This is a genomic window from Pseudomonas sp. EA_15y_Pfl1_P101, from assembly GCF_963970835.1.
Classification (GTDB): Bacteria; Pseudomonadota; Gammaproteobacteria; order Pseudomonadales; family Pseudomonadaceae; genus Aquipseudomonas; species Aquipseudomonas tritici.
In genome coordinates, this window is the sequence record NZ_CAXAPA010000001.1 from 228,383 (window position 1) to 343,725 (window position 115,343).

A 115,343-nucleotide genomic window follows, 5' to 3' on the forward strand; every position below is an offset into this window, starting at 1 on the left:
GCCTTTGGCGTGGCCGGACACTTTGCACAGTCGGCCTTCGTCAATCAGCTCAAGCCGATCAGCTTCAACGGCAAAACGCAGTTGTGGAACCCTGATCCAAAGCCCTACGCGCAACCGCGACTGGACCTGCCCGCCGACTTGACGCCGGATGAGCGCGGCCTACTCCAGCACAATGACCGCAGCTTGTTGCCGGTGGATGGCCAACACTATGCCGTCGCCCTGGATGCGCCTGAGGCCACCTACCGGGTCCAGCACGCCAGCCGCCCGGACGCCTATGCGCCGCCCCTGCAGTACCTCGACCAGCCGCAAGCCTGGAGTGAACAACAACTGTGGCGCCAACTGGGGCCGTTCAGCGACGAGCAACAGGCGCACATCCGCAGCATCAGCGGTGTCGACCATGGCGTATTGCGCGCCGTGCAATCAGAGCACCTGCGCGCACCGTTGTTGGACGACACCGTCAAACGCGTGCGCCTGAGCCAGGACACCCGCGACATGGTGCAGCGCTTGCGTGAGGGCAAACCGGTGGACCAGGACACTTACTGGAGCCCGCACCTGGCCCGTGAGCTGCAGGGTTGGCCGGCCGATGTGGCGATCGACGTGTATGAAAACGCAGACCTCAGCGGCGCTTGCTTACGCTTCGGTGAGCCGGACGCCGGCGAGGTACTTGCCATCAGCCAGGAGGCCCTTAACCAAGGCACGTTGCCGGAGCGCCTGCTAGACGTGCTCGACGACACACAACTGAGCGCGCTGCTCGGCGAGTTGCCGGACCAGCGCCCGGCGCGCATCCAGGCACTGCGTGAGCGCCTCGCCGACAACCTCGAGCGCCGTCATGGTGCGGTGTTCGACTACCTGTATCGCAACAGCGAAGAGCTGCACGATGAAACCGCGTTGCGGGTGCGTCAAGCCATGCCGGACCTGCCCAAAAGCCTGTTGCAAAGTGTGCTCGACCACGCCCGCCCGGCGGAGTTGAGGCGCCTGCGCGAAGAACAACGCCTGCCTCTGCGCTTGAAAAATCTCGCCCGCGAATGGCAGTGGCAGGCACGCGCCGCCCATGCCTTTCAGGGCTTGCACGAACCCGAACTGTTCGGCGCCGATGCCGAACAGATGAGCCTCAATACCCTGCGCGTCAACAGCGATGCGCTGGGTGATTGTCGAATCGAAGTGCGCCAGCAACACCTGCAGGGCACTCTGCGCGCGAGTGCCGGGCCGCAGGGTGCACGCCGCACGCGGGTGCTGGTCGCGCACGATGGCGGTTATCAGCTGTACGACGAGCGTCAGCACGCGTTGCAACACATGGATGATTTTTTTGACGCGCTGCTACTGGCGTTGCCCGTCGACACAAGCGCCGCCCTGAAGCTCAATGAGGGGACGACGCTCAAGCGCTGGCTGATGGACCGCATTCAAACGCCGCAGCAACGGCGCAGCCTGTTTGAACCGGCCGGTAAGCCCGCGAACGCGCCCAGGGATGCGCTGGTGCTGACGCAAAAACCGATGCACCGGATGGGTCAATGGATGTGCGAGCTGTTTCCCACGTCGTTGAGGGATCGGGTCAAGGCGCTCTACCCTTTTGCGCCGCAGATCGTGATCGAGACTTATCTGCTGGGCCTCGATGACTCGGTGCAACGCGATCTTTTCGAGGCGCGAGCGCTGGAAAAATCCCGCCTGGAGGAAGACCTGAATAATTGGCTGGACGCCGCGCCGGCGCTGGAACACCCGCACATGGGCCGCATAAAGCAAGAATTGGCCACGGCGCTGCTGCGCACCTGGGAACAGAACATTGACCCCGACCCGGACGGTTTCGGCTTGACCCTCAATGGGGTTGAGCTGTCAGGGCTGCTGAGCGACCTGCGCCTGCGTACCCGCTTTGAACATATCTTGCAGCTGGATTTGATCGACGCCGAACTGACCGACAGCGATACGCACTTTCTCAGCGTGTTTCCACGGCTGCACAACCTGGACCTTTCCGGCAATGGATTGACGCGCTTGCCTGATGCGCTGACCGGAATGCGCAGCCTGACAACCCTGAACCTGGATCGCACGCCGATTCAGTGGGAGGCGCACGGTCTGGCCAAGCTCAGCGGCATGCGGCGTCTGCGGCGCTTGTCCCTGGCGGACAACCGCAACCTGACTGTAGCGCCAAACCTTTCCCAACTGCCTGACCTGCGCTGGCTGTGCCTGCGCAACACGGCGATCAGCGAATGGCCGCAAGGGCTGTTTCCAAGGCGGAGCCCGGCGCATTTTTTTCTCGATATACAACACACGGCGATTATCGACGTGCCGGCATTTCTGCCCTGGCAGCCCGAGGCCGAACTGGTGGCGCGGGTGCGCCTGGATCGCAACCACCTGACCACTGACGCCGAGAAACGACTGGTGAGCTACCGGATCGAGGCAGGGCTGGACCCGTTCCGCCTCTATCCGCCGAAAGGCGACGCGGCTTATTGGCTTGAACTCGAAACGCCTGAACACAGCCCCTGGCTGCGGCAACTGTGGCAGGAACTTGAAGAGGAACACGGCTCGCAGGGGTTCTTTGAGGTGATCAAGAGCCTTGAACCGTCGGCGTATTTCGAGGACCCCAACGATGAAGCGATGTTTGCACAGGGTCGCCGCGAACTGACCGCAAAGGTCTGGCGCATGCTGTTGGCGATGCAAGGCGATGAGGCGCTGCGCTTGCGACTGTTTCTCATGGCCAGCAACCCGTTGACCTGCGCCGATGCCGGCGCACATGTGTTCAATGCCATGGGCTACGAGGTGCTGCTCGTCGAGATCAACCGTGATCTGCTCGGCCTCGATCGGGACTTGAAACTGTCCCACCTGGCCAGGGATAAAACACGCCTGGATCGCCTGAACAAAGTGGCGCAAGCCGCTATCCGCTTGCGCATCACTGCGCCCGAGGAAGGCGGACACGGGTTGCGCTTTACCACTGACGTTATCGACGGTGTGCCGGGAACGGTGGATGAGGTGGAGGTTTACCTGGCCTACCACACCGGGCTCAAACGACGCCTCGACTTGCCCTGGATCGCCGAGCACATGACCTACCGCATGACAGCGCAGGTGGATGAACCCAGCCTTGAAACGGCGTACAACCAGGTGATCGCTCAAGAGGCCGGGGACGGACTGGCGGCGGGCATGCTCGATCAGCCGTTCTGGGTTGAGTATTTGCATGCCCGGCATGCCGAGCAATTCGCCGCTAGCCTGGACCGCGGCTATGAGTTGATCGGCCCACTGGACGAACTGCGAGACGCGCAAGATCAATGGGCTAAAGGCCAATCGCGGCCCCCTGAAGAGCAACCCACGCTCAAGCAACACCTGCTGACGTTGGCGGATGCGCTGAACGTGCCCCACGACGTGGTCCTCACGGGCAAGCCAATGACCACCGAAACGTACGAACGTCTGCTCGCAGGCGGCTTCACGGATGACCAAATCAGTGAAACCGCCCTTGCCCACCAACTGACCCGCAACGCCTTACATCGCCTGAACGACTACGAAAGCGGCCGGGGCACGCCACAGCAAGCGCACTAACTATTGAGCGCCGTGGCGAGCGGGCGCGCCCGCGTGACACAACAGGCCCGCTCGCCACGGGAAACGCTAGGCCTGCGAATCCCACACCACGGTGACTACGCCGCTGTAGGTACTCCCGGCCTGTTCAAGCATTTCGGCCACGGCGTCGGCCTTGACTTCAAAGTGCAAAGTGCTGGGTTTGCGGTTGATGTAGTTTATCGGCTGGAACAGTTCGGTACCGCTGCCGTCCAGGCGCAGGGGCAAGCGGTTGACCGGGCGCCCGGCAGCGTCGACAAGGCCATGCGGCAAACTGACGGCGACGTCCAGCGGTACCTGATGACCGGCAGCGTTACGCAGGCTGCAGCTGTTGCCCATGGGTTCCGGGCATTCCAGGGTCATCTTGAATTGCGAGCTGGCCCACAGGTTGACGGTCTGGTCGCGGAACAGCCGGCTGGGCCTACGGCCGTTCTGCAGCCAGGCTTGCCAGCCGCCCTGGGGTTCAAGCTGGATGCGGTTGCCACCAGGGGGGACTTCGGCTTTGAGGTGGTGATCCACATCCAGGGTGAAGTTGAAGGTCAGCACGTTGTCGGTGGGGATCATGATGTCGCCGAAGTCAAAATCCGCACCGGGCCCGATGGTGTAGGTCGTGCTGCCAACGTATTGGCCGGCATCCATTTGCAAGGGGTTGGGGGTTTTCAATTCGTACGAATACTCGAACGTTTCGTAAAACAGGGTTGAAATGTCCTTGGCCGCAGGCACAGCGCACGCTCCGATGCCAACGGGTGTGATCCACGACCACAACAAAAAGAGATCGTTGCCAATCGCGTAGTCCGTGGACACGCAAGGACTTCGGGCGATTTTCCATCCAAGAGTGCCATAAAGCCAAAGCCACCGGTCAGCAACGGGCAACACGTACTTACCCCCAATGCCAGCAATTCTGACCTGCAGCGTTTCGGTTTTTGCTGTCACCGTATTGGTCACCTGCAGGTCACGCCATTCGGTGGGCACCTTGAACATCGCGCCTTTGCGCGGGTCTGTGTGATTGCCCAGGATTGGGCCACTGGAGTTGAACTGAATCGCCGTGGTCCGAATACTGAAGATACCTAATTGCTTGCAACGCTCTGGCATATGCCAAGGACAAATGCCACTTTCCGGCGTGGTGTTTTTAAACCGATTGATCATCGGATTAGACGGGTCAGGGCGAAACTCAGCCGTCATTTCCTGCACGAGCGCCTGGGCATGCGCCGTCCACAAAAAAAATGCGAGCATCGCAATCCAGCGCCCATTCAATACATTCATCAATAAATCTCCAGTCGATCAGGGCGCAATTGCATCGAACACCATGTGCACGGTGCCGTAGTAATGGCCGGGCCGGTAATCGTCGTCCGGTTTGATGGCGGCGATTTCCAGGCTCACGCGTGTGCCGGGCCGCGCTTGGGCTGTGGACACCACCTCGGTCTGGTTCAACCCCAATTCCACCTCATTGAAGGTCACGCGCAGGTCAACGCGCTCGGTGCCGTTGGACAGGTACGCCTCCTGGTCCAGCCGCGCACCAATGGCCCCAGCGATATTTTTCACATCGAACGGCGCGCGCAAGGTGGCCAACTGGGAACTCACCGGGTTGTAGACCAGTTTCTGGTCGCGCTGCACCAGTTGCGGGTCGACCGGCAGCACATAAAAGTCGGCCGTCGGAATGGTCACAGACACTTCAAACGTCTCGCGCTCAACGGCGGCGTGAATCCGCGACCCCGTCATCCCAAGGACGATGACTAACATGGCCAGGGCCAGGAGCTTGTACATAGGTTTACCCCTTGACCTCGATTTTTCTGGTCTCGTCGCCTTCGATCAGGCTAAAGCGGTATTCGCGACCCGGTTGCTTGTCGAAGCCATACGAACGCCCGGCACGGATGTGGTGACGCAGGGTCGGCCGGCACTCTTGCGGGGACTCGGCCGAGCAGTCCTTGAACTCGTCGATCACCACCACACTGTTGCCGTTGTTGCTTAGGGTGTATCGCGTGGCGTTGTCCTGGATCGCCGTGTCGAACCGGGTGACCTTGGGCCGTACGAAAAACACCGTGCCGTAGCCGGCCAAAACCCTGACACCCGCCGCGAGGCTTTGCTGATACTCGTCGCGCTCTTCATCGGTAACGGCAAAGTCATCGTCGGACTGCGGCACCACCGGCACGAAGCGCACGCGGAAATAGCGCTCCTTGTCGCGGTTGCCCATGAACAGCAAGCGCGTGCCCTGTGTGCCGTTGGCCGGCACGATCAAGCGCGCAGGGCTCGCCATCAAGCCTTCGCGCGCAACGGCGCCCACCTGGTTTTGCAGCGGCACTTCGCGGTAGCTACCGTCGTCGTTATAGATCATCTCAAGGATATTGACCTTGACGAACGCGGTGGATGTACCGCCGTTAAACACACGTTTCATGTAGGTACTTCTATCGCCGTCGAGGTAGTCGTACACCACCCCCACATTGATCTGCGGGCCGGCCAGGGCCGCAAGGGAAAACAGCGATAAGGCGTATAGCATCAACACACGTTTCATTTACTCAACCTCAGGTTTATCGCGAGAAGACGGTTGTCTAGGACCGTTTCAGGCCGTTGCATAAAAAGGTGATCAGCCCGCAGCTCGGTCAGTCAGGGCGATATCAGCCAACGTATCCGGCGTGCACCGCAAATCCCCGATCATCAGCACATCGCTTTCCTGACGCGCCTTGCTCGGGTCGAGCCTGAACTGGCACCGCAACTGGTTGGCGTAGCGCACTTCCAGGGTCGGCGCGCCGGCGTTCATTTCCATTGAGAAGAAGCCGTCCACTTCGCTGACCGCGCGGCTGGCGTGGTTGATCACGTGGTGGCCCTTGAGGGGGGAGCCCTGCCCGTCAACCAGGCGGCCCAACACCGTGACGGTGCGCATCACGCTGATCTTGCGGTACTCCACGCCGCCTTTGTTCAGGTGGTATTGGGTACGCGCCGGCTGGATATTGGCGGCCGGTGGATGGTTGCCGTCAAAGTCGAACGCGAGGGTGCTGCTCTTGTAAGCGCTGATCGGCACAAAGTTGCGCCCTGGCCGCAGGCGTGAACTGCCGCCGGTCAAGTCATCGGCGCGCAGGGTGATGTCTTCGAGGTCGGTTTCCACGTCGACGATCATGCCTGCGCCACCGCGTTGCTGTTGGCTGCTGAGCACGGCTTTGCTGCCGCCCACCGCGACCGTGCTGCTGAGGTTCAAGCCACCTGACAGGCGCCCGTTGAACGACGAGCGCTGCACGTAGGTGTCGCCATAGAGTTCGTCGCTCTGGAAGCTGGCGCGCCCCGACAAACCCACGCCATAGGTGTCGGCAATCGCGGTGCCGGAGACGCTTTGCAGCAGGTGATCGTCAAGGGTCTTGGTGTAGGTCAGCGAGCCGTTATTGTCGCGACCACCGTCACGCGCGGTACGCGAGCCGATGCTGGCGGACCACTGCTCGCCCGGCGAACCCAAGGCCACGCTGACGCTGAGGTCGACGCCGCGGTTGCGGTTGTCACCGGTGGCTGAGGTGGCGGGCCGGTCGAACAGCGACAAACGCCAGTTGGCATCGCTGCCCAGGAACGTGCCGCGTTGGGTCCAGCCCACGTCCACGCCCGTGCCTTCGATGTTGCCCTGGCTGTAGGACAGCCGCGAGTTGATCGAACTTTTGTTGCTGAGGCGATGGTTCAGGGACAGCGACGAGTTGCTGGTCTGGCCGATAAACACGTTGCGCTGTCGGATGCGCGTGCCGTCCGGCAGCAGCTCGTAGGTCAACTGCGGTTGTGGCTGAACACCACGCTGCCCTGGCCATAGCTGTAGAGGGTTTGCAGGTCGACGCCGGTGCCGTGGTCCTGGGTCTGGTAGACGTTGGCATACAGGCTGAGGCTGTTGGCGAGCGTCCAGTCGATGGACGTGCCGTACTGCATTTTTTCCCGCACCTTGCGCGTCGACAGGCCGAGAATCACCCGAGGATGCGCGAGGTAGTTAATCCCGGCGCCATAGGTCATGAAGCGACTCGACTGCTCGTCCCAGTTGCTCAGCAGTTTGGTTTCCTGGCCGATGAAGGTGTTGTAGCGCCAGCGTTCATCAGCGTTGCGCCAGTTGTTGGGCTTGTAGATCAACTCCTGGGTGGTGGCGGTGGTGAAACCGTCTTCGATCAGGCGCACCTCCACCTCGTAGATACCACCCGGCAAGGGCCGGGTGTCGAGGGTCTGCAAGCCGGCAGCGACGGGCTGGGTGTTGATCAACAGGCCGGCGCGGTAGATTTCCACCGATGCCTGGCGGCTGGCGGTGACGTACACCGGGTAGACGCTGGGCTTGGGGTTGTTGATGAGCAGGCTGTCGGAGCTGCCGTACATCACACCCACGGCGGTGTCGGGGTTGGCGCCGAATGAGCGAATCTGCCGCGTGAGCCCGTTGGAGCCAGGGGTGAAGTAGCCCAGGCGGACGAAATTGCCTTCCAGTTCGCGCTGGGTGTAAAGCTCGTGCATGGCGTGGTAGAGCGTGGTGTCCACCCCACCGACGCGGGACAACTGCAGGTTCATCGCCTGGCTCCAGTTGCCAATGCTGGAACTGGCCTCAAGGCCATAGCGGCCGCCGACTGACTCGTCCTGGCCACCGGTGAGGTTGAATTGGTTATTGAAAATCATGCCCAGGCTGCCGGCTGCCGGCTGATCGTAAAACTGCTTCACCTGCGCGTTGCGCTCGACGTTTTCCGTGAGGATCGAGACCAGCGAGTTTTCCAGGCTGTAGTGCACCGCCAACAATTGCGACGGGCAACTTTGTTCGCAGCCGCCCAAGGGCATGCCGTCTTTAAGGCGTTGCTCCCAAGTGGCACTGACAGCGGCAGACAGTTGACTGTCGCCCCGGTCAGTAAACTCAAGTAAGGTAATACGGTCATCGCGGCCCAATACAATCATGGCTTCGCCGAGAAACTGTTGATCGAGTTCTACGCGCACCGCCAGTGGCACATCGAAAAAGTGTTGCTCAAACTCTTCAGGCAGTCCCTTGGACTGTGATAACAAGCTACCCGGTGTTGTACCGGGAACTGTCGGTGCAGCCAGGGCATTGGCGCACAGCAATAACGCGAGCGCGCCCATCAGTGGCGTCATCGGAAACATGGACGGAATACTCGTCAGTACGGACAGTCGAAACTGTTAAACCAGGCCGGCGTTCGGGAAGGAAGCTGCCGGCCTGTCTATTCAAACCCCCGCAATCATCGCGTTCACGGGGTGAACCACAGGCTCACATCAACGCGGTACGGCGTCGAAGATCACGGTGTAGTTGGAAGTGTAGAGGCCGTTCTGAGTGTCCAGCGGTTTGGCCGGAGTGACGACCAGATCAGCTTGGGTGCCTGGGGTGGATTGAGGATCATCAACCACTTCCTGAGGGGTGGCCGTCAGGGTGACGCCGTTGAAGGTGTTGGTCAGCGCGATGTTGTCCGAGCCGTTGTATAACGCAGCCGCGGTCGGGCCGCCTTCGATGTAGGCGTGAACCGAACCGTCGGTGTTCTTGACATCGAAAGTTGCCCGCAGGGAACTCAGTTCACCGCTGACAGGGTTGTAGTTCATGGTTTCATCCTTACCAAAGTTAGGGTCACGCGGCTGAGCGTGAAACTGCTTGGTAGGGATATTGGCCGTGATGTTGATGGACGAACGCGCATCGTCGACCGCAAAAGCCGTGGTGGCGGACATGGCGACGGCGACGAGAGGTGCCGCTACGGCGAATTTCTTGAACATGCTGAATACCTGTCATCTAAAAAAAGGGTTCTTAGAGGCGTTGGAAGCGTTTAATTTTCCAACTAATTGCATTGCAAGTCGGGGACTTGTTCAACGCCAGGCAAGTATCCACAGCAATAAATACTAAGTAAGCCGTCTGATTCGCTTAGTTGCGTAGCCGAGTTACACCATGACACATAGGAAAATCATGGCATTTTGCCAAAACTTTAAAATTACCCGTAAGAAACAGACTACACGTGAATAAATGATAATAATTTATTGCGGATCAGTTCCGTAAGACTAGTATTACAACAACTAAAAAACAACAGCCTTTACGCGTCCCCACCCACTTTCTATTTAGTCGAGTCGTCCTGCTATTACATGTTTCAAGTAGCGGTGAGCTGAAGAACGCTGGGACGCAGGTGTGGCTGACCGTCCGTCTGGAGCCCTTGCCACGACCATAAGATATATCTTACGTTATATCTAGACACACACAGAGGCTCCTACCATGCGAGACCATCCTCACCAACGTGACGGTTTTGACCCACGCGCCGGCCGCGGTCGTGGCCCTCGGGTATTTGCGCCCGGCGACTTGAAATTGCTGCTGCCGGCACTGATCGCCGAACAGCCGTGCCACGGTTATGACCTTATTCGCCAGATCGAAAGCCTGTTTGACGGCGCCTACACACCCAGCCCGGGTGTGATTTACCCGACCCTGACCTTTCTGGAAGAAAGCGATTTGATCCAGGGCGACGCCGATGGCGGAAAAAAGCGCTACACAATCACCGACGCCGGTCGTCTCTTCTTAAGCGAGCAAGCGGTTGCCCTGGACGGCGTGCGTATGCGCATCGACGTCAGCAAGCGTTCACTGCGTGGCCATGACCGCCCGCCGGAAATCCACGAGGCGGTGCACAACCTGCGTCATGCCTTGCATTCGCACCACGGGCGCTGGAGCCCGGAAGAAATCGTTCGTGTCGCGGCGCTGCTCAATCGCACCGCCCAAGCCATTGCCGACGGGAAAGACCAATGAATACGCAAGTCATCCACCGCGTTACCCACGACATCAAACGCCGTCGCCTGGACGTATTGCGGGTGGTCGATATCACCCCACGCATGCGCCGTGTCACCCTCGGCGGCCCTGAACTGGCGGGTTTTGTGAGCCTGGGCAGCGACGATCACATCAAGCTGCTGTTCCCGCAGAACGCCGCTGAACAGGCCGCGCTGGAAAGCCCGGGCTTCAGCATCAAGGGTGATGGCCCGCAACCGGCCATGCGCGACTACACGCCACGGCGTTTCGACCTGAGTATTGGCGAGCTGGATATCGACTTCGTGCTGCACGGCGATGGCCCTGCCTCCACCTGGGCCGAGCAGGTGCAGGTCGGCCAACACCTGTACATCGGCGGGCCACGAGGCTCGATGATCGTGCCGGATATTTTCGACAGCTACCTGTTGATCGGCGATGAAACCGCGCTGCCTGCCATTGCGCGACGCCTGGAAGAACTGCCGGCGGGCCGCAAGGTGTTGGCCGTGATTGAGATCGCCAATGCGGCGGAGCAGCAAGCACTGCAAAGTGCCGCCGATGTGCAGGTGAAATGGGTGGTGCGTGGCCAGGACGATCTGCTCGACACCGTACAGAACCTGACGCTGCCGAGCGGTTCACTGTACAGCTTCGTGGCGACCGAAACCAAGCTGTCGCGCCGAGTACGGCGAGTGCTGCTGGACACGCACAAGGTCAATGAGGAATACCTCAAGGCCGCAGGCTACTGGCGCGCCGAGGGCAGTGAAGACAATTAAACCTGACGCGGTCAAAATGTGTGCGGGCTTGCTCGCGAATACGCTGGATCAGTTACAGATACATCCATTGACACACAGCATTCGCGAGCAAGCCCGCTCCTACCGTTTTACCGTGCTCGCTTTAGAAACCTGTCCAGGCCCACCACTGCCGACGCAATCAACACAAACCCCGCCAAAATCCCCCCGGCATTCGCAAACACCTGTGGATAACCCAACGTGCTCACGTCAATGAACGGGTACTGATACTGCCCGAGCAAATCCCCACGCAGCAGCGCATAGCCAAAATACACCAGCGGGTAAATCACCCACGCCGCAATGTGCCTGACGTGCAAGCTGCCCTTGGGCACATACCGCCACCAGTAGACAAAAAACAGCACCGGCATCACGTCGTGCAGCAACTCGTCAGCGATAAACTGGAAACCTTCGGGCTGCCACAAGTGCCGCAGCAACAGGTTATAGGCCAGGCCCACCACCACGATGCTCACGGCGATGCCGCTGCTGACCTTGGGCCCGAGGAAAAACCGCTTCGCTGCGCAATCGCGATTCACCCACGCATAGCTCAACACCACCACCGCCAGGGTGTTGGTGAGCACGGTAAAGAAGCTGAAAAAGTTGATCAACCCGCCCATCAGGCTGGCGCCGGACGCCCAGCGCGAATAGAAAATCAGGTATTGCTGGATCGCCAGCCCCGCCCAACCGGCCAGCGCCACTGCTGCTACGAACCGCTTCATGGGTTCAATCCAGCGGGCGTTTGGTGCGCATCAGTTTCACGTACAACCCTTCGACTTTCTCCCGCGCCCAAGGCGTCTTGCGCAAGAAGGTGAGGCTCGACTTGATGCTCGGGTCACTCTTGAAGCAGCGGATATCAATACGCTCGGCAAGGCCTTCCCATTCGTAGTGTTCCACCAGGGTGGTGAGGACGTGCTGCAGGGTCACGCCGTGGAGTGGGTCGTTACTTGTCGCGGTCATGCCAGGCCTATGAAAAATGTGTTCACGAAGGCGCACACCTTATCACCCCACCTGCTCGTTATAAAAAGTTCCGGCCTCCAACGAAAAGGAGATGTTATATTGTAACTATAAATCTCAAATCTTTTCGTCGTTTTTCCAAGGAATGTCCGATGCCCCTCTCTTCTTTGTGGCGCTTGACCCCACTCGCCGCCGCCCTGTTGATCTGCTCCGAAGCCCACGCCCTGGAGCTGCAACCCCAAGTCATTACCGGTAACCCGCTGGGCAGCGAACAGCTTGCTTCGCCGACCACCGTGCTGGAGGGCGATGAACTGACCCTGCAACAAAAAGGCAGCCTCGGTGAAACCCTGAACAAACAGCCGGGCGTGTCGTCTTCTTACTTCGGCCCGGGCGCGAGCCGGCCAATCATCCGTGGCCAGGATGGCGACCGTATCCGCGTCCTGCGCAATGGCGTGGGTGCGCTGGATGCCTCTTCGCTGTCCTACGACCACGCGGTGCCGCTGGACCCGGTTAACGTCGATCGCATTGAAATCGTGCGCGGCCCGGCGGCGTTGTTGTACGGCGGCAGCGCCATCGGCGGCGTGGTCAACACGTTCGACAACCGTATCCCCACCGAGGCCATCGAAGGCATCCACGGTGCCGGTGAATTGCGCTACGGCGGCGCCGACACTACGCGCAGCAGCGCTGGCAGGCTGGAAGCCGGTAACGGCGCCTTTGCCTTGCACCTGGACGCCAATGCGCGGGAATTCAATGACCTGAAAATCCCTGGCCAGGCGCGCAGCCGCCATGCCCCGGAAACCAATGATGCACCCGGCAAAAGCGGCCGCCTGGGCAACAGCGACGGCCGCCAGGACGGCGGCGCGGTGGGAGGGTCCTACACCTGGGATGACGGTTATGCCGGGCTGTCCTACAGCAACTACGACGCAAACTATGGCTCCCCGGCCGAGCAGGACGTACGTATCCGCATGCAGCAGGACCACTACGCGTTCGCGTCGGAGATCCGCAACCTGCAAGGCCCGTTTACCTCGGTAAAACTTGACGCGGGCTACACCGATTACGAACACCGTGAAATCGAAGGCGGCGAAACCGGCACGATCTTCAAGAACAAGGGGTATGAAGCGCGCGTCGAAGCCCGTCACCAGCCCATCGGCCCGTTCGACGGCGTGGTTGGCGCACAAGTGACCCGCAACGAGTTCTCGGCCCTCGGTGAAGAAGCCTTCGTGCCGCAGACCGACACCAACGCCGGCGCGCTGTTTATCCTCGAAGAAATGCAGGCCACCGAGCGCCTGAAACTCAGCCTCGGCGGGCGCCTGGAACACACCAGCGTCGACCCGGATGCCAAAGGCAACGCGCGCTTCGCCAGTGCAGACAAATCCAATGATTTCACCGCTGGTAGCCTGTCCTCCGGGGCGGTCTACACACTCACGCCAATCTGGTCCCTGGCCGCGACCCTGGGCTATACCGAACGCGCGCCGACCTTTTACGAGCTGTACGCCAACGGTGCCCATGTCGCCACCGGCACCTACGAGCTGGGCGATGCCGACCTGAAGAAAGAAAAAGCCGTGTCCAGCGACCTGGCCCTGCGCTTTGACAATGGCACCCACAAAGGCAGCTTTGGCGTGTTCTACAGCCGTTTCTCCAACTACATCGGCCTGCTGGGCAGCGGTCGCACACTGAACGATGAGGGTGAAGACGACGCGGGCGGTATTCCTGAGTACAAATACACCGGCGTGCGTGCACGGTTTGCCGGCTTCGAAGCCCAGGATCACTGGAAACTTGGCGAAAGTGCCTACGGTAAGTTCGCCCTGGAACTGTCGGGCGACTATACCCGCGCGGCCAACCTGGATACCGGTGAAGCCTTGCCGCGTATTGCGCCGCTACGCTTGAACAGCGGCTTATTGTGGGAGCTGGACCGCTGGCAGGCACGCATCGATGTTGAACATGCCGCCGGACAAGGCCGCGTGCCGGATAACGAGAGTGGCACCGATGGCTATACGACCTTGGGAGCGAGCGCGGGCTATCGCTTCAATCTCGGTGGCAGCCAATGGCTGGCGTTTGTGAACGGTGAAAACCTGACAAACCAAACCGTGCGCTACGCCAGCTCGATCCTGCGGGATATCGCACCCGCGCCGGGCAGAAGCGTGCAGTTCGGCGTTCGCACCACCTTCTAATGAGTACACACACTATTTGTAATGAGCGGGCTTGCCCCGCGCGAGGCCAGCTCGCTCATTACAAATATCCCGCCCTACCCAATGGTTTTTCAGCGACATTTAGTCACTGTTACCCAATTTGAAATAATGCATCTTGCGATTTGCGCTTTCTCTCGACGCGCACTCCCTTTATCCTTGCCCGCAATAATCTGAAACGTTTCACCTCCCGGTCGAACCCATCTTGCCGATTCATACCGCCCATCAAGACAGCGCTGTCTTACACGGACCTGCGCGTGGGAATAAATCGCCCGCCTGTGGATAACCGTGCTTATTCCCAGAAAACTGAATTAACGCTGAACCAAGCCCGTGTCGAATCGTCATCTACAGTGAAGAAACACGGGATACATAATTCCAACGCAACGGAGAAACACAATTATGAGCACTGACGGTGCCTCAAGCCCAAGTCGCCTGCTGCCCAGGCTGCTAGGCGTCTTGCTGCTGATCATGGGCCTGGCCTTGCTGGCCGGTGGTATCAAGCTGACGATGCTCGGCGGGTCGTTGTATTACCTGCTGGCCGGTATCGGCATCGCCCTGACCGGCGTTCTGCTGCTGGCTACTCGCCGCGCCGCGCTGGGTCTGTACGCACTGGTGCTGTTCGCCAGTACCGTGTGGGCCCTGTGGGAAGTCGGCCTGGACTGGTGGCAATTGGTGCCACGCCTGGCGCTGCTGTTCGCGCTGGGTCTCGTCATGCTGCTCCCGTGGTTTCGCCGTCCGTTGCTGCGTGGCCAGCCTGCCCCGCTGGGCACTGGCGCGCTGAGCGTGGCGGTGGTGCTGGCCGGTGCTGCCGCCATTGCCAGCCAATTCACCAACCCCGGTGAAATCAAAGGCCAGCTGGACCGCGACGCGGTACCGGGCATGGCCAACGCTGCACCGGCCCAGGCCGATGGCGACTGGAACTCCTACGGCCGTTCGGCCTTTGGCGATCGCTACTCGCCGCTGGCGCAGATCACCCCGGAAAACGCCCACAAACTGGTGCCGGCGTGGACCTTCCGCACCGGTGACATCCCTGGCGCAGGCGACCCGGGTGAAACCACCGCAGAAAACACCCCGCTGAAAGTCAACGGCATGCTCTACGTGTGCACACCGCACAGCCAAGTGATTGCCCTGGACCCGGACACCGGCAAGGAAATCTGGCGCTTCGACCCGAAGATCACCACCCAGGGTGCTGAGAACTTCAAGGGTTGGGCGCACATGACCTGCCGTGGCGTGTCGTATCACGATGATGCCGTCTACGCTTCGTCGCAGAGCCCGACCGGCACCGCCAGCCCGGCTGCCGCGCCGAATGCCTGCCCGAAACGCATTTTCGTACCGACCGCCGACACCCGTCTGATCGCCCTGAACGCCGACACCGGCAAGATGTGCGAAGACTTCGGTGACAAAGGTCAGGTCGACCTGCGTGCCAATATCGGCAGCTTCGCCCCAGGCGGTTACTACTCCACGTCGCCACCGGCCGTGACCAAGAACCTGGTCGTGATCGGCGGTCACGTGACCGACAACGTTTCCATCGACGAGCCGAGCGGCGTGATCCGCGCGTTCGACGTGCACACCGGCAAGCTGGTGTGGAACTGGGACAGCGGCAACCCGGAAGACACCACCCCGTTGGCCGAAGGCAAGACCTACACCCGCAATTCGCCGAACATGTGGTCCATGTTCGCCGTGGATGAAAAGCTCGGCATGCTCTACCTGCCGATGGGCAACCAGATGCCCGACCAGTACGGCGGCGACCGTACCGACGAGTCCGAAAAATACGCTGCTGGCCTCACTGCGCTGGACATCGACACTGGCCACGTGAAGTGGACCTTCCAGTTCACTCACCACGACCTGTGGGACATGGACGTGGGCGGCCAGCCTTCGCTGATCGACATCAAGACCGAAGCCGGCGTGAAGCAGGCAGTGATGGCGTCGACCAAACAAGGCAGCATCTATGTACTGGACCGCGCTACCGGCCAACCGGTCGTGCCGATCCACGAAGTGGCGGTACCGCAAGGCGCAGTGGCGGGCGACCGCACCTCCCCTACCCAACCGAAGTCGGACCTGAACTTCATGCCACCGCCGCTCAAAGAGCGTGACATGTGGGGCGTGACGCCGTTCGACCAGATGCTGTGCCGCATCGACTTCAAATCCCTGCGCTACGACGGCCCGTTCACCCCGCCATCGCTGCAAGGTTCGATCGTTTATCCGGGTAACTTTGGCGTGTTCGACTGGGGTGGCATTTCCGTCGACCCCGTGCGTCAGATCGCCTTCGTGAACCCAAGCTACATGGCGTTCAAATCGAAGCTGATCCCGAAGGCCGACATCGCCAAGCAAGGCCCACGCGTCAGTGAAACCGAAGGCGTGCAGCCGAACAAAGGCGCGCCGTACGGTGTGATCCTCGAAGCCATGCTGTCGCCAATGGGCCTGCCGTGCCAGGCGCCAGCGTGGGGTTACGTGGCGGCGGTCGACCTGACCACCCACAAAACCATCTGGATGCACAAAAACGGCACCGTGCGCGACAGCTCGCCGGTTCCGATCCCACTGACCCTGGGCGTGCCTAGCCTGGGCGGCACATTCACCACCGCAGGTGGCGTGTCCTTCCTCAGCGGCACCCTCGACCAGTACCTGCGTGCCTATGACGTGAAAAACGGCAAGCAACTGTGGGAAGGTCGCCTGCCAGCAGGCGCGCAAACCACGCCGATGACCTACACCGGCAAGGACGGCAAGCAGTACGTGCTGGTCATGGCGGGCGGTCACGGTTCCCTGGGTACCAAACAGGGTGATTATGTGATGGCGTTTAAACTGCCGGATTAAGCGAAACTGGCGGTAAAAAAAGGCGGCTACCCTCACAGGTAGCCGCCTTTTTAATGTACGACGAAGATCAAAATGTGGGAGTACCGGTCTTTAGAGCGGCGCTCGCTCCCGACGCATCCACCTCTCAAACGCCATCGCATTCAACGGCCGGCTGATCAAATAGCCCTGGGCAGTGTCGCACTTCCACTGTTTGAGCAGCTTCAGGCTAGGCTCGAACTCGACCCCTTCGGCCACCACTTTGAGCCCCAGGTTGTGACTCATCTCGATGGTGGAGCGCACGATCACCGCGTCGCCGCTGGTACTGCTGAGGTTGCGCACAAATGACTGGTCAATCTTCAACTCTTGCACCGGAAGGCGCTGCAATTGCGCGAGGGACGAATAGCCGGTACCAAAGTCATCCACCGACAGGCTGATGCCGCAGCCGCGCAGTTGCTCCAGCACGCTGAGGGCCTGTTGCGGGTTGTGCATGATCGCGCTTTCGGTGATTTCGAAGATCAGTTGTTCGGCCGCCACGCGGTACTGCATCAGCAGGGCGGTAACGCGAATCGCCAGGTCATCATCGGCCAGGTCGTCCACTGAGATATTCACTGACAGCTGGATCAGCATGCCGCGTTGTGCCCACTCGGCGATCTGGCGGATGGCTTCCTCGATCACCCACAGGGTCAGGTTGCGAATACTGCCAGTGCGCTCGGCCAGGGGGATGAACTCGGCGGGAGACACCTGGCCCAACGTCGGGTGCTGCCAGCGCAACAAGGCTTCGGCCTGGCGCACATGGCCGTGCTTGAGATCGAGTTTGGGCTGGTAGCAAAGGAATAATTCCCCCTCAAGGGCCGCACGCCGCAAGTCGCGGATCAGGGTGATCTGGCGTTGGTGTGCCAGGTCGCGGTCCTGCTGGTAGACCTGCAGATGCCCCGGCAGGCTCGCGGCGTCATGCCGGGCGATCGCGGCGCGGCTGATCAACTCGTCCACCTGCTGGCCGTCGGCAGGGTAGGCGGCGATGCCGATGCTCACTTCGTGGCGCAGTTCGTCATTGCCGATGCGATGGGGCTCGGTGAGCAGTGCGTATAGGCGGTCGGCGCGGGCTACAGCGCGGTCAACTTCGGTATTTTCCAGCAACAGCAAGAACTCACTGCCGGTGATGCGCGCCGCCGTATCGCTGGCCAACAGGCTCATGGACAGGCAGCGGCTGGCCTCGCGCAGCATTTCTTCCACGCCCTGTGGGCCGAAACCTTCATTGATCACCCGATAATTTTCGATCCCCAGGTACAGCAACACCACTGGCCGCCCCGCGCTGATCGCACTGCCCAGGCGCTCCATGACCAAGGCGCGATTGGGCAGGCCGGTCAGCGGATCGTGCAGTGCGTTGTGCGCCAATTGCCGCTCGCGCACGGCGATGCCGCTTTGCATGGCGTTGAAGGCCCGGGCCAACAGGCCGAATTCATCATGGCTGCGCACCCGCACCGGCGTGCGGTAGTCACCGGCACCAATCCGTTCGGCCGCTTGCACCAGGGCATTGAGCGGGCGTGACACCCTGCGTGCCAAAAACAACGCACCGGCCAACGACACCAGCAGCACCGCCAGGGCGATCCCGAGGAACTGCCGATCCAGCGGCGCAAAGGATTCCAGCGCATGGTCCAGCCGGCTTTGCAGCAGCACCCGCACTTCATCGCCATCGCCGGTGTTGTCCAGCGGCAACACCTGGCTGAGCACACGTAGGCCGTAGAACACATGGATTCTTGGCTCGGGGTCGACGGGCTCGTCACGTAACAGGCTGAGGATGGCGGCTTGGTGAGCATCCGGCTGAGTGCTGAACAACGGGCCGGGCGCGCCGTTCTGCACGCTGAGGAACGACACTTCCAGGTTGCTCATGGCGCGCAATTCATTGGCGAACAGTTTGTCCATGGGAAAGCCCATGACGATGCGCGCGATGGGAAGCGGGTCGAGCACTTCATCCTGCACCAGCAAATACGGCCGCCCATCCATGGCCACAATCAGCATCTGCAACCCCGTGCGCCGCGCACGGCGCAGGGCGTCGTGATAGGGGAATAACTCGCCGCGGGTCAATATCGGCCAGGTACTGACCATGACCTTGCCATTCAGGCCCAGTACGAACACTTCGCTGGAGCGAATGCCCGTGCCGTGGCGACGCAGCGCGGCGAGAATCGGTGCCGCCTTGCCTTCGGCCACGGCCTTTTTGAAGGGAATATCGACGGTCAGCCAGCCCAGCCCGTACTGCAGGCGATGCCCGCGCAGGTCGAGCAGGCGTTCAAACACCTGGCTGCCGGTTTGCAGTTGGACTTGCGCCTGGTTCTCCACGGCGCGGGTGGTGGCGGTCTTCACGGCGAAGTAAGTAGCGGCGACCACGACCAACAGCAACAGCGCCAGCACTCCGGCGATGCGGGTTTGGAACGTATGGCGCCACCTCATTGCAGTGCCCTCCGGCAGCGCTCGCCTCTCTCTGCCACCGCGTCCCTTTGTCATGTGCATTCCCTGCGACAGCTAACCTGGCGTCAAAAAGATATCCATTTTTATTGAATATTCGGATTCAGGAGATTAGCTGGGACTTGGGGTACGTGCACCCAATAAAAGCTAGGATTTTGGTGGCATTTTATTGGCGACAGAGGGTTGACCAGGGGATGCACCGATCCAGAGCGCGTGATATATGCCTGATACGGGAGATCGAATGTGAGAGCGAGATCGACGTTAGGCCGGTCGGTTCAAACGGGTGAGCCCGGTCAAACAGCCCGAGCCCGCATGAAATCGCCCCATCGGCGCACGAGATAATTATGTTCGTCCATCACCGAATTCCATACCGCAATATGCCCCATGCGCGCCTCATAAGCCCCTCCATCGCGCACTTCTCCGATCTCGATCAACGGCAACCCATCACTGCCCAGCAATTGCTCGCGTGCGGGCTTTCCAGCGTACCAATAATCCCATTCCGCACTGCTCAAGTGATCACGCGCGCGCGCCGGGTTACCGATGTAGTAACCCTGACGCGCCATTACCGCCCCCGGCCAACCGGACAACCACCAATTCAGATACGCATAGGCAGCATCCAGCACCGGCCCCTTGGCATGCTGCGACAATGACAAACCACCAAACCAGGCGCGATAACCTTCGCGCGGCACCGCCAGGCGGTATTTCACTCCGGCACGATGCAGGCGCATCAGGGTCGGCGACCACAGGCTCTGGATGTCGATGCTCGGGCTGAGCATCAGTTGCGCGGCCTCTTCGTCGTCCGACCAGAAGGCCGCGAAATGCCCCTCCTTCTGTTTACGCACGAGGATATCGGCGAGTACATCGATCTCTTCGATGCTCATATTGCCGATGTCCTTGAACTGCGCCAGCCCCGCGCCCTGCACCGCCAGCGCAGCATCCAGGGCGCCGATGGCGGCGTCGCTTTGCAAGGCGGTGCGCGCACGCCACGCGGGGTTGAGCAGCCAGCCCCAGCTTTCGTTGCCGTGGCAAAAACCTTCGGGCAAGCGCTCTGGGCGGTAGGCGAAACTGTCGGCGTTGTGGGTCAGGGGCAACATGCTGATGCGCTCGGTGACCGTGCTGCCGAGGCTGCCGTCGTGCTGCACGAACAGCCGCGCGCTGGGCACGCTGCCGCTGCCCAGGCGGTCATCGGGCGACAGGCGCCCGCGCTTGGGCAGGTCATTGATCTCGTGCCACAGCGCGATGCGTCGGGTGTCGATAGGCTGGATCGCCCGGGCTGGCCACACGAAGTCGACGTTGTGGAACCACTGGTCATACAGGTCGTAGCTGTCGGGTTGCATCACCGCGATGCGTTGCGCCTGTTCGACGTCGTGCACTTGGTAGACAAGGCGAATGCCCAGCTCCTCTTCGGCGCGTACGCGCAGGCATTCAAGCAGGGTGACCGACGTGCCGAGAACGCGGAGTGTGATCATGCAGCGAGCCGCCGCGAGAACGCTTCAAACGAACGCTTTAGCAGCGCAGGCTCGAGGCCACGCAGGATAAACACCAGGCGTGATTGGCGGTCGCTGCCCGGCCATGCAGGCAAATGCACCGGCGCATGCAGGCAATGCTGCACGCCATGAATGACGATAGGGGCGTTACTGGCGTTCACGTTGAGCAGCCCTTTGACGCGGAGAATTCGTTCGCCGTGGCATCTTAACAGCATCGACAACCATACCCCGAAACCCACCCAATCAAGAGGCTGGTCGAAGGTCAGGCTGCAGACTTGCGCGGCGCCGTGGGTGGCCGTGGTGGTGTGATGCAGCTGCCAGCGGCTGACTTCCATGGCGGGCTCGGCACTGCGCAGGCCTTCGCCCAGCAGCAGTTGGTCGCCGCTATGGATGTCGTGGGTATCGAGGATCGGCGTGCCGGTATTGAGCGCTTGCAGATGCGCGCGCAGCGCAGCGCAGTCATCCGCCAGATCAGTCTTGCTCAGGAGCAAACGATCCGCCGCCGCCACCTGGGCCAGCCATTCCGGGTGCAGGCGTTCTTGCAGGACGGCATGGCTGGCGTCCACCAGGGTGATCACCAAGCCAATATGAAAACGCCCGCGCAGTTGCACGTCGTTGTTCAAGGTGGCCAGGATTGGCGCCGGGTCGGCCAGGCCGGTGGTTTCGAGGATTACCCGTTCGAAGGCGGGGATTTCACCACGCTCGCGGCGTTGCAGCAGGCCGAGCAGCGCGTCTTTCAACTCGCCACGGATCGAGCAACACACGCAGCCGCTGGGCAGCAGCACCGTGTCCGGCGCCACCTCTTCCACCAGCAGATGGTCGATGCCGACATCACCGAATTCGTTGATCAGCAACGCGGTGTCGCCCAGGCTTTCACCCTGCAGCAGACGCTTGAGCAAGGTGGTTTTACCACTGCCGAGAAAGCCGGTGATGACGTTGAGGGCGATGCTCATGGGGCTGACTCCAAGTGGTCCAACAAACGCGGATCGAGGGGATCCAGCGGCCGGCCGAGCATGTTTTCGGCGGCTTGCCACAGCTGATCCAGACCGCTGGCCAGCGCCTGCTTGCCAGTGGCGCCGAGCAGCAGATACGACGCGCCCTGGAAGTCTTCGACCTTGAGCCGGAACACCGCCAGCACCTGGTTGATCGCCGCGATCCGGCGCAGGCGTTCACGGCGCCGGGGTAACTCATCGCCCAGGGGATCGCTCCAGTGCAGGTCTTCGCCAAGCAGTCCGCAGAGTCCGCACATGGCTACACCTCATTCATGGCATGACATCGCCGGAGTTCGGGCCCAGTGTCTGGCCAACGAACAAGTTGCCGCCGGGCTCGCTGGCCAGCAGCACCGCCACCGGCGCCACTTCATCGGCCAGGCCGAAACGGCCCAGCGGCAACTCCTTGGCCTTGGCGCGCTTCCATTGCTCACTGATACCGCCCACCAACGGCGTTTCAATCGGGCCCGGTGCGATGGCGTTGACCAGCACGTTGTCCTTGGCCACTTCCAGCGCCAGGGACTTGGTAAAGCCGATCACCCCAGCCTTGGCGGCGGCGTAGTGAGTCAGTTCGGCGCCGCCCTTGATGCCCAGTTGCGAGGCGACGTTGATGATCCGGCCCCAACGCTGCTCGAGCATGTACGGCAAGGCGCGCTGGCTGGCGATAAACACACTGGTGAGGTCGACGCGCAGCATGTCGTTCCACATGTCGATGGTCAGGTCGACACAGCGCGCCTGGGTGAGCATGCCGGCATTGTTGACCAGGATATCGATACCGCCGAACTGTTCGACGCAACGGTCGACACTGGCCTGGCCGCCTCCGACGGTGCCGACGTCGGCCAGGCATTCGAACACCTCGGCGCCAAGGTTGCGGCAAGTGATCGCGGTTTCGGCGAGGCTGGCGGCGTTGCGGTCGGCCAGCACCAGGCGCGCGCCTTCGGCGGCGTAAGCGCGGGCGATGGCGGCGCCGATGCCGCTGCCGGCACCGGTGATGACGGCGCGGCGGTTAGTCAGTTGGGGCATGTCAAATCTCCTAAAGCAAACACAGATCCAATGTGGGAGCGGGCTTGCTCGCTCCCACATTTAGATCCAGCACATTCAGTCAGGCCAGCGTACGGTCAGGCCGCCGTCGATGACGATGCTCTGCCCGGTCAGGTAGCTCGACGCTTCACTGGTCAAAAACTGCACCAACGACGCCACTTCATCCGCCCGCCCTACCCGCCCCAGCGGAATCGCGCGCGCCGCCTTGGCCAAACCTTCCGGTCCCAGCGAGTTCTTTGCATCCAGCGACTGCGGCGTTTCAATCAACCCTGGAATCACCGCATTACAACGAATGCCCAGCGGCGCCAATTCCACCGCCAACGACCGGCACAACCCCGGCACACCGGCCTTGGCCGCCGCGTAATGGCTGTGTTCCTGCCAGCCATACACGCCACCGGCAATCGACGAAATCGCGACCAGCGCGCCGCCTTCGTGCATATGCCGGGTCGCCGCGCGGAAAGTGCGCATCACCCCTGTGAGGTCGACATTGAGCATCTCGTTCCACAACGCATCGGTCATCTCGAGCAACGGCGCGCGGCGCAACAGGCCCGCATTGGCCACCGCATAATCCAGCCGCCCGAAATGCTGTATGGCTTGCGCGGCCAGTGCGTCGACTGAGGCGGTATCGCCCACGTCCAACGGCAGCATGAGGCATTCGCCGCCGGCTTGTTGCACCAGGCTAACGGTGGTCTGCGGGTCATGCGGATCAGCCGGGTAGTACCCGCCCACTACCGCCACACCCTGGCGGGCATAGGCCACGGCGAGGGCTTGGCCGATGCCGCTGGCGGCACCGGTAATCAAGGCAACTTTACGGCTCATCACTCACTCCTTACTGAACGGTTTCCGGGCGCACATGGCGCGCGGCAAACATCAGGACGCCGGACAGGAAGCACGGCAATGCGCCAAACCACAGCGCGGCGGTCTGCCAGTCGCTGCCGGCGGACAACACCTGAGTCGCACCAAAACCTGCGACCACTGCCCCGATCGGGCCCATGGCATGGATGATCGCGCCGCCGGTGGCGCGGATGCTGGTAGGGAAACTCTCGCTGATAAAGAACAGCGCCGCCGAGTACGGCCCGATCAGGAAGAACAGGCCCAGGCTGTACAGCCCGACCACCATCGGCATATTGCTCGGACCAAACAGCATCCCGGCGAACGCCAGCCCGCCAAGCATCCAGCCCAGGCCGATCACGTTGCGACGGCCGATCTTGTCGCCCATCCAGCCGTGGCTGAGGTAGCCGCAATAGCCCACCAGGTTCGACAGCACAAGGATGATCAGCGAGTTCTCGAACGAGATGTGGTGCACGCTGACGATCACCGATGTCCCGAGCACGCTGAACACTTGGATAGCTGCCCAGTTAAGCAACAGCGCAGCGCCGATCACCAGGGTGGCGCGCCGCGCCGGACCACGGAAGGCGGCCTTGAGACCGGCCTTGCTGTGTTCGTCATAGTCCACGCCGTAGGTCACGGCGACATTTTGTGCTTCAGTCACCGCGCCGCTTTTACGCAGCCGGCTGATGCGTTCATGGATCTGGAACTGCGGACTCTCCTTGAGCTTGCGCGCCATGATCGCTATCACCACCGCTGGGATCGCGGCAAAGATGAAGCAGCCCTGCCAGCCAATGATCGGCAACAGCAACGCGGTCAACCCAGCGGCGATCAACGCACCGACCGGCCAGCCGCCCTGCACCAGGCTGTAGATAAAGCCGCGACGTTTGGTCAACTGCGGGTCTTGCGAGGCGCCATACAGCTCGCTCAGATAAGTCGCGTTGACGGTTTCCTCGGCATAGCCCAGCCCGCCCAGCGACCGGATCAGAATCAGCGGCGACTTGCCCCACGCGCCGCCGATTGCAGTCAGTGCCGAGCAGAGCGCGGAACCCGCCACGGTGAAAATAATACCTTTGCGCCGCCCCAACTTATCGACGACGGGGCCGATGGCAAAGGCGACCACCGCCGTGCCCACCGCCACCCACGTCGCGATTTCAGCTTGCTCCACTTCACCCCAGCCAAAATGCCGGCCAATCTCCGGCAGCAAAGTGCCGAACAGGATGAAGTCATACACCGCGAACACCCAGGCGAAAAACGCGATCCAGGTGGCGAAACGTACTTCCTTGGACGTCAGTTGCCGGGGTTTCCAGCCAGTCAGGTCAAGCTTGTTATAGATGGACATAATCGCGCCTCAGGGGGTGAGCAAGGGTGGGTGTCAGGTACGCGGTTGGCGGCGGATAAAGTCGTCGGCGATTTCGTCAAAGGTGACGAAGCGCACGCCGGCATGGCTCTGGATGTGTTCGATCAGCCGCTCAAGCATCAACAACACTTGCGGGCGGCCGGAGACATCGGGATGGATGGTCATGGTGAACACGGCGTGTTCGTGTTCGCGGTAAACCCAGTCGAACTGGTCGCGCCACATTTCTTCGAGGTGACGCGGGTTGACGAAGCCGTGGCTGTTGGGGGCCTTTTTGATGAACATCATCGGCGGCAGGTCGTCCAGGTACCAGTTGGCCGGGATCTCCACCAGGTCGGTTTCTTCACCGCGTACCAAGGGTTTCATCCAGGTGTCGGGGTGCTGGCTGTAGTCGATCTTGGTCCAGCTGTCGCCCTTGCGCACGTAGTAGGGATGGAAGTCGTTGTGCATCAGGCTGTGGTCGTACTTGATGCCTTTTTTCAGCAGCAGTTCGTTGGTGACTTTGCTGAATTCCCACCATGGCGCAACGTAGCCCGTCGGGCGTTTGCCAGTCACTTGGGTGATCAGCTCGATGGATTTATCGAGGACGATTTCCTCCTGCTCGGCGGTCATCGCGATGGGGTTTTCGTGGCTGTAGCCGTGCACGCCGATTTCGTGACCGGCGTCGGCCACCGCCTTCATCTGCTCGGGGAAGGTTTCCATCGAGTGGCCGGGAATGAACCACGTGGTGCGCAGGCCGTAGCGTTCGAACAATTTGAGCAGGCGCGGCGCACCGATCTCACCGGCAAACAAGCCGCGGGAAATGTCGTCCGGCGAGTCTTCACCGCCATAGGAACCGAGCCAACCGGCCACGGCGTCAACGTCGACGCCAAATGCACAGAGAATGTCTTTAGCCATGATGAATCTCCTTAAACGTTAAGTACGGTTTCGACGGACAACGCCGCGCGCAGCAGGCGTGCGTCTTCTCCCGCCGGTGCGCTGAGCAGCAGCCCGGTGGGCAGGCCCTGGGCATCGCAGCCGCTGGGCAGGGTCACGCCGGGCATGTCGAGCAAACTGCCGGGCATGGTCAGGCGCAGGGTGGCAAGGTTGGTTTTCACGAACAGGTCGTCGTCGGCTTCCAGCGGTGCCAATGCGGGCGCCACGTGGGCAACGGTTGGGGTGATGAGAATGGCGCCGTCGAGGTCATCGATCAGTTGCTGTTGCAGGCGGCTGCGCGCGTCGGTCAGGTGGATCAGTTGGCTGGCTGGCAGCGAACGTGCGGCTTCGAGGCGGCGGCGTACGCGAGGGTCGAGTTGTTCGGCGTCGCGGCTGTCGAGCAACCCTTGGTGCAAGGCGAAGGCCTCGAACGAGCCGAGCCAGCCGTGGTGGTTGATCAGGTCCAGGGTGGCCAGGAAGGTCGGGCATTCGCGCTCTTCGATCAGCGCACCTTGGGCCTTGAGTTGCTCGACTGCACGCAGCAGGTTGTTGCGCACAGCAGGCTCGACATCCTGTTGCGCCAATACGAAGCGTTGGCCCTTGAGGCTGCGGGCATGGTGGGTTTGGGTGCGCCCATGCAGCAAATCGTCGATGGCCAAGGCGTCGCGCACACTGCGGGTCAGCGGGCCGAGACTGTCGAGGGTGTGGGCAAGGGGGAATACGCCATCGCGGCTGTAGCGTCGGCTGCTGCTGCGATAACCGACCAGGCCGTTGAACGCCGACGGGATGCGGATCGACCCGGCGGTGTCGGTGCCCATGGCGATGGGAACGATCCCGGCCGCAACGGCCACTGCAGAACCGGACGACGAACCGCCTGGGATGCGTGGTTGGTCAGTGCCATGGGGGTTGTGCGGCGTGCCGAAATGCGGGTTCAGACCCAAGCCTGAGTAGGCCAATTCGCTGAGGTTGGTCTTGCCCACACTGACCATCCCGGCACGACACAACAGGCCCACGGTCGGCGCGTCGAGCAAAGCGGCAGGCGCATTGCGGCGATAGGCGGCGCCAGCAGTGGTGGTGCTGCCGGCCACATCGAACAGGTCTTTCCAGGCCAACGGCACGCCATCGAACACGCTCAAGGGCTGGCCGGCGCGCCAACGGGCAGCGGCGGCTTCGGCTTCACGGCGGGCACGCTCGGTGGTCAGGCTGATAAATACCGACGGCACCTGGCTTGCCTTTTCGAGTGCCTGTTCGAGGGCTTGCACCGGATCGCTGCGACCGCAGGCAAAATCCTCGGCCATTGAAGTGGCGTCTGACATCAAGATGGCCCTCAAAAAACGTACATATTAATAAAATGTACATTTTACAAAGGCAGCTTTCGTGCCAGTCTCTTGTGAGGTGGTTTTGCGCTGTCAGGTTTTTTCGCTGAGAGCAACGGGATAGATGGTTTTGATGGGCAGGAAAAAACCGTGACTGAGGGAGGTGCAATGCCGCCAACGAAATAATGTATCTTTTATTAATAAGTACATTTTGGTGCAGAAAGGTAACATTCCCAGTTTTCGGGCCCCAAAAAAGTGCCATCGACGTGGCCCAGAGTGACAGGTGCAACTTATGAGAGAATCCCCGGCCACCGTCCTCCCCCCTTTAGAGAAATCGATGAAAGCAGTGTCCGCCTCGGCCTCTCGTTACGCGATGATTCACCAAGTGTTGCGTGACGCGATCGTCAACGGCACCGCTCGCCACGGCCTGGTTTTGCTGGAAGCGCCGTTGGCCGAACTGTTCGGTACCAGCCGTGTACCGGTGCGCAAGGCCCTGGACCTGCTGCACGCCGAAGGCCTGATCTGCCGCTTCAATGGCCGGGGTTACCTGATCAACCCCGAAAGCCTGGCGATGGAGCCGCTACGCCTGCCCTTGAGCCATACACATTTGGGCCTTGATGGTAAGGATGAGCTGGTGGATACGCGGCCGTTGGGTGAACGTATCGTCGAGGAAATCGGCGCGGCGCTGTCCACCTGCATTGCCTTCGGCCATTACCGCCTGGATGAGCAAGCCGCCGCCGACCACTATGGCGTCAGCCGTGCAGTGGTGCGTGAAGCACTGATGCGCCTGCGAGATCGCGGCCTGGTGGAAAAGGAACCCTATTCCCAATGGTTGGCGGGGCCTTTGACGGCGCGGGAAGTTACCGAAGACTACGAACTGCGCGCCTGCCTGGAACCCGAAGCCTTGCGCCAGAGCGCACCGCACCTTGATCGCCAGCTGCTTGAAGCCATGTTGCAACGCGTACTGGCTGCCCAGGACAGCCCTCACTGCAGCCTTGAGGCCATCGAACAGATCGAGGAAGACTTGCACCAGCACTGCTTGGCCGGCTTGCAGAATCGCAAGATCGCTGCACTGATCCGCCAGGGCCAGAGCCCAATGATCATCAGCCGGATTTTTTATCGGTTGCTGGGGATCGGCGCCGATCCGGCGATGTTGGCCGAACATCGGTTGATTCTTGAGCTCTTGTTGCATGGCGCGGTGGATGCGGCGGCGCTGAATCTGCGTGAGCATCTTCAGCGAGCACGCCAGCGCATGTTGCAACGGCTGAAAGTGCTCTCAGTCCTGCCAGAACAACCCCTGCCCGCCTACCTGCACAAAATCAGCTGACCGCACACAGTTCCAAATAGAGGAGGGAGCGGCGGTGCTGTCGAGAATTTCATGCAATATGTTGCGATCTCGCCGCCGCCATTGAAACCACCGCCGCCCCGCCCCATCTAAGCACCATACTTCCTGATGCAGGTGCCCCATGAGCGACCAGCAAGAATTCCCTGATTACGACCTCAACGACTACGCAGATCCCGAAAACGCCGAGCACGAAGCGTCCTCCAACACCGGCCTGGCCCTACCCGGGCAAAACCTGCCGGACAAGGTCTACATCATCCCGATCCACAACCGGCCCTTCTTCCCGGCGCAAGTGCTGCCGGTGATCGTCAATGAAGAGCCGTGGGCCGAGACCCTGGAACTGGTGAGCAAATCCGACCACCACTCCCTGGCCCTGTTCTTCATGGACACCCCGCCGGACGACCCCCGCCACTTCGATACCTCCAGCCTGCCGCTGTACGGCACGCTGGTGAAGGTGCACCACGCCAGCCGCGAAAACGGCAAGCTGCAATTCGTGGCCCAGGGCCTGACCCGCGTGCGCATCAAGACCTGGCTCAAGCACCACCGCCCACCGTACCTGGTGGAAGTCGAATACCCGCACCAGCCCTCGGAGCCGACCGACGAGGTCAAGGCCTACGGCATGGCGCTGATCAATGCGATCAAGGAACTGCTACCGCTCAACCCGCTGTACAGCGAAGAGCTGAAGAACTACCTCAACCGCTTCAGCCCCAACGACCCGTCGCCGCTCACCGACTTCGCCGCCGCGTTGACCTCGGCCACCGGTAACGAATTGCAGGAAGTGCTGGACTGCGTGCCCATGCTTAAGCGCATGGAAAAAGTGCTGCCGATGCTGCGCAAAGAAGTCGAAGTTGCGCGCCTGCAAAAAGAACTCTCCGCTGAAGTGAACCGCAAGATCGGCGAGCATCAGCGCGAGTTCTTCCTCAAGGAACAGCTCAAGGTCATCCAGCAGGAGCTGGGCTTGACCAAGGACGACCGCAGTGCGGATGTCGAGCAATTCGAGCAACGCCTGGAAAGCAAAGTACTGCCGGCCCAGGCGAAAAAACGCATCGATGAAGAACTGAACAAACTGTCGATCCTCGAAACCGGCTCGCCGGAATACGCGGTGACGCGCAACTACCTGGACTGGGCCACCTCGGTGCCGTGGGGTGTGTTTGGCGAGGATAAACTCGACCTGAAACATGCGCGCAAGGTGCTGGACAAGCACCACGCAGGCCTGGACGACATTAAGAGTCGCATCCTCGAATTCCTCGCGGTGGGTGCCTATAAAGGCGAAGTCGCCGGTTCCATTGTGCTGCTGGTCGGCCCGCCGGGCGTGGGCAAGACCAGCGTCGGTAAATCCATCGCCGAGTCGCTGGGACGGCCCTTCTACCGCTTCAGCGTCGGCGGCATGCGCGACGAGGCCGAGATCAAGGGCCATCGCCGCACCTACATCGGCGCCATGCCCGGCAAGCTGGTGCAGGCGCTCAAAGATGTGGAAGTGATGAACCCGGTGATCATGCTCGACGAGATCGACAAGATGGGCCAGAGCTTCCAGGGCGACCCGGCGTCGGCACTGCTGGAAACCCTCGACCCCGAGCAAAACGTCGAATTCCTCGACCACTACCTGGACCTGCGCCTGGACCTGTCCAAAGTGCTGTTCGTGTGCACCGCCAATACCCTGGACTCCATCCCAGGCCCGCTGCTGGACCGTATGGAAGTGATTCGCCTGTCGGGCTATATCACCGAAGAAAAAGTCGCGATTGCCAAGCGCCACCTGTGGCCCAAGCAGTTGGAAAAAGCCGGCGTGTCGAAAAACACCCTGACCATCAGCGACGGCGCGTTGCGCGCATTGATCGACGGCTACGCCCGCGAAGCCGGTGTGCGCCAGCTGGAAAAACAGCTGGGCAAACTGGTGCGCAAGGCCGTGGTCAAGCTGCTGGATAAGCCGGACCTGGTGATCAAGATTGGCAACAAAGACCTGGAAAGCTCACTGGGTGTACCGGTGTTCCGCAATGAGCAGGTGCTGTCCGGCACCGGTGTGATCACCGGCCTGGCGTGGACCAGCATGGGCGGCGCGACGCTGCCGATTGAGGCGACACGTATCCATACGCTCAATCGCGGCTTCAAGCTCACCGGGCAGTTGGGTGAAGTGATGAAGGAGTCCGCCGAAATTGCCTACAGCTACATCAGCTCGAACCTGAAGTCGTTTGGCGGTGATCCGAAATTTTTTGACGAAGCTTTCGTGCACCTGCACGTGCCGGAAGGCGCCACGCCCAAAGACGGCCCGAGTGCGGGGGTGACCATGGCCAGTGCGCTGTTGTCGCTGGCACGTAACCAGCCGCCGAAAAAAGGCGTGGCCATGACCGGTGAGCTGACGTTGACCGGGCATGTCCTGCCGATTGGCGGGGTGCGCGAGAAAGTGATCGCGGCGCGGCGCCAGAAGATCCATGAGCTGATCCTTCCGGAGCCGAATCGGGGCAGTTTTGAGGAGTTGCCGGAGTACCTGAAGGAAGGGATGACAGTGCACTTTGCCAAGCGGTTTGCGGATGTGGCTAAAGTGCTCTTCTGATAGTTATGTAGCGCCTTTACTGGCCTCTTCGCGAGCAAGCCCGCTCCCACATGTTGACCGAGTAAATCCTTTGGAATGCGGTCGAAATGTGAGAGCGGGCTTGCTCGCGAAAGGGCCGGCCCGGTCACCACAAAATCCCACCCAGTCACACCTCGTCCCATCTTCGGTTATGCTCGCCCTTCGTCGCCAATCAACGGAGCCCTCATGACCGCTGCTCGCCTGTTTCTCCCCTTGAGCCTTGCCCTGCTGGCCGCCTGCGCCAGTGCCCCCAAGCAAAACGTCAGCGTGGACAACCAGAGCGCCTGCCCACTTCAGCTTAAAACCGGTCAAAACCTGATCCTCACCCTGCCGAGCAACCCCACCACGGGTTACCGCTGGGCCATCCAGGATTCCGCTGGCGGTGTGTTGCGCGCCTTGAGCCCGGAGGTCTACACCAGCTCGGAATCCGGCGTGGTCGGTGGCGGCGGCCAGTCGACCTGGCGGTTCCAGGCGTTCGCGACCGGCCAGGGCCGCTTGCGCCTGACGTCCCAGCAACCCTGGGAGCCGGAAGCCGAACCCGCCGAAACGTTCGACTGCGCCATCACGGTGAACTGATATGCCATGGCTGATTCTTGCGTTGATGGGCGCCGGCACTTTTATCTACGGCCTGACCACCCATGCCACGTTGCTGTGCCTGCTGGTCAAGCCGCTGCCGGTCCTGGCGCTGCTGGGCTGGCTGCATGATGCGCCGCCCACCGAGTATCGACGCTGGATCAGCCTGGGTTTGATCTTTTCCCTGATAGGCGATGTGCTGCTCGCCTGGCCGGGCGATCTGTTTATCTTTGGGCTGGGCGCATTTCTGTTTGCGCACCTGGCCTACCTCAAAGCCTACTTCAGCGACTGCCGCCGCTTAGCCCTGTTGCCGTTGGCATTGGCCCTGGGCGTGGGCGCGATTCTGCTGAGCATCCTGATCTCCCACGGCCTTGGCGACCTGCTGATGCCGGTAGTGGTTTATGCGCTGGTGATCAGTGCGATGCTCTGGCGTGCGCTGGCACGCTTGGGCACTGACGTGCCGAAACGCTCGGCATTGCTGGCGGCAGCAGGCGCGCTGTCGTTTGTTTTTTTCGACACGCTGATCGGCATCAGTCGGTTTGTGGTGGCATTCGATGCGGCGCCGTATGTGCTGATCAGTACTTACTGGCTGGGACAGTGGGGGATCACTGCGGCTGCATTTGCCCTCAATCCACAGACTGAACACCCTACGCGCCATCATTGAAAAAACACCGCCTATTTAGATTAATAACCTCTGCAGAACTGGTATTTCTAACAGTTACGCAGATGGGTGCCTGCCTCTATCGTTCCACGACATCGCACACAATCCGGTGGGCGAGTGGTTCAAGAGGGTTCGATCATGACCAACAGTACTGCTTACGGGGAAGCAACGGGAACATTGACCGCATCCGTCAACGGTGTCGTGAGTTTCAATGCAGGCGCGGTTGACCTGACTAATGAGAATGAGCAGATAACTATCGTAGGCGTCGAGGAAAATTCACCCGGCCCCCTGCGCATCATCGAAATTGAGATGCTGTCGAATACACCGAACGGCGACTATGTTTTTCCGAGCAAGCAGATTTGTGCACTCACAGCCGGTGGAAAATCTGCTCCTGCGCACTATTTGACTCAGAGCGGTAGCGTGAACGTTGATTTCGACCGTGAAAATGGCCGCTACAGGTGCCACTTCAACTTCACTGCAAACAACCTTTTTCAGCCAAAAGACACTATTGGCGTAGTCGGTGATTGTGATATCCGCACGAATCCACTCTCCAAACAGTGACAAAGCGCTCCACCGCCTCCCGGTCAACCCGAAGGGGTGGTGAAGCCAACACTGCCTGTTACATCGCGGTTTATCAGACAACTCGCGCGCACGAAGGCTAACTTGGCTAAAATGCCGGCCTTTCCCCTTCGTCGCCGGAACAACCGTGAGCAAAGAACCCGATCGCCTATTCGCCCAGCCCCTGCCCCAGGTGCCGGACTTCGCCTTTAACGAGGACGTGGTGCGGGTGTTCCCGGACATGATCAAGCGCTCGGTGCCGGGTTATCCGACCATCGTCGAGAACCTCGGCGTGCTCGCGTCGCAGTTTGCCCAGCCGGGCAGCGTGCTGTACGACCTGGGCTCTTCCCTCGGCGCAGTGACCCAGGCCCTGCGCCGCCATGTGCGCACCGACGGGTGCCGGGTGATTGCAGTGGATAACTCGGCGGCGATGGTGGAGCGCTGCCGCGAGTACCTCAATGGCCAGGACTCGATGTTCCAGGAGTTGCTGCCGGTCGAGGTTATCGAGGGCGATATACTCGCGCTGCAATTCCAACCGGCCTCAGTGGTTGCACTCAACTTCACCCTGCAATTTATCGCACCGGATGAACGCCTGCCCTTGCTCTCGCGTATCCGCCAGTCGCTGCTGCCGGGCGGAGCGCTGATCCTCTCGGAAAAGCTGCGCTTCAATGACCTTGAAGAACACGCGCTACTCACCGACCTGCATATCGCGTTCAAACGCGCCAACGGCTACAGCGAACTGGAAATCGCCCAGAAGCGCAGCGCCATCGAAAACGTCATGAAGCCCGACAGCCTCGAAGAACACCGCGAACGCCTGCTGGCGGCGGGGTTCTCGAACGTCGTGCCGTGGTTCCAGTGTCTTAACTTTGCCTCGTTGATTGCCCTGCCATGATTGATCTCTCCCCCCTTGCCCGCCACTTGGTGGGCACTCCTTTGGCCGTTTGGGCCCAGGGCCTGCAAGCGCAACTCGATAGCAAGATGGAGAAAGGTCATGGCGACCTGGAGCGTTGGCAGAGTGCGTTGGATGCCTTACCGAAAATAATGCCCAGCGAAGTCGATTTGCTGAATGACCTGACCCTGGACACTGATTGCGACGACGCTACCCGCGCGCAAATGCACACTGCGCTGATGGGCCTGAGCCCGTGGCGCAAAGGCCCGTTCCACCTATTCGGCGTGCATGTCGATACCGAATGGCGTTCGGACTGGAAGTGGTCGCGGGTCGCGCCGCACCTGGATCTGAAAGGCAAGCGCATCCTTGATGTCGGCTGCGGCAATGGCTACTACATGTGGCGCATGCTCGGCGCCGGCGCGGACAGCGTGATTGGGGTCGATCCGAACTGGTTGTTCTTCTGCCAGTTCCAGGCGGTACAGCGTTACCTGTCCGAACCCAACGCCTGGCACTTGCCGTTCCCGTTCGAAGACTTACCGTCGAATCTTGAAGGGTTCGACACGGTGTTTTCCATGGGCGTGTTCTATCACCGCCGCTCGCCGATCGAGCACTTGTTGGCGCTGAAAGACACGCTGGTCAAAGGCGGAGAACTGGTCCTGGAAACCTTGGTGGTGGAAGGCGATCAGCAGCAAGTGCTGGTGCCGGAAGACCGCTATGCGCAAATGCGTAACGTATGGTTCCTGCCGTCGGTGCCGGCGTTGATGCTGTGGCTGCGCCGTGCAGGGTTCAGCGATGTGCGCTGTGTGGATGTGAGCGTGACCACGGTTGAAGAACAGCGCGGGACCGAGTGGATGAAGTTTCAGTCGCTGAGTGATTTTCTTGATACGGAGGATCACAGCAAGACCATCGAAGGGCTGCCGGCGCCGATGCGCGCAGTGATCATCGCCAAGAAGTAACCTCCAATCTGCCTGCCAAGTGGAGATCAAAATGTGGGAGCGGGCTTGCTCGCGAATGCAGTGGGTCAGTCGGTACATGTGTGACTGATACACCGTATTCGCGAGCAAGCCCGCTCCCACATTTGCTCACCCGTAATCGTTAGAGTGTGGGCTTGGCCCGCCGGGCCTTGAAGAACTCACTCAGCACCGCCCCACACTCCTCAGCCAACACTCCCCCCTCAAACAACACCCGGTGATTCAGAAATCCCTGGGTAAAAAACTGCCCCTGGCTTTGCACAATCCCCGCCTTGGGCTCCAGCGCGCCATAGACCACCCGCGCAACACGCGAATGCACGATCAGGCCGGCGCACATGCTGCACGGCTCCAGCGTGACATACAGGGTGCTGCCGATCAGGCGGTAGTTGCTGATCGCTTGCGCGGCGGCGCGGATGGCGACCATTTCAGCATGCGCGCTGGGATCATTGCCGCTGATCGGGCAATTGAAGCCACGACCGATGATCTCGCCGTCTTGTACGAGCACTGCGCCGACGGGCACTTCGCCGAGTGCAGCGCCCTGGGCAGCAAGGGCCAGGGCTTCAAGCATGAAGTCCTGGTCGCGACTGCGGTCGATGATCGCCGGTGGGCGAAACTGGCGCATCACGCCACCTCGATGGCGGCCATCAGGCCGGTTTCCATGTGGTCGATCACATGGCAATGGAACATCCACACCCCCGGGTTATCCGCCACCAAGGCCACGCGGGCGCGTTCGTTTTTGCCCAACAAGTAGGTGTCGGTGAAGTACGGGATCACCTTGTGGCGGTTCGAGGCAATCACCTTGAAGCTCATGCCATGCAGGTGGATCGGATGCTGGTACTGGGTCATGTTCTTCAATTCGAAAATGTAGCTCTTGCCCTTTTCCAGCTTGGCAATCGGGCGGTCGGCACAGGTTTTGTCTGTGATGTCCCACGCCTTGCCGTTGATCTGCCACAGGCTTGGAGGCTTGCCATCATCGACTGAAACGCTGCCAACCCATTCGAAATTGAAGTTGAGCTTCTCGGCATTGGCCAGGTCCGGTTCGCTGATCGGGTTGGCGGGCAATGCGGGCGGCCACTCACTCGGTGCATCGGAGTTGGCCACCGAACGAAACGTACCGAGGCGCACCGGGCCGTTGCGGATCGACAGTTCTTCACCGGCAGGCGGTGCCTTGATCGCCAGGCACATGCGCATGCCGGGGCCCAGCCAGTATTCCTTGCCCAGCGGGCGCGGCTCGATAGGGTTGCCGTCCAGCGCGTAGATCTGCGCGTCGACATCTGGAATATTGATGCGATAGGTCAAGGTGTTGTCGAGATTGAGCAGGCGCACGCGGGTGATCTGCCCGGCGGGCAGATCGATGACCGCCTGGGACACGCCATTGATCGTCGATAAACGCCCGGCGGTGCCGCCCCGCGCCGCTTCACGGGGGATGCTGAAGGCCACGAAAGCGCCCTCTTCGTCCACGTGCCAGTTTTTCAGGCTCAGGGTGCGCTCGTGTTTGAAACCGGTAGGCTCGCGCTCTTCAATGATCAGCGGGCCGACCAGGCCACGGCCCAGTTCTTCACTGCTGTTCACATGGGGGTGATACCAGTAGCTGCCCGCGTCCGGCACGCGGAATTTATAGTCGAAGTATTCACCGGGCAGTACCGGCAATTGCGAGACGTAGGGCACGCCGTCCATTTCCAGCGGCAGGCGGATGCCATGCCAGTGGATGGTGGTGGCGACTGGCAGATGGTTGATAAAGCGCACCCGCAACCACTCACCCTGGCGCACGCGCAACTCGGTGCCCGGCGCTGAGGGGCCGAATGCCCAGGCTTCGGTCTTGTGGCCCGGTACCAACTCCACGTCCAGGGGTGCTGCGATCAGTTCGTAATCGTGCCCAGCCTCAGCCTCGGCGACTTTCCCCAGCCAGTAGCGGTAGGCGCCACCGGCCCCCACGCCCACTACGGCCAGGCCTGCAAGGCCACCCAGGATTTGTCGACGGGAAAAGGATCGGGACACAACAACCTCACGTATCTGCCGCAAGCCCAGGGCCTGCAAAGGGCAGATACGATACACCTGCAACGGCTAAACAGTAAGGCTTCGCATTGCCGCATGGCTGAATTCACTGGCGCTCACACACGTCTGATATTCAGCGTTCTTTAGGCTGTGGCTTAAGTCCTGGCGGCGGCCAGGATCAGCGCTTTCATCTCGGCTACCGCGCCTTTGAAACCGACGAACAGCGCGTGCGCCACCAGTGCGTGGCCGATGTTCAGCTCATTGATGCCCTTGATCGCGGCCACGGCCTCGACGTTATGGTAGTGCAGACCGTGGCCGGCGTTGACGATCAGGCCTTCCTTGAGGCCGCAGTTCACACCGTCAATGATGCGTTGCAGTTCGTCGGCGACTTCGGTCGGTGTAGTAGCGTCGGCGTAACGGCCGGTGTGCAGCTCGATGGCCGGCGCACCGACACGGCGCGAGGCTTCGATCTGGCGCTCGTCGGCGTCGATGAACAGCGACACTTCACTGCCGATCTTCGACAAGCGCTCTACCGCAGCCTTGATCCTTGCCTCCTGGCCCGCCACGTCGAGGCCGCCTTCGGTGGTCAGTTCCTGACGGGTCTCCGGGACCAGGCAGATGTGCGCCGGGCGGATGCGCTCGGCGAACTGCATCATTTCTTCGGTGACGCCCATCTCGAAGTTCATGCGAGTTTGCAGCACGTCCTTGAGCACCAGCACGTCGCGCTCCTGGATGTGGCGGCGGTCTTCACGCAGGTGCACGGTGATGCCGTCGGCGCCCGCTTCTTCGGCGTCCAGCGCGGCCTTGACCGGGTCAGGGTAACGGGTGCCCCGGGCCTGGCGCAGGGTGGCGACGTGGTCGATGTTGACGCCAAGAAGAATGCGATTGCTGGTGGTCACGGAAGCGCTCCTGAATAGGGAAAGAAACGCTGCACAGCATACACGGGGTTGTCAGGGCTTTCGAAACAACTCGCGACTGACCAGCGGCCGCCCGCCCAGGTGCACAGCCAGCGCTTGGCGCATGAGGCGCTTGGCGGCGGACAAAGCACCCGGAGCGCTCCAATCGGCTTCGCTCATCGCCAGCAACTCGGTACCCTGGAACAGGCCAGGTTGCAGCAGGTACACGCGCTCAAGGCCGGCATCGACTTGCAGACGATACATACCGTCGGCGGCGATGGGGTCACCGTGCAGATCGTTGGCGAGTTCGAAGCCGTAGCCCAGGTCGTCAAGCAGGCGCCATTCAAAGGCGCGCAGCAGCGGCTCCAGCGGGCGGCCTTCGGCGAGGGCGAGCAAGGTGGCGGCGTAGTGATCGAAGACGCCAGGGTGTGGGTCTTCGGCGGGCAGTAGGCGGATCAGCAGTTCGTTGAGGTAGAGGCCGCTGAACAACGCATCACCGTTGAGCCAGGCCGACGTACCGACGCTCTCGAGCCGCCCAACGTTTTTCAACTCGCCCTTGCCGCGAAATTCCACGTCCAGCGCCACGAATGGCCTTGCCAGCGTGCCCGCCTTGCCTCGCGCGCTGCGCAATACCGCGCGCAGGCGACCGTGAGGCGTGAGAAAGTCCACCAAGGCGCTGGTCTCACGGTAGGCGCGGCTGTGCAGGACGTAGGCGAGTTGGCTGGGGGGCGGGGATTGGGACATGAGGTTCTCGCTGACAGAGCACGGCCTTGAAAACTACGACTATCCAATGTGGAGCGGGCTTGCTCGCGAATGCGTTATGTCAGTCGACTTATTAGTGACTGATCCACCGCTTTCGCGAGCAAGCCCGCTCCCACATTTTGTCCGGTGGTGTTCTCAGGCTTTGTTACAAGTCGCCGTAGCCCAACGAACGCAACGCACGCTCATCATCAGACCAGCCACCCTTAACCTTCACCCACAGGTTGAGCATGATCTTGGAATCGAACAGCAATTCCATGTCCTTGCGCGCTTCGGTGCCGATGCGCTTGATGCGCTCGCCCTTGTCGCCAATGATGATTTTCTTCTGGCCGTCACGCTCGACCAAGATCAGCGCATGGATGTGCAAGGTCTTGCCCTGCTGCTTGAACTCTTCGATTTCGACGGTGATCTGGTACGGCAGCTCGGCCCCCATCTGGCGCATGATTTTCTCGCGGACCAGTTCGGCGGCGAGGAAACGGCTGCTGCGGTCGGTGATCTGGTCTTCCGGGAAGAAGTGCTCGTTCTCCGGCAGGTAGCCTGCTATCACGCGTTCCAGGGCTTCGAGGTTATGCCCGTGCTGGGCCGAGATCGGCATGATCTGGGCGTTTGGCAGTTGTTCCTGCAGCCAGCTCAGGTGCGGCATCAGTTCGGCTTTGTCTTCGATACGGTCGGTCTTGTTCAGCGCGACGATCAACGGGCCGGTCACGTATTGCACTCGCTCGAGAACCATCTGGTCTTCATCAGTCCACTTGGTGCGGTCGACCACGAAGATCACAACGTCGACGTCTTTCAACGCCGCCGAAGCGGTTTTGTTCATGTAGCGGTTAAGCGCTTTCTCGCCGCCTTTGTGCATGCCCGGGGTGTCGACGTAGACCGCTTGCACGCTGCCTTCGGTCTTGATGCCCAACATGTTGTGGCGAGTCGTCTGCGGCTTGCGCGAGGTGATCGCGAGCTTCTGGCCGAGGATGTGGTTGAGCAGCGTGGACTTGCCCACGTTGGGGCGGCCAACGATGGCAACATAGCCACAGCGTGTTGCGGTTGAATCAGTCATGGCCATTCTCCACGCCCAGGGCAATCAGTGCTGCAGCGGCCGCTACCTGTTCGGCAATACGACGGCTCACACCCTGACCTCGGCTTTTTTCATTCAGTAAGGTGATTTCACATTCCACGAAGAACACGCGGCAATGCGGCTCACCCTGGATATCCACCACTTCGTAACGTGGCAGTTCGCAACCACGGGACTGCAGGTATTCCTGCAAGCGGGTCTTGGGATCTTTGTTGGTGTCGACCAGCGTCAGGCTTTCGATTTCCGAGGCCAGCCAGGCGACCACGCGCTCCTTGGCCGTCTCCATACCTGCATCGAGGTAGATCGCACCGATCAACGCTTCCAGGGCATCTGCCAGGATCGACTCGCGACGGAAGCCACCGCTTTTCAATTCACCGGAGCCCAGTCGCAGGTATTCACCCAGGCCGAAACCACGGGCCAGCACGGCCAGGGTCTCGCCTTTCACAAGGCGTGCACGCAAGCGCGACAGCTGGCCTTCGCGCGCTTGAGGGAAACGTTCGAAGAGCGCCTCACCGGCGGCAAAGTTAAGGATGGCATCACCGAGGAATTCCAGGCGCTCGTTGTTGCGCCCAGCAAAGCTGCGGTGTGTGAGGGCAAGGACCATCAATTCCTGGTCCTTGAAGGTGTAGCCGAGCTGGCGCTCGAGACGACTTAAAGAAACGCTCACGGTTTACCCATATCTGTTTGGTGGCACCGGCGGCCATCGACGATTGACGCAGTGTTCAAATTCAAATCCTGGTTGGTGCTGCATGGGGCCGGGCAAATAATTGTCCCAGCCCCAGAAAAGCATTCGGCGCTGTGTTCACAGCGCCGCCTGTATTACTTGATCAGCCCGACCCGCGAGAAATTCGGCAGGTGGCTGAGTTTGGGTTCCGGCCAGCTCATCCAGACCGCAAAGGCCTTACCGACTATATTCTGGTCGGGAACCATGCCCAGCAGGTCCTTGGGAATGTTGGGATCATTCCAATAGCGGCTGTCATTGGAGTTGTCACGGTTGTCGCCCATCATGAAGTAGTGCCCGGCAGGCACTTTCCACTCACCGCCAGGCTGGCGGAAGCGCGACATTTCCTTGCGGATCTCATGCTCTACCGCGCCGAGTTTTTCCTGGTACAGCTCGGCGCTGCCCAGGGAACTTGGCTCGGAGCCGAGCAACTTCTCGGCCACCGACTCACCGTTGATCAACAGACGCTTGTCGCCCGTGTAGCGAATCACATCGCCCGGCAGGCCGATCACGCGCTTGATGTAGTTGACGCTCGGGTCGCTCGGGTAGCGGAACACCATCACATCGCCGCGCTGCGGGTCACCAATTTCGATGACCTTCTTGTCGATCACCGGCAGGCGAATCCCGTAGGCAAACTTGTTCACCAGAATGAAGTCGCCCACGTCCAGGGTAGGTTTCATCGACCCCGAAGGGATCTGAAACGGCTCCACCAGGAACGAACGCAGCACCAGCACGATGAACAACACCGGGAAGAACGACTTGCCGTATTCAACCAGCAAAGGCTCTTTGTTCAGCTTCTCGACCACCACGGCATCGGGCTGGCTGACGCTGCCCTGATACGAAGCGATAGCCGCCCGCCGACGCGGGGCGAAGAACACCAGATCAAGCAACGCCAGGAAGCCACAAACGGCAACGGCGATGACCAGCAACAGCGGGAAATTTAGTGACATAGGACCTAACTATCCAACCTGAGCACCGCAAGGAAGGCTTCTTGTGGAATTTCCACGTTGCCCACTTGCTTCATGCGTTTTTTACCGGCCTTTTGCTTCTCAAGCAGCTTGCGCTTACGGCTTACGTCACCGCCGTAGCATTTGGCCAGTACGTTCTTTCTGAGTGCCTTGACGGAGGTCCGTGCAATGATCTGCCCGCCGATGGCGGCCTGGATCGCGACGTCGAACATCTGGCGCGGAATCAGTTCTTTCATCTTCTCGGTCAACTGGCGACCTTTATAGTGCGCATTGTCCTTGTGCACGATCAGTGCCAGGGCATCGACCTTGTCGCCGTTGATCAACACATCCAGCTTCACCAGATTAGCCGACTGGTAACGGTCGAAATGATAATCCAGCGAAGCATAGCCGCGGCTGGTGGATTTGAGACGGTCGAAGAAGTCCAGCACCACTTCGTTCATCGGCAAATCATAGGTCACTTGCACCTGGGTACCGAGGAACAGCATGTCGTGCTGTACGCCACGCTTTTCGATACACAGGGTAATGACGTTGCCCAGGTGTTCCTGTGGCACAAGAATATTGGCGCGCACGATTGGTTCGCGCATGTCTTCGATGGAAGACAGGTCTGGAAGCTTCGACGGGTTATCGACGTAAATCGTTTCACCGGTTTTCAACGCCAGCTCAAAAATAACCGTCGGCGCGGTGGTGATCAGGTCCAGGTCGTATTCGCGCTCAAGGCGCTCCTGGATGATCTCCATGTGCAGCATGCCGAGGAAGCCGCAGCGGAAGCCGAAGCCCAGGGCGTCGGAGCTTTCCGGGGTGTACTGCAACGACGAGTCGTTGAGGGTCAGCTTTTGCAGGGCTTCGCGGAAGTCTTCGAAGTCGTCGGAGCTGACCGGGAACAGGCCGGCGTAGACCTGCGGCTGGATGCGCTTGAAACCCGGTAGCACATCGACGTCAGGGGTGGAGCTCAAGGTCAGGGTGTCACCGACCGGCGCACCGTGGATGTCCTTGATACCGGCGATGATGAAGCCCACTTCACCGGCTTTCAGGTCGACGGTGGCAGTGTGTTTCGGGTTGAACACACCGACGCTGTCCACCAGGTGGATCTTGCCGGTGGATTTGACCAGGATCTTGTCGCCTTTCTTCACACGGCCGTGGCGCACGCGCACCAGGGAGACAACGCCCAGGTAGTTGTCGAACCAGGAGTCGATGATCAACGCTTGCAGCGGATCTTCGTAGTTGCCGGTTGGCGCAGGAATGGTATTGACCAGGCGCTCAAGCACTTCGTCGACGCCCAGGCCGGTCTTGGCGCTGCACTCGACGGCGTCGGTGGCGTCAATGCCAATGATTTTTTCGATTTCTTCTTTGACGCGGTCCGGATCGGCTTGCGGCAAGTCGATCTTGTTCAGCACCGGCATCACTTCCAGGCCTTGCTCGATGGCGGTGTAGCAGTTGGCTACGGACTGGGCTTCAACGCCCTGACCCGCGTCCACCACCAGCAATGCGCCTTCGCAGGCCGCCAGGGAACGGCTGACTTCATAGGTGAAGTCGACGTGGCCCGGGGTGTCAATGAAGTTCAGCTGGTACTTGATACCGTCTTTGGCGGTGTAGTACAGAGTGACACTGTGGGCCTTGATGGTGATCCCGCGCTCGCGTTCGAGGTCCATGGAATCCAGCACCTGGGCTTCCATTTCACGCTCGGCAAGGCCGCCGCACATCTGGATGAATCGATCGGCCAGCGTCGACTTACCATGGTCAATGTGGGCGATGATGGAGAAATTGCGGATATGACTCAAATCACTCACGGATCAACACTCAAAAAGGCTGCAGGCAGATTGCCCGCCGAAAAATAGCCGGGAATTGTACCTGATGCTCAGGCCAGGCGTCATCTTTGCTGACCAGAACAAAAATGCCCCGAACTCTGGACCGGGGCATTTTTTGTTCATAAGCGTGGTATCAACCGGCTCGACGCAGTAGCCAGAAGCCAGCCAAGGCACAGATGGCCGTGGGCACCAGCACCGCAAACAGCGGCGAGAAGCCGAACACCAGGCTCGACGGGCCTAGCAGGTCTTGGGCGATACGGAATGTGAAACCCACTAGTACGCCGGTAAACACACGCTGGCCCAGGGTTACGGAGCGTAGGGGACCAAAGATGAACGAGATCGCCATCAGCACCAGCGCAGCCGTCACCACCGGTTGCAACACCTTGACCCAAAATGCCAGCCAGTAACGACCGTTGTTCAGGCCCTGGTCCTTCAGATAGTGGATGTAACTCCAAAGCCCGGAGATCGGCAGGCTTTCCGGGATCATCACCACGGTATTGAGCAATTGCGGCTTGAGGGCGATGTCCCATTCTTCGCTTGGCACGTTGATCACTTCGGTGCTGGCCTTGGCACCTTGGCCGATATCGCGGAAATACGTGGTAGTGACATCGCTCAATTGCCACTTTTCATCACCGTACTGCGCACGTTTGGCGAAGCTTGACGACAGCAGATGGCGTTCTTTGTCAAAGTTGTAGCGGGTCACGCCAATCAACAGGCCGCCCGGTTGAACGGCATTGATGTGGATAAATTGATCACCCTGGCGGTGCCACAGACCGCGCTTGGAGCTTTGCGCATCGCCCGACCCCTGAGCCAAGGCACGATTAGCCTGGGCCGTGGATTCAGTCGGCGGCGCGACGTATTCACCGATCAGCACGCTGCAGAGCATCAGCAGCAACATGGGCTTCATCACCGCCCAGACGATACGACCGATGGAAACCCCGGCCGCGCGCATGATGGTCAGTTCGCTGTTGCTGGCCAGGGTACCCAGGCCGATCAGACAGCCAATCAGCGCGGCCATCGGCATCATCTCGTAGAGACGACGCGGCGCGGTCAGCGCGACAAAGCTGAGCACATCCCACACGGTATAGGTGTCGCTGACGTTACCCACTTCATCGATGAAGGCGAACAACGACGCCAGGCCCAGGATGATGCCCAATACCGCCAGGATGGCGATCAGTACACTGCTACCGATGTAGCGATCGAGCTTAGCCACGAGCCAACTCCTTCTGGCCACGACGGCTCATCATTTTCAAACGTATGGGTTCCCAGTAGAGCAGGCCCAGGCCAATCACCAGGAAGATCCCGTGCACCCACCAAAGGCCCAGGGTCGGGGACAGCCTGCCCTTTTCCAGGGAACCGCGGGCGGAAATCAGGATGGTCAGGTAAGCCATGTACAGCAGGATCGCCGGCAGCAGCTTGAGAAAACGCCCCTGGCGCGGGTTGACGCGCGACAGCGGCACGGCCATCAAGGTCACGATGAACACTAGCAACGGCAGGGAGATGCGCCATTGCAGTTCGGCGATGGAACGCAGTTCCTTGCTGCCGAACAGCTCGGAGGTCGGGATGGCGTCACGGTCGGTAACTTCGTCGCTGATATCCGGACGCGCCAGCATCACGCCATAGGTGTCGTACTGGATTGCACGGTAATCGGCCATGCCGGGGCTACCGTCATAGCGATAGCCGTTTTCCAGGATCAGGTAGCGGCTGCCGTCCGGGCGCACTTCCTGACGCCCCGAATCGGCTACCAATATGGAAATACCACGGTCCTTCTTGTCCTGGCCCAGGCGCTTCTCGGAGATGAACACCCCGCCCAGGTTAGCGCGATCGTCGGTCAGGGTTTCGGTGTAGGTCACCCGAGAGCCGTCATTGAGCGCCTGAAAACGGCCTGGCTCGAGGGTATCGAACTCGGTCATCGCGTCTTGTTTGTTCAGCACCAACTGGAACTGCATGGCGCCCTGGGGAGCCAGGCTCAGGCTCAGCCAGGCGACGATCAGCGCGACGCCGGCGGCTGGGATCATGGTCATGCCCAGCAGGCGCTGCTGGCTCATGCCTGTGGCCGAGAGCACGGTCATTTCGCTTTCGAGGTATAGGCGGCCGTATGCCAGCAGGATCCCCAGGAACAGGCCCAACGGCAGGATCAGTTGCAGGAAGCCCGGCAGGCGAAAGCCCATAATCAGGAACAGCGAGCCTGGGTCCAGGGCGCCCGAAGCGGCTTGGGCCAGGTATTTGACGAAACGACCACTCATGATGATGACCAGCAATACCGCACTCACGGCACTCAGGGTCAACAGGACTTCGCGGGACAGATAACGGAAGACGATCAAACCAGACACTCCAGGGTTGTCAGGCTAAGGCGGCCAAACAAGCAAGCATACCGAGTCAGCCCCTTTACACAGGGCCGGCTAAAAAGATGGCGCATTATCCTGTGATTGACCGCGCCTGTCACTGCGCAACCTCATGCACGTGCACAAAGCTGGCGGCAAGGGTTGTCAGGCTCCGCCGGCGAGGTTCAAACTGCGGCCTTTGTCGCCGGCGGTTTACACAGCTGCCGGGTATTAAAGCCGGAGTACAGACTCCTGGCTAATAGACCTTTATAAGGGACCCGAAAATGGAATTGGTTGTAAAAAGCGTTAGCCCCGAAACGTTGAAAACCGCCACCCTCGTGGTCGCCATTGGCGAAGGCCGCAAACTCGGCGTTGCCGCCAAGCAACTCGACGAACTCAGCGGCGGCGCTATCAGCGCAGTGCTCAAGCGCGGCGACCTGGCCGGCAAAGTCGGCCAGAGCCTGCTGCTGCAGAGCCTGCCCAACCTCAAAGCCGAGCGTGTATTGCTGGTGGGCGTGGGCAAGGACGCCGAACTCGGCGACCGCCCTTTCCGCAAGATCATCAGCGCCATCCTCACCACCCTCAAGGGCCTGGGCGGCAGCGATGCAGCGCTGGCACTCGATGAAATCGTTGTAAAAGGCCGTGACAGCTACGGCAAGACCCGCCTGCTGGCTGAAACGTTGGTGGATGGCGGTTACTTCTTCGACCAGTTCAAGAGCCAGAAAGCCGAACCGCGTGCCCTGAAGAAAATCACTCTGCTGACCATCAAGGCGGCCCAGGCTGAAGTCGAGCGCGCCGTGACCCACGCGACAGCTATCGCCAATGGCATGTCGTTCACCCGCGACCTGGGTAACCTGCCGCCGAACATCTGCCACCCGACCTTCCTGGGCGAACAAGCCAAGGCACTGGGCAAAGAGTTCAAGGGCCTGAAAGTTGAAGTGCTGGACGAGAAAAAGATCAAGGAACTGGGCATGGGCTCGTTCTATGCCGTAGGCCAGGGCAGCGACCAGCCGCCACGCCTGATCGTGATGCAATACAACGGCGGCAAGAAGTCCGAGAAGCCTTACGCCCTGGTCGGCAAAGGCATCACCTTCGACACCGGCGGCATCAGCCTCAAGCCGGGCCAGGGCATGGACGAGATGAAGTACGACATGGGCGGCGCCGCGAGCGTGTTCGGTACCCTGCGTGCCGTGCTGGAACTCAAACTGCCGATCAACCTCGTGTGCATACTGGCCTGCGCCGAGAACATGCCAAGCGGCGGCGCAGCGCGCCCGGGCGATATCGTGACCACCATGAGCGGCCAGACCGTCGAAATCCTCAACACCGACGCCGAAGGCCGCCTGGTGCTGTGCGATGCCCTGACCTACGCCGAGCGCTTCAAGCCACAGGCCGTGATCGATATCGCCACCCTGACCGGCGCCTGCATCGTCGCGCTGGGCTCCCACACCTCGGGCCTGCTGGGCAACAACGACGAGCTGATCGAGCAACTGCTCAGCGCCGGCAAGGCTGCCGACGACCGCGCCTGGCAACTGCCGCTGTTCGATGAGTACCAGGAACAGCTGGACAGCCCGTTCGCCGACATCGCCAACATCGGCGGCCCGAAAGCCGGCACCATCACTGCTGCCTGCTTCCTGTCGCGCTTTGCCAAAAACTTCAACTGGGCCCACCTGGACATCGCCGGCACGGCCTGGACCAGCGGCGGCAAGGACAAGGGCGCCACTGGCCGTCCGGTGCCACTGCTGACCCAATACCTGTTGGATCGCGCCAAGGCCTGAAACTGACGATTCCGGGACGGCCATCACGCCGTCCCGGTCTCAGGAACCCCAATGACCCAAGTCGACTTCTATATATTGCCCAGCGCCGACCCGCTCGCGCGCCTGGACTTTGCCTGCAAACTCACCGAAAAAGCCTGGCGCTTGGGCCACCGTATTTACCTGCATTGCAGCGATGCTGCGCAGCGTGACGAGCTTGATGCCCGCCTATGGCGCTTCAAGGGCGAAAGCTTCGTGCCCCACGGCCCCGCCGAGTCTGAACCTGAAGGCTTGGTGGTGCTGGGCTTAGGCGACAACTGCGGCGCTCATCAGGACCTGCTGGTCAACCTGGACCTGAAAGTACCGCCCTTTGCCAAGGCGTTCGCCCGTGTGGCGGAAGTGGTGGTGGAAGATCCGGCTATTCGTCAGGCCGCGCGGGAGAGTTTCCGTTTCTACCGCGAACAGGGCTATCCTCTGCAAGATCACCGGTTACAACGACTTTGAGCACACGATGGACACTCCCAATTCTGTAAAAAAAGACGACCACCTGCTGGACGACCTTGAGTCGATCCGCCAGTTGCTGGGTGATGATGACTTGCAGCCGCCGCTGCTGACCGAGACGGTCAATGGCGAGGTCCAGATTCCGCTGTTATTCGACATGGTCGGTAATAAGCCCGCAGCCCCGGTAGCAGTCACTGCAGTAGCAGAACCCGCTCCCGCCGAAAAAGGGCCCGACGCCCTGCTGCTGCACCTGGATAAAGAACTGCGCGCCGCTGCGCAATTGATCATGCAAGACGTGATCGACGACTTTGCCCCGCATATCGAGACCGAGATAAAGCGTCGGTTGGATGCACGGATGGAGCGGCTGATCGCCGCAGCTACAAGCAATTAGCTACAAGCTGCAAGAGCAGTTGCCCCCAAGCTTGTAGCTCATAGCTTGTAGCTTGCAACTGCTCCCCCCCGTTATACTTGCCGGCTTTCCTGAATTAACGCCAACTAGGGTCCCGCCGCGCATGGATAAGACCTATCAGCCCCACGCTATCGAAACTTCCTGGTACAACACCTGGGAGTCCGAGAACTATTTCGCCCCACAAGGTGCGGGCGACTCGTACACCATCATGATTCCGCCACCGAACGTCACTGGCAGCCTGCACATGGGCCATGGCTTCAACAATGCGATCATGGATGCGTTAATCCGTTTCCGCCGCATGCAGGGCCGCAATACCCTGTGGCAGCCAGGCACCGACCACGCCGGTATCGCCACGCAGATGCTGGTGGAACGCCAACTCGAAGCGACCGGCCAGAGCCGTCACGACCTGGGTCGCGAGAAATTCCTGGAAAAGATCTGGGAATGGAAAGACCAGTCCGGCGGCAACATCAGCCGTCAGATCCGCCGCCTGGGCTCGTCCGTCGACTGGAGCCGCGAGCGCTTCACCATGGACGATGGCCTGTCGGAATCCGTGAAAGAAGCCTTCGTGCGCCTGCATGAAGACGGCCTGATCTACCGCGGCAAGCGCCTGGTCAACTGGGACACCAAGTTGCACACGGCGATTTCCGACCTCGAAGTGGAAAACCACGACGAGAAAGGCTTCCTGTGGAACCTCAAGTACCCACTGGCCGACGGCGCCAAGACCGCTGAAGGCAATGACTACCTGATCGTCGCCACCACCCGTCCGGAAACCATGCTCGGCGACGCCGCCGTAGCGGTTAACCCGAACGATGAACGCTACCAGGCGCTGATCGGCAAGTTCGTCGAGCTGCCTTTGGTTGGCCGTCGCATCCCGATCATCGCGGACGACTACTGCGACCCTGAATTCGGCACCGGCTGCGTGAAAATCACCCCAGCCCACGACTTCAACGACTACGAAGTCGGCAAGCGTCACAACCTGGCGCTGCTGAACATCTTCGACAAGAATGCCGCCGTACTGCCGGCCTGCCAGGTGTTCAACCTGGACGGCACGCTGAACGAGAGCATCGACGGCAAGATCCCGGCCGAATACGTCGGCCTCGACCGCTTCGAAGCGCGCAAGCAGATCGTTGCCGCCTTCGACGCCGTCGGTTTGCTGGTGAGCGTTGACGACCACGGCCTGAAAGTGCCGAAGGGCGACCGTTCCGGCACCGTGATCGAACCGTGGCTGACCGACCAGTGGTACGTGTCCACCAAGCCGCTGGCCGAGCCTGCGATTGCCGCAGTGGAAGATGGCCGAATCCAGTTCGTGCCGAAACAGTACGAAAACATGTACTTCTCGTGGATGCGTGACATCCAGGATTGGTGCATCAGCCGTCAACTGTGGTGGGGCCATCGCATTCCGGCCTGGTACGACGAATCAGGCAAGGTCTACGTAGGCCGCGACGAAGCCGAAGTGCGTGCCAAGCACACCCTCGGCCCGGACGTTGCGCTGCAACAAGACAACGACGTACTGGATACCTGGTTCAGCTCGGGCCTGTGGACGTTCTCTACCCTGGGCTGGCCGCAGCAGACCGAATTCCTGAAGAAATTCCACTCCACCGACGTGCTGGTTACCGGTTTCGACATCATTTTCTTCTGGGTTGCCCGGATGATCATGCTGACCATGCATTTGGTGAAGAACGAAGACGGCACGCCGCAAGTACCGTTCAAAACCGTGTACGTGCACGGCCTGGTGCGTGATGGCCAGGGCCAGAAGATGTCCAAGTCCAAGGGCAACGTCCTGGACCCGCTGGACATCATCGACGGCATCGACCTGGAAACCTTGGTGCAGAAACGCACCTCGGGCCTGATGCAGCCGAAACTGGCGAAGAAGATCGAGAAGCAGACCCGCGACGAGTTCGCCGACGGCATCGCCAGCTACGGCACCGACGCCCTGCGCTTCACCTTCTGCTCGTTGGCGTCTACCGGTCGCGACATCAAGTTCGACATGGGCCGTGTCGAGGGCTATCGCAACTTCTGCAACAAGATCTGGAACGCGGCGCGCTACGTGCTGGACAAAGGCGAAGACTGCGGCCAGAACGGCGAAGAGGTCGAACTGTCCCTGGCTGACCGCTGGATCATTTCGCAACTGCAACGCACCGAAACCGAAGTGACCCGCCAACTCGACCAGTTCCGTTTCGACCTCGCCGCACAGGCCTTGTACGAGTTCATCTGGAACCAGTATTGCGACTGGTACCTGGAACTGTCCAAGCCCGTGCTGTGGGACGAAAACGCACCTGTCGAACGCCAGCGCGGCACCCGTCGCACCCTGGTGCGCGTGCTGGAAGTGGCGTTGCGCCTGGCGCATCCGTTCATGCCGTTCATCACCGAAGAAATCTGGCAGCGCCTCGCGCCGCTGGCCGGTATCGAAGGCAAGACCATCATGCTGCAGCCTTGGCCGGTGGCCAACGAAGCGCGTATCGATGAGGCGGCCGAAAGCGATATCGAATGGCTCAAGACGTTGATGATGGGCACACGTAACATCCGTGCCGAGATGAACATCGGGCCGGGCAAGCCACTGGCAGTGTTTGTGAAGAACGCCAGCGCTGAGGATCAGCGTCGTCTTACTGAGAACGATGCACTGCTCAAGAAGCTGGCGAAGCTGGAGTCGATCACTGTATTGGCTGCGGGCGAAGAAGCACCGCTGTCCGCCACCGCTCTGGTGGGCGACATGGAAGTGCTGGTGCCGATGGCTGGCCTGATCGACAAGGGCGCTGAACTGGCCCGCCTCGACAAAGAAATCCTGCGCCTGCAAGGCGAAGTGCAGCGGGTGGGCGGCAAGCTGTCCAACGCGGCGTTCGTCGACAAGGCGCCGGCTGAAGTGATCGAAAAAGAACGCGCCAAGCTGGCAGAGGCTGAACAGGCCTTGGGTAAGCTGGCGGAGCAACATGCGCGGATTTCCAGCCTGTAAGGTGTGAACCTCGTGAAAAAAGAGACCTTCGGGTCTCTTTTTTTTGCTTTTTGTGGGAGCTGGCTTGCCTGCGATGCAGGCAACTCGGTGTACCTGCAAGAGAGCGTTGATACCATCGCAGGCAAGCCAGCTCCCACATTTGACCGAGATCACCTCAAGAATGTGTGACAATGCCCACCACTTTGAGCCAACACCAGAATCATCATGACCCCCCCCAGCACGCCAAAACCTCCGCGCAAGAAGCCTAAAACCGCAGTCACGGCCAAGCCCGTCGTGCCGCGCAAAGAGGCCACCCTGCACCCGCGCAACCGTCACACGGGCCGTTACGACTTCCCTGCGCTGATCAAAACCACGCCGGAACTGGCGCAGTTCGTGATCCTCAACCCCTACGGCAAGGAAAGCATCGACTTCGCCAGCCCGGATGCGGTGCGGGTGTTCAACCGGGCACTGCTGAAGGCTTTTTATGGCATCCAGCACTGGGACATCCCGGCGGATTACCTGTGCCCACCGGTGCCGGGACGTGCAGACTACGTACACTTCCTCGCCGACCTGCTGGCCAGCGTCAACGACGGCAAGATCCCGCGTGGTTCAATCGTCAAGGTGCTGGACATCGGCATGGGCGCCAATTGCGTCTACCCGTTGATTGGCTACATGGAGTACCGCTGGAACTTCCTGGGCTCGGAGGTCGACCCTACCGCCGTGGCCGCGGCAAAGGCCATCGTGCAGTCCAATGACCTGAGCAAGGTCATCCAGTTGCGCCTGCAGGCTAACCCTAAGCAGATCCTGCTGGGCTTGCTGGAACCGGGTGAGCGCTTTGACCTGACCATGTGCAACCCGCCATTCCACGCGTCCATGGACGAAGCCACCAAGGGCAGCGAACGCAAGTGGCGAGCCTTGGGCAAGACTGACCCGAAACGCAAGTTGCCGGTGCTGAACTTCGGCGGCCAATCGGCCGAGTTGTGGTGTGAAGGCGGTGAAGCACGCTTCGTGACCCAGTTGATCGCCGAGAGCGCGCACTTTGCCCACAAGGTGTTGTGGTTCAGCACTCTGGTGTCAAAAGCGTCGAACTTGCCCGCCATCGAGACTGCGCTGAAAAAAGCCGGCGTGCTGGAAAGCCAAGTGGTGGAAATGTCTCAGGGGCAGAAGCAAAGCCGCTTTGTGGCCTGGACCTTCCAGACCAAGAACGAACAGCAGATCTGGCGCCAGCGCTGGGTACGCGACTAGCCCTTCATCACAGTAGAATCGCAGGCAACAAAAAACCGTGCCCGGATCGCTCCGGAGCACGGTTTTTTTGCTGCGTCTTACTTGTTAACAGCGTCGGTCAGGCCTTTGGCCACAACTAGCTTGATAACTTTCTTGGCAGCGATTTCGATGGCAGCGCCAGTCGAAGGGTTACGGCCAGTACGGGCAGGACGCTCGGTCACTTTCAGTTTGCCAACGCCTGGCAGAGTGATTTCGCCGCCGTTTTCCAGCTGATCAGCAACGATCTGGCTCAGTTGGTCCAGCAGAGCGCGCACGGTGGTCTTCGGTGCGTCTACTGCTTCAGCCAGGTCAGCGATCAGTTGGTCTTTAGTAATAGCCATTGTGGTGTTCCTTCCCTATCAAATTCATATGGATTGCAGAGTGCAGTGTCAGCCGTCGAGCCCGACCGTCACGGCCTGGCACCCCCGGCTATAACCACGGAGATCGGGGTTATAGATGCTTGAAACGGGGATTGGTTCGACCTGACAGATGCTGAATGCACGCTTATCGCCGAGACTTGGCGTAAGACGGGGCAAAACTAGCACAGAGACGGGGAAATATCCGCCTCTACCTACCCATTTGGTCAGCTTTATCGCTCTAAACCGTGAAAAAAAGGTATAGGAACCGTCGGAGGGTACGCATAACCGCCTTCGAAGCACGTCTTGCCCAATGGGTGCGGTACACTGGGCGACTTTTTGGGGAGGGCGCACCGCTCCCCTTCAACCAGCCGAGAAGCCTATGCCGATCCGTCATTGCATCGTCCACCTGATCGACAAAAAACCCGACGGCACACCTGCAGTTCTTCACGCCCGTGACTCGGAGTTGTCCGAATCCGCTGCCATCGAGAACATGCTTGCCGACCTTAACGAGAGCTATAACGCCAAACAAGGCAAGGCCTGGGGCTTCTTCCATGCCGAGTCCGGCGCGCACCCGTTCAGCGGCTGGTTGAAGGAATATTTCGACGGCGGCCAGGATTTCACCACGTTCAGCCGCACTGCCGTCGAGCACCTGCAGAAGTTGATGGAAGAGTCCAACCTCTCCGTCGGTGGTCACGTGCTGTTTGCCCACTACCAACAAGGCATGACCGACTACCTGGCCATCGCCCTGCTGCACCACAGCGAAGGCGTGGCGGTGAATGATGAGCTGGACGTGACCCCTTCTCGTCACCTGGACCTCGGCCAACTGCACCTGGCGGCACGCATCAACGTCTCCGAGTGGCAGAACAACAAGCAGTCCAAGCAATACATTTCCTTTATCAAAGGCAAGAACGGCAAGAAAGTCTCGGAGTACTTCCGCGACTTTATCGGCTGCCAGGAAGGCGTCGACGGCCCGGGCGAGACCCGCACGCTGCTCAAGGCCTTCAGCGACTTCGTCGAAAGCGAGGACCTGCCGGACGAATCCGCTCGCGAAAAAACCAAGACCCTGGTGGATTACGCCAGCAGCCAGGCCAAGCTCGGCGAGCCGATGGGCCTGGAGGAACTCTCGGGGCTGATCGATGAAGATCGGCCAAAAGCGTTCTACGACCATATCCGCAACAAGGACTACGGCCTGTCGCCAGAGATCCCGGCTGACAAACGCACCCTCAACCAGTTCCGTCGCTTCACCGGCCGCGCCGAAGGCTTATCGATCAGCTTTGAAGCGCACTTGCTGGGCGACAAGATTGAGTACGACGAAGCCGCCGGGACCTTGATCATCAAGGGCTTGCCGACCCAACTGACCGACCAGCTCAAGCGCCGTAACTGATGCTCGGCGGGGTTTTCAAGAAAGTCCTGCTGGTGTTGCTGGTCGTGGTGGTGATCCAGAACTGGGGCAAGATCGAGCGGGTGTTCAACCCATCGCAGGTGGTACCAGAGCAGACCCGCGCCTCGGCGCGCGTGGTGCTCTATTCCACCGAGTGGTGTGGTTACTGCAAGCAGATCCGCCGGTTCCTGGACCAGAAGGGCATTGCGTACCAAGCGTTTGATATCGAGAAAAACCCCCAGGCGCGCAAGGCGTATAAGGCGTTGGGTGGCGGTGGGATTCCGTTCGTGGATGTAAATGGCACGCTGATCCGCGATTACAGCCCCGAGAAGATCATGGCTGCGCTGAAGTAATCAGCGCACCACGATCATCCGCCCCAATACCGTGTGCTGCTCAAAGCCAAGCACAGCCTGCAACGCATTCAACACCGCCTGCGGGTCTTTGCTCGGGAAGCTGCCGCTGACCCGTTTGGCGCCCGCCTCTTCGTTGAGCAACAGAATGCGTCCAGGATAGTAGCGCCCCAAGTCATTGATCACATCGGCCAGCGGCGCGTTGTAGTAGTTGAGCCAGCCGTCACGCCAAGCCAGGCGTGATTCGCTGTCGACCGCATGCAGAGGGTCGGCGACACCGTCGGCGTAGGTCACTTGCTGGCCTGCCGTAAGAATTTGCTGCGGGCCCTGCTTGGACGGTATGACGCCAACGCGCCCGGACAACACGGTTACCTCAGCCCCCTCCGGTTGCAGGCGCACTTCAAACTGCGTACCCAACACCCGCGCTTCACCGCTGCCCGCCTCCACCACAAAGGATTGCCCGGTGTGAGTTACGCTGAAAAACCCGGCACCGCGACGCAACTGGATATGCCGCTCACCCTGGCTGAAATCCACGGCAATGGCACTGTCGGCATCGAGGGTGATTTGGGACTTGTCGGCCAGCGTGAAGGTTCTGACCTCCCCCGGCGCCGTCACGTAGTCGGCGCCGAAGTCATCGACCCAGCGCGACGGCTGCCAACCGGCGCCCATCGACACCATCAACACCAGACAGGCGGCCATTGCCAACGCGCCAGACCAACGCACAACCCGTGAGCGCTTCGAGGTGTTCATCGCATTGAGATAACCCTGCAAGGCCATGGCCTCTTCATCCGCCAGTTTGCGTGCCGGCACTTCGCTCACCTCCCACAGCACCTGCGCCTGTGCATAGGCCTCGACGTGCGCGGGATCGGCGCGCAGCCAGTGGCTGAACGTGGCCTGGTCGCCGCTGCTGGGTTGGTCATGCAACAGGCTCAGCCAAGCCAGTGCGGCCTGCTCCTGCGCGGGCGTGGGGGTGACGTTCACGGTGCTTTCCCTGGCGTGCGTGGGGGCGATGGTTCGCGAAGGCTGGCTTTGCAGGCTTCGAGGGCACGCATCATATGTTTTTCCACGGCACTTTGGGACAGGCCCATGGCCTTGGCGATCTCCGCGTATTTGCGGCCGTGAATGCGGTTGAGCAGGAAAATCTGCCGCGTGCGTTCGGGCAAGCTGCGCAAGGCGGCTTCGACGTGGCGCAAATCATTGCCGGCTTCCAGCGCTGCCTGCGGCTCGCAACCCTGATTGTCCTGCTGCTCGGGCAGCCAGCCTTCGCTGCTGCGCACCCGCGCGCTTTCGCTGCGCAGGTGGTCGATGGCAATATTGCCGGCGCAGCGCAACAGGTAGGTGCTGAGTTCTTCGACCTGCACCAATGGCCTGCGCCAGAAGCGCAGGAACAGGTCCTGCACCAGGTCGGCCGCCGTGGCGCGACATCCCACACGGCGGTTCACCAAGGCCTCCATCTGCGAACGCTGGGACAAAAACACCTGCAGGAAATGCGCACGTCCACCTACCGCGTCAGCGTGCGGGCTGTCCTGGGACTCGGGTGGGGTGCTGATCATCAGGCTGAACTCAAAGAGTGGCAAAGGCCGCAACAGGGCTGGCGAGCAGGCCGACGCCCGCCAGGATCAAGGCCAGCCTTGGCCGATACGGCAACAACAGCACCAGCAATAGCGCACTGAGCATCAATACCGCGCACCATTGCACAAGGCCCTGGCCCCAACCCGCGATATTCACGGCGGGCCAGATCGACACCGTCAGCAGCACCCACCCGGCCACACGCAGGGCCAGCCGACGACGGGGCGATGGCTTGCTGTGCAGCAGTTCGCCGTGATGTCGGTCGGTAGACAAGCACAATGCGGTGAACCCCCCGTAGCACATCAGCAGTGCGAGCAGCATTCAGTTCGCCTCCCGCTTGAGCGTCAACCGGCGTGCGCGTTCAGGCTTGGAGGCAGGCACCATACGCTGCTGCATTTTCCAGGCGGCCCAGGCCAGGAACACGCCGCTGGCCAGGCAAGTCAAGTCGAAGCCGGCCATGGCCCAGTCGCCCGTTGCCAGGGAAACGCCCAGGTGATGGGAGGTCGTGAGCGCATTGAGCAGTGGAATGGCGATAAACAGCAGCGCGCCAGCGCTCAACTGTTCGATCCACCCCTGGCGACCGCGGCGCAGCATGGCGTGCACCAGGCTCAGGCCCCAGACGATAAAGAAGGTTTGCACTTCCCAGTCGGAACGCTCGGCGAAGCTCACCGGCAACAAACGGTTGGCCCAGAAAAACGCCGCGATGGCGATCATCAGTCCGGACATACTGGCGATGTTCAGCACTTCCACCAGGCGCAATTCAAACGGCATCACCGCGCTTTTAGCGTGCTTGAGCTGGCGTTTGCCAAGCCAGATCACCAGCCCGGTGCCAATCATCGCCGTGCCCGCCAGACCACAGATAAAGTACAACCAGCGCAGTACCGGGCCGGCGAAATGGCCCATGTGCAGGCCATAAAAACTGCCGCCGATCACGGCGGGCAGTGACTGCTCACCACTGACCCGCAACAGCTCGCCCGTGTTGCCGTTAAAGGACACCGTGCTGCCGAAATCATGCACCACGCTGTCAGAGCCGGCGCGAAACACATTGACCGAAGCGTTCACATCACTGGGGTTATTCACCGCCACACGCCCGACATGTCCACCCGCCCACTGCTCACGCGCCTGTTCGTACATCGGCACCAGCGGCTTCAACTGCCCAGGTTGCCCGAGCGCCGGTGCATTGTTTGTCGCCGGGAACACCTCACTGAAGAAGGCGCGGGTGTCGTTGCCATACGAGGCCAGGATCGGTGCCGGCATCACCAGGCTCATGAAAATCACCAAGCTGCTGTAGGTGATCATCAGGTGAAATGGCAGCACTAACACACCCACCGCGTTGTGCCCGTCGAGCCAGGAACGCTGGCCTTTGCGGGGGCGGAAAGTGAAGAAGTCCTTGAAGATTTTCTTGTGGGTGATGATCCCGGTGATCAGTGCAACAAACATCGCCATCGCGGCAATGGTCGACAGCCAGCGGCCCCAGGGATGCGGCATTTGCAGCTGGAAGTGAAAGCGATAGAAGAACTCGCCCCCCATGCTTTCACGGGCCTGCACTGCCTGGCCGGTGACGGGGTCGAGGGTTTTCTGGATAAAGTTGCCACGCTTGCCGGGGTCGACTTTGTCTTGCCACATTACCGACAGGCTGGGGTCGCGGCTGTCCGGCAGGGTGATAAACCAGCGGGCAGCGGTCGGCGCGACGTGCTGCAGATAGGTTTGAGCGACGTTCAGGCTACGCGCATCGTCCAAGGGACGAGCCTGCACTTCGGGCTGCATCCAGTGGCTGATTTCGTCTTTGAAATACGCCAACGTGCCTGTCAGAAAAATCGCAAACAACAGCCAGCCGAAGATCAATCCAGCCCACGTGTGCAACCAGGCCATGGCCTGTCGAAAGCCCTCTTTCATGTGCGCGCCATCCAAAAGCCCACGCCCGCCAGCGTGGCAAATGCTGCGCTCGGCAGCATCACGCCGAACCAGGCGCGTATGGCGCTGCGGCAGGCGAAACACCAGAGCACGGCCAGCAGATAGAACACGAATGAACTCATCATCCCGGTGATCACAGCGTCGGCACGCGACGTGGGCATCCACAGCGCGAGGCAGATGCTGGCCAGTGAAGCCATCAGGTAACCGCCCACCACAGCAGCCAGTACGCGCGAGGTCACAGCGAGACGATAGGAGACAGGCAGCGAGGTTTTGCTTTTCATGCGAGAGGCGCCAGGTTCATCAGCACGCGATATTAATGATAAATATTCTCATAAGCAAAAGAGAACGGATGAAACACCTGTGCAGATGGATTGCCGAAGCCCGCCATGCGCTCTACAATGCGAACAATTCTTGTTCTCTAAAGCATGCCGATGCTTGCGGAGCGTTCCCGTTGAGCCCGTCCACTACCGTCGAAGTTTTGTACAACGACCATCACCACTGGCTCACCGGCTGGTTGCGACGCAAACTCGGCTGCCCGGAAAGTGCCGCCGACCTGGCTCAGGACACGTTCATCCGCGTGCTCACCGCGCGGGAAACGCCAACGCTGATCGAACCCCGCGCGTTCCTCACCACTGTCGCCAAGCGCGTGCTGTTCAACTTCTACCGTCGCCAAGACCTGGAACGCGCCTATCTCGATGCCTTGGCGCAAATGCCCGAACACGTTGCACCGTCGGAAGAAGAACGCGCGATCATTCTGCAAACCCTGGTTGAACTGGACCAACTGCTCGACGGCCTGCCCACGCAGGTCAAGCGTGCCTTCCTGCTGGCCCAACTGGATGGCCTGACCTACGCGCAAATCGGCGCTGAGTTGGGCATTTCCATCGCCACTGTTAAACGCCACTTGAGCAAAGCGGCGATGCGCTGCTACTTCGCCCTATGAATTTTTCCACGCACGTCGCCGAACAAGCCGTGCATTGGCTGATGGAAATGCAGCAAGGCGCCCTCAATCCACGCCAGCAAGCCGCCTGGCAGCAATGGTTGAACGCCCACAGCGAACACCAGCGCGCGTGGGACCACATGCAGCGTGTCAACCAGCGCCTGCGCGGCATGCCGCTGCCCCTGGCCCACGCGGCACTGAACGCACCCACCTCCACCAGCCGACGCCAGGCCCTGAAGCTGCTGCTGATACTCGGCGCAGGCTCGGCCGCCGCCTGGAGCCTGTGCCAGCAACCTATATTGCCGCCGCTGAGCGCCGACTACCGCAGCCCCGTCGGCCAGCGCCGTAAGGTACAACTGGCGGATGGCAGCCAATTGCAGCTCAATACCGCCAGTGCGGTGGATGTGCATTTCGACGGCCAGCAACGCCTGATCCGCTTGCTCGAAGGCGAGATCCTGCTGACCGGCGCCGCAGGCAATACGCCGCTGCAGGTGCTGACCGGCCAGGGCCTGCTCAGCAGCCAGGCGGCGCGTTTGAACGTGCGTCAGTTCAGCGATCACACTCAACTGTCGGTGTTCGAGGGGCGCGTCGACGTCATGCCCAATACCTATAGCGGCCTGCCGCTGACAGTCCAGGCTTCGCATCAGGTCAATTTCACGCGCAAAGGCTGGGACACCCCGCGCCCTACCGACGCCAACAGCGGCGCCTGGGCCGACGGCATGCTGGTCGCGTCTCACATGCGCCTGGAAGATTTCCTCGCCGAACTCGGCCGTTATCGCCGTGGCCAGGTTAATTGCGACCCACAGGTGGCCAATCTGCTGATCTCCGGCAGCTATCCACTGGACAACAGCGAACGCATTCTCGACCTGCTGGAAGTGAGCCTGCCGGTCAACGTTCGGCGGTTTACCCGCTACTGGGTGACCGTCCAGGCCCGCGCCTGAACTTTTTCTTAAAAACGATGAGCCGTTTTCCACACCTCGCGTGACAGAGAAGGAAAGCCACCTAGATCCTTCCTTCTCAGGACCGCCCGTCATGCCCCAGCAACCGACGCTTCTCGCCCGCTCACTGCGCCAACTCCTACTCGGCGCCAGCCTGAGTCTTACCGTACTGCCTCAGGTCATGGCCGCCGACGCCAAGCCTTTTCACATCGCGCCGACTTCGTTGGAAGCCGCACTGAATCAATTTGGCCGCGAAGCCGGCGTGTTGATCTCCTTTGGTTCCGAAGTGACGGCGGGCATGCAGAGCCGTGGCTTGACGGGCAACTACAGCGCGGCTGAAGGCCTGCAAAAACTGCTGGAAGGCACCGGCCTGCAAGCCCGCGCCGAAGGCGACAATGCCTACAGCCTGCAACCGGCCACTGCCCCAGCCAGCATTGAGCTGGGCACCTCCAGCGTGGTCGGCGACTGGCTCGGCGACGCCGCGCAAACCAACGTCTTCGAACACCCCGGCGCCCGTGATGTGATCCGCCGTGAAGAATTCGAACGCCAGGGCGCGACCCAGGCCAAAGACGTGCTCAACCGCATTCCCGGCGTCAACGCCCCGGACAATAACGGCACCGGCAGCCATGACATGGCGCTGAACTTCGGTATTCGCGGCCTCAACCCGCGCCTGGCATCACGCTCCACAGTGCTGATGGACGGCATCCCGGTGCCTTTCGCGCCTTACGGCCAGCCACAGCTTTCGTTTGCACCGATCAGCATGGGCAATATGGATGCAGTAGACGTGGTGCGCGGCGGCGGCGCTGTGCGCTACGGCCCGCAAAACGTCGGCGGTGTGGTCAACTTCGTGACCCGCGCAATTCCGGATGCGCCCACCGTCAAAGGCGGTTTGCAGACCGAAACCAGCCCCTCTTCCAGCCACGACGGCTTCAAGACCACCGGCAACCTGCTGGCGGGCGGCACTGCCGACAACGGCCTGGGCGGGGCGATTTTGTACTCCGGTACCCGTGGCGGCGACTGGCGCGAACACAGCGACACGCAAATCGACGACCTGATCCTCAAGGGTAAATACCAACTCGACGACGCCAACAGCTTCAACGCCATGGCGCAGTACTACGAAGGCCAGGCCGATATGCCTGGAGGCCTGAATGTCGCTAACTACAAGGCCGACCCGGACCAGTCCACCCGCCCCTACGACAAATTCTGGGGCCGCCGTACGATGTTCAACATCGGCTATCGCTATGAGCAGGACCGTCGCGAATTCACCGTAAACAGTTTCTTCACCAAGACCCTGCGCAGCGGCTACCTGGACCAGGGCACGTTCCTCTCGTTGTCCCCACGTGAATATTGGGTACGTGGCATCGAGACCCGCTTCGCCCAAGGCTTCGACCTGGGCCCGACCAGCCATGAAGTCGGCGTCGGTTACCGCTACATCAACGAGGCTGGCCACGAACTGCGTTACCGCACGCCGATCGCCGCCAACCAGCAAATCCCCAGCACCGACAGCCGCAACGACCGCGACACCCGTGGCGGCACCGAAGCCAATGCCTTCTTCGTCGATGACCGGATTGATATCGGCAAGTGGACCCTCACCCCGGGCATTCGCTACGAGATGATCGAGTCCCAGCAGACCAACAACCTCACCAACGTCAAATACAAGGGCGACTACAACACCGCGCTGCCGGCGCTGAACGTGCTCTACCACCTCACTGACAGCTGGAACCTCTACGCCAACACCGAAGGCTCGTTGGGCAGCGTCCAATACAGCCAGATGCCCAACCGCGTGACCAGCGGCGAAGTGAAACCGGAAAAAGCCCGCACCTGGGAACTGGGCACCCGCTACGACGACGGCACGTTGCGTGCAGAAATCGGTGCGTTCCTGATCAACTTCGACAACCAGTACGAAAGCAACCAGACCAACGACTCGGTGATTGCCCGTGGCGAAACGCGCCATCAAGGCATCGAGACCAGCGTCAACTATTCGCTCGACGGTTTGAGCCCGGCGCTGGCCGGCTTTGATGTGTATGCCACCTATGCCTACGTCGACGCCACCATCCGCGAAGACGGCCCGAACAAAGGCAACCGCGTGCCGTTCTCGTCCAAGCACAAGGGCACCCTGGGCGTGGGTTACACCGAAGGCCGCTGGAAGCTCAACCTGGACAGCAGCTACCAGAGCAGCCAGTTCGCCGACAACGCCAATACCCAAAAGGAAAGTGCTGACGGCGCAAACGGACGCATCCCGGGCTACCTGTTATTCAGCAGCCGCGCGGCATATGATTTCGGCCCGCAGTTGTCGGACTTGAACGTGGCAGTCGGCGTGAAAAACATCTTCAACACGCAGTACTTCACCCGCTCGTTCGACGATAACAACAAGGGCAAATACGTGGGAGAGCCGCGTACGGTCTACGTGCAAACCTCCATCGCGTTTTAAGACTGAAACGAAAACGGGCCTGCAAATGCAGGCCCGTTTTTAGTGGGGTGTGAAAAAACTGTCAGCTGTTAAGTGCAGCATTTTCGTTTTCCAGGAATTCCTCTTCAAGCGCGTCATCATTCACTTTATTGACCGACAGGTTTTTACCGGCAGCGCGCGGCTTGCCTTGCAGTTTGCCAAACAAATGTTCCAACGCATGGTCCAGCTTGGTGGCTGCACCGTCGATCGCCTGTTCCAGGGTATCGGCCTTGTGCAGTACCGAAACCGGCTGGTGGCCTTTTGGCCGTGCTTCCAGGCGGCAACTTAAATCGTGGGGACCGGGCTTATCCCCGTTCTCATCTTTAAGGTAGACCTCAACGCGGGTCAGGTCTTCTTCATAACGTTCGAGCGTGCTTTCAATGGTAGTACGTACCCACTCCTCCAGTCGGATGCTGCTTTCAATATGGTTATCGCTATTGACTTGGATTTGCATAGTTTTTCCCTTATTTCAGCTAGCTCGCGAGAGGTCACGACTGCTTTACCCGGCAGGTAAAACCATGACCTCTTGATTACACAATTGGGCAGTCCGCGAAACAATTCAAGCCCTTTGCAAAGATAAATCACACATTACAAATTAAGTCTGACAAGGATCAAACACGCTGTTATCTTCGGGAGTTGGGTACATCTTCCTACGCTCCCAATTCCCTACAATTGCCCTTCTCCCAAGGGGTGCAATCCGCGAAAAATCATCGCTTCTTCCACCAGCCAATCATGGACTGCCCGCACGCCCGGATGGTTCAGCGCACCTGGCGTGATGTGTAGTTCTTCAGCGCAGCGGGTGAACGACAAATGCCGCGCCGCACTGGAAAAAACGTGCAGCCAGACGTAAGTCTGACCATGGAGGGGTCGGGTCATAGCGTTTAGTGCTGCTAAAGGTTGTCTTAGGATAATTCGTGCAAATGGCCCTGCGCGATGACGGCAAACACTTTATTTCCCTCGACCGGGTGATCCGCACCCTGCTCTATTTCTTTGCGGTCTTCCGATCCTGCTTGTGTACAGCGTGGCGCTCACCAACACCCTGGGCAGTTTCATGGAGCACCCACAGCACATGACCCCGCTGCCGCGGGCGATCCTGTCGCTGGTACTGACCCTCGGCCTCATGGCCATCGTGCTGACCTGCTGGGCCGTGGCCACTTTCAACCCGAGCATTCTGGGCATGATCGAGACCATGGGCGGGCCGATCATCGCGTGCCTGCTGCTCCTGATGCCAATGTACGCAATCCGCCGCGTGCCTTCCCTGCGCCAGTATTCGGGCCAAGTCTCGAATGTATTTTTGGGAGGATCGGGCTGATTGCGCTGTCTGCGATCGTTTTTTCAGTACTGCCCTGAAATAGCCCACAACGCCCATTCAATATGGGCGCGGGCGAGCAAGCCCGCGCCCACATTGACACCTCACTGGCTGATAGACCGCCACACGGCACGCCCCTTGCTGTACAGCTTACGAAGCAAACGGATCTTGTGACGCTTCAGCGACGAAGTGGCCGGTGGTCAGGAGACACGAACTAATCCCAACACCGGTCGTCAATGACTGCATGTTCTTATCAGGCGGTACGCACCATGGACAATCCTTTTCAGATCATCACCGACACCTTCACCCCGGACTATCGGGTCAACCTGAGCATCCAACGGTTGGACGGCAGCATTATGCTCACCCTCTCCAATGACGACGGGGTGGTGGCCAAACGCATGATCAGCGCCGAACAGCGCAACGATCCAAAGCGGCTGAAGCGTCTGGTGCAGAGCATCCAATTCGGTATTGCCATCGAACAAGGCCACAGCGCCATGGAAATCCTCGCCGTGATGACAGATGGCGATCACACAGTGCTACAGCGACTGCCCCCCCGTCCCCTGCCCTTCAGCGCCGGGCTTTAAAGCTCGCCCTTCTCGGTTTCCAGGCTCGCACCACCCTTGCGACGCGGGCCTTCGACCTTCACCGACGGGAACGCCGACGACGCGTAGCGCACCACTAGGATGGCGAACGCCAACAGCAGAATCCCGCCGCACAGGTAGATGATTCCTACGTCTGGTGGGTTGTGGTGCGACACGTTGGAAATCAGCAGCCGCGTCAGGGCGGTGATCGCCACGTAGATCAGGAAGCGCACCGGCATGTGGTTGGTCTTGAAATAAATCCCGACCATGGCGCCCAATTCCAAGTAAATGAACAGCAGCAAGATGTCATCAATCTTGATGTGCCCGTTCTCCAGCATCCCCAGAAACTCCATCACCGCTGCCCAAGCGGTCACCGCACCAATGGCGAACAACGCCAGGAAGTGGAACGACTCGACAAACAGATTGCCCAGGGACTCGGCCAGACCATGTACTTGCTGGCGCAGCCTTTCGGCCCAGTTGATTTTCACGATGATGCTTCCTTAGGTCGACTCGACCGGATAATGCGGGTTGGACGTGACGGTTGTTCTGCTGTTGCATGCAGAAAAAAGGCCAGGGCAGGTATGAGATGGTGGCCGGGTGACATGAGGCACGCTTAACCTGTATTTACCGGCTACATTAAAAACTGCTATCCAAACCCCACGGTTTGGCTTACTCTTTTTGCTGTATATAAATACAGTAGTCGCAAAAGACAACTATCGTGAAGGCATGTGAGGTGGTGAATGGCCGTCGAAGTGGTATACCGCAGCAGCCGAGATCTGGAGCGTTTGTTCATGGATAAAGCCGAAGCTGACCGTCATGACAAGATGCTTGAACTCGCTGAGTTGCTGGCAGAAGTGTTGCAAAAAGCAGTGCCGTCCCTGAGTGAGCAGCAGGTGGAAGAAGCCGGGATCTACATGGCGAAGAACCGCGATGTATTTGCCAAGGCGTTCAAGAGCCAACCGGACGCGTTGTCCGAGTTGCTCAACGCTGCAGCGGAGTAAAGCCAGAATTGAACAGGCCCTGAATCATGGATTCAGGGCCTTTTTAATAGCTGGCTATTGGTACAGCAACCGTTCGGCCAGCTCATCCGCCACCCGTGCGGGGGAGCGCTTTTCGGCCTGGGCGTGGGCGAAGATTTCGGTAAGGCGCGTGCCGATGTTAGACAGGTGCGCGGTAATGATCGGCAACTCTGCGCCGCTGTGCCTAAGAGCCACGTAGATCAGGCCACCGGAGTTGATCACGTAGTCGGGGGCGTAAAGGATGCCGCGCCCTTCCAGTTGGTCGGCCACTTGCAGGTTGGTCAGTTGCGCACTCGCGGAACCGGCCACGGCGGCGCAGCGCAGCTGGCCGACGCTCTGGCGGTTGAGCACGGCGCCGAGGCCGCAGGGCGAGAGGATGTCGCACGGCGTGCTTAACAGCGCCTCGTTGGCGATTGGGTGCGCGCCCAGTTGCTCCATGGCCAGTTGCACCTTGCCATGGTCGATGTCGCTGACCAGCAACTCGGCACCGGCGGCGTGCAGCTGTTCGGCCAGGGCGTAGCCAACATTGCCCAGGCCCTGGATGGCCACGCGCAACCCTTCGAGGTTGTCGCTGCCCAGGCGGGCCATGGCGGTGGTGCGGATGCCGGCAAACACGCCCATGGCGGCATGGGGTGAAGGGTCGCCCGCGGCGGTGGTGCTGGTGACGTAACGGGTGTACTGGGCGATGCAATCCATGTCCGCCACCGAGGTGCCGCTGTCGGTGGCGGTGATGTAGCGGCCGTCGAGTTGTTCGATACAACGGCCAAACGCTTCAAACAGTGCCGCGCGGTTTTCCACGTGGCCTGGGCGCAGTATCACTGCGGTGCCGCCGCCCACCGGCAACCCCGCCAGTACGGCCTTGTAGCTCATGCCCTGGGCTAGGCGCGCGGCATCGGCCACGGCACTTTCGTCGTCGGGGTAGGAGAGGTAACGGCAACCACCGAGGGCGGGCCCAAGGCGACTGTTATGGATGGCGATGACCGCCTTCAGCCCGGTGACCGGGTCGACGCTCAAGTGCAGCGATTCAAGGCGGGTGCTATGCATGAGAGCAAACATCGTCAAGCTCCCGAATCACTTCTGGTAGTGGGCCAAGTATAGGCTTGCGGCAGAAAAATGCCGGACCACGCTGGAATAAGACGCCCGTTTTTGCAGGATTTGGGACATAAGCGCGCTGGATATTTGCTAAGCCACTGGACGAAAAACCCCAGCAAGGCTAAAACGGGGGCCTATGTCGGAGAATGCAATGAATCCCCGCAAAGCCTTTTTCGCCTGCCTGGAACGCTCACCACCTGCGCTGTTTGAAGCGGCGCTGTGGATTGCCGCCGAGCACGACCCGGCGGTGCAGCCTTTGCTGATCCTGCAGGAATTGACCCTGTTGCAACAGCAGGTGAGCCTGGGCATGCCCATGCTGCCAGCGGATGAGCAGGCCCAGCCGCTGCTGCGGCGCATGAATGACCTGGGGTTTGCCCAGGATGAATTCACCCCCTTGCGCCCCGCCGCTGCCCTGCTGGACAAGGTCTTGCGACGCAAACGTGGACAACCCTTGGCCATGGGGCTGATCGCTATGGAACTGGCGCGGCGCCTGGACATCCCCATGGTCGGCGTGAATTTCCCCGGCCACTTCCTGCTGCGGGTACCCGGTGCCGATCACCTGCTGGACCCCTGCGGCGGGCGGCGTTTGTACCCCAATGATTGTCGGGACCTACTGCAACGCCAGTACGGCCCCAACCTCAAGTTGCAGGCCGACCACCTGTACACCGCCGATCCGCGTTCGATCCTGCAACGGCTGTCGCGCAACTTGCGGCAACTGCACCTTTCCAATGACGCCCCGCTTGAAGCGCTGGTCGATGCCGAACGCGTGCTGGAGCTGGGCAACGCCAGCGCCGCCGATTACCTGGCGAGGGCCAGCCTGTATCAGCGCCTGGATTGCCCTAACGCCGAACGCTTCGACCTGGAGCACGCACTGATGCTCAGCGAAGATCCCATCCAACGCCTGCGCCTGACCGAGCGGCTGGGGCACCTGCCACCCAATTCAGTGGTGCACTAAGCCTGTGGCGTCTTGAGAATATCCCCTGTCATCCGGCTCTTCGGCACATCAACCCCGGGCGAACGCACCTGAATAATCAACAATGCCGCAATCACCGCCGGTATCGCGCAGAAGAAGAAAATCTGCTCCACCGGGATATGCATCGCGAGCAGCATGCTGCCAAAGAGCGGCCCCAGGATTGAGCCAAATCGCCCTACCCCCAACGCCCAGCCCGTACCGGTAGCGCGCACATGCGCCGGGTAGAAGTTGCTGGCAAAGGCATTGAGGGTCAACTGGCCACCGATGATGCAAAACCCGGCCGCAAATACGCAGGCCACCAAGTAGCGAGGGTTGTCATGGTTCAGGCCGAGTAAAACGGTGCACACAGCAGCCGCCGCCAGCACGCCTGACAGTAGTCGTACTTTGCTTTTCAAGCGGTCGGCGAACCAAGCCATGCCGATGGCGCCCAAGGTGCCGGCGAACAGGAACATCGACGTCACCAGATTGGCGTCTTTCAGCGTCAAACCACTTTCCAGAAGCAGCGACGGCAACCAGCTGATCATGAAATACAGCAGGATCAGGCTGACAAAAAAGGTCGCCCAGATCAGCACGGTCGGGCGCGCGTAGCCGTTACGGAACAACTCCACGACCGTCAGCTTGCTGCTTTGCGCCTGTTGGTTTTCAGCCTCGGTCGCCAACGGCGGTTGCCAGTCGGGAAGCATACGCACCGTCACCTTCCGCAACCTTGCATAGGACGGGGCATCACGCAGCAAACGCGGCAGAGATTCCGGCAGCAGCCACACCAGAAACGGGAACAGCAACAACGGTGTCACGCCTCCTGCAAGAAACACAGCCTGCCACCCGAAGCCTTCAATAAACCCCGCCGCCACAAAACCACCCGCGGCCCCGCCAAACGAGAAGCCACAGGCTGCCAAGGTCACCATCAACGTGCGCAAGCGCGGTGGGGAGTAGTCCGACATCAACGCCATCGCGCTCGGCATCGCGCCCCCCATGCCGATACCGCAGATAAACCGCGCGGCCATCAGCGTGTTCAGCGAGTTGGCAAACACCATCAGCACGGTGAGGCTGGCGTAGATCAGCACACAGCCGAGCAGGATGCGGCGCACGCCAAAGCGATCGGCCAAGGGTGTGACCAGCAATGACCCGAGCGTCAGCCCCAGCAGGTTGGCGCTGAACACCGGACCAAATGCGGCTTTCTCCAGCCCCCAATCCTTGGCCAGCGCCGGCACGACATAACCCAGCACTTGGGCGTCGTAGCCATCGGTGACCAGCAGCAGCGCGAGCAACAGGAGAATCAACCACTGATAGCGCGACACCGGACGGGCGTCGAGTGCCGCGCGAAAGCTGGCAATTTGGTTGTGCATCGCAAGGTACCTATTATTTTTATAGAGATGACGCCGAACAAGCCCGCGCCCACATTCAGGGTTGGGGTGTGTCAGGTTGATTGGCAGGGTGAGCCTGTATAAATGCCGGATGCTGCGCCGCCAGCCCCGCCACACGGCCAATGCGCGGGTACGCCGCCAATGGCACTTTGAAGCGTTCTGCCGCATACAGCTGAGGGATCAGAAACGCATCCGCCAACCCCGGCTGCTCGCCAAAGCAATAACCTTGATCACCAATCAATTGCTCCACCGCGCCAAGCCCCAGGCTGATCCAATGACCGATCCACGCCAACACCTTCGCCTCGTCATGCCCCCATTGCCGCAGCAGGTTCTGGGTGCTCGAATTGTGCAGCGGGTGGATATCACAGCCGATAATCGACGCCACCGCACGCTCATGCGCGCGGGTCGTCAAGTCTTTGGAAAGCAACGGCGCCTGTGGATAACGTTCCTCCAGGTATTCGATGATCGCCGGTGACTGAATCAGCAACTCGCCCTCATCAGTACGCAGCGCCGGCACGCGACCTTGTGGGTTGATCGCCAGGTACTCCGGCTGGCGATTGGCACCACCCGACGGCACCAGCAGGTTGACCGGCACGGCGCTGAAATCCAGGCCCTTGAGCGCCAGGGCAATACGCACCCGGTACGACGCGGTCGAACGGTAGTACGTGTAGAGTTCCATCACCCTGCCCTCCTAGCGCGCCGCGATCACAGTGCCGCGGCACTCGCCGAAGCCGATCGAAGCAAACCCTTCGCGGCTGCAACGGGCGCGCAGGATGATTTCGTCGCCGTCTTCAAGGAACTTGCGCACTTCGCCGGACGGCAACTCGATAGCCTTTTTGCCGCCTTCGGTCATTTCCAACAGGCTGCCAAACTGGCCTTCTTGCGGCCCCGACAAGGTGCCCGACCCAAACAGATCACCCGCTTGCAACTGGCAGCCGTTGACGCTGTGGTGCGCAACCAACTGCGCGACGGTCCAGTACATGTGCAGGCTGTTGCTCAGAGCCAGGCGATGAGCCGGCAGGTTCTGCTCGCGCATGGCGGCGGTGGTGAGCAGTACTTCCAATTCGATATCCAGCGCACCCGCAGCTTGGTCACGCTTATCCAGCAAGTACGGCAGCGGTTGCGGGTCGCCTTCAGGCCGCGCCGGTTGTGCCTTGCGGAACGGCTCCAAGGCCTCGGCGGTCACCACCCACGGTGAAAGGGTGGTGATGAAGCTTTTCGACAGGAACGGCCCCAGCGGCTGGTATTCCCAGGCCTGGATATCCCTCGCCGACCAATCATTGAGCAGGCAGAAACCGGCAATGTGCTCGGCCGCGTCACCAATGGCGATCGAATCGCCCATCGCATTGCCCTGGCCGATCCAGATGCCCAGCTCCAGTTCGTAGTCCAGGCGCGCGCACGGGCCGAAGGTCGGCTCGGTCTGGCCGGCTGGCAAGGTTTGGCCTTTGGGACGACGCACCTCGGTGCCCGAGGCGCGGATGGTCGATGCGCGGCCGTGGTAACCAATCGGCACGTACTTGTAGTTGGGCAGCAGCGGGTTGTCGGGGCGAAACAGTTTGCCGACGTTTTGCGCGTGTTCGATACCGACGTAGAAGTCGGTGTAGTCATTGATTTTCGCCGGCAGGTGCATCTGGCAATCAGCGGCGCGGTGCAGCACCTGTGCCTCGCGGGTTTGCAGTGTGCTGCCTTCAGCCAGCAGTTCCAGCAGACGCTCGCGCAAGGCCACGCGCGGGCCACGGCCGAGTTCAAAAAACGCGTTCAGTTGGCCGCCGGCGGTCGCTTCAACGGCGCGACGCGCTTCACCCTCGAACTCATCCAAGGCTGCGTGCAGATCAAGGATGGAATCACCAATCGCCACGCCACTGCGCGGCGCCGAACCGTTGAGGCTGAACACCCCCAGCGGCAGGTTTTGCAGGGGGAAATCCGCGTGACCATTGGCCGAGGCCACCCAGCTGCGCGTTAGTGTTGGCTGAGTCATGGGTTATCTCCGATTCGGGTTGAAGGTGGCGGGCAGCGAGGCCCAGCACGCGTCGTAAGTGTTTTGCAGTTGCGGGCATTCCAGGGCGAACCGCGTGGGACGTAGCACTTGGCTGGTCTCGAACATGAAAGCCATGGTGTTATCGATCTTGTGCGGCGCCAGATCGACGTTGATCGCCTTGGTGCAGGTCTCGCCGTCCGGGCCGTGGGCGCTCATGCAACTGTGCAGCGACGCGCCGCCGGGCAGGAAGCCTTCGGCCTTGGCATCGTAGGCGCCCTGGATCAGGCCCATGTATTCATTCATCAGGTTGCGGTGGAACCACGGCGGGCGGAAGGTGTTTTCGGCCACCATCCAGCGCGGCGGGAAAATCACGAAGTCGAGGTTAGCCAAGCCGTGGGTGCTCGTCGGCGAGGTCAAGACAGTAAAAATCGACGGGTCCGGGTGATCGAAACTCACGGTGCCGAGGGTGTTGAAACGGCGCAGATCGTATTTGTACGGCACGTTATTGCCGTGCCAGGCGACGACGTTGAGCGGGGAATGGTCCAGTTCACAGGCCCAGCGTTCACCGAGGAATTTTTGTACCAACGTCGTAGGCTTTTTCAGGTCTTCGTAGTGAGCAACCGGCGTGAGGAAATCGCGCGGATTGGCCAGGCCATTGCTGCCGATGGGGCCCAGGTCCGGCAGGCGCAACGGCGCGCCGTGGTTCTCGGCGACGTAGCCACGCGCCTGGGCATCCAGCAGTTCGACGCGGAACTTGAGGCCTCGCGGCAGCACGACGATCTCCAGCGGTTCCACCTCCAGCACGCCCAATTCCGTGGCGATACGCAGCCGACCTTGCTCGGGGACGATCAACAATTCGCCATCGGCGTTGAAGAACACGCGCTCCATGGAACGGTTGGCACAGTAGTGATAGATGCTGATGCCAGAGGGTTTTTCCAGCGCCGAATTGGCGACCATTCCTACAAGCCCATCAACGAAGTCCGTCGGTTCACTTGGAACATCCAACGGGTTCCAACGCAAGCGATTGGGCGTCACCGCGCCCAACGGCCCACCGACCAATTGCCGCTCAAGCCTGACGAACGCAGGGTGATTAGCCGACGGCTGAATGCGGTAAAGCCAGGTACGCCGGGCTTCGCTGCGCACCATGGTGAACGCTGTGCCGGAGAACAACTCGGTGTACAGCCCATAAGGCGCTTTTTGCGGGGAGTTCTGGCCGACCGGCAATGCGCCGGGCAGGGCTTCGCTGGCGAATTCATTGCCGAAGCCCGACAGGTATTCGAGGTTCATGGATCGTCCTCTACACGGAAGTTGTTTTTATCGTAATCCAGTTACGCATAACGTAATTTGATCACTGTCGACCGTCAAGCTATAAAGACGCCCATTCATCTCTCGGATTCTCGCCCTTCCATGGAAAAGCCCCGCGACACCGGTAAACAGAAAGTCCGCTCGGCCGAAGTGGGCACCGACATCCTCAAGGCCCTGGCCGAACTGTCGCCGGCCACCTCGCTGTCGCGCCTGGCCGAGCACGTGCAGATGCCGGCGAGCAAGGTGCATCGTTATTTGCAGGCGTTGATCGCCTCGGGATTTGCCGAACAAAACACCGCCACCAACCACTATGGGCTGGGCCGCGAAGCCTTGCGCGTGGGCCTGGCGGCGCTGGGCAGCATGGACGTGCTGAAAGTCGGCGCAATGCCGCTGGCGGAGTTGCGCGACGCGTTGAATGAGACCTGCTTTCTGGCGGTGTGGGGCAACCAGGGGGCGACCGTGGTGCAGATCGAACCCGCCGTGCGCGCCGTCACGGTGGTGACGCAATTGGGTTCCGTGTTGCCGCTGCTCAGCTCGTCCACCGGGCTGGTGTTCAGCGCCTTTCTGCCGTCGCGGGAAACCGTGGAATTGCGTGAACGCGAGATCCAGGCTGGCATCGCCCATGCCCTGGCCGATGACCAGGCTTACGCCACCGTCTGCCAGCAGATCCGCAGCCGTGGCCTGCATTTTGTGCATGGTCTGCTGATGCCGGGGGTGGATGCCTTGTCGGCGCCTGTGTTCAACGCCATCGGCCAAGTGGCGGCGGTGATGACCGTGGTCGGTCCCACCTCATTGTTCCACGCCGATGAAGATGGCCCGGCGGCGCAGCGCTTGCTGGCGGCGACCCGGGCCGTGAGTTGGCGCATGGGCTATCAGCCGTGAGCTAGTCGTGCCATTGGGTCAGTGCAAGTGCCACGCGATTCTCCAGCGCACGGATGGGCGCGGCATTGCTCAGGTAGTTATTGCTGATTATTGAAAAAACCAGGCGTCGGCCCTCGGCGTCGGTGATGTAGCCGCTCAACGAGGAAACCCCGGCCATGGAACCGGTCTTGGCGTGCAGATTGTTTTCTGCAGCCGTCCCACGCAAGCGGTAGCGCAAGCTGCCGCCGGTCATGCGGTCCGGGTTGCCGGCGATCGGCAAGGCGTTGTACCAAGCCTCGAACCAGGGCTGTTTGGCCGTGGCCAGTAACAGATCGGTGAGGTTCTGCGACGACACCAGATTGCGCCGCGACAAGCCCGAACCATCGACCTGGCTCAGCGTCATCGGGTCCAAACCCTGGCGGCGCATGAAGTCCGCCACTGCCGCGACACCGGCCTGCGCCGTACCTGCATTGGATGCTTTGCGCCCCATGGCCTTGAGCAAGGCTTCGGACATGTTGTTGTTCGACAGCTTGAGCAGCGGCGTGATCAATTCCCGCAAAGGCGCCGATTGATGCTCCGCCAGGACCCTGGCCGTCACAGGGCTTGCACCGCCGATCACACGCCGTCCCATCACCTGAATGCCCTGCTGCGCCAATGCCTGTTCAAACAGATTGGCCACCAGTTGTGTCGGCTCCCACACGCTCACCCACTGCCGTCTTTGCTTGCCCGGTGCCAAAGCGCCCGTGAGTTGCAACAGGTTAGTGCCGTGCTGGCGCGTGATGCCGTAGCTGTTGCCTGGGCCGCTGACGGCACGGTTGCTCAGTTGCACATAGTCGGTGGCTGGGCTTATCACCACGCTTACCGGCTGGCCGACCGCGACCGGCGCCTTCGCCGTGACGAGCAAGGTGCCCGCATCGAAGTCCGTATTGGGCGATACGGTCAGCGCCGAAATCTGCGCGCCGTAGTAAGTGCTTTCGTCGTCCTGGGCCCAATCAACACCCAGGCGCTCAGCGTCGAACCAGGTGTCGTCGAACACCAGGTCGCCCTGGATCTGGCGCACGCCTTGCGCCGCCAGCTGCGCGGCCAGCGCTTGGTAGTCGGCGAATTGCGTGGTCGGGTCGCCCAGGCCTTTGAGGTACAGGTTGCCGCTGAGGCGCTCACCTTGCTGCGCGCCATTACTGAGCAGTTGAGTGGAGAACCGGTACTGCGGCCCCAGCACGTCCATCGCCGCAGCAGTGGTGAACAACTTGAGATTGGAAGCCGGCACCAATCGCGTACGTGGGTTGTGCTGGTAGAGGGTGCTGCCGCTGCGGGCGTCGCGCACCATCAGGGAGACGGTGGCACCATGCAGCGCTGGATCAGCCAGGAGATGGTCCAGAGAGGCCTGGGTGGAGGTTGGCGAAACACTCGCGCAACCACCCAGCAGAAACAGTATGACGCTGGCGTATATCCATTTTCCAAAAAACATCGGTGCTTTATTTCCGCAAAAAACTGTGCGGCCACGCTACCAGCTCGCTCCCTGCGTGGCGAGCGCGCTGGTGTAGTCAGCGGGCTCGTCCCGCGCTGCGGGGCGGTGCGATGATTCGACAAGCCCGTTCACGACAAGCCCACATTAGAACTCCAGGGTGCTGGAGACCGACACTTGTCGCGCATCGCCCATGGACACGAACAACCGGCTCGCGGCCGAGGTGTAGTAGACGCGGTCGAACATGTTCTTCACGTTGAGCTGGAACTTGACCTTTTGCCCATCGATTTTGGTGTCGTAGGTGGCAAATGCATCCGCCACGGTGTAACCCGGCAGGGTGAAATCGTTGGCCGCATCACCTGCGCGTTCACCGACATAGCGCGCACCGGTGCCCACACGCAGCTGATCGCCGCCAAAAATGTTGCCAAAGTCATAGGCCACCGACAGCGAGCCAGTGTGCTTGGCCACATTTTGCAGGCGGTTGCCTTCCAGCGTCGGGTCGTTGTCCTTGATGTCTTCGGCGTCGGTGTAGGCGTAGCTGCCGATCAGGCTCCAGCGGTCGGTCAACTGGCCGGTGGCGTCCAGTTCCAGGCCACGCGAACGCACCTGGCCGGCAATGCTGTAGACCGTATTCGCGCCGGAACCGACCGACACCAGTACGTTGCGCTTGTCGATATTGAACAACGCCGCGCTGGCGGTGATACGCCCCGGAATGTCGAGTTTGACCCCCAGTTCCCAGGACTTGGATGCTTCGGGCGTGAGGTCGCCGGTCAAGGTGCTGCCATCCGCCAAGGCAGCAATGGTGGAGTTGGGTTTGAACGATTCGGTGTAGCTGCCATAGAACGACAGCTCATCGGTGTAGCGATACACCAGGCCGGCACGCGGCACCCAGGCCTGGCCATTGCCGTTGGTGTTGGCCTTGAACGGCACGCCTTTGCCGGCGTATTGGTCGTACATCTGGTAGCGCGCGCCGGCGACGAAAATCCACTGATCGGTCAGGTGGATCGCGTCCTGGAAGAACAGCGAGTCGCTGCGCAGCAGGTCGGTCTGGGCGCTGTCGGCGGCGCTGACGGTGGTGCCCGCCACTTCGTTGCCGTACACCGGGTTGTTGTAATTGAACGGGCTGCGTGAATTCTGGCGGATCAGGTCGGCGCGGTAGACCTTGCGGTACTCATCATCCATGCCAAACACAAGATCGTTCTGCAGGCCGAACACATTGACCTTGCCTTCAAGGCTCGCGGTGGTGAAGCGGTCAGTGGTGATCGCGCCTTGGGTGCCGTCCATCCTGCGAGTCAGGTTGCCGTTGGTGGCCACGGCGCTGACACGGACCTGGCTGGCGTCGTAGGTTTCACGGTTCCAGCTGTAGCCGAAATGAGCTTTCCAGTCGTCGTTCAAATCATGGTCGGCTTCGAAGCGGTACAGGTCGGAGCGGCCTTCCATGTTGTTGAACGGCTCGTCCAGACGCCGGGTAGACGGGATGTCCAGCGGGTGGTTGGACTTGTCGATGGCGGTGCCACGGTCGAACGGCGAGAGAAACTCGCGATGTTCGTAGGCCAACAGCAACTTGGTGGTGTCGCCATACCAGGCCAGCGACGGCGCGATCAGACTCTCACGGCGAGTGCCGAAGTTACGCCAGTAATCCTCGTCTTCATGGTCAACGATCAACCGATACGCCAGGCCGCTGTCGCCAATCGGGCCGGTCGTGTCGAGGCTGCCGCCGCTGCCGTTCTTGCCGTCATCGAAGGTTGAACCGCGCACGGTCAGAGCCGTGGACTGCACCCGCTCAGGCTTTTTGCTGACGATGTTCACCACGCCGCCCGGGTCCTGGATGCCGTACAGCAGCGAGGATGGGCCCTTGAGCACTTCCACGCGCTCCGCCGTGGCATTCAGCGCACGCCCCTGCACGATAGGCATGCCGTCGCGCATGATCGAGCCGTTACGGTTGTCGCCAAAGCCGCGCAGCATCACCGCGTCCTGGGTGCTGGCCAAGGTGTTGGCCTGGGTGATGCCGCTGATGTTGGCGAGGGCGTCATCCAGGTTGCGCGGGGTCTGGTCACGCAGTACCTGGGCGGGGACGACGTTGACGGTTTGCGGGGTTTCGAGCAGCAGGCCGTGGGAGCGCATCACCGAACTGGTAGGCGGTGGCTGGTAGCTGGTGCTGTCCTGGGTCTGCTGGCCGACGCCACTGATGGTGGTGGCACCGAGGTTGACCGCCCCCTCGGTGGGCACCGGTTCCAGGGCCAGGGTGCGGGCGTCGATCTGGCGGAAGGTAAAGCCGCTGTTACCGAGCAGGCGTTGCAGGGCCTGGGGCGCGCTCATCTGCCCGCTGACCGCCGGGGCCTTGAGGCCGTAGGGCGCTTCATCGGTGTAGATCACGCTGATCCCGGTGACCCGGCTGAAATCGCTCAGGGCCTGGGGCAGCGGTTTGGCCGCCAGGGCAAAGTTGAACTGCACACTTTGCTGCGCCTGCGCCTGCGCCACGCAGAGGGGTAGCAACGCCAGCCCCGACGCTGCCAATACCGAGGCGCCCAACCACTGTTTAACCAAACCGCCCGCCGTCGACTTCATGCTGTGAGAACCCGTGTAGAAAACGCTGTTAATGCGAATAGATCGCAGTTTCATGCACTACACGGATGGGACGGCAATTTACCTCACTCTTATTTGCAAATATTTTTACTTATTGCGCCTGAATGTGGAAACCGAAGCGTGGGAAATGCACATGCACGGTGCCCGCGCGTTCATCGGTACGCCTCAGGATCAGCTCTTCGCGGCCGGCAAATAGCAGTTCGCCTGCGACCGGGTCGACGCCGTAATCGATCGCCGAAACGGTGACGTGCTGGCCTGCCTTGAAACCATTCAGATCCTCGAACACCTCGTCCGGCAAAGCAGCGGGCGTGGAATCACGCGCGATGTCCAACGCCTGCTCGGCACTCATCTGGCTGGCCGTGCCGTGGCCAAAACCGAGTACGCGGCCCAACCAGGCCAACACGCCCGGATAAGCATCCACCAACGGCGCAGTCACTGGGGTGGCTTTGAGGAACCACAACGAATGCGCCAAGGCAAAGTCGGCAATCGACGGTTCGCCAAACAGAAAATCCCCTACCTCGCGCTGTAGCTGTTGCTCCAGGCGCGCCATTATCGCCGGCCATTGATGCTTGGCCAGTTCGGCCGGGAGCTTGCTCGCGGTGCCACCGCTGAACAGCGCGGCGCGGTCGGCGAGAAACGCCTTGATTGCCTCTGGCGGCAGTTTGCCAAAGCGTACCGCCACCGATTCAGGCTCAAACACCAGGCTCACGGCATGCGCGAACACCACGCTGTCAGCCCAGGTGGCGAAGGTTTGAGTGATCATTTCCTGGCCCAGCGGGAACAGCGCCGGCACGGCCTTCTCCTGCTCCAACCGGCGCGCGATCAAGGCAGTGTCGCAGTAAATATCGGCGCCGACCTGCAACACTGGGGTCTTGCGATAGCCGCCGGTAAGGGCTGTCAGGCCCGGCTTGGGCATCACTGGAGAGATGTGCACCGAGTGCCAGGACAAGCCTTTGAAACCCAGCAGCAGCCGAGCTTTTTCCGCAAACGGAGAGGTGGGGTAATGGTGCAGGATCAGCTCAGACATGCTTGGGTCCACTTAACAAAGGAACCCGCAGCTTAGCGTGCAAAACCATTGGGTGGCGTGATGGCAATCCATCAGTCAAATCAATGAGCCACTCGCCGCCAGGCATTCCTTGGCGCTCTTCTTCAACCTTTTGATCAGCCGCTCCTGACGCAACGCTTCGCCCTTGCTCGCGCACTGCTCGGTGTACACCAGCGCCACCGCCGGGCTGGACAGGAAAAACCGCGCGCCCCTGCCGCTCTGGTGAGCGGCAAAGCGACGCACCGGGTCATTGCTGATGCCGCAGTACAGCGCGCCATTGGCGGCGCGCACCAGGTAGACAAACCAGGGTTTGGGTTCAGGCGTGGTCACGGGTGCATTCGGTAAGACCAAGGGATGCCAAGCTTATCAACGACTGGCCTGGAATGCCTTCAAGCCTTTGAGCGCCTGGGCGCGCACGGCGTTTTTCAGCGCCGGCGACCAGCCCAGCAACAGCCCCTTGACGCCCAGGGCCTGACGCGACCAGCGCCACAAGTCGAAGTGGTCGTGGTGCGCACAGATCTTGCCATCACGAAATACAAATCGCGCGCCGATATCGTTGACCACCGTATTGCCGGTAGCGCTGAACAGATACGTCGCGACCCAGTGAGCACTGCCGGTGGTTTCATCGCTGCGCACATTGTCGAAGGTCAGGGAGAAATCCTTGGCGCGGGTGGTGAGCATGCGCCACATGTCGCCGGCATCACGGCCGTGCAACTCGCCGAAGGCCGGGTCGCTGAACACCACATCGTCGGTGTAGCAGGCCGCCATGGCTTGCGCGTCGAGGCGTTGAAACGCCTGGTAGAATCGGGTGATCAAGGCGTCGTGGGCATCACTCATGGGCAGGCTCCGCAGTTCGTTGTTATCAGGGCTGCACGATAGTCTGCACGTGAGAGGAAGGCTATGCCCATTTGCCACATAGATGAGGGCGGTGCGGTTAGAGGTAGACGATGTCCAGGGTCGCGCTGCCGTCGATGGGTATTTCTTGATCCTTGGGCAGCGGCGTCCGTAACAGGGTCGTAGTGGATGAACTACTCGCCGCTTATCGCGATTTTTATCGCGACCCATGCAACAACAACCGCCACTGAGATCGGTAATTTATTCATTAACACCCTGATCACCAGCGTGCATCTTTATCGACAAACATAAGGCATACTTGTTCGCCAGACGTCTAAACAGTACGCCTTTGCAATCAAACTAGTGACTGAGGCGCCTACACTCTTCGCGCGAGAGCCTGCAATACTTTACAACGCCGCTATTGCGCACCCAATACAATAATTACGACCCTTCAAGGTCTTCCAAACTAAGGCACCATGCCGGTATCTCGTGCATACGCAAACAAATCAACATCAGTCGAAATACACAACCGCTGCATCGCCGTACTCTTCTGTTTACTGATTGTCGAGATACTCCGATTAACCCGCGCAGCAATCTGGCTGACGGTCATGCCGCTGGCCAGCATGCGCACCACCTCCTGCTCCTTGCCGGAAAGCGTAGGCGCTGCGGTTGGCTGGGCCAAACATGCCTGGTCCAACTGAACGCGCAAACACTCACTGACAAAGGTGCGCCCCTGAGCCACGGTGTTAAGGGCCTGGGGCAATTCCCTGGCAGACGCGCTCTTGGCAACCACACCGCGCGCGCCATGGCCGAAGGCCGCCCGCAGCGTTGCGACATTGGCAAACATCGTCACCACGATCACCGGCAGATCCGGATAGGTGCGATTCAATAATCCCAACAGCCCATACCCGTCAGCCTGCTGGTTTCCGGGCATCGCGAAATCAGTGACGATCAGATCACACGGCACACGACTCACCAACTCCAACAGTTGATCCGGACCCTCGGCCTCACCCACAACTTTGCACTTACCACTCGCCTCGATCACGACGCGTTGTCCAACACGAACTATAGGGTGATCGTCAGCAATAATAATGCGGATCATCGACTGCTCCATGATGGCAATTTGAGACCGGCAAAATACCGCGATAGTCTTTTTGCAACAATAGGTAATAAATCTCCAACTTTCGGTTTAACCCTGCATTTAAAGCCCCAACAAAAGCGCCTACACAAAAGAGAGAAAAGTAATACAGAAAAGTACTACATAACAAAAGGGTGTATTCCTTCAGAGACAACTTAGATAATCCAAATAACGCGCCACTTCATGGCGTAACGCATCCAAGGCCGTTCGGTTCAACGCCATGCCTGTTGAATGCACGCTGTTGATCAACGCCACCGTAGGTCCTTCCAATCCGGTTTCCCCGAGGAACGCCACACTGCCCACCAAGCGGTGCAAACATTGTGCGGCCATCCTCGCATCCAGCGTCGCTTGCGCATGGATCAGCATTGCCAAGTCGGCGTGAGCTTCCTGAATCAGGCTGAACAGCATCGGTTCCACCACATCCCAGGAACCAAATGCCTCGATCAGGCTGGCGCGGCTCGGGAAAGTGCTGTTGTGCGCCACCGTCGAACCTGTTCGCGTCCCGTCGAAAGCGGCGCATTGCGGCGGCGGTAGCCAACAACGCAAGACGTCACGCAACTGCGCAAAACCGATGGGTTTGGGCAACCATCCATCCATGCCGCATGCCACACAGAGGCGGATTTCTTCCGGGCCCAGGCTGGAGGTCATCCCCAGCACCGTAATGGGCAGGCGACCTTCGGCGTGCTCGCGCTGGCGCAGTTCGCGGGTCATGCCGTAACCGTCCATGACCGGCATGCGGCAATCGCTGATCACGAGGTCGAAACGCTTGATCGCCAGCGCCTGTAATGCTTGCTCGCCATTACAGCAGCACTGATGGGCCACACCGAGTTTTCCCAGTAGTGAGCCCAGCAGCAGGCGATAGGTGCAGTGGTCGTCCACCACCAACACCCGCACACGGGACCAAGGGTTCGCCAGGGCTTCTTCGGGCGCACCTGGGTCTGGAAAGTTGCCCGGCATAGAGCCCTCATCAAGAGCGATCAGTCCAACCGTCCCACCTGCGCGAGCAATACGTGGATCACAGCCGACTTGCTCGCAGCGAGACGATTACGCGAGTCCGAATGAAGGCATTCAGGTAATCAAAGAGCGCGGAAAAGTATCCGAATGTATGGGAAACGGCGATACAACAAGTACGACAACCGACGCTCAAGCACGAACTTTCAAGAAACAAGCCCCTTTTGACAGTGCCGACCTGTCATTCGTAATAGTTGCATTTCCTGTATAGGGGCCCGGCGATACATTCTCTCCCGGTTTTCGCTAAAGCTGCGCCCGCCCGCAACAACCAAAAACCCTTGGGCAACTTCACCGCACGAACCTGTCCCCATGGCCCTTGCACAGGAATACCAGACGACATGAAAGACTCTCTCGCAGCCCTGACCGGCGCCCTGCTCATTGCCCACGCCAGTGTGTCAATGGCCGCCAGCACGGTGGACCTAGCGGTCAAAGGGTCAATTACGCCGAGCGCCTGCACCCCCAGCATCAGCAATAACGGGTTGGTGGATCACGGCAAGATCTCGGTACAGGACCTCGAACCCACAGGGCCAACCGAACTGCCTAACGCCGTCCTGAAACTGGGAATTGATTGCGAGGGCGCAAGTTTGTTCGCACTGGCGTCCGTAGACAATCGTGCTTTAGCACCTGGCCCTTCTTCTCGTTGGGTCATGGGGCGTCTGACGCCAACAACGTGGATCGGTTCTTATGTCTTGACGATGCAAAACATCCTGACCGATGACCCTGCCGCCTATGCGATCTACTCCTTCGATAACGGCTCGACCTGGCTGTTCAATTCTGAACAGGACTTGCCGTCCAGCACGCTTATAGCGTTCGGCAATCAGACCTCAGGCATCAGAGTACCGGTCCACCTCACGACCGTTTCTCTAGACCTGTTAGTCGAGTCCTTCATCCACTCGAAAACGGATATTCCGACCGGCACAACGATAGCGCTGGACGGCTCTGCCACATTTGAACTGCGTTACCTGTGACCCCTCTCGATTGGAAATTTCCGCTGGGCGACCGCCCCACGGTAGGCGCGCTTGCCTGCAGGCCGACTGCGCGCCCTCACAAGGACATGTGCTGATGAACAAAACCGCTCTTACCTTCCTGCTGGCGGCGTTTACGCCAGGCGCTTTCGCCGCCAGCAATACCGACCTGAATGTAACCGGGGCCATCACCCCCAGTTCATGCACGCCCATGCTGTCGAATGGCGGCGTGATCGATCACGGCAAAATGACCGCCCGAGACCTGCAACCGACCAAGCCGACCCAGCTTGATCCGGCAGAAATGCGCCTGGAAGTGCAGTGCGAGGGAGAGACTTTTTTCACCCTGAGCACGGTGGATAACCGCGCGGGCAGCTCGGCGATCAACCCGGCGCACCATGGCTTGGGTACCACCCCTGAAGACCAGAAACTGGGCAGTGTGGCGTTCTCACTGTTTGACCCCGTGGCGGATGGAAACGCGGTAAACGTGATCATCTCGCGCAATGGCGGTGCCAGCTGGAGCCTCTCGCCCTACCTGGGCCACAAGGCGCTGACGTCGTTTGCCGCCGTGGGCGCGCCCCCCCACACGCCCATCGCGCTGAAAAAACTGAGCGTCAGGTTCCGCGCCTTCACCATCATCGTTCAATCCACCGACCTGACCCTGCTCGATGAAGTGCCCATCGACGGCCAGGCCACGCTGCAACTGAAGTACCTGTGAGCAGCCGTTTTCAACTTTTCCCGCTAAGGAGCAATACCATGAACAAAAGCCTGAACCCTCTGCTTGCCACTGTGCTGATCGCGAGCGCCGGTAATGCGCTCGCGGCGTCCAGCGTTGATTTAACCGTGAAGGGCCTTATCACGCCGAGCGCCTGTGAGCCGAGCTTGCCCAATGGTGGAAATGTCGATGTCGGCAAAATCTCCGCCAAGGATCTCAAGCTCGATGACATCACCAACTTGGGCGAATACCGCCTCCAACTGACCGTGACGTGCGACGCTGCAACCTTGATGGCGATCGAACCTCAGGACAACCGCGCAGGCTCCAGCTCTGACAGCATCCCGTCGCGCTTCGGCCTGGGCCTGATCAACGGTGCCGAGAAGCTCGGGTTCCTCGAGATGTGGCTCGAAGCTCCGCTCGCCGACGGCGTAGCAGGACGCATCATTGGCTCAACGGACGGCGGCACGACCTGGGTCCGGCAACCGACCCTGGCAACCGGCAACATTACATCGGTTGCCGACAACACGACCATGGCGCCGATTCCGGTCCAGGTGCTCACCACTGATTTGGCTGTCACGCCGTCCATCGCCCCCGCCAGCAGCCTGACCCTGCTCGACGAAGTGGCCATTGATGGCTCCGTCACCCTGACCGTCAAATACCTGTAATGGCACGCGGGCGCAACGCAATGCCTTGCGCCCATCGCCGTTTTCACAGATGGCCCCTTGACCAAGGCTCCAACACCCGACCATGAACATGCTCTCACGCCGTTTGATGCCGACTTTTCTTTGCCTGTGCGCTACCCCTGCCCTGTGCGCCTCATCGGTGGAGGTGACGTTGTCCGGCAGCATCATTCCCAGTGCCTGCACGCCGACGTTATCGCCCAGTGGCATTGTCGATCATGGGCGGGTTCCGGCCCGTTCCCTCAATGAACACGTGTTCACCCCATTGCCCAGCAAGCAACTGGAGCTGCATGTGAGCTGCAACGAGCCGGTGCTGTTTGTGCTGGTAGGCGTGGACAACCGTGCTGATTCGTCAGTGGGGCCCGGCTTTTATTACGGCCTGGGCAACAACATTCATGCGCCCGATGAGCGCCTCGGCTCGGTATCTCTGGCCATCCATGAAGTGATGGCTGACGACCAGCCCGCGCTGGTGCTGGCCTCGAGTAATCAGGGCGAGACCTGGTTTCCGGAACCCAACGCCTACCCCGACAACTACATGGGCTTTGCGCCACCCGGCACCCTGATCCCGGCCCCCCACCGCCTGGTCACTGCCACCTTGCAAATCAATACATCGATCAACGCCGCCGCCTACCTGACCCTCGACCAAGAGGTGCCGCTGGACGGCTCCATCGTGCTAGACCTGAGGTACCTGTAGTCATGTTCCCTCTTCCTTGTTTTGCAGTTTTCTCACGGGCCTTCAACGTCGTGCGTTATGCCTGCCTGTACCTCGGCGCGGTAGCGTTGCCCATGTGGGGCCCAACGCTGGTGCTCGCCGACGGGATGGTGCCGGATACCTCAGTGGTGATCGTCAACGAAGCCGACGGCGAAGCCTCGGTGTCGGTGACCAACACCGATTCGAAGCTGGCGCTATTGCACGTGACCCTGGAGAACATTCCTGAAGACACCGCTTCGCGAGTCTTCGTTACCCCCCCTTGTCTCGGGTCGAACCCTCCAAGAGTCAGTTGATCCGCTTCATCCTGCAAACCCCCGAACCGTTGCAAACCCAACACCTGATGCGCGTCATTTTCGAGGGCATGCCCCAAGGCAAGACCGCAGGCCAGGCCGGGCATGCGCGGGTCGGCGTGACCGTGCGCCAGAACCTGCCAGTGATCTTGCATCCAAAGGGCCTGGCACCCAACCGCACGCCCTGGACCGGGCTGACCTGGAGCCTGCAAAACAGTCAACTGAGCGTGCATAACCCGACGCCCTACGTGGTGCGTCTGGCCCAGGAATTGAAGCTGCTGCCGGGCGATGGTTCGGCGCTGCTGCCACGCACTTACGTACTGCCGGGAGAGACCTTGAGCGTTGCTGCCAGCCAACCGACGGCCAGCACTGTGCAACTGCAACCGGCCACCGTTTATGGCTTTGCCGTGGAACCGTACCAAGCACCGATCACCCTCTGATCGCAGCGCCGGGAGGACTGGTTCCCGGCGCCCTGATAACGAAGTGGCCTCACCGTGAAGGCCACCAGGAGCCTGCCCGCGCCAGGGAGTGGAACGGGAACGCCTCCATTATTTGAGTACGACTTGTGAGCACAGTAATGACTGATCGCGACGGCGAAGCCGAGCCTGGCGTTTCACTGCGCCGGGCGCGCCGTAGGTGGCTGGCGGGCCTGGCACTGGCCGTCGGGACCACCCTGCCAGCGGCCAAACCATTGGCGGATGAGGTCGCCGGTTCGTTCGATCCGCAAACCTTGTCCCAGCGTGGCATCGACCCGACGCTGGCCAACCTGCTGCTGCAAGCACCGCGCTTCGCCGCCGGGCGCCATGCCCTCAATCTGAACGTCAACGGCCAGCGGCGCGGCCGGATCGACGTGGTGTTCAACGACCAGGGCGGGTTGTGTTTCAACCAGGCACTGCTGGACGCAGGCAGCTTGAAAATGCCGGCTGACAATGCCGAATGCCATGACTTCCTCAGCACGTACCCGCAGACCGTGATCGAGCAAGACCCGGCCAGCCTCAGCCTGTTCCTGATCGTGCCGACCGAGGCCTTGCGCCCCGCCGTGCAAGATATCTCCGGCTACCAGACCGGCGGGTATGCCGGCGTGCTCAACTACGATGTCACCGGCCTGCAAAACGAGTACGGCGACGACAACAGCCGCTTCGCGTCGGCCAATACCGAGGTTGGCTTCAATGCCGGCGACTGGATCGTGCGCAGCCGCCAGGTGCGCACCTGGCAAGACAAAGTCTCGCGCACGACCCATCTGGACGCCTACGCCCAGCGCACCTTTGCCAAACAGCAGGCGGTGTTCCAGGCAGGACAGATCAACCTCTACAACCCGGTGCTGGCCGGTGCGCAGATCACCGGCGCCCAGGTGCTGACCGAAACCGCGCTGCAGGACCAGAATCAGGGCGCGACCATCACCGGCATCGCCAACAGCCCGGCGCAGGTGGAGATCCGCCAGAACGGTACGTTGATTCATTCCACCGTTGTGCCCGCCGGGCCGTTTTCCCTGACCGATGTGCGACGCCTTAACAGCCGCTCCGACGTGGAGGTGACGGTCAAGGAAACCACGGGTGAAGAACGCCGTTTCACAGTACCAGCTGCCATGCTAGGTCTGGGTTTGCCGGCGCCAGGTTACTCGGTGGCCGCCGGTCGCCTACGTCAAATCGGTGACGGCGAAGGCGCTGAACCCTGGGTGGTCAGTGGCGGCTGGAGCGGTGCGCTGCACCCGCAAGTCAGCGTCGGCGCCGGGGTGTTGGCGGCCGAAGACTATCGCGCAACCGGGCTGAACCTGGGGTGGTTGCCGTGGCAAGACGGCCAGTTTCAAGTCTCTACACAACTCGCCCAGGCCAGTCGCCCAGGCAATGAACGCGGCGTGCAAACCGACCTGTCGTGGTCGCAGCGCCTCACCGAGAACTGGGCGATTACCACCGCCGGCTCTTGGCGCACGATGGGCTATCGCGACCTTGAGGACTCGACTTACACCACTGACACCCGCGAACAACAGCGCTCGCGCTACCGCGACCAACAAAGTGCCACGGCATCCTGGTCGCATCCGATGCTGGGGGCATTCAGTGCAGGGTTCTCGCGCTCGTCGACCTTTACCGGCGACAGCAGCAGCCGCGCGCTGGCGTCATGGGGTACCAGCTTTGGTCAGGTATCGGTATCGGCCAGCGCCGAATGGCAAGTCGGCGGCCGCCAGCAAAGCGATGACAGTGTCTACCTGAACATCAGCGTGCCCCTCGGTGAAAACCGCCGTGGCCGCTCATGGGCACGTCATGCCGGCGGCGAGCATCGTCTCGGCGTGGGCATCAACGAACAACTCAACGACCAACTGAGCTACCGCGTCGGCGTGGAACGCGATAGCCGCGACCGTGCGGTGGAGTCGTCCGTGGGCGTTTCGGCCTTGCCGTATTACAGCCAGTTGGACTTCAACTACACCCGCAACGACGCCGAGCGCTCCAGCTATCAAGGCGGCGCGCGCGGTGGGGTGGTGCTGCATGGCGATGGCCTGACGTTCTCGCCGTACCCGGTACGCGAAACATTTGCGGTGATGTCGGTGGGCGACATGGCTGGGATCAAGGTCAGCACCCCAAGCGGCCCCGTGTGGACCGACTGGCAAGGCCAGGCCGTGGTGCCGCAACTCAGCGCCTATGGCCGCAGCCCGGTGGAGGTGCACACCCGCTCGCTGCCGCGCAACGCTGATATCAGCAATGGCCTGGCCGTGCTTTCCGTCGGGCGTGGCGCGGTGGACAAGGTCGAATTTGGCGTAGCCCTGACCCGTCGTGCACTGCTCAACGTCACCACGAAGGATGGCCAACCACTGCCCCGTGGCGCCACCGTGACTACCGAGGACGGCGAGTTCGTGACGCTGGTGCAGGAAGGCAGCCAAGTGTTCCTGCCCGATGTGCTTGACGGTCGCCCGCTATGGATCAGTGCCCCCGGCCAACCCCGCTGTCGCCTGAGCTTTGAACTGCCCGAGAAAGGCGACCCCGAGGTGTACTACGAAACCGCGCCGGCGCGGTGCCAATCATGAGGACTTCTACCATGGGCCTGAAACCCGTCTTGCTCTCGCTCGGCTTGCTACTGGGCGCCAATGCCTGGGGCGATGAGTGCCAGTTGAGCCTGAACGAAACCGTGTTGGATTTCGGACTGATGAACCGCGCTATCGCGTTGGTTCCAGCAGACGAACGCCTGCTTGGGGAACGGCGTTTAAGCCTGACCCTGAACTGCCCGAACCCCACTGACATGAGCCTGTTCTATCGCGGTATTGCAGCCGGTGCCGAGCGTTTTCAGTTTACCTCGCGCGGCAGTTACAGCCTGCGGGCAAGCGATGCGTTACTCGACGGCCAGGCCGTCGAACTGGGCTTGCTTGCGGGCAGCGGCCAGCCTGCCGTCAGCACCGGCGCCACCCTGCGCTGGCGCCCGGAGCACGGCATCGTGCCGATGCGCGCCGGGGTGCCGGTCAGTGGGCGCAGCTTGTCGTTGCAGCTTGAGGCGAGTGCCTGGGCCAGTGAAGAGGCCTCGCGGGTCAGCGATGCCGTGACCTGGGAAACCAGCGGAGTGTTTGACGCGATCAGCACCGCACGCTCACGGGAACTACGCCTGCAAGCGCGCTTCGCTCCGGCGGCTTGCACGCCGAGCCTGTCCAACGGCGGCACGGTGGATTTCGGCAAATTGTCGGTGATGGATTTGCACATGGACAAGGAAACCGCCCTGCCCGACCGACCGTTGGTGGTCAGCGTCGCGTGCGATGCCCCCACGGCCTTCACCTTGCGTTTGCAGGACAACCGCCAGGGCTCAGCGACCGGTCACAACGACGAAACCACCTACGGCCTGGGGCTCGATGCCAAGGGGCAAAAAATCGGACGCTACGCGGTGATCTTCGATCCCGCGCGCGCCACCGCCGATAGTTTTGCCCAGCTCTACCGCACCGATTCCCCGACCGTCAACGCTCCGTGGAGCAGTGCCAGCGCCAGCCCTTTGGCCATCGGCGCCAGCCGACACCTGGGGTTCAACGCGAGCGCCGGAACCACCAGTGGCCCCGCCGCCATTCAACAACTCAGCGCCACGGCGAGCCTGGAGGCGGTGATGGCGCCGTTGGGTTCACTGGACCTGGGCAGCGAGGTGCGCCTCGACGGCGCTGCCACGCTCGAACTCAACTACCTCTAAGAGCCTCTCCATGAAAAACCTTCTGATACCACTGGCCGTTTTGTCGCTGTTTGCAGGCAGCTCACTCGCCCAGGCCGGGTCCTCCATCGACCTGAAAGTCAACGGCAAGATCACCCCCAGCGCCTGCGAACCTGGCCTGTCCAATGGCGGCGTATACGAACTGGGCAAGATCCCCGCCAAGGGCTTGAATGTCGATCAACCGACACCCCTTACGGCCAAAAGCCTGCAGATGACACTCACGTGCCAGGCATTGACGCTGGTGGCGATAAGGTCCGTGGACAATCGTCCCGGCTCCCATTACGAAAGCGACAACTCACTCAGATTCGGCCTGGGGCTGGTCAATGGCAACGAAAAGGTCGGAGGCATGGGGTTGAGCTTGGAGTCGATCGTAGCCGATGGTGCCCCGATGTATGGCATCGGCTCCGTGGGAACGACCGGTTGGGGGCCAACGCAAGTCCTGTCACCGGCGTTCCTCACCTCCTTCACCCACGACATAAGCACGCCGGGTATGGCACCGGCGCCGATCCAGCGACTGACCGCTGACGTGCTGATCGAACCGAAAATTGCCCCGGCAAACACCCTGACCCTGACCGGGGAAGTCCCCATCGACGGGTCGGCCACCCTCGACATCACCTACCTCTAGGTACCCTCCCATGAAAACTATTCTGATTGCTTTGCTCCTTCTATCCGGCACTGCACACGCCGCCTCCACCGTCGAACTGACCGTCAAGGGCCTGATCACGCCGATGGCCTGCACGCCGCTGTTGTCCAGCGGCGGGCTGGTGGATTTCGGCAAGATTTCGCGCAATGACCTCAACCTCACCAACGGCACCCGCTTGCCGCACAAGTATCTGACGCTGACGGTCAACTGCAACGCCACCGGGCGCTTCGCCCTGCGCATGCGCGACAACCGCGACGGCACCGCCCACGTTAACAGCGAGATTTTTTACGGGCTGGGGCTGGACAGCAGCGGCAACAAAATCGGCGTGTATTCGGTGAGTTTTGATCCGAAGCAAACCGTGGTCGACGACCTTGCCGTGGTGTACGGCACCGAGTCCACTACCGGCGGCATGGCCTGGCGCACCGCCAACCTCAACCCCATCGATATCGGCTCGCGCAGTCTGCTCGGTTTCACCGATGTAGGGGGCAGCACCTCCGGCCCATCGGCGATCCAGACACTCACCAGCACCCTGAAGCTGGAAGCCACGATCAACGCGCGGCAGAACCTCGACCTGAGCACGGAAACGCCAATGGACGGCTCCGCGACCCTGGAAGTTGTGTACCTGTAAATCCCTGAGACCTTCTACTTTCCCTAGTGAGGAGCCACACCATGAGCAAGTCCTTTCACCCCCTGATCGCCGCGCTGCTGCTAAGCGCCGCCACCCAGGCCGTCGCCGCCTCCAGCGTCGACCTGAGCGTGCGCGGCCTTATTACCCCAAGCGCCTGCGTCCCTGAAATATCCAACGCCGGGGTGTATGACATCGGCAAGATTTCCGCCAAAGACCTGAATGTCGAAACCTATACCCGACTTGACCCGCACAACATGCAACTGAAGGTGACCTGTGAAGCCGCCACCCTTCTCGCCCTGCAACCCAAGGACAATCGCCCGGGAACGGCATTTCGCGACGAGGGCGGTTTTGGCCTGGGCCTGATCAATGGCGACGAGAAACTTGGCGCCTTTTGGGTCACGTTGGCATCGGCGGTGGCCGACGGCGCCTCAGCTGAAATCATCGAGTCACTGGATGGCGGATCGACTTGGATTCGGGGCGGTTATCTGGCGACCGATAGCATTGCGTCTGTTGCCGAGAATGCCACCCTCGTCCCGACGCCCGTACAGACGTTGAGCATGGAGATGACCGTAAAAGTGATCATCGCCCCCACCAATACCCTGACCCTGACGCAAGAAGTGCCTATCGACGGTTCCGCCACCGTAACGGTCATGTACCTGTGACCCTCAAACTCGCTGCGCTCCCTAGGAACCACACCATGAGCAAGTCCCTTCAAACCCTGATTGCCGCCCTGCTGCTGAGCACCGCCACCCAGGCCGTCGCCGCCTCCAGCGTCGACCTGAGCGTGCGCGGCCTTATTACCCCAAGCGCCTGCGAGCCCACGTTGTCAAATGGCGGGGTGTATGACCTGGGCAAAATTGCCGCCAAGGACCTCAATCCTGACCGGCCGAGCTTTTTCCCCTATCACTCTCTTCAAATGACCGTGACTTGCGACGCGCCGACCTTGATGGGGTTGCAATCCCAAGACAATCGAGCCGGCTCCCATTTTCAAAACGACGAGATATATGAATTTGGCCTGGGCTTGATCAATGGTGACGAGAAGCTAGGCGCCCTGGGAATGCGGCTCATCAAGCCGCTAGCCGACGGTGTGGCGGCCCGCACCGTCAGCTCAGAGGACGGCGGTGCAACGTGGTACAACGACAACTATCTGTATCGCAACAATATAATTTCAGTGGCCGCGTTGGGGACGTTAGTGCCCATTGCGGTCCAAGTGTTCAGCGCGGAACTGGCGATCTCTCCCGCTATCGCCCCCACCAACAGCCTGACCCTCAACAACGAGGTGGCCATCGACGGATCGGTGACGCTGACGGTCATGTACCTGTGACCCTCAAACCCTCTACTTTCCCTAGGAGCCACACCATGAGCAAGTCCCTTCACAGCCTGATCGCCGCGCTGCTGCTGAGCGCCGCCGCCCAGGCCGTCGCCGCCTCCAGTGTCGACCTGAGCGTGCGCGGCCTTATTACCCCAAGCGCCTGCGAGCCCACCCTGGCCAATGACGGCGTGGTCGAGTTGGGCAAAATTTCCGTTCAGGATCTTCGACTTGACTGGCCAACCTACCTGCCCCGACAGGACATGCAGATGACCGTGACCTGCGATGCCGCGACGCTGATCGCCATCGCCGCCACAGACAATCGCGAAGGTTCGGACGCCCAATACGATTACTACACCTTTGGTCTGGGTATGATCAACGGCAGTGAAAAACTCGGTTTTCTCACGATATCCACCTCCAATCTGATAGCGGATGGGATGCCTGTCAGAGCGATCGGCTCAAGGGATGGCGGGGTGACCTGGCAACGCGAAGGTAGCTTTATGGATGACGGCCTCACCGCCGTCTCCGAACTGGACACCCTCACCCCCTTGCCAGTACAACGCCTCACTGCCGACTTGCAGATCAAAGCGGCAATCGCCCCAGCCCAGGATCTGACGTTCACCAAAGAGGAAACCATCGATGGTTCCGTCACACTGACCGTCAAATACCTGTAATGCCTAAGGGCGCAACGCAGGCCTGCAAGTACTTGCCGTTGCGCCACGACCGACCTGCCGCTCCTTCGCATACGCTGCGCCGTGAATGCCTTACACCTTCTCGCTGGTGACGCCTACATAACAAGCGCGACCGGCACCCAGCCCGGCAACCATCGCGCCCAGGCCGATTACGCCGAACACCCAGCCGGTGGCCCCCCAGCCACCGGTCCAGTCATGCAAGACGCCCACCGCCAACGGCCCCATGGATGCCAGCGTATAGCCGATGCCCTGGGCCATGCTCGACAGGTTGGCCGCCACGTGGGAATCGCGCGAGCGCAGCACGATCAAGCTCAGCGCCAGGCTGAAGGTGCCGCCCTGGCCCAGGCCGAGCAAAATCGCCCAGCCCCATAAGCCGTCGAGCGGCGCATACAGGCAGCCGAACAGGCCACCCAAGGTCAGCAGCATCACCAACACAATCGCCAGGCGCTGGTCTTTGCCGCGCGTGGCCAACCAGGGCGCAGCCAGGGAGCTTGCCAGTTGCACGATCACCGAGCCGGAGAGCACCAGCCCGGCCTGGGTCGCGCTCAGGCCGCGATCAATGAGGATCGACGGCAGCCAGCCAAACACGATATAGGCCAGGGACGATTGCAAGCCCATGTACAAGGTCACTTGCCAGGCCAGCGGATCACGCAGCAATCCGCGCACGCGATAGGCCACGCGGTGGACGCCGTGTTGGGTGCGCACTTGCGGTAACCAGAACAGGGCCGCCAACAGCGCCGGGAGCATCCAGAAACCCAGGCCAAGGCTCCAACTGTCGCCAAAGTACTGACTCAACGGCACCGTGGCGCCGGCCGCCAGCGCCGCCCCCAGGCACAAAGCCATGGTGTAGACGCCGGTCATGGCCCCTGCCCGCTTTGCGAAATCACGTTTGACGATGCCGGGCAACAATACGCCGATGATGCCGATGCTCGCGCCAGCCACCAGGCTGCCGGCGAACAGCCCGGCTTGACCGAATGAACTGCGTAAAATAATCCCACCGGCCAACGTCAGTAAAATCCCCAACACCACCCGTTCGGCGGTAAAACGTCGCGCGAGAATCGGCGCCAATGGCGCAAACAGGCCCAGGCACAACACCGGCAAGGTGGTCAGCAGGCCGGCGCTGGCCGCCGACAAGCCCAGGCTTGCAGAGACGTCACTGAGCAACGGCGACAGGCTCGACAACGCCGGGCGCAGGTTCAACGCCACCAGAATCAGGCCCAGCAGCAGTAACCACGGGCGTCCCACAACCGGTTGAGCGTGCTGCACCTGGGCATCATCGGCTTCGGCGTCGATCAGCCATTGTTCAACTTCGGCCTTGGGCGAGGCGTGCTCTGAAGGGGACATTGGGTTCTCGGGTTCAAGGTTCATTGATCAACTGCCAGCAAAGAGCGCTGCATATTGGCCGAAAACACACAAAAAAACCCGGCGCCAGGCCGGGTTTTTTGTTCAGCTTGCGCCGCGCATCAATGCAGGATCTGGCTCAGGAACAGCTTGGTCCGGTCATTTTGCGGGTTATCGAAGAAGTCGTTCGGTGGCGCTTGTTCGACGATTTCACCTTTATCCATGAAGATCACGCGGTTGGCCACGGTACGGGCGAAGCCCATTTCGTGGGTCACGCAGAGCATGGTCATGCCGTCTTCGGCGAGGCCGATCATGGTGTCCAGCACTTCTTTGACCATCTCCGGATCGAGGGCCGAAGTGGGTTCATCGAACAACATGATTTTTGGCTTCATGCACAACGCCCGGGCAATCGCCACGCGCTGTTGCTGGCCGCCGGACAGTTGCCCCGGAAACTTGTGAGCCTGCTCCGGAATGCGCACGCGCTCAAGGTAGTGCATGGCGATTTCTTCGGCCTTGCGCTTGGGCATCTTGCGCACCCACATCGGCGCCAGCGTGCAGTTCTGCAGGATGGTCAGGTGCGGGAAGAGGTTGAAATGCTGGAACACCATGCCGACTTCGCGGCGGATCGTTTCGATCTGCTTGAGGTCGTTGGTCAGCTCTACGCCATCGACCACAATACGTCCCTGCTGGTGCTCTTCCAAGCGGTTGAGACAACGGATGGTGGTGGACTTGCCCGAACCCGACGGGCCGCACAGCACGATACGCTCGCCCTGCTTGACGTCGAGGTTGATGTCTTTCAACACGTGGAACTGGCCGTACCACTTGTTGACGCCCTGCATCTGGATAATGCCTTCAGGGCTCACAGGCTGTTTGATCGCTTCGCTCATAACAACAACTCCTAACGCTTGTGGCCAGTGTCGAGCTTGTGTTCCAAATGAATGGAATAGCGCGACATACCAAAACAGAAAATCCAGAACACCAGGGCCGCGAACACGTAGCCTTCGGTGGCCATGCCCAACCATTTCGGGTCAGCGGCGGCTTGCTTGACGCTGTTGAGCAGGTCGAACAGGCCGATGATGATCACCAGGCTGGTGTCCTTGAACAACGCGATAAAGGTGTTAACGATGCCGGGGATAACCAGCTTCAGGGCTTGCGGCAGAATCACCAGGCCCATGCTGCGCCAGTAACCCAGGCCCATCGCAGCGGCCGCTTCGTACTGACCTTTGGGAATCGCCTGCAGGCCGCCGCGCACCACTTCCGCCACGTAAGCCGACTGGAACAGGATCACGCCGATCAGCGCCCTCAGCAGTTTGTCGAAGTTCATGCCTTCAGGCAGGAACAGCGGCAGCATCACCGAGGCCATGAACAGCACGGTGATCAACGGTATGCCGCGCCAGAACTCGATGAAGGTCACGCAGAGCACACGAATCGCGGGCATGTTCGAACGTCGCCCCAGCGCCAATACGATGCCCAGCGGCAATGCGCCGGCGATGCCGACGGTGGCGATGACCAAGGTCAGCATCAAGCCGCCCCATTTGTTGGCAGGCACGTTAGTCAGGCCGAAACTACCGCCGTGCAGCAGGTAGTACGCGATGATCGGGTACAGCACCAAGAAGCTCAGGCCGTAGACAGCCTTACGCTGGAAGCGCGAAATGAACAACGGCGCTGCGCCGACAATCGCCAGCCAAACGGTGAGGTCCACACGCCAACGCAGGTCGACAGGGTAGTAGCCGTACATGAACTGCCCGAAGCGTTGTTGGACAAACACCCAACAGGCGCCCTCTTTGGTGCAATCGGCTTGGGTAGTGCCGATCCAGTTCGCGTCTAAAATTGACCACTGCAAAAGCGGCGGTACCACTAAATAGACCAGGTAGATCGCCAGCAATGTCAGGAGGGTGTTGAGCCAACTGGAAAACAGGTTGGCGCGCATCCATGCCATCGGGCCGAATACCTTGCCCGGCGGCGGCATGTCAGGTTTGAACGTATGCGTACTCATGGATGTTTCCTCACCGTTCAATCAGCGCAATGCGCTTGTTGTACGCGTTCATCAGCAGGGAAATGCTGATGCTGATCGCCAGGTACACGCTCATGGTGATGGCCATGACTTCAATCGCCTGGCCGGTCTGGTTGAGCACCGTGCCGGCAAACAACGAAACCATTTCCGGGTAACCGATACCGGCGGCCAACGACGAGTTTTTTGCCAGATTGAGGTATTGGCTGGTCAGTGGCGGAATGATCACCCGCAGGGCCTGCGGGATGATGACCTTGCGCAGCGTCGGCCCAGGGCGTAAGCCCAGGGAACGCGCGGCTTCGGTCTGGCCGTGGCTCACAGACTGAATACCCGAGCGCACGATCTCGGCGATAAACGCGGCCGTATAAACCGTAAGCGCCAGGGTCAGCGCCAGCAGTTCGGGGATCAATACCCAGCCACCGACAAAGTTGAAGCCTTGTAATTTAGGCATCTCCCAGTGCAGCGGTGAGCCAAAAATCAAGGTGCACAACGCGGGGATTGCGATGAACAACGCCAGGCCCGCCCAGAATTTATGGAACGGTACGCCGGTAGCCTCAAAGCGCTTGTTGGCCCAACGCGCCATCAGCACGATCGCCACGATAGCGACGACGACGCTGACCACAAACGGCCAAAAACCTTCAGCTGCCAGCGCGGCCGGCATATTCAAACCCCGGGCGCTCATAAAGAACATATCGGCAAAGTTATGGCTGTTACGCGGCAACGGCATGGTCAAAAATACTGCGAAATACCAAAAAAGGATCTGCAGTAGCGGCGGGATGTTGCGGAACACTTCCACATACACGGTCGCCAGTTTGTTGATCATCCAGTTCGGCGACAGTCGCGCCACACCGATAATAAAGCCGAGCAGCGTTGCCAGGATCACGCCGATGAACGTCACCAGCAAAGTGTTGAGCAAACCGATCACAAAGACCCGGGCGTAGCTGTCCGATTCGGTGTAGTCGATCAAATGCTGCGCGATGCCGAAGCCGGCACTGCGTTCAAGAAAGTCGAAACCCGAGGTGATGCCCCGGTGCTGCATGTTGGTCTGGGTATTGTCGAAGAGGTACCAGCCGAGCCAGACCACCGCCACAATCGTGATGATCTGGAAGAGCCACGCACGCACTTTGGGATCGCTGAAGCTGAGCTTCTGCTTGGGTGCGCCGATTTTATTTTGCATGAAGTGCCCCGAAAATAATGGAACAGAACATCACCCGGCAGTTGGCCCACCGGGTGACAGAACCATCAGCGATCAGCGCACAGGGGGTGCGTATTGAATGCCGCCGGCGTTCCACAGCGCGTTCAGGCCGCGGTCGATTTCCAGCGGGGTGTCCTTGCCGAGGTTGCGCTCGAACACTTCGCCGTAGTTACCGACTTGCTTGACTATCTGTACGACCCAGTCTTTCTTCACTTTCAGGTCTTTGCCGTATTCGCCGTCAGCACCGAGCAGACGAGCGACGTCCGGGTTCTTGGTGGACTTGGCTTCAGCTTCAACGTTTTTCGAAGTGATACCGGCTTCCTCAGCGTTGAGCATGGCGTAGCCAACCCAGCGCACGATGGCCAGCCACTCGTCGTCGCCGTTACGCACGACCGGGCCCAGCGGCTCCTTGGAAATAGTTTCCGGCAGAACCACGTAGTCTTTCGGTGCGGCCAGCTTGCTGCGCTGGGCGAACAGTTGGGACTTGTCGGAGGTCAGTACGTCGCAACGACCGGATTCCAGCGCCTTGGCGCTTTCATCGGAGGTGTCGAAGGTGATCGGGGTGTATTTGAGGTTGTTGCCGCGGAAGTAGTCGGAAACGTTCAGCTCGGTGGTGGTGCCGGCCTGGATGCAGATGGTTGCACCGTCCAATTCCTTGGCACTTTTAACGCCCAGCTTTTTGTTTACCAGGAAGCCGATGCCGTCGTAGTAAGTGATGAAGCCTGGGAATTTCAGGCCCATGCCGGCGTCGCGGGAGCTGGTCATGGTGGTGTTACGGGACAGAATGTCGACTTCGCCCGATTGAAGTGCGGTGAAACGCTCCTTGGCGTTCAACTGGCTGAATTTGACCTTGGTCGCGTCTCCGAAAACGGCAGCGGCCACAGCGCGGCACACGTCAGCGTCGATCCCCAGGATCTTGCCGCTGGCATCCGGTACCGAGAAACCCGGCAGACCGTCACTCACGCCACATTGCACAAAGCCTTTCTTCTGCACGGCGTCCAGCGTGGCGCCAGCTTGGGCAAAACCACTGACACCCAGTACAGCCGCCGCGGAAACGATGGCCAGGGTGGATTTCAATAACTTCATTCAAACCTCCAGTTGCTCTTGTTGTGTCGGAGCTCGAACCTCAGCGCACCCTTATGAGGCGATATCGACCCGTGTTGGCTTTTTTTAGGGTCAAGCGGCATGAGGTTGTTGCAGTCAATCCAGTTCCTATCCCGCAAGCGGCAGTCACTGATAGTGTTACCGTCCTGAGATAGCGCTGACATCGTCCAACACGTAGCAAGGCCCGTACCATAGTGCCGGCTGAGTCGATTCAGCCCACGGTCAATAGCAAAAGATTCAACCGTGCGACATCTTATTAACAGATCAACCCGTCGCGCACCGTTCCGTTGCACTTAATCGGAGCGCACGCACATTAATGGAGCAGGCATGACCGAACCCTTGATTCTTCAGCCCTCCAAGCCCGCAGACGCCTGCGTAATCTGGTTGCATGGCCTGGGTGCCGATCGCTACGACTTCCTGCCGGTGGCCGAGGCGTTACAGGAAAGCTTGCTGACGACCCGCTTCGTTTTGCCCCAGGCACCTACTCGTGCGGTGACGATCAATGGCGGCTATGAGATGCCCAGTTGGTACGACATCAAGGCCATGAGCCCGGCCCGCTCGATCAGCCTGGAAGAGCTGGAGGTGTCGGCAAAAATGGTCGCGGATTTGATCGAAGCGCAGAAGAGAACCGGAATAGACGCGTCGCGGATTTTCCTCGCCGGGTTTTCCCAGGGCGGCGCCGTGGTATTTCATACCGCATTCCTGAATTGGGAAGGCCCACTGGGCGGCGTTATTGCCCTCTCAACCTACGCACCGACATTCGGCGATGAGCTGGCGTTATCCGCCAGCCAGCAGCGCATTCCAACGCTGTGCCTGCACGGCCAGTACGATGAAGTGGTGCAGAACGCCATGGGCCGCAGCGCCTACGAGCATTTAAAGAGCCGTGGTGTCACCGTGACATGGCAGGAATACCCAATGGGACACGAAGTGTTACCGGAAGAGATCCGTGATATCGGTGCCTGGTTGACTGCTCGCCTGGGCTGAAAACCACCGTTTGTGTAGCCGTATGACAGACGCACTACGCCGCGCCCGATTCTTGCATTACACTGGCCGGCGTACATTCCTTAACCAATTAATGAGATCACCGTGCTCAAAGCACTCAAGAAGATGTTCGGCAAAAGCGAGGCTGAGCCGCTCGCGCCTGATTCCAGTGCTCCTGTCTCTATTACCGGCAGCCGCAACGACGGTGAACAACCCGGCCGGACAGCACCCGTTGCCCAGCCGAAGGTAACACCGCCTGAACAGGCAATACCGGCTGCAGCCGCGCCCGCGCCAGTGGCTCCCAAGCCTCGCCGCGAACGCGCACCAAAGCCGGTCGTCATCCCCTGGAAACTCGAAGACTTCGCCGTCGAGCCCCAGGAAGGCAAGACCCGCTTCCACGATTTCAAACTGGCCCCGGAACTGATGCACGCCATCCAGGACCTGGGGTTCCCGTACTGCACGCCGATCCAGGCGCAGGTGTTGGGCTTTACCCTGGCGGGCAAAGACGCCATCGGCCGCGCCCAGACCGGTACCGGCAAGACCGCCGCGTTCCTGATTTCGATCATCACCCAACTGCTGCAGACGCCGCCGCCGAAAGAACGCTACATGGGTGAACCGCGCGCGCTGATCATCGCCCCAACCCGGGAGCTGGTGGTACAGATCGCCAAGGACGCCGCCGACCTGACCAAGTACACCGGCCTCAACGTCATGACGTTCGTCGGTGGCATGGACTTCGACAAGCAGCTCAAGCACCTCGAAGCCCGTCACTGCGACATCCTGGTAGCGACGCCGGGCCGCCTGCTCGACTTCAACCAGCGCGGCGACGTGCACTTGGACATGGTCGAAGTGATGGTCTTGGACGAAGCCGACCGCATGCTCGACATGGGCTTTATCCCGCAAGTGCGTCAGATCATCCGCCAGACCCCGCCCAAAGCCGAGCGCCAAACCCTGCTGTTCTCCGCGACCTTCACCGAAGACGTGATGAACCTCGCCAAGCAATGGACCACTGACCCGTCCATCGTCGAGATCGAGGCGCTTAACGTCGCCAGCGAAAACGTCGAGCAGCACATCTACGCCGTGGCCGGTGCCGACAAGTACAAGCTGCTCTACAACCTGGTCAACGACAACGGTTGGGAGCGCGTGATGGTATTCGCCAACCGCAAGGACGAAGTACGCCGCATCGAAGAGCGCTTGGTGCGCGATGGTGTGAACGCCGCGCAACTGTCGGGCGACGTGCCGCAGCACAAACGCATCAAGACGCTGGAAGGCTTCCGCGAAGGCAAGATCCGCGTATTGGTCGCCACCGACGTGGCGGGTCGCGGGATTCACATTGATGGCATCAGCCACGTGATCAACTTTACCCTGCCGGAAGTGCCGGACGACTACGTGCACCGCATTGGCCGTACCGGCCGTGCCGGGGCGGCGGGTGTGTCGATCAGCTTTGCGGGCGAGGATGACTCGTATCAGTTGCCGTCGATCGAGGCGCTGCTGGGGCGCAAGATCAGTTGCGAGACGCCGCCGACGCACCTGCTGCGAGCCGTTGAGCGTAAACGCCCCCAGGCTGAAACGCAGTAAAACATGTGGGAGCGGGCTTGCCCGCTCCCACATTTTGTTCTGCGTTCGGCGTGCTATTTCCAGCGATCAGCGGCTGCATGGTCGCTACTGCGCCCTTCTACCCAGCGCGGCCCCTCACGGGTGTTTTCTTTTTTCCAGAACGGCGCCCGTGTCTTCAAGTAGTCCATCACAAACGCACAGGCATCAAACGCCGCCTGGCGATGGGCACTGGCTGCCGCAACAAACACAATCGGCTCACCCGGCTCCAGCGCGCCAATGCGGTGCAGCACTTCCAGCTTGAGCAACGGCCAGCGCTGTTCAGCTTCCAAGGCGATCTTGGCCAGGGCCTTTTCGGTCATGCCGGGGTAGTGCTCCAGGAACATGCCAGACACGTCGCGGCCGTCATTGAAGTCGCGCACGTAGCCGACAAAACTCACCACCGCGCCCACGCCGACATTGGCCGCGTGCATCGCATTCACCTCGACGCCCGGATCAAACGCCTGGGCCTGCACACGAATGCCCATGCTTAGCCTCCCGTCACGGGCGGGAAGAACGCCACTTCGTCGCCAGCTTGCAATGGCTCGTCGAGACCACACAACTCCTGGTTGCGCGCGCACATCAGGCTGGTTTCGTTGAGCACTTCGAAGCCCGGATCACCGGCCAACGCTTGGCGCACCGCATCGACGGTGGCGAAGTCGCCTTCCATTTCCAAGGAGTCCAGGCCAACCGCTTCGCTGTAACGCGCAAAAAACAGTACGTTGATGCTCATGGCTGGTCCGCCTTGAAGTGCCCACTTTTACCGCCAAGCTTTTCCAGCAGGCGAATGCTTTCGATGGTCATGCCGCGATCCACGGCCTTGCACATGTCGTAGATGGTCAATGCCGCGACGCTGGCGGCAGTCAACGCTTCCATCTCCACGCCGGTCTGGCCGGAGAGTTTGCAGCGCGCCAAGATATGCACCGAGTCTGCGCCGTCGGCGCTCAGTTCGACCTTGACGCCCGTCAACATCAACGGGTGGCACAGAGGGATCAGGTCACTGGTTTTTTTCGCGGCCTGGATTCCGGCAATGCGGGCCACGGCAAACACGTCGCCCTTGGGATGGGCGCCGTCAACAATCATTTTCAGGGTCTCGGGCAACATGCGCACGCGCGCTTCGGCCACCGCCTCACGGAACGTCACGGACTTGTCGGTGACGTCGACCATATGGGCGCGACCTTGGGAATCGAGATGAGTTAGCACGAGGCCTCCTTGAGGCAGCAAAAAAGCTACAAGCGGCAAGCGGCCAGTGAAAAGCTCACTGGACCAACCTGCAGCTTGTAGCTTAAAGCTTGCTACTCAGAGATGCGACTCTGCGTATTCAGCCAGGATCGAACGTGGAACACCCTGCAGCGCAATGTGTACGCCGTTCGGGAAGTCTTTGAAGCGCTCCGTCAGGTACGTCAGCCCGGAGCTGGTCGCGGACAGGTAAGGGGTGTCGATCTGCGCCAGGTTGCCCAGGCACACCACTTTGGAACCGGCACCGGCACGGGTGATGATGGTTTTCATCTGGTGTGGGGTCAGGTTCTGGCATTCATCGATCAAAATCAGGCTCTGCTGGAAGCTGCGACCTCGAATGTAGTTGAGGGATTTGAACTGCAACGGCACTTTGCTGAGGATGTAGTCGACGCTGCCATGGGTGTTTTCGTCATCCATGTGCAAGGCTTCGAGGTTGTCGGTGATCGCCCCTAGCCACGGTTCCATTTTTTCCGCCTCGGTGCCGGGCAGGAAACCGATTTCCTGGTCCAGGCCCTGCACGCTGCGGGTGGCGATGATGCGGCGATAGCGCTTGGTCACCATGGTCTGCTCGATGGCGGCAGCCAAGGCAAGGATGGTTTTACCGGAACCGGCAGCACCCGTCAGGTTGACCAAGTGAATGTCCGGGTCGAGCAGCGCGTACAACGCCAGGCTCTGGTAGATATCGCGCGGTTTCAGGCCCCAGGCTTCCTGGTGCAACAGGGGTTCCTGATGCAGATCGAGAATCAGCAGCTTGTCGACCTGGATTTCTTTGATCCAGCCGACAAAGCCCTGTTCGTCGATGATGAATTCATTGATGTGTACCGCCGGCAGGTTGTCGATCAGCTGTACCTGATGCCAGGTGCGGCCATGGTCCTGACGGGTTTCGACCTTGCTGACGAGGTCCCAGAAGGAGCCTGTTACCGTGTGATAGCCACGCGACAACATCGACACGTCGTCGACCAGTTGGTCGGTGCTGTAGTCCTCGGCGGCGATCCCACACGCGCGTGCCTTGAGGCGCATATTGATGTCTTTGGTCACCAGCACCACGCGCAGGTCCTTGTCGCGGGCGTGCAGGTCGATCAATTGGTTGATGATTTTGTTGTCGTTCAGATTTTCCGGCAGCAGGCTGTTGGGCTCGCTGCGCTTGCTCATCAGAATCGACAGCAAGCCCTTGGGCCCGCTTTTGCCACGCTGGATGGGTACGCCGACTTCAACATCCTCCGGCGATGCTTCGCCCAGTGTCTTGTCGATCAGGCGGATGGCCTGGCGGCATTCGGCGGCAACGCTGTGGGGACCGCCTTTAAGTTTGTCGAGCTCCTCAAGCACGATCATCGGAATGGCGACGTGGTGTTCTTCGAAGTTAAGCAGTGCGTTCGGGTCGTGTATCAGTACGTTGGTATCAAGCACATAAAGGATTGGCTGGTCGGAAGAAGGGTTACGTCCATGATCATCCATACTCGGTCACCTTTGTGGGAGCCAGTCGACGCAATACCTGGGCGGTGCTGCGCCTCGATTCGACCACCGACTGCACCTGAGTGACGTCAAGCGCAGTGCCCACATGAGGAGTCTTGAAAGACGCCACCTGTGTTGCAGGTTTCGGCGATCTGACTTCGTAATACCGCAAAACCCATGACAGGAAAAAGCACTTTGACGCTTTTTTGAAGTTTATTTTTCAAGATGACGAATAGCACTAGCCGAGTACCAAGTACCCCGTTAAAGTCGGAAGTCGGCCTACATCGAATTACCGTACAAAATCACCCCGAAAATGCCTCACACCGAACAGGGTCGGGCTCTTCAGCGAAACGCCTCTCGGCAGTCCTGCCAACCCAGACCACTCTGCGCCGTTGCCTGTAGCAGGATGGGTAAAGCAACCCGCGCCTTGTCCTGGGTATCGTGAAACACAATCACGCCTTTGCGCCACAGCAGCATCAATGTCAGCACCCGTTGCGCCGACTCATCGGCCTTGAGCTTACCGGGCTCGTCCTGGGAATCGATGTCCCACAATGCCACCTGCAAGCCTTGGGCTTGAAAGAAACCCTGGCTGTCGGCGCGACGCTGGCCGTAGGGCGGACGGAAGAGAGGCACGTAGTTTTCCGGCATCAGGTTTTGCGCCAGTGAGGCACTGCGGGTGATGGAGCTCTGCCAATCCACCCAATGACTGTGGGAACGGTACTGCCAACCCTGGGTGCCCACGCACTGGCCCTGGTACAGCGCCTGCACATCAGCAACGGAACTGCGCTCCACCCGGGTTTGCAGGCTGCTGCCGAGGACGAAGAACGTGGCGTTCATCTTTTGCTTGCGCAGGTAGTCGGTGAGCCAGTCGGTGTTGCCGCTGACCGGGGCCGGACCGCCGTCGAAGGTCAGCAGGAACAGCCGGTCGTTGAATTCATCGCCATTACGCTCATGGTCACCAAACCGCGCGATTTCACTGCTGATCTGTGGAAACAGCGCAGCCTTGCGCAGCAGTTCATCCAAGTAGCGTTCATGGAAGGTATGACTGGGGCCGGCCCAGCTTATATAGAAGGAATCGCTGCTGACCTCGAACTTGCCGGCCTGCTCGCGCAGGTCCTCCATGTTTTCCACTAGGTAGCAAAACGAAGCATCTTCCTCGCAACTCTGCTGGGCGAAGGTGTAGTTTTCGAGCAGGCGCTGCCAGAGCTGACGACGCAGGTCATCGATGGCGGACAGATTGATGATCTTCAGGCCCAGGCGCTGTTTGAGCGCGGCTTCATCCTGATTCTCGCTGGCCAACAGGCTATGGGCGAACATCAGGATTTCCGCGCGCGAGGCGACGTCGAACAACGCCGGGCTGCCGAGTTTTTCGGGCCAGGTGCCACGGTCCAGGCTGACCACATCCACGGGCGCCGCCTGGGCATTCAGGCACAGCAGGCACGCCGACAATAAAAGCGCTATTCGCACACAGGGTCTCCCTCTCCAGAGTCGTCGGCCATCATAGCGGATCGCGCCTATCGCCATCATAGGTGGAGTCAAAACGCTCAAGCCCCTAGAATCCCTCCCACGATTCCAGGAGCCAACTTCATGCTGATGGTGATTTCCCCCGCCAAGACCCTCGATTTCGAGACCGCGCCCGTGACCCAGCGCTTCACCCAGCCGCAGTACCTGGACCACTCCCAGGCACTGATCGAGCAATTGCGCACCCTCAGCCCGGCGCAAATCAGCGAATTGATGCACGTATCCGACAAGATCGGTGGCCTCAACGCCGCCCGCTTCGGCAGCTGGACCCCAGCGTTCACCCACGCCAACGCCAAACAGGCACTGCTGGCGTTCAAGGGTGATGTCTACACCGGCCTGAATGCCGACACCTTCAGCGATGCCGATTTCACCTACGCCCAGGACCATCTGCGCATGCTCTCGGGCCTCTATGGCCTGTTGCGCCCGCTGGACCTGATGATGCCGTACCGCCTGGAAATGGGCACCAAACTGCCCAACGCCCGTGGCAAGGACCTGTACGCCTTCTGGGGCACGCGCATCAGCGAATGGCTCAATCAAGCGCTGGCCGAACAAGGTGATGACGTGCTGCTCAACCTGGCCTCGAACGAGTACTTCTCGGCGGTCAAGCGCACGGCCCTGAACGCGCGGATCATCAACACCGAGTTCAAGGACCTGAAGAACGGCCAGTACAAGATCATCAGCTTCTACGCCAAGAAGGCACGGGGCATGATGAGCCGCTTTGTGATCGAAGAACGCATCAACGACCCGGAAAAGCTCAAAGCGTTTGATGTGCAGGGGTATCGCTTCAATGCAGAGCAGTCGAAGCCGGATAACCTGGTATTTTTGCGCGATCACGCACCGCAATAAGGCCTTCACGGGCACAGATGTTCAAATGTGGGAGCTGCGGTGCGACAAGTCGAATTGTCGCGCCGCAGTTCCCACATTTCTGTCCGCGCTTCAACGCCGGATCGTCATACTTTTGGCGTCAAAAAACATCTTGAAGTATGTCTAACAATTCTTTCACTCGACATCCGTCATTTTTTTTCGTAGTGGCACCACTTTTTTAATAACGTGATGGCACAAAACTATCTCTGCGCGCCAACTCCCCACAACTACTGCCCCAAATAGCAAGTGCTATCAATATAGCACCAGTGCCATCTTGCCTAATATTTCAAGAAATTTCGGGAAACAGGATGAGCGGCCCGGAACTTCGTCAATACGCACGGCTCATACCACCGGTAACGAAATTCTCTGTTTCTGTAGGAGATGACTTACATGGCGACCAATGGAGAGTATCGAAGTTGTCACATTAAACTTTGACTGAGTGGTCACTCTATAGATGCTTAGTTAGGAGCGGCGACAAGGATGATTTGCCACGAACTATGAGGCCAAGGCTGTGCTTACCCTAATGGGTCAGTGACACAATCCAAGACATTGATATTTAAGGCTAAAAAAGCCCATATCAAAATCTTGTGGCACTGGCGCCACGCCCTTCTCCCAGGAAGGCTGGCTGCATTTCAGGGCGGGCCCCAACAATAAGGCCACGTTGCGCACAACTTGAGTGCAATAGTTAGTCACTCACTATTTAACATGCCTGTACGCGATAAGTCGGCGTCTATTCGCCCAACTTTCGCGGCATCAGTGACGCTTGCAAACATGAACTCCGGCCAATTATTGGCATGATTAACACCGTCTTCAATGACACATGAGGTAAATGCGATGCGCATCAGCATATTTGGTTTGGGTTACGTTGGCGCAGTCTGTGCCGGTTGCCTGTCTGCACGTGGCCACGAAGTGGTCGGCGTAGATATCTCCAAGGATAAGATCGACCTGATCAACGCTGGCAAATCGCCGATTGTTGAGCCAGGCCTGGGCGAACTGTTGAGCCAGGGTATTGAAACCGGCCGGCTGCGCGGCACGACCAACTTCGCCGAAGCCATCCGCGATACCGACCTGTCGATGATTTGCGTCGGCACGCCGAGCAAGAAGAACGGCGACCTGGAACTCGACTACATCGAAGCGGTATGCCGCGAGATCGGCCTGGTCCTACGTGACAAAGCCACCCGCCACACTGTGGTCGTGCGTAGCACCGTCTTGCCAGGCACCGTAGCCAACGTGGTGATCCCGATCCTCGAAGACTGCTCTGGCAAAAAAGCCGGTGTGGACTTCGGCGTTGCGGTTAACCCGGAATTCCTGCGTGAATCCACCGCCATCGCTGACTACGACCTGCCACCGATGACCGTGATCGGCGAATTCGACAAAGCCTCCGGCGATGTCCTGCAGTCGCTGTACGAAGAACTCGACGCGCCGATCATCCGCAAGGACATCGCCGTTGCCGAGATGATCAAGTACACCTGCAACGTGTGGCACGCCGCCAAAGTGACCTTCGCCAACGAGATCGGCAACATTGCCAAGGCTGTTGGCGTCGACGGTCGCGAAGTGATGGAAGTGGTGTGCCAGGACAAGACCCTCAACCTGTCCCAGTACTACATGCGCCCAGGCTTCGCCTTCGGCGGTTCGTGCCTGCCAAAAGACGTGCGCGCCCTCACCTACCGCGCCAGCACCCTTGACGTGGAAGCGCCGCTGCTCAACTCGCTGATGCGCAGCAACGAGTCTCAGGTGCAGAACGCCTTCGACATCGTTTCCAGCCACGACAAACGCAAAGTCGCGCTGCTGGGCCTGAGCTTCAAGGCCGGCACCGATGACCTGCGCGAGAGCCCGCTGGTAGAGCTGGCCGAAATGCTGATCGGCAAGGGCTATGACCTGAGCATCTACGACAGCAACGTCGAGTACGCCCGTGTCCACGGCGCGAACAAAGACTACATCGAAGGCAAGATCCCGCACGTGTCGTCCCTGCTCAACTCGGACTTCGACGACGTGATCAACAACTCCGACGTGATCATCCTGGGCAACCGCGATGAGAAGTTCCGTGCCCTGGCGCAGAACGCCCCGCACGGCAAGCAAGTGGTTGACCTGGTGGGCTTCATGTCCAAAGCCACCAGCGTAACCGGCCGTACCGAAGGCATTTGCTGGTAACAGCAACGGCAAGTTCCGGGCTGCAAGCGTACCAATCCCCAGCGCTTGCAGCCTGGAGCCTTCTTCACCTTCGGATGACGCTCATGTCCAAGTTAAAACACGTACTGCTCCAATCCGCCGGCTGGCTGTTCTTCCTGAGCCTGCTGCTGGGACTCGCCCTGCTGCTGCCGGCGAGTACGTTCGACTCTGAGTCGAAGAATTTTATTTTCCTGATTGGCGCCGTTGGTATCTGGCGCTACTCGATGGGTGCTACGCATTTCTTTCGCGGCATGCTGTTCCTGTACGTGGTCTACCCGCACCTGCGCCGTAAAGTGCGCAAGCTGGGCAAGGCCGCCGACCCCTCCCATGTGTTCCTGATGGTCACCAGCTTCCGTATCGATGCGCTGACCACTGCCCAGGTCTACAGCTCGGTGATTCGCGAAGCCATCGAATGCGGCTTCCCTACGACCGTGGTCTGCTCACTGGTGGAAATGTCCGACGAGTTGCTGGTGAAGAGTTTGTGGGAACGCATGAACCCACCGGAGCACGTCAAGCTCGACTTCGTGCGGATCGCCGGTACCGGCAAACGCGACGGCCTGGCCTTTGGTTTCCGCGCCATCTCCCGCCACCTGCCGGATGACCGTGCAGTGGTTGCGGTGATCGATGGCGACACCGTGCTCGCCGAAGGCGTCGTGCGCAAGACCGTGCCGTGGTTCCAGCTGTTCGGCAATGTCGGCGGCCTGACCACCAACGAGTTCTGCGAAGTGCGCGGCGGCTACATCATGAGCGAGTGGCACAAACTGCGCTTCGCCCAACGCCACATCAACATGTGTTCCATGGCCCTGTCCAAGCGCGTACTGACCATGACCGGTCGTATGTCGGTGTTCCGTGCCAGCGTAGTGACCGACCCGGGCTTTATCGCCGATGTGGAAAGCGACTCGCTGCAACACTGGCGCCTGGGCCGCTTCAAGTTCCTGACCGGCGACGACAAGTCCAGCTGGTTCAGCCTGATGCGCCTGGGTTACGACACGTTCTACGTGCCGGACGCCGCGATCAATACCGTGGAACACCCGCCGGAAAAAAGCTTCATCAAGGCCAGCCGCAAGCTGATGTTCCGCTGGTACGGCAACAACCTGCGCCAGAACTCCCGTGCCCTGGGCCTGGGTGTTCGTCGGCTGGGCTTGTTCACCAGCGTGGTGCTGTTCGACCAGCGCGTGTCGATGTGGACGTCCCTGCTCGGCCTGACCGTGGCGATCATCGCCACCTTCAAATACGGCGGCGCGTTCATCCTTGCGTACCTGCTGTGGATCGGCATCACCCGCCTGATCCTGACCCTGCTGCTGTCGTGCTCCGGCCACAAGATCGGCCCGGCCTACCCGGTGATTCTCTATTACAACCAGATCATGGGCGCACTGGTGAAGATCTACGTGTTCTTCCGCCTTGATCAACAGTCCTGGACCCGCCAGGACACCAAACTGACCCGCGATTTGGCCAGCTTTCAACGTTGGTTCAACACCTGGTCGTCTCGGACCATGACCTTCTCCGCCGGCAGCATATTCGTTGCCGTGTTGCTGATGATGGTCTGACCCTGCCAAGCCTGAATTAACTCTAGGAAATGCCCTGATGAACAGTCCAGTAAACGCCAACGTAGTCCACGAATCCGAAGCCCAGCGCCAGCACGCCCGTGTCAAAATCCCGGCCAAGCTGCGCTTTTTCAACACCGACCGCACGCCGACCGAAGCACGCGTGCACGACCTGTCCGCCGGCGGCCTCTCGTTCACAGCGACGCAGCCGCTGACCATCGGTGAAGTGCACAAGGGGCGCCTGCAATTCGTCATCGACAACCTCGGCCTGGCCATGGACGTGGAGCTGCAGATTCGCTCCTACGACCGCCAGACCGGCCGCACCGGTTGCCAGTTCCAGAACCTCGATGCCCAGGATATTTCCACCCTGCGCCACCTGATCACCTCGCACTTGTCCGGTGACATCGTGACCATGGGCGACGTGCTCGCGACCCTGCAGCGTGACAACTTCACCAAGGCGCGCAAGGTCAAGGACAGTGGCAGCAACATGAGCGCCTTCGGTCGCTTGCGCGCCGTGACTTTCAGCCTGGCAATCTTCCTGGTGGGTCTGGCCGCGTTCGGCTTTGTGTTCAAGTCGGTCTACGGCATGTACTTCGTCAGCCACGCCCAGGCCGGCATTGTCAGCGTGCCTGGCATGAACGTAACCATGCCACGCGACGGCACCGTGCAAAGCCTGCTCAAGGGTGATGCGATCGCGGTTAAAGGCGCACCACTGGCCACCTTCAGCACCAGCATGCTGGATGTGCTCAAGGGCCATCTGGATGAAGACCAACTGCAACCGGCCAAGGTTGAGGAGCTGTTCGGCAAGCAAATGACCGGCACCCTGACTTCGCCATGCGACTGCATCGTTGCCCAGCAAATGGTCGCCGACGGTCAGTACGCCAGCAAAGGCGATGTGATCTTCCAACTGGTACCGCGCGGCGCCCAAGCCAACGTTGAAGCGCGCTTCACCTATCGCCAGTTTGGTGACGTTCGCCCAGGTACACCGGTGAGCTTCCAGGTGGCCGACGAAGAACAACTGCGCACGGGCACCATCGTCAGCAGCACCAGCCTGAACAGTGCCGACCTGTCCTCGGACATCCGCGTGCAGATCAAGCCTGACGCGCCGCTGGACAGCACTTACGCCGGCCGCCCGGTCGAAGTGACCAGCGACCGTGGCCCATCGCTGAACTGGCTGATCGATAAAGCCATGGCTCACGGTCTGTAAGCGAGGACATGCCTGTGAACCCAATTTCAAGAACAGCACAGCCCCCTGTGGGAGCCAGGCTTGCCCGCGATGGCATCGACTCGGTACACCTGCAACACCGAGGTGCCCGCATCGCAGGCAAGCCAGCTCCCACACAGAGCAGATCTCATTCGGCCGCCGTGTATTGCGCTCTGGCTCTGGCCGTCAGCCTCGCCGGTTGCGCCGGCCTGCCCGACCAACGCCTGGCCAATGAAGCGCTCAAGCGTGGCGACACCGTCACCGCGCAGCAGAATTACCAGCAACTGGCAGACCTGGGTTACAGCGAGGCCCAAGTGGGCCTGGCCGATATCCAGGTAGGCACCCGCGATCCGGCGCAAATCAAACAGGCTGAAGCCACTTACCGTGCAGCGGCGGGCACCTCGTCCCGTGCCCAGGCTCGTCTCGGTCGCCTGCTGGTGGCCAAGCCCGGCTCCACCGAAGCCGAGCACCATGAAGCCGAAGGCCTGCTGAAAAAAGCCTTCGCCAATGGCGAAGGCAACACGTTAATTCCGCTGGCGATGCTGTACCTGCAATACCCGCACAGCTTTGCGAACGTGAACGCCCAGCAGCAGATCAGCAAGTGGCAAGCAGCGGGTTATCCGGAAGCCGGCTTGGCCCAGGTGCTGCTGTATCGCACCCAGGACACCTACGACCAGCATCTGGATGATGTGGAGCGCATTTGTAAAGCCGCGCTCAACACCACAGACATCTGCTACGTCGAGCTGGCCACGGTTTACCAGAAAAAAGCCGAGCCCGAAAAACAGGCCGAGCTGCTCAAACAAATGGAAGCGGGCTACAGCCATGGCACCGTCACCGCACAACGCGTCGACAGTGTTGCTCGCGTATTGGGTGATGCTTCGCTGGGCAAGACCGACGAGAAAACTGCCCAGGCGCTGCTGGAAAAAATCGCGCCTGGCTACCCGGCTTCCTGGGTCAGCCTGGCGCAACTGCTCTACGACTTCCCGGAACTCGGCGACGTCGACCAGATGATGAAGTACCTGGACAACGGCCGCGCCGCCGATCAGCCGCGCGCCGAGCTGTTGCTGGGCAAGCTCTACTACGAAGGCAAGTGGGTGCCGGCAGACGCCAAGGCGGCCGAAGCACACTTTCAGAACGCCTTAGGCCGCGAAGTGGCTGCCGATTACTACCTCGGCCAGATCTACCGCCGTGGCTACCTGGGCAAGGTCTACTCGCAAAAAGCGCTGGACCACTTGCTGACGGCAGCGCGCAACGGCCAGAAGAGTGCCGACTACGCCATCGCCCAATTGTTTTCTCAAGGCAAGGGCACCAAGCCCGACCCACTGAATGCCTATGTCTTCAGCCAATTGGCTAAAGCCCAGGGCACGCCAGAGGCCAATGACTTGGCCACGCAGCTGGAAGCGCCGCTGACGCCTGAGCAACGCGCTCAAGGCCAACGCCTGGTGCAACAGGAACTGGCCGCACGCGGCACCCTGGCCCAGAGCACGCTGCAACTGCACGCCCTGCAAGAAGAAGACGGCGAGGAATCCCTATGAAGCTCAACCCATTCGTCAAAGCCGGCATCGGCCTGACCTTCGCCCTGCTGTGGTCGTGCCCGACCCTGGCCGCGCTGACCGAAGCCAAGAACTTCGGCCTGGAAGTCAAAGCCACCGCGCAGTCCGAAGATGACCGCGATCTCGGCACCCAGAAAGGCGGCGACGTCAACGGCGTCGGCCTCGACCTGCGTCCTTGGATCTACGGCGAAAGCGGTGCGTGGAGCGCCTACGCCATGGGCCAGGCGGTGGTGTCCAGCGACATCATCGAGACTGATACGCTGCAACAGTCGGCCGATGACCAGAACCAGCAAACCACCAACAACGACCGTAAGGCCAAGAAAAACTACCTGGCCATGCGCGAGTTCTGGGTCGGCTACAGCGGCTTCACGCCTTACCCCGGCGAGATCCTCAAGCTGGGTCGTCAACGCCTGCGCAATGACGACGGCCAATGGCGTGACACCAACATCGAAGCGCTGAACTGGACCTTCGACACCACCCTGCTCAAGGCCAATGTCGGCGTTGCCGAACGCTTCAGCGAATACCGCACCGACCTCAAGGAACTGTCGCCGAAGGACAAGGACCGTCAGCACTTGTACGCCGACGCGTCCTACCAGTGGACGCCGGGCCAATGGATCGGCCTGCGCGGCCACCACACCCATGACAACGGTAAGCTCGATTACCCGGAACCGGGCCAACCGACCGACTCGCTGGACAAGCGCGAGAACGGCGACCTGACCTGGCTCGGCATCGAAGCCAACAGCGACGCGTACAACTGGCGCAACACCAACACCGTCAACTATTGGGCGAGCATCACCGGCATGCAGGGCGACCGTGACACGGTCAACGCGTTGAAGGCCGACGGCACCCGTCCCGACCAGGCCAAGCGCAGCGACGACGTGAATGGTTGGGCCACCGACTTGGGTATTCGCCTGCGCCTCGACCCGCAGTGGCAAGTGGGTGCGGCCTACGCCCGCGCCAGCGCCGAATACGAACAGAACGGTCTGCAAAGCAACCGTTCGAACTGGACCGGCACCCAGTCCCGCGTGCACCGCTTCGGCGAAGCCTTCCGTGGCGAAATGAACAACATGCAGTCCATGAGTCTCTTCGGTTCCTGGCAGTTGCGCGAAGACTACGACGCCAGTTTGGTGTACCACAAATTCTGGCGTGTCGACGGCAACAAGCCGGTGGGCAGCAACGGCATCGATGCCGTACAGAACAACACCGACGATGTGACCGGCGCGATCCTGTCCAGCACTTCCCTGCCGCTTGAAGACGGCAAGAAAGACCTGGGCCAAGAGATGGATCTGGTCGTTACCAAGTACTTCAAGACCGGCTTGCTGCCGGCCGCGCTCAGCCAGTCGATTGATGAGCCGTCTGCGCTGGTGCGTTTGCGTGCCGGTGTGTTCAAGCCGGGTGACGCCTATGGCAGCCAGGTTGACTCGTACATGCATCGCGCCTTTGTCGACGTGATTTGGAAGTTCTGATGGGAGCCTGCGCAATGATTCCTAAACGCTTGCTGGTGACCGCGATACTGATGGCCAGCGCCACAGCTTTCGCCGATACCGCGCAGCAGGTCAAGGCGCCGACCATCGCCAAAGAACTGCAACAGGCCAAGACCTACACTATTTCCAGCCCGCCGACCGCGCCGCTGGAAATGGCCAAGCCGGCCCTGCCGGACCTGTCGGGCTACACCGCTGCTGCGATGCAAAAGAAGATCGTGCGGGGCAAAGCGGGCAAGATCAGCATCCGTCGCATGATGCAGGAAGACGCCCTCAAGGACTTCATTGGCGGTGACAACAAGATGGCCGAATGGGTGGTGCGCCAGCACGGCATTCCCCAGGCGATCTTTGTCGATGACGGCTACATGAACCTCAAGGACCTGCTGGGCAAGGTGCCCAAGCAGTACCTGAGCGAAACTTCGCCGGGCGTGTTCCTGGCCAAGTTGCCGATCGTGGTCGGGCGCAAAGGCATCCTGGAAATCGACAAGAAAACCCAGGAATTGCGTTTGTCCCAGGAAGCCGGTTCGTTCCTGATCAACGATGGCCAGCTGTTTGTGAGTGACACTAAAGTCACCGGCTGGAGCGAAAAAGCAAACGGCCCGGCGCTGTTCAAGTCGGCCAAGGAATTTCGCCCGTTCCTGCTGGCTTGGGGCGGCACCGAGACGTACATCTCCAATACCAAGATGGCCAGCTTCGGCTACGCCAACAGTAAGTCGTACGGGGTGAGTATTTCCCAGTACACGCCGAACATGGCCAAGGTGCTCAAGCGTCCTGAGCCGACCGGTTGGATCATTGATTCCGAGTTCTCGGACATGTGGTACGGCTTCTACTGCTACGAGACCACGGGCTTCGTGATCAAGGGCAATACCTACAAAGACAACATCGTCTACGGCATTGACCCCCACGACCGTTCCCATGGCCTGATCATCGCGGACAACACCGTCTACGGCACCAAGAAGAAGCACGGCATCATCATTTCCCGTGAAGTGAACGACAGCTTCATCTTCAACAACCGCAGCTACGACAACAAACTTTCAGGCTTGGTGATCGACCGTAACAGCGTGAACAACCTGATCGCCGACAACGAGATCTACCGTAACCACACCGACGGCATCACCCTCTATGAGAGCGGCGACAACCTGTTGTGGGGCAACAAAGTGATTGCCAACCGTCGCCACGGTATCCGCGTGCGTAACAGCGTGAACATCAAGCTGTACGAAAACACTGCCATGGCCAACGGCCTGACCGGCGTCTACGGCCACATCAAGGATTTGACCGACACCGACCGCGACATCGCCCTCGACCCGTTCGACGCCAAGGTCTCGCTGATCGTGGTCGGCGGTGAACTGGCGGGTAACGGCAGCGGGCCGCTGTCCATCGACTCGCCGTTGAGCATCGAGCTGTACCGCGTGTCGATGCTGGCGCCGACCAAATCCAGCGGCATCAGCTTCTCCGGCGTGCTTGGCGATCGCCAGGAAGAGATTCTCGACCTGCTGGTTCGCCAGCAGAAAGCCGTGCTGATCGACCCTGTCGAACGCCAGACCGAAATGCAGGACTGAGGATGACCCTTATGCACCCACACATGATCAAACTGCTGAGCCTCTCGGGTCTGACCCTCGGCCTGCTCGCGGCCAGCCAGGGCGTGCGCGCCGACGAAATCAAGGCGCCGACCTTCACCGCCGAGCCGTGCTGCAGCCTGTGCCCGGCCGCCCATGACGCGCGCAACTACACCACACGTTATCAGCAGAACTTCACCACCCTGGTACAAGCCCAGGGCGACTGGCTGTTCCGTACTCAGGAAGACCTGCGTACCGAGTTCGACACTACCCCGTCTGGCTACAAGCGCATGCAACAACTGCATGACGCGTTCAAGTCCAAGGGTGTGGAACTGGTGGTGGTCTACCAGCCGACCCGTGGCCTGGTGAACCGCAACAAGCTCAACCCCGAGGAAAAAGCCAAGTTCGATTTCGACAAGGCATTGACCAACTACAAGACCATGCTTGGCCGTTTCGCCAAGATGGGCTACGTAGTGCCGGACCTGTCGCCGTTGACCAACGAGCAACTGCCGGATGAGCTGCCGGCCCACGATTTCTACTTCCGTGGCGACCAGCACTGGACCCCGTACGGCGCCCAGCGCACCGCGAAAATCGTCGGCGCCAAAGTGCGTGCCATGCCTGAATTCGCCGATATTCCCAAGCGCGAATTCGAAACCAAGCGCTCCGGGCGCATGGGCAAGACCGGCACCCTGCATAACATGGCCGGGCAACTGTGCGGCACCAGCTACGCGATCCAGTACATGGACCAGTTCACCACCGAGCCGAAGGGCGAAGCCGGTGACGGCGACCTGTTCGGCGATTCGAGCAACCCGCAGATCACCCTGGTGGGCACCAGTCACAGCGGCAAGAACTACAACTTCGCCGGCTTCCTGCAACAGGAAATCGGCGCTGATATCCTCAACGTCGCCTTCCCCGGTGGTGGTCTTGAAGGCTCGATGCTCCAGTACCTGGGCAGCGACGAATTCCAGAAGTCGCCGCCAA

At 60.5% G+C, this 115,343-nt stretch carries 103 protein-coding genes and 4 pseudogenes (2 of these 107 running past the window's edge); 50 read left to right on the top strand and 57 right to left on the bottom strand.

Features of this window, described 5'->3' with window-relative positions; translation table 11 throughout:
• Nucleotides 1-3,519, top strand: partial view of an NEL-type E3 ubiquitin ligase domain-containing protein gene (locus AACY36_RS01105; protein WP_339496685.1) — the 3' portion only. 1,341 nt of this gene lie to the left of the window's left edge; 3,519 of the gene's 4,860 nt are visible here — the last part of the coding sequence; its start codon lies off the left edge, out of view; it ends in the stop codon at nt 3,517-3,519.
• Between the two features lie 66 nt (nt 3,520-3,585).
• Here AACY36_RS01105 and AACY36_RS01110 read toward each other — a convergent pair whose 3' ends face one another.
• The 5 genes and pseudogenes from AACY36_RS01110 to AACY36_RS01130 form a co-directional block, all read right to left on the bottom strand.
• Nucleotides 3,586-4,797, bottom strand: coding sequence for a hypothetical protein (locus AACY36_RS01110; protein ID WP_339417793.1), 1,212 nt, complete (start codon nt 4,795-4,797; stop codon nt 3,586-3,588).
• 18 nt (nt 4,798-4,815) lie between these two features.
• Nucleotides 4,816-5,298 carry a CS1 type fimbrial major subunit gene (locus tag AACY36_RS01115; protein WP_339417792.1) on the bottom strand — a complete coding sequence of 161 codons (483 nt, stop codon included), beginning with the start codon at nt 5,296-5,298 and terminating at the stop codon, nt 4,816-4,818.
• A gap of 4 nt (nt 5,299-5,302) precedes the next feature.
• Nucleotides 5,303-6,043 carry a molecular chaperone gene (locus AACY36_RS01120; protein ID WP_339417790.1) on the bottom strand — a complete coding sequence of 247 codons (741 nt, stop codon included), beginning with the start codon at nt 6,041-6,043 and terminating at the stop codon, nt 5,303-5,305.
• A gap of 72 nt (nt 6,044-6,115) precedes the next feature.
• Nucleotides 6,116-8,622: pseudogene (locus AACY36_RS01125) on the bottom strand (CS1-pili formation C-terminal domain-containing protein).
• A gap of 129 nt (nt 8,623-8,751) precedes the next feature.
• Complete coding sequence (locus tag AACY36_RS01130) at nt 8,752-9,240, bottom strand: CS1 type fimbrial major subunit (RefSeq protein WP_339435855.1); 489 nt, start codon at nt 9,238-9,240, stop codon at nt 8,752-8,754.
• A 487-nt stretch (nt 9,241-9,727) separates the two neighbouring features.
• Between AACY36_RS01130 and AACY36_RS01135 the strand changes: the two genes are divergently transcribed.
• Nucleotides 9,728-10,249, top strand: coding sequence for a PadR family transcriptional regulator (locus tag AACY36_RS01135; RefSeq protein WP_049709805.1), 522 nt, complete (start codon nt 9,728-9,730; stop codon nt 10,247-10,249).
• Nucleotides 10,246-11,013 (top strand): siderophore-interacting protein, encoded by a 768-nt coding sequence (locus tag AACY36_RS01140; protein WP_339417786.1) that lies wholly within the window; start codon nt 10,246-10,248, stop codon nt 11,011-11,013. The genes AACY36_RS01135 and AACY36_RS01140 overlap by 4 nt, the downstream gene beginning before the upstream one ends.
• Nucleotides 11,014-11,120: 107 nt before the next feature.
• Here AACY36_RS01140 and AACY36_RS01145 read toward each other — a convergent pair whose 3' ends face one another.
• Complete coding sequence (locus tag AACY36_RS01145) at nt 11,121-11,744, bottom strand: Pr6Pr family membrane protein (RefSeq protein ID WP_339417785.1); 624 nt, start codon at nt 11,742-11,744, stop codon at nt 11,121-11,123.
• A 4-nt stretch (nt 11,745-11,748) separates the two neighbouring features.
• On the bottom strand, nt 11,749-11,982 hold the full coding sequence (locus AACY36_RS01150) for a VF530 family protein (RefSeq protein ID WP_012722427.1): 234 nt from the start codon (nt 11,980-11,982) through the stop codon (nt 11,749-11,751).
• Between the two features lie 149 nt (nt 11,983-12,131).
• Here AACY36_RS01150 and AACY36_RS01155 point away from each other — a divergent pair, with 149 nt between their 5' ends.
• Both AACY36_RS01155 and AACY36_RS01160 read left to right on the top strand, forming a co-directional pair.
• A complete protein-coding gene (locus AACY36_RS01155) occupies nt 12,132-14,150 on the top strand; it encodes a TonB-dependent receptor (RefSeq protein ID WP_339417784.1) in 2,019 nt (672 codons plus the stop codon).
• 414 nt (nt 14,151-14,564) lie between these two features.
• Entirely contained in the window at nt 14,565-16,976 is a 2,412-nt protein-coding gene (locus AACY36_RS01160) for a glucose/quinate/shikimate family membrane-bound PQQ-dependent dehydrogenase (protein WP_339417782.1), read from the top strand.
• Nucleotides 16,977-17,066: 90 nt separating this feature from the next.
• On the opposite strand, the gene AACY36_RS01165 is transcribed toward AACY36_RS01160, so the two are convergent.
• The 9 genes from AACY36_RS01165 to AACY36_RS01205 all read right to left on the bottom strand — a co-directional run bounded on the left by AACY36_RS01165 (nt 17,067) and on the right by AACY36_RS01205 (nt 27,351).
• A complete protein-coding gene (locus AACY36_RS01165; RefSeq protein ID WP_339496687.1) occupies nt 17,067-19,403 on the bottom strand; it encodes a putative bifunctional diguanylate cyclase/phosphodiesterase in 2,337 nt (778 codons plus the stop codon).
• 308 nt (nt 19,404-19,711) lie between these two features.
• On the bottom strand, nt 19,712-20,887 hold the full coding sequence (locus tag AACY36_RS01170; protein WP_339496688.1) for an ABC transporter substrate-binding protein: 1,176 nt from the start codon (nt 20,885-20,887) through the stop codon (nt 19,712-19,714).
• The gene (locus tag AACY36_RS01175; protein WP_339496689.1) at nt 20,884-21,858 is read right to left on the bottom strand and encodes a CobW family GTP-binding protein; all 975 of its coding nucleotides are present in this window, start codon (nt 21,856-21,858) and stop codon (nt 20,884-20,886) included. Before AACY36_RS01175 ends, AACY36_RS01170 begins: the two co-directional genes overlap by 4 nt.
• Nucleotides 21,855-22,154, bottom strand: a complete 300-nt coding sequence (locus AACY36_RS01180; protein WP_339417776.1) for a hypothetical protein — start codon at nt 22,152-22,154, stop codon at nt 21,855-21,857. Before AACY36_RS01180 ends, AACY36_RS01175 begins: the two co-directional genes overlap by 4 nt.
• Nucleotides 22,155-22,167: 13 nt before the next feature.
• The gene (locus tag AACY36_RS01185; protein ID WP_339417775.1) at nt 22,168-22,917 is read right to left on the bottom strand and encodes an SDR family NAD(P)-dependent oxidoreductase; all 750 of its coding nucleotides are present in this window, start codon (nt 22,915-22,917) and stop codon (nt 22,168-22,170) included.
• Between the two features lie 75 nt (nt 22,918-22,992).
• Nucleotides 22,993-23,754 (bottom strand): SDR family NAD(P)-dependent oxidoreductase, encoded by a 762-nt coding sequence (locus AACY36_RS01190; RefSeq protein WP_339435852.1) that lies wholly within the window; start codon nt 23,752-23,754, stop codon nt 22,993-22,995.
• A gap of 10 nt (nt 23,755-23,764) precedes the next feature.
• Nucleotides 23,765-25,105: an MFS transporter gene (locus tag AACY36_RS01195; RefSeq protein ID WP_339417772.1), complete on the bottom strand. Its 1,341-nt coding sequence runs from the start codon at nt 25,103-25,105 to the stop codon at nt 23,765-23,767.
• A gap of 33 nt (nt 25,106-25,138) precedes the next feature.
• The gene (locus AACY36_RS01200; protein WP_003234086.1) at nt 25,139-26,017 is read right to left on the bottom strand and encodes a polysaccharide deacetylase family protein; all 879 of its coding nucleotides are present in this window, start codon (nt 26,015-26,017) and stop codon (nt 25,139-25,141) included.
• A gap of 11 nt (nt 26,018-26,028) precedes the next feature.
• A complete protein-coding gene (locus AACY36_RS01205) occupies nt 26,029-27,351 on the bottom strand; it encodes an amidase (protein WP_339417769.1) in 1,323 nt (440 codons plus the stop codon).
• Between the two features lie 337 nt (nt 27,352-27,688).
• Here AACY36_RS01205 and AACY36_RS01210 point away from each other — a divergent pair, with 337 nt between their 5' ends.
• From AACY36_RS01210 to cmoB, 7 genes are all read left to right on the top strand, one after another.
• A complete protein-coding gene (locus AACY36_RS01210; protein WP_339417768.1) occupies nt 27,689-28,678 on the top strand; it encodes a GntR family transcriptional regulator in 990 nt (329 codons plus the stop codon).
• Between the two features lie 139 nt (nt 28,679-28,817).
• A complete protein-coding gene (gene lon / locus AACY36_RS01215; RefSeq protein ID WP_339435848.1) occupies nt 28,818-31,241 on the top strand; it encodes an endopeptidase La in 2,424 nt (807 codons plus the stop codon).
• Nucleotides 31,242-31,445: 204 nt separating this feature from the next.
• On the top strand, nt 31,446-31,835 hold the full coding sequence (locus AACY36_RS01220; protein ID WP_339427125.1) for a protease inhibitor I42 family protein: 390 nt from the start codon (nt 31,446-31,448) through the stop codon (nt 31,833-31,835).
• A gap of 1 nt (nt 31,836) precedes the next feature.
• A complete protein-coding gene (locus AACY36_RS01225) occupies nt 31,837-32,496 on the top strand; it encodes a lysoplasmalogenase (protein ID WP_339496690.1) in 660 nt (219 codons plus the stop codon).
• 135 nt (nt 32,497-32,631) lie between these two features.
• Nucleotides 32,632-33,054 carry a hypothetical protein gene (locus AACY36_RS01230; RefSeq protein ID WP_339417762.1) on the top strand — a complete coding sequence of 141 codons (423 nt, stop codon included), beginning with the start codon at nt 32,632-32,634 and terminating at the stop codon, nt 33,052-33,054.
• Nucleotides 33,055-33,199: 145 nt separating this feature from the next.
• Nucleotides 33,200-33,943 (top strand): carboxy-S-adenosyl-L-methionine synthase CmoA, encoded by a 744-nt coding sequence (cmoA, locus tag AACY36_RS01235; RefSeq protein ID WP_339417761.1) that lies wholly within the window; start codon nt 33,200-33,202, stop codon nt 33,941-33,943.
• Nucleotides 33,940-34,896 carry a tRNA 5-methoxyuridine(34)/uridine 5-oxyacetic acid(34) synthase CmoB gene (gene cmoB, locus AACY36_RS01240; RefSeq protein ID WP_339417760.1) on the top strand — a complete coding sequence of 319 codons (957 nt, stop codon included), beginning with the start codon at nt 33,940-33,942 and terminating at the stop codon, nt 34,894-34,896. Before cmoA ends, cmoB begins: the two co-directional genes overlap by 4 nt.
• A 139-nt stretch (nt 34,897-35,035) precedes the next feature.
• Here cmoB and tadA read toward each other — a convergent pair whose 3' ends face one another.
• The 10 genes from tadA to lptF form a co-directional block, all read right to left on the bottom strand.
• A complete protein-coding gene (gene tadA / locus AACY36_RS01245; protein WP_339417759.1) occupies nt 35,036-35,533 on the bottom strand; it encodes a tRNA adenosine(34) deaminase TadA in 498 nt (165 codons plus the stop codon).
• On the bottom strand, nt 35,533-36,909 hold the full coding sequence (locus tag AACY36_RS01250; protein WP_339427127.1) for a multicopper oxidase family protein: 1,377 nt from the start codon (nt 36,907-36,909) through the stop codon (nt 35,533-35,535). Before AACY36_RS01250 ends, tadA begins: the two co-directional genes overlap by 1 nt.
• Nucleotides 36,910-37,061: 152 nt before the next feature.
• Nucleotides 37,062-37,805: a pyridoxine 5'-phosphate synthase gene (gene pdxJ, locus AACY36_RS01255; RefSeq protein WP_339417757.1), complete on the bottom strand. Its 744-nt coding sequence runs from the start codon at nt 37,803-37,805 to the stop codon at nt 37,062-37,064.
• Nucleotides 37,806-37,856: 51 nt separating this feature from the next.
• Nucleotides 37,857-38,546, bottom strand: a complete 690-nt coding sequence (gene recO, locus AACY36_RS01260; RefSeq protein WP_339417755.1) for a DNA repair protein RecO — start codon at nt 38,544-38,546, stop codon at nt 37,857-37,859.
• 163 nt (nt 38,547-38,709) lie between these two features.
• Nucleotides 38,710-39,612 (bottom strand): GTPase Era, encoded by a 903-nt coding sequence (era, locus tag AACY36_RS01265; RefSeq protein WP_027604661.1) that lies wholly within the window; start codon nt 39,610-39,612, stop codon nt 38,710-38,712.
• Nucleotides 39,605-40,294 (bottom strand): ribonuclease III, encoded by a 690-nt coding sequence (rnc, locus tag AACY36_RS01270; protein WP_017136295.1) that lies wholly within the window; start codon nt 40,292-40,294, stop codon nt 39,605-39,607. The genes era and rnc overlap by 8 nt, the downstream gene beginning before the upstream one ends.
• A 152-nt stretch (nt 40,295-40,446) precedes the next feature.
• On the bottom strand, nt 40,447-41,298 hold the full coding sequence (gene lepB / locus AACY36_RS01275) for a signal peptidase I (protein ID WP_339427128.1): 852 nt from the start codon (nt 41,296-41,298) through the stop codon (nt 40,447-40,449).
• 5 nt (nt 41,299-41,303) lie between these two features.
• Nucleotides 41,304-43,103, bottom strand: coding sequence for a translation elongation factor 4 (gene lepA / locus AACY36_RS01280; RefSeq protein ID WP_339417750.1), 1,800 nt, complete (start codon nt 43,101-43,103; stop codon nt 41,304-41,306).
• A 151-nt stretch (nt 43,104-43,254) separates the two neighbouring features.
• Nucleotides 43,255-44,334: an LPS export ABC transporter permease LptG gene (lptG, locus tag AACY36_RS01285; protein ID WP_339417749.1), complete on the bottom strand. Its 1,080-nt coding sequence runs from the start codon at nt 44,332-44,334 to the stop codon at nt 43,255-43,257.
• Nucleotides 44,327-45,445 (bottom strand): LPS export ABC transporter permease LptF, encoded by a 1,119-nt coding sequence (lptF, locus tag AACY36_RS01290; RefSeq protein WP_339417747.1) that lies wholly within the window; start codon nt 45,443-45,445, stop codon nt 44,327-44,329. The genes lptG and lptF overlap by 8 nt, the downstream gene beginning before the upstream one ends.
• Nucleotides 45,446-45,729: 284 nt before the next feature.
• Between lptF and AACY36_RS01295 the strand changes: the two genes are divergently transcribed.
• The 6 genes from AACY36_RS01295 to rlmF all read left to right on the top strand — a co-directional run bounded on the left by AACY36_RS01295 (nt 45,730) and on the right by rlmF (nt 52,280).
• Nucleotides 45,730-47,220 carry a leucyl aminopeptidase gene (locus AACY36_RS01295; protein ID WP_339417745.1) on the top strand — a complete coding sequence of 497 codons (1,491 nt, stop codon included), beginning with the start codon at nt 45,730-45,732 and terminating at the stop codon, nt 47,218-47,220.
• Between the two features lie 51 nt (nt 47,221-47,271).
• On the top strand, nt 47,272-47,700 hold the full coding sequence (locus tag AACY36_RS01300) for a DNA polymerase III subunit chi (protein ID WP_339417743.1): 429 nt from the start codon (nt 47,272-47,274) through the stop codon (nt 47,698-47,700).
• 7 nt (nt 47,701-47,707) lie between these two features.
• Nucleotides 47,708-48,088: a DNA polymerase III subunit chi gene (locus AACY36_RS01305; RefSeq protein WP_339417741.1), complete on the top strand. Its 381-nt coding sequence runs from the start codon at nt 47,708-47,710 to the stop codon at nt 48,086-48,088.
• A 121-nt stretch (nt 48,089-48,209) separates the two neighbouring features.
• Nucleotides 48,210-51,056: a valine--tRNA ligase gene (locus AACY36_RS01310; protein WP_339427129.1), complete on the top strand. Its 2,847-nt coding sequence runs from the start codon at nt 48,210-48,212 to the stop codon at nt 51,054-51,056.
• A gap of 12 nt (nt 51,057-51,068) precedes the next feature.
• Nucleotides 51,069-51,224, top strand: coding sequence for a hypothetical protein (locus tag AACY36_RS01315; RefSeq protein WP_339417737.1), 156 nt, complete (start codon nt 51,069-51,071; stop codon nt 51,222-51,224).
• A 36-nt stretch (nt 51,225-51,260) separates the two neighbouring features.
• On the top strand, nt 51,261-52,280 hold the full coding sequence (rlmF, locus tag AACY36_RS01320) for a 23S rRNA (adenine(1618)-N(6))-methyltransferase RlmF (protein WP_339427130.1): 1,020 nt from the start codon (nt 51,261-51,263) through the stop codon (nt 52,278-52,280).
• Nucleotides 52,281-52,357: 77 nt separating this feature from the next.
• Here rlmF and AACY36_RS01325 read toward each other — a convergent pair whose 3' ends face one another.
• On the bottom strand, nt 52,358-52,639 hold the full coding sequence (locus AACY36_RS01325) for an HU family DNA-binding protein (protein ID WP_003212743.1): 282 nt from the start codon (nt 52,637-52,639) through the stop codon (nt 52,358-52,360).
• Nucleotides 52,640-53,036: 397 nt separating this feature from the next.
• Between AACY36_RS01325 and yejK the strand changes: the two genes are divergently transcribed.
• Both yejK and AACY36_RS01335 read left to right on the top strand, forming a co-directional pair.
• Entirely contained in the window at nt 53,037-54,041 is a 1,005-nt protein-coding gene (gene yejK / locus AACY36_RS01330; RefSeq protein WP_049709838.1) for a nucleoid-associated protein YejK, read from the top strand.
• Nucleotides 54,041-54,391 carry a glutaredoxin family protein gene (locus tag AACY36_RS01335; protein ID WP_339417734.1) on the top strand — a complete coding sequence of 117 codons (351 nt, stop codon included), beginning with the start codon at nt 54,041-54,043 and terminating at the stop codon, nt 54,389-54,391. Before yejK ends, AACY36_RS01335 begins: the two co-directional genes overlap by 1 nt.
• Here the strand turns inward: AACY36_RS01335 and AACY36_RS01340 are convergent, their stop codons facing one another.
• Genes AACY36_RS01340 through AACY36_RS01360 form a run of 5 tightly spaced genes read right to left on the bottom strand, consistent with a single transcriptional unit; the run spans nt 54,392 to nt 58,152 of the window.
• The gene (locus AACY36_RS01340) at nt 54,392-55,369 is read right to left on the bottom strand and encodes a FecR family protein (protein ID WP_339417732.1); all 978 of its coding nucleotides are present in this window, start codon (nt 55,367-55,369) and stop codon (nt 54,392-54,394) included.
• A complete protein-coding gene (locus AACY36_RS01345; RefSeq protein ID WP_339417860.1) occupies nt 55,366-55,944 on the bottom strand; it encodes an RNA polymerase sigma factor in 579 nt (192 codons plus the stop codon). The genes AACY36_RS01340 and AACY36_RS01345 overlap by 4 nt, the downstream gene beginning before the upstream one ends.
• A gap of 7 nt (nt 55,945-55,951) precedes the next feature.
• Complete coding sequence (locus AACY36_RS01350) at nt 55,952-56,278, bottom strand: DUF3325 domain-containing protein (protein WP_339417729.1); 327 nt, start codon at nt 56,276-56,278, stop codon at nt 55,952-55,954.
• Nucleotides 56,279-57,853: a PepSY-associated TM helix domain-containing protein gene (locus AACY36_RS01355; protein ID WP_339417727.1), complete on the bottom strand. Its 1,575-nt coding sequence runs from the start codon at nt 57,851-57,853 to the stop codon at nt 56,279-56,281.
• On the bottom strand, nt 57,850-58,152 hold the full coding sequence (locus tag AACY36_RS01360; protein ID WP_339417725.1) for a DUF3649 domain-containing protein: 303 nt from the start codon (nt 58,150-58,152) through the stop codon (nt 57,850-57,852). The genes AACY36_RS01355 and AACY36_RS01360 overlap by 4 nt, the downstream gene beginning before the upstream one ends.
• A 170-nt stretch (nt 58,153-58,322) precedes the next feature.
• Between AACY36_RS01360 and AACY36_RS01365 the strand changes: the two genes are divergently transcribed.
• The 3 genes from AACY36_RS01365 (at nt 58,323) to fecA (ending at nt 62,177) form a co-directional block, all read left to right on the top strand.
• Nucleotides 58,323-58,811, top strand: a complete 489-nt coding sequence (locus AACY36_RS01365; protein WP_339417724.1) for a sigma-70 family RNA polymerase sigma factor — start codon at nt 58,323-58,325, stop codon at nt 58,809-58,811.
• Nucleotides 58,808-59,749, top strand: a complete 942-nt coding sequence (locus AACY36_RS01370) for a FecR domain-containing protein (RefSeq protein WP_339417723.1) — start codon at nt 58,808-58,810, stop codon at nt 59,747-59,749. Before AACY36_RS01365 ends, AACY36_RS01370 begins: the two co-directional genes overlap by 4 nt.
• A gap of 91 nt (nt 59,750-59,840) precedes the next feature.
• On the top strand, nt 59,841-62,177 hold the full coding sequence (gene fecA, locus AACY36_RS01375) for a TonB-dependent Fe(3+) dicitrate receptor FecA (protein WP_339496692.1): 2,337 nt from the start codon (nt 59,841-59,843) through the stop codon (nt 62,175-62,177).
• Between the two features lie 61 nt (nt 62,178-62,238).
• Here the strand turns inward: fecA and AACY36_RS01380 are convergent, their stop codons facing one another.
• Complete coding sequence (locus AACY36_RS01380) at nt 62,239-62,649, bottom strand: HPF/RaiA family ribosome-associated protein (RefSeq protein ID WP_339417721.1); 411 nt, start codon at nt 62,647-62,649, stop codon at nt 62,239-62,241.
• Between the two features lie 221 nt (nt 62,650-62,870).
• Nucleotides 62,871-63,071, bottom strand: a pseudogene (locus AACY36_RS28145) (LysR family transcriptional regulator); the annotation flags it as partial.
• A 250-nt stretch (nt 63,072-63,321) separates the two neighbouring features.
• On the opposite strand from AACY36_RS28145, the pseudogene AACY36_RS01390 reads away from it, so the two are divergent.
• Nucleotides 63,322-63,545: pseudogene (locus tag AACY36_RS01390) on the top strand (HAAAP family serine/threonine permease); the annotation flags it as partial.
• Nucleotides 63,546-63,773: 228 nt separating this feature from the next.
• Nucleotides 63,774-64,088 (top strand): DUF3509 domain-containing protein, encoded by a 315-nt coding sequence (locus tag AACY36_RS01395; protein ID WP_339417720.1) that lies wholly within the window; start codon nt 63,774-63,776, stop codon nt 64,086-64,088.
• Here AACY36_RS01395 and AACY36_RS01400 read toward each other — a convergent pair.
• A complete protein-coding gene (locus AACY36_RS01400; protein WP_339417719.1) occupies nt 64,085-64,573 on the bottom strand; it encodes a phosphate-starvation-inducible protein PsiE in 489 nt (162 codons plus the stop codon). The two genes, AACY36_RS01395 and AACY36_RS01400, sit on opposite strands and share 4 nt — an antisense overlap.
• 252 nt (nt 64,574-64,825) lie before the next feature.
• Between AACY36_RS01400 and AACY36_RS01405 the strand changes: the two genes are divergently transcribed.
• The gene (locus tag AACY36_RS01405) at nt 64,826-65,086 is read left to right on the top strand and encodes a YebG family protein (RefSeq protein ID WP_003171979.1); all 261 of its coding nucleotides are present in this window, start codon (nt 64,826-64,828) and stop codon (nt 65,084-65,086) included.
• Nucleotides 65,087-65,140: 54 nt separating this feature from the next.
• On the opposite strand, the gene AACY36_RS01410 is transcribed toward AACY36_RS01405, so the two are convergent.
• On the bottom strand, nt 65,141-66,160 hold the full coding sequence (locus AACY36_RS01410) for a Glu/Leu/Phe/Val dehydrogenase family protein (protein WP_339427131.1): 1,020 nt from the start codon (nt 66,158-66,160) through the stop codon (nt 65,141-65,143).
• A gap of 187 nt (nt 66,161-66,347) precedes the next feature.
• On the opposite strand from AACY36_RS01410, the gene AACY36_RS01415 reads away from it, so the two are divergent.
• Complete coding sequence (locus AACY36_RS01415) at nt 66,348-67,151, top strand: SirB1 family protein (RefSeq protein WP_339417717.1); 804 nt, start codon at nt 66,348-66,350, stop codon at nt 67,149-67,151.
• Here AACY36_RS01415 and AACY36_RS01420 read toward each other — a convergent pair.
• From AACY36_RS01420 to hmgA, 4 genes are read right to left on the bottom strand one after another with little or no spacing between them, the layout of a single operon-like run.
• Nucleotides 67,148-68,515 carry an MFS transporter gene (locus AACY36_RS01420; RefSeq protein ID WP_339417716.1) on the bottom strand — a complete coding sequence of 456 codons (1,368 nt, stop codon included), beginning with the start codon at nt 68,513-68,515 and terminating at the stop codon, nt 67,148-67,150. The genes AACY36_RS01415 and AACY36_RS01420 overlap by 4 nt on opposite strands.
• Before the next feature lie 55 nt (nt 68,516-68,570).
• On the bottom strand, nt 68,571-69,212 hold the full coding sequence (maiA, locus tag AACY36_RS01425; protein ID WP_339417715.1) for a maleylacetoacetate isomerase: 642 nt from the start codon (nt 69,210-69,212) through the stop codon (nt 68,571-68,573).
• A 12-nt stretch (nt 69,213-69,224) separates the two neighbouring features.
• Nucleotides 69,225-70,511: a fumarylacetoacetase gene (fahA, locus tag AACY36_RS01430; protein WP_339417713.1), complete on the bottom strand. Its 1,287-nt coding sequence runs from the start codon at nt 70,509-70,511 to the stop codon at nt 69,225-69,227.
• Nucleotides 70,512-70,514: 3 nt separating this feature from the next.
• Nucleotides 70,515-71,798 (bottom strand): homogentisate 1,2-dioxygenase, encoded by a 1,284-nt coding sequence (gene hmgA, locus AACY36_RS01435; RefSeq protein ID WP_339417711.1) that lies wholly within the window; start codon nt 71,796-71,798, stop codon nt 70,515-70,517.
• A 120-nt stretch (nt 71,799-71,918) separates the two neighbouring features.
• Between hmgA and AACY36_RS01440 the strand changes: the two genes are divergently transcribed.
• The gene (locus tag AACY36_RS01440; RefSeq protein ID WP_339417709.1) at nt 71,919-72,698 is read left to right on the top strand and encodes an IclR family transcriptional regulator; all 780 of its coding nucleotides are present in this window, start codon (nt 71,919-71,921) and stop codon (nt 72,696-72,698) included.
• Nucleotide 72,699: 1 nt separating this feature from the next.
• On the opposite strand, the gene dacB is transcribed toward AACY36_RS01440, so the two are convergent.
• From dacB to AACY36_RS01475, 7 genes are all read right to left on the bottom strand, one after another.
• Nucleotides 72,700-74,145, bottom strand: a complete 1,446-nt coding sequence (dacB, locus tag AACY36_RS01445; RefSeq protein ID WP_339417708.1) for a D-alanyl-D-alanine carboxypeptidase/D-alanyl-D-alanine endopeptidase — start codon at nt 74,143-74,145, stop codon at nt 72,700-72,702.
• 144 nt (nt 74,146-74,289) lie between these two features.
• On the bottom strand, nt 74,290-76,710 hold the full coding sequence (locus tag AACY36_RS01450) for a TonB-dependent siderophore receptor (protein ID WP_339496693.1): 2,421 nt from the start codon (nt 76,708-76,710) through the stop codon (nt 74,290-74,292).
• 109 nt (nt 76,711-76,819) lie between these two features.
• Nucleotides 76,820-77,755 carry a glutathione S-transferase family protein gene (locus AACY36_RS01455; RefSeq protein ID WP_339417706.1) on the bottom strand — a complete coding sequence of 312 codons (936 nt, stop codon included), beginning with the start codon at nt 77,753-77,755 and terminating at the stop codon, nt 76,820-76,822.
• Nucleotides 77,756-77,830: 75 nt separating this feature from the next.
• On the bottom strand, nt 77,831-78,103 hold the full coding sequence (locus AACY36_RS01460; RefSeq protein ID WP_339417704.1) for a GIY-YIG nuclease family protein: 273 nt from the start codon (nt 78,101-78,103) through the stop codon (nt 77,831-77,833).
• A 36-nt stretch (nt 78,104-78,139) separates the two neighbouring features.
• The gene (locus AACY36_RS01465) at nt 78,140-78,610 is read right to left on the bottom strand and encodes a nuclear transport factor 2 family protein (RefSeq protein WP_339417703.1); all 471 of its coding nucleotides are present in this window, start codon (nt 78,608-78,610) and stop codon (nt 78,140-78,142) included.
• A 463-nt stretch (nt 78,611-79,073) separates the two neighbouring features.
• Nucleotides 79,074-79,709, bottom strand: a complete 636-nt coding sequence (locus AACY36_RS01470) for a response regulator transcription factor (RefSeq protein WP_339417702.1) — start codon at nt 79,707-79,709, stop codon at nt 79,074-79,076.
• Between the two features lie 180 nt (nt 79,710-79,889).
• Complete coding sequence (locus AACY36_RS01475; RefSeq protein WP_339417701.1) at nt 79,890-80,702, bottom strand: response regulator; 813 nt, start codon at nt 80,700-80,702, stop codon at nt 79,890-79,892.
• A 392-nt stretch (nt 80,703-81,094) separates the two neighbouring features.
• Here AACY36_RS01475 and AACY36_RS01480 point away from each other — a divergent pair, with 392 nt between their 5' ends.
• The 12 genes and pseudogenes from AACY36_RS01480 to AACY36_RS01535 all read left to right on the top strand — a co-directional run bounded on the left by AACY36_RS01480 (nt 81,095) and on the right by AACY36_RS01535 (nt 91,539).
• On the top strand, nt 81,095-81,724 hold the full coding sequence (locus tag AACY36_RS01480; protein ID WP_339496695.1) for a DUF1120 domain-containing protein: 630 nt from the start codon (nt 81,095-81,097) through the stop codon (nt 81,722-81,724).
• 94 nt (nt 81,725-81,818) lie between these two features.
• Entirely contained in the window at nt 81,819-82,436 is a 618-nt protein-coding gene (locus tag AACY36_RS01485; RefSeq protein WP_339417697.1) for a DUF1120 domain-containing protein, read from the top strand.
• A 38-nt stretch (nt 82,437-82,474) separates the two neighbouring features.
• On the top strand, nt 82,475-83,098 hold the full coding sequence (locus tag AACY36_RS01490; protein WP_339496697.1) for a DUF1120 domain-containing protein: 624 nt from the start codon (nt 82,475-82,477) through the stop codon (nt 83,096-83,098).
• 82 nt (nt 83,099-83,180) lie between these two features.
• Nucleotides 83,181-83,807, top strand: a complete 627-nt coding sequence (locus AACY36_RS01495) for a DUF1120 domain-containing protein (protein ID WP_339417694.1) — start codon at nt 83,181-83,183, stop codon at nt 83,805-83,807.
• 92 nt (nt 83,808-83,899) lie between these two features.
• Nucleotides 83,900-84,555: pseudogene (locus AACY36_RS01500) on the top strand (fimbria/pilus chaperone family protein).
• 137 nt (nt 84,556-84,692) lie between these two features.
• Entirely contained in the window at nt 84,693-87,131 is a 2,439-nt protein-coding gene (locus tag AACY36_RS01505; protein WP_445262382.1) for a fimbria/pilus outer membrane usher protein, read from the top strand.
• 11 nt (nt 87,132-87,142) lie between these two features.
• Nucleotides 87,143-88,267, top strand: a complete 1,125-nt coding sequence (locus tag AACY36_RS01510) for a DUF1120 domain-containing protein (protein WP_339427135.1) — start codon at nt 87,143-87,145, stop codon at nt 88,265-88,267.
• A 10-nt stretch (nt 88,268-88,277) separates the two neighbouring features.
• The gene (locus AACY36_RS01515) at nt 88,278-88,910 is read left to right on the top strand and encodes a DUF1120 domain-containing protein (RefSeq protein ID WP_339417689.1); all 633 of its coding nucleotides are present in this window, start codon (nt 88,278-88,280) and stop codon (nt 88,908-88,910) included.
• Between the two features lie 10 nt (nt 88,911-88,920).
• A complete protein-coding gene (locus AACY36_RS01520; protein WP_339436092.1) occupies nt 88,921-89,556 on the top strand; it encodes a DUF1120 domain-containing protein in 636 nt (211 codons plus the stop codon).
• Nucleotides 89,557-89,597: 41 nt separating this feature from the next.
• A complete protein-coding gene (locus AACY36_RS01525) occupies nt 89,598-90,218 on the top strand; it encodes a DUF1120 domain-containing protein (RefSeq protein ID WP_339417686.1) in 621 nt (206 codons plus the stop codon).
• 35 nt (nt 90,219-90,253) lie between these two features.
• Nucleotides 90,254-90,880 (top strand): DUF1120 domain-containing protein, encoded by a 627-nt coding sequence (locus tag AACY36_RS01530; RefSeq protein WP_339417684.1) that lies wholly within the window; start codon nt 90,254-90,256, stop codon nt 90,878-90,880.
• A 35-nt stretch (nt 90,881-90,915) separates the two neighbouring features.
• Entirely contained in the window at nt 90,916-91,539 is a 624-nt protein-coding gene (locus AACY36_RS01535) for a DUF1120 domain-containing protein (protein ID WP_339417682.1), read from the top strand.
• Nucleotides 91,540-91,629: 90 nt separating this feature from the next.
• Here AACY36_RS01535 and AACY36_RS01540 read toward each other — a convergent pair whose 3' ends face one another.
• The 5 genes from AACY36_RS01540 to AACY36_RS01560 all read right to left on the bottom strand — a co-directional run bounded on the left by AACY36_RS01540 (nt 91,630) and on the right by AACY36_RS01560 (nt 97,190).
• A complete protein-coding gene (locus AACY36_RS01540) occupies nt 91,630-92,925 on the bottom strand; it encodes a CynX/NimT family MFS transporter (RefSeq protein WP_339417680.1) in 1,296 nt (431 codons plus the stop codon).
• A gap of 95 nt (nt 92,926-93,020) precedes the next feature.
• Complete coding sequence (locus tag AACY36_RS01545; RefSeq protein WP_339417678.1) at nt 93,021-93,785, bottom strand: amino acid ABC transporter ATP-binding protein; 765 nt, start codon at nt 93,783-93,785, stop codon at nt 93,021-93,023.
• A gap of 11 nt (nt 93,786-93,796) precedes the next feature.
• Nucleotides 93,797-94,894, bottom strand: a complete 1,098-nt coding sequence (locus tag AACY36_RS01550; protein ID WP_339427137.1) for an amino acid ABC transporter permease — start codon at nt 94,892-94,894, stop codon at nt 93,797-93,799.
• A gap of 10 nt (nt 94,895-94,904) precedes the next feature.
• Nucleotides 94,905-96,086 (bottom strand): amino acid ABC transporter permease, encoded by a 1,182-nt coding sequence (locus tag AACY36_RS01555; RefSeq protein ID WP_339417675.1) that lies wholly within the window; start codon nt 96,084-96,086, stop codon nt 94,905-94,907.
• Nucleotides 96,087-96,158: 72 nt separating this feature from the next.
• The gene (locus AACY36_RS01560) at nt 96,159-97,190 is read right to left on the bottom strand and encodes an amino acid ABC transporter substrate-binding protein (RefSeq protein WP_339417674.1); all 1,032 of its coding nucleotides are present in this window, start codon (nt 97,188-97,190) and stop codon (nt 96,159-96,161) included.
• A 345-nt stretch (nt 97,191-97,535) separates the two neighbouring features.
• Here AACY36_RS01560 and AACY36_RS01565 point away from each other — a divergent pair, with 345 nt between their 5' ends.
• The gene (locus AACY36_RS01565; RefSeq protein WP_339417673.1) at nt 97,536-98,192 is read left to right on the top strand and encodes an alpha/beta hydrolase; all 657 of its coding nucleotides are present in this window, start codon (nt 97,536-97,538) and stop codon (nt 98,190-98,192) included.
• Between the two features lie 96 nt (nt 98,193-98,288).
• Complete coding sequence (gene rhlB, locus AACY36_RS01570) at nt 98,289-99,764, top strand: ATP-dependent RNA helicase RhlB (protein WP_339417858.1); 1,476 nt, start codon at nt 98,289-98,291, stop codon at nt 99,762-99,764.
• Between the two features lie 53 nt (nt 99,765-99,817).
• Here rhlB and moaE read toward each other — a convergent pair whose 3' ends face one another.
• The 5 genes from moaE to AACY36_RS01595 all read right to left on the bottom strand — a co-directional run bounded on the left by moaE (nt 99,818) and on the right by AACY36_RS01595 (nt 103,937).
• Complete coding sequence (moaE, locus tag AACY36_RS01575; RefSeq protein WP_339417672.1) at nt 99,818-100,267, bottom strand: molybdopterin synthase catalytic subunit MoaE; 450 nt, start codon at nt 100,265-100,267, stop codon at nt 99,818-99,820.
• A gap of 2 nt (nt 100,268-100,269) precedes the next feature.
• The gene (gene moaD, locus AACY36_RS01580; protein ID WP_053131334.1) at nt 100,270-100,512 is read right to left on the bottom strand and encodes a molybdopterin converting factor subunit 1; all 243 of its coding nucleotides are present in this window, start codon (nt 100,510-100,512) and stop codon (nt 100,270-100,272) included.
• Complete coding sequence (moaC, locus tag AACY36_RS01585; protein WP_339417667.1) at nt 100,509-100,982, bottom strand: cyclic pyranopterin monophosphate synthase MoaC; 474 nt, start codon at nt 100,980-100,982, stop codon at nt 100,509-100,511. Before moaC ends, moaD begins: the two co-directional genes overlap by 4 nt.
• A gap of 96 nt (nt 100,983-101,078) precedes the next feature.
• Entirely contained in the window at nt 101,079-102,473 is a 1,395-nt protein-coding gene (locus tag AACY36_RS01590; protein WP_339417665.1) for a PhoH family protein, read from the bottom strand.
• A 339-nt stretch (nt 102,474-102,812) separates the two neighbouring features.
• Nucleotides 102,813-103,937 (bottom strand): polysaccharide deacetylase family protein, encoded by a 1,125-nt coding sequence (locus AACY36_RS01595; RefSeq protein WP_339417663.1) that lies wholly within the window; start codon nt 103,935-103,937, stop codon nt 102,813-102,815.
• A gap of 120 nt (nt 103,938-104,057) precedes the next feature.
• Here AACY36_RS01595 and yaaA point away from each other — a divergent pair, with 120 nt between their 5' ends.
• From yaaA to AACY36_RS01635, 8 genes are all read left to right on the top strand, one after another.
• Nucleotides 104,058-104,837, top strand: a complete 780-nt coding sequence (gene yaaA / locus AACY36_RS01600; RefSeq protein ID WP_339417662.1) for a peroxide stress protein YaaA — start codon at nt 104,058-104,060, stop codon at nt 104,835-104,837.
• Between the two features lie 852 nt (nt 104,838-105,689).
• On the top strand, nt 105,690-107,006 hold the full coding sequence (locus tag AACY36_RS01605; RefSeq protein WP_339417661.1) for a nucleotide sugar dehydrogenase: 1,317 nt from the start codon (nt 105,690-105,692) through the stop codon (nt 107,004-107,006).
• An 83-nt stretch (nt 107,007-107,089) separates the two neighbouring features.
• Nucleotides 107,090-108,571 carry a mannuronan synthase gene (alg8, locus tag AACY36_RS01610; protein ID WP_314569913.1) on the top strand — a complete coding sequence of 494 codons (1,482 nt, stop codon included), beginning with the start codon at nt 107,090-107,092 and terminating at the stop codon, nt 108,569-108,571.
• A gap of 37 nt (nt 108,572-108,608) precedes the next feature.
• Nucleotides 108,609-109,775, top strand: coding sequence for an alginate biosynthesis protein Alg44 (locus AACY36_RS01615; protein ID WP_339417660.1), 1,167 nt, complete (start codon nt 108,609-108,611; stop codon nt 109,773-109,775).
• A gap of 8 nt (nt 109,776-109,783) precedes the next feature.
• On the top strand, nt 109,784-111,307 hold the full coding sequence (gene algK / locus AACY36_RS01620) for an alginate biosynthesis TPR repeat lipoprotein AlgK (RefSeq protein WP_339417659.1): 1,524 nt from the start codon (nt 109,784-109,786) through the stop codon (nt 111,305-111,307).
• Nucleotides 111,304-112,791: an alginate export family protein gene (locus AACY36_RS01625; protein WP_339417658.1), complete on the top strand. Its 1,488-nt coding sequence runs from the start codon at nt 111,304-111,306 to the stop codon at nt 112,789-112,791. The genes algK and AACY36_RS01625 overlap by 4 nt, the downstream gene beginning before the upstream one ends.
• Nucleotides 112,791-114,365: a mannuronan 5-epimerase AlgG gene (gene algG, locus AACY36_RS01630; RefSeq protein ID WP_339417657.1), complete on the top strand. Its 1,575-nt coding sequence runs from the start codon at nt 112,791-112,793 to the stop codon at nt 114,363-114,365. The genes AACY36_RS01625 and algG overlap by 1 nt, the downstream gene beginning before the upstream one ends.
• 11 nt (nt 114,366-114,376) lie before the next feature.
• Nucleotides 114,377-115,343, top strand: the 5' portion of a protein-coding gene (locus AACY36_RS01635) for an alginate O-acetyltransferase (protein WP_339427208.1). Its footprint extends 479 nt past the window's final position; only the first 967 of its 1,446 coding nucleotides appear in the window; the start codon lies at nt 114,377-114,379; its stop codon lies beyond the right edge, outside the window.

Excerpts from the sequence above, each read along its gene's own strand:
- AACY36_RS01350 (WP_339417729.1), bottom strand. The coding sequence starts at position 56,278 with ATGCTGCTCGCACTGCTGATGTGCTACGGGGGGTTCACCGCATTGTGC.
- lon (WP_339435848.1), top strand. The coding sequence starts at position 28,818 with ATGAGCGACCAGCAAGAATTCCCTGATTACGACCTCAACGACTACGCA.
- AACY36_RS01515 (WP_339417689.1), top strand. The coding sequence starts at position 88,278 with ATGAAAAACCTTCTGATACCACTGGCCGTTTTGTCGCTGTTTGCAGGC.
- era (WP_027604661.1), bottom strand. The coding sequence starts at position 39,612 with ATGACTGATTCAACCGCAACACGCTGTGGCTATGTTGCCATCGTTGGC.
- rlmF (WP_339427130.1), top strand. The coding sequence starts at position 51,261 with ATGACCCCCCCCAGCACGCCAAAACCTCCGCGCAAGAAGCCTAAAACC.
- AACY36_RS01485 (WP_339417697.1), top strand. The coding sequence starts at position 81,819 with ATGAACAAAACCGCTCTTACCTTCCTGCTGGCGGCGTTTACGCCAGGC.
- AACY36_RS01155 (WP_339417784.1), top strand. The coding sequence starts at position 12,132 with ATGCCCCTCTCTTCTTTGTGGCGCTTGACCCCACTCGCCGCCGCCCTG.
- maiA (WP_339417715.1), bottom strand. The coding sequence starts at position 69,212 with ATGGAACTCTACACGTACTACCGTTCGACCGCGTCGTACCGGGTGCGT.
- AACY36_RS01120 (WP_339417790.1), bottom strand. The coding sequence starts at position 6,043 with ATGAAACGTGTGTTGATGCTATACGCCTTATCGCTGTTTTCCCTTGCG.
- AACY36_RS01465 (WP_339417703.1), bottom strand. The coding sequence starts at position 78,610 with ATGAGTGATGCCCACGACGCCTTGATCACCCGATTCTACCAGGCGTTT.
- AACY36_RS01165 (WP_339496687.1), bottom strand. The coding sequence starts at position 19,403 with ATGAGGTGGCGCCATACGTTCCAAACCCGCATCGCCGGAGTGCTGGCG.
- AACY36_RS01190 (WP_339435852.1), bottom strand. The coding sequence starts at position 23,754 with ATGAGCCGTAAAGTTGCCTTGATTACCGGTGCCGCCAGCGGCATCGGC.
- AACY36_RS01520 (WP_339436092.1), top strand. The coding sequence starts at position 88,921 with ATGAAAACTATTCTGATTGCTTTGCTCCTTCTATCCGGCACTGCACAC.
- lepB (WP_339427128.1), bottom strand. The coding sequence starts at position 41,298 with ATGTCACTAAATTTCCCGCTGTTGCTGGTCATCGCCGTTGCCGTTTGT.
- AACY36_RS01110 (WP_339417793.1), bottom strand. The coding sequence starts at position 4,797 with ATGAATGTATTGAATGGGCGCTGGATTGCGATGCTCGCATTTTTTTTG.
- AACY36_RS01160 (WP_339417782.1), top strand. The coding sequence starts at position 14,565 with ATGAGCACTGACGGTGCCTCAAGCCCAAGTCGCCTGCTGCCCAGGCTG.
- AACY36_RS01325 (WP_003212743.1), bottom strand. The coding sequence starts at position 52,639 with ATGGCTATTACTAAAGACCAACTGATCGCTGACCTGGCTGAAGCAGTA.
- AACY36_RS01560 (WP_339417674.1), bottom strand. The coding sequence starts at position 97,190 with ATGAAGTTATTGAAATCCACCCTGGCCATCGTTTCCGCGGCGGCTGTA.
- AACY36_RS01395 (WP_339417720.1), top strand. The coding sequence starts at position 63,774 with ATGGACAATCCTTTTCAGATCATCACCGACACCTTCACCCCGGACTAT.
- AACY36_RS01420 (WP_339417716.1), bottom strand. The coding sequence starts at position 68,515 with ATGCACAACCAAATTGCCAGCTTTCGCGCGGCACTCGACGCCCGTCCG.
- AACY36_RS01180 (WP_339417776.1), bottom strand. The coding sequence starts at position 22,154 with ATGTGCGGACTCTGCGGACTGCTTGGCGAAGACCTGCACTGGAGCGAT.
- AACY36_RS01380 (WP_339417721.1), bottom strand. The coding sequence starts at position 62,649 with ATGCAAATCCAAGTCAATAGCGATAACCATATTGAAAGCAGCATCCGA.
- recO (WP_339417755.1), bottom strand. The coding sequence starts at position 38,546 with ATGTCCCAATCCCCGCCCCCCAGCCAACTCGCCTACGTCCTGCACAGC.
- AACY36_RS01455 (WP_339417706.1), bottom strand. The coding sequence starts at position 77,755 with ATGTCTGAGCTGATCCTGCACCATTACCCCACCTCTCCGTTTGCGGAA.
- AACY36_RS01550 (WP_339427137.1), bottom strand. The coding sequence starts at position 94,894 with ATGAGTACGCATACGTTCAAACCTGACATGCCGCCGCCGGGCAAGGTA.
- AACY36_RS01535 (WP_339417682.1), top strand. The coding sequence starts at position 90,916 with ATGAGCAAGTCCCTTCACAGCCTGATCGCCGCGCTGCTGCTGAGCGCC.
- AACY36_RS01440 (WP_339417709.1), top strand. The coding sequence starts at position 71,919 with ATGGAAAAGCCCCGCGACACCGGTAAACAGAAAGTCCGCTCGGCCGAA.
- AACY36_RS01310 (WP_339427129.1), top strand. The coding sequence starts at position 48,210 with ATGGATAAGACCTATCAGCCCCACGCTATCGAAACTTCCTGGTACAAC.
- AACY36_RS01130 (WP_339435855.1), bottom strand. The coding sequence starts at position 9,240 with ATGTTCAAGAAATTCGCCGTAGCGGCACCTCTCGTCGCCGTCGCCATG.
- AACY36_RS01475 (WP_339417701.1), bottom strand. The coding sequence starts at position 80,702 with ATGCCGGGCAACTTTCCAGACCCAGGTGCGCCCGAAGAAGCCCTGGCG.
- AACY36_RS01140 (WP_339417786.1), top strand. The coding sequence starts at position 10,246 with ATGAATACGCAAGTCATCCACCGCGTTACCCACGACATCAAACGCCGT.
- AACY36_RS01135 (WP_049709805.1), top strand. The coding sequence starts at position 9,728 with ATGCGAGACCATCCTCACCAACGTGACGGTTTTGACCCACGCGCCGGC.
- AACY36_RS01450 (WP_339496693.1), bottom strand. The coding sequence starts at position 76,710 with ATGAAGTCGACGGCGGGCGGTTTGGTTAAACAGTGGTTGGGCGCCTCG.
- AACY36_RS01200 (WP_003234086.1), bottom strand. The coding sequence starts at position 26,017 with ATGGCTAAAGACATTCTCTGTGCATTTGGCGTCGACGTTGACGCCGTG.
- AACY36_RS01370 (WP_339417723.1), top strand. The coding sequence starts at position 58,808 with ATGAATTTTTCCACGCACGTCGCCGAACAAGCCGTGCATTGGCTGATG.
- tadA (WP_339417759.1), bottom strand. The coding sequence starts at position 35,533 with ATGCGCCAGTTTCGCCCACCGGCGATCATCGACCGCAGTCGCGACCAG.
- AACY36_RS01505 (WP_445262382.1), top strand. The coding sequence starts at position 84,693 with ATGACTGATCGCGACGGCGAAGCCGAGCCTGGCGTTTCACTGCGCCGG.
- AACY36_RS01220 (WP_339427125.1), top strand. The coding sequence starts at position 31,446 with ATGACCGCTGCTCGCCTGTTTCTCCCCTTGAGCCTTGCCCTGCTGGCC.
- AACY36_RS01300 (WP_339417743.1), top strand. The coding sequence starts at position 47,272 with ATGACCCAAGTCGACTTCTATATATTGCCCAGCGCCGACCCGCTCGCG.
- AACY36_RS01195 (WP_339417772.1), bottom strand. The coding sequence starts at position 25,105 with ATGTCCATCTATAACAAGCTTGACCTGACTGGCTGGAAACCCCGGCAA.
- AACY36_RS01410 (WP_339427131.1), bottom strand. The coding sequence starts at position 66,160 with ATGTTTGCTCTCATGCATAGCACCCGCCTTGAATCGCTGCACTTGAGC.
- AACY36_RS01625 (WP_339417658.1), top strand. The coding sequence starts at position 111,304 with ATGAAGCTCAACCCATTCGTCAAAGCCGGCATCGGCCTGACCTTCGCC.
- yaaA (WP_339417662.1), top strand. The coding sequence starts at position 104,058 with ATGCTGATGGTGATTTCCCCCGCCAAGACCCTCGATTTCGAGACCGCG.
- AACY36_RS01355 (WP_339417727.1), bottom strand. The coding sequence starts at position 57,853 with ATGAAAGAGGGCTTTCGACAGGCCATGGCCTGGTTGCACACGTGGGCT.
- AACY36_RS01540 (WP_339417680.1), bottom strand. The coding sequence starts at position 92,925 with ATGAACCTTGAACCCGAGAACCCAATGTCCCCTTCAGAGCACGCCTCG.
- AACY36_RS01495 (WP_339417694.1), top strand. The coding sequence starts at position 83,181 with ATGAACATGCTCTCACGCCGTTTGATGCCGACTTTTCTTTGCCTGTGC.
- AACY36_RS01115 (WP_339417792.1), bottom strand. The coding sequence starts at position 5,298 with ATGTACAAGCTCCTGGCCCTGGCCATGTTAGTCATCGTCCTTGGGATG.
- AACY36_RS01175 (WP_339496689.1), bottom strand. The coding sequence starts at position 21,858 with ATGAGCATCGCCCTCAACGTCATCACCGGCTTTCTCGGCAGTGGTAAA.
- AACY36_RS01360 (WP_339417725.1), bottom strand. The coding sequence starts at position 58,152 with ATGAAAAGCAAAACCTCGCTGCCTGTCTCCTATCGTCTCGCTGTGACC.
- AACY36_RS01605 (WP_339417661.1), top strand. The coding sequence starts at position 105,690 with ATGCGCATCAGCATATTTGGTTTGGGTTACGTTGGCGCAGTCTGTGCC.
- fecA (WP_339496692.1), top strand. The coding sequence starts at position 59,841 with ATGCCCCAGCAACCGACGCTTCTCGCCCGCTCACTGCGCCAACTCCTA.
- AACY36_RS01205 (WP_339417769.1), bottom strand. The coding sequence starts at position 27,351 with ATGTCAGACGCCACTTCAATGGCCGAGGATTTTGCCTGCGGTCGCAGC.
- AACY36_RS01480 (WP_339496695.1), top strand. The coding sequence starts at position 81,095 with ATGAAAGACTCTCTCGCAGCCCTGACCGGCGCCCTGCTCATTGCCCAC.
- hmgA (WP_339417711.1), bottom strand. The coding sequence starts at position 71,798 with ATGAACCTCGAATACCTGTCGGGCTTCGGCAATGAATTCGCCAGCGAA.
- alg8 (WP_314569913.1), top strand. The coding sequence starts at position 107,090 with ATGTCCAAGTTAAAACACGTACTGCTCCAATCCGCCGGCTGGCTGTTC.
- AACY36_RS01525 (WP_339417686.1), top strand. The coding sequence starts at position 89,598 with ATGAGCAAGTCCTTTCACCCCCTGATCGCCGCGCTGCTGCTAAGCGCC.
- AACY36_RS01170 (WP_339496688.1), bottom strand. The coding sequence starts at position 20,887 with ATGATCACACTCCGCGTTCTCGGCACGTCGGTCACCCTGCTTGAATGC.
- AACY36_RS01490 (WP_339496697.1), top strand. The coding sequence starts at position 82,475 with ATGAACAAAAGCCTGAACCCTCTGCTTGCCACTGTGCTGATCGCGAGC.
- fahA (WP_339417713.1), bottom strand. The coding sequence starts at position 70,511 with ATGACTCAGCCAACACTAACGCGCAGCTGGGTGGCCTCGGCCAATGGT.
- moaE (WP_339417672.1), bottom strand. The coding sequence starts at position 100,267 with ATGGGCATTCGTGTGCAGGCCCAGGCGTTTGATCCGGGCGTCGAGGTG.
- AACY36_RS01590 (WP_339417665.1), bottom strand. The coding sequence starts at position 102,473 with ATGGATGATCATGGACGTAACCCTTCTTCCGACCAGCCAATCCTTTAT.
- AACY36_RS01335 (WP_339417734.1), top strand. The coding sequence starts at position 54,041 with ATGCTCGGCGGGGTTTTCAAGAAAGTCCTGCTGGTGTTGCTGGTCGTG.
- AACY36_RS01210 (WP_339417768.1), top strand. The coding sequence starts at position 27,689 with ATGAAAGCAGTGTCCGCCTCGGCCTCTCGTTACGCGATGATTCACCAA.
- algG (WP_339417657.1), top strand. The coding sequence starts at position 112,791 with ATGGGAGCCTGCGCAATGATTCCTAAACGCTTGCTGGTGACCGCGATA.
- dacB (WP_339417708.1), bottom strand. The coding sequence starts at position 74,145 with ATGTTTTTTGGAAAATGGATATACGCCAGCGTCATACTGTTTCTGCTG.
- AACY36_RS01230 (WP_339417762.1), top strand. The coding sequence starts at position 32,632 with ATGACCAACAGTACTGCTTACGGGGAAGCAACGGGAACATTGACCGCA.
- algK (WP_339417659.1), top strand. The coding sequence starts at position 109,784 with ATGCCTGTGAACCCAATTTCAAGAACAGCACAGCCCCCTGTGGGAGCC.
- AACY36_RS01415 (WP_339417717.1), top strand. The coding sequence starts at position 66,348 with ATGAATCCCCGCAAAGCCTTTTTCGCCTGCCTGGAACGCTCACCACCT.
- yejK (WP_049709838.1), top strand. The coding sequence starts at position 53,037 with ATGCCGATCCGTCATTGCATCGTCCACCTGATCGACAAAAAACCCGAC.
- AACY36_RS01470 (WP_339417702.1), bottom strand. The coding sequence starts at position 79,709 with ATGATCCGCATTATTATTGCTGACGATCACCCTATAGTTCGTGTTGGA.
- AACY36_RS01545 (WP_339417678.1), bottom strand. The coding sequence starts at position 93,785 with ATGAGCGAAGCGATCAAACAGCCTGTGAGCCCTGAAGGCATTATCCAG.
- AACY36_RS01510 (WP_339427135.1), top strand. The coding sequence starts at position 87,143 with ATGGGCCTGAAACCCGTCTTGCTCTCGCTCGGCTTGCTACTGGGCGCC.
- AACY36_RS01555 (WP_339417675.1), bottom strand. The coding sequence starts at position 96,086 with ATGCAAAATAAAATCGGCGCACCCAAGCAGAAGCTCAGCTTCAGCGAT.
- AACY36_RS01305 (WP_339417741.1), top strand. The coding sequence starts at position 47,708 with ATGGACACTCCCAATTCTGTAAAAAAAGACGACCACCTGCTGGACGAC.
- AACY36_RS01225 (WP_339496690.1), top strand. The coding sequence starts at position 31,837 with ATGCCATGGCTGATTCTTGCGTTGATGGGCGCCGGCACTTTTATCTAC.
- AACY36_RS01185 (WP_339417775.1), bottom strand. The coding sequence starts at position 22,917 with ATGCCCCAACTGACTAACCGCCGCGCCGTCATCACCGGTGCCGGCAGC.
- AACY36_RS01405 (WP_003171979.1), top strand. The coding sequence starts at position 64,826 with ATGGCCGTCGAAGTGGTATACCGCAGCAGCCGAGATCTGGAGCGTTTG.
- moaD (WP_053131334.1), bottom strand. The coding sequence starts at position 100,512 with ATGAGCATCAACGTACTGTTTTTTGCGCGTTACAGCGAAGCGGTTGGC.
- AACY36_RS01530 (WP_339417684.1), top strand. The coding sequence starts at position 90,254 with ATGAGCAAGTCCCTTCAAACCCTGATTGCCGCCCTGCTGCTGAGCACC.
- AACY36_RS01295 (WP_339417745.1), top strand. The coding sequence starts at position 45,730 with ATGGAATTGGTTGTAAAAAGCGTTAGCCCCGAAACGTTGAAAACCGCC.
- AACY36_RS01150 (WP_012722427.1), bottom strand. The coding sequence starts at position 11,982 with ATGACCGCGACAAGTAACGACCCACTCCACGGCGTGACCCTGCAGCAC.
- AACY36_RS01615 (WP_339417660.1), top strand. The coding sequence starts at position 108,609 with ATGAACAGTCCAGTAAACGCCAACGTAGTCCACGAATCCGAAGCCCAG.
- cmoB (WP_339417760.1), top strand. The coding sequence starts at position 33,940 with ATGATTGATCTCTCCCCCCTTGCCCGCCACTTGGTGGGCACTCCTTTG.
- AACY36_RS01145 (WP_339417785.1), bottom strand. The coding sequence starts at position 11,744 with ATGAAGCGGTTCGTAGCAGCAGTGGCGCTGGCCGGTTGGGCGGGGCTG.
- AACY36_RS01565 (WP_339417673.1), top strand. The coding sequence starts at position 97,536 with ATGACCGAACCCTTGATTCTTCAGCCCTCCAAGCCCGCAGACGCCTGC.